Source organism: Andreprevotia lacus DSM 23236 (assembly GCF_900176275.1).
Taxonomy (GTDB): Bacteria; Pseudomonadota; Gammaproteobacteria; order Burkholderiales; family Chitinibacteraceae; genus Andreprevotia; species Andreprevotia lacus.
In genome coordinates this window covers 1-85974 of record NZ_FWXD01000017.1, presented here as the reverse complement: position 1 = coordinate 85974, position 85974 = coordinate 1, and the positions used below count along the sequence as shown (strand labels likewise).

83 protein-coding genes, 1 tRNA gene and 1 pseudogene are annotated in these 85974 nt (G+C 63.9%); 46 read left to right on the top strand and 39 right to left on the bottom strand.

Going from position 1 to position 85974, the window contains the following annotated elements; genetic code table 11:
* A partial coding sequence (locus tag B9A19_RS14595) for a leucine zipper domain-containing protein (RefSeq protein WP_139798860.1) occupies positions 1–223 on the bottom strand: 223 nt, incomplete at its 3' end.
* A gap of 236 nt (positions 224–459) precedes the next feature.
* Positions 460–1416, bottom strand: coding sequence for a GlxA family transcriptional regulator (locus B9A19_RS14590; RefSeq protein ID WP_084091540.1), 957 nt, complete (start codon positions 1414–1416; stop codon positions 460–462).
* A gap of 72 nt (positions 1417–1488) precedes the next feature.
* Between B9A19_RS14590 and B9A19_RS14585 the strand changes: the two genes are divergently transcribed.
* Positions 1489–2265, top strand: a complete 777-nt coding sequence (locus B9A19_RS14585; RefSeq protein ID WP_084091539.1) for an MBL fold metallo-hydrolase — start codon at positions 1489–1491, stop codon at positions 2263–2265.
* Positions 2266–2556: 291 nt separating this feature from the next.
* Here B9A19_RS14585 and B9A19_RS14580 read toward each other — a convergent pair whose 3' ends face one another.
* The 10 genes from B9A19_RS14580 to B9A19_RS14535 form a co-directional block, all read right to left on the bottom strand.
* Positions 2557–3114 carry a nucleotidyltransferase family protein gene (locus B9A19_RS14580; RefSeq protein ID WP_084091538.1) on the bottom strand — a complete coding sequence of 186 codons (558 nt, stop codon included), beginning with the start codon at positions 3112–3114 and terminating at the stop codon, positions 2557–2559.
* A 22-nt stretch (positions 3115–3136) separates the two neighbouring features.
* On the bottom strand, positions 3137–4150 hold the full coding sequence (locus tag B9A19_RS14575) for a nucleoid-associated protein (RefSeq protein ID WP_084091537.1): 1014 nt from the start codon (positions 4148–4150) through the stop codon (positions 3137–3139).
* Between the two features lie 70 nt (positions 4151–4220).
* The gene (locus B9A19_RS14570) at positions 4221–4556 is read right to left on the bottom strand and encodes a YegP family protein (protein ID WP_084091536.1); all 336 of its coding nucleotides are present in this window, start codon (positions 4554–4556) and stop codon (positions 4221–4223) included.
* Between the two features lie 112 nt (positions 4557–4668).
* On the bottom strand, positions 4669–5151 hold the full coding sequence (locus B9A19_RS14565) for a biotin/lipoyl-containing protein (RefSeq protein ID WP_176216953.1): 483 nt from the start codon (positions 5149–5151) through the stop codon (positions 4669–4671).
* 4 nt (positions 5152–5155) lie between these two features.
* Positions 5156–5623, bottom strand: a complete 468-nt coding sequence (locus tag B9A19_RS14560; RefSeq protein ID WP_084091534.1) for a GNAT family N-acetyltransferase — start codon at positions 5621–5623, stop codon at positions 5156–5158.
* 101 nt (positions 5624–5724) lie between these two features.
* A complete protein-coding gene (gene argH / locus B9A19_RS14555) occupies positions 5725–7113 on the bottom strand; it encodes an argininosuccinate lyase (protein WP_084091533.1) in 1389 nt (462 codons plus the stop codon).
* Positions 7114–7242: 129 nt separating this feature from the next.
* The gene (locus B9A19_RS14550; protein WP_176216952.1) at positions 7243–8628 is read right to left on the bottom strand and encodes a 4Fe-4S binding protein; all 1386 of its coding nucleotides are present in this window, start codon (positions 8626–8628) and stop codon (positions 7243–7245) included.
* Between the two features lie 26 nt (positions 8629–8654).
* Complete coding sequence (locus B9A19_RS14545; RefSeq protein WP_084091531.1) at positions 8655–9470, bottom strand: FTR1 family iron permease; 816 nt, start codon at positions 9468–9470, stop codon at positions 8655–8657.
* Between the two features lie 177 nt (positions 9471–9647).
* On the bottom strand, positions 9648–9968 hold the full coding sequence (locus B9A19_RS14540; RefSeq protein ID WP_084091530.1) for a cupredoxin domain-containing protein: 321 nt from the start codon (positions 9966–9968) through the stop codon (positions 9648–9650).
* 60 nt (positions 9969–10028) lie between these two features.
* The gene (locus B9A19_RS14535; protein WP_084091529.1) at positions 10029–10559 is read right to left on the bottom strand and encodes an iron transporter; all 531 of its coding nucleotides are present in this window, start codon (positions 10557–10559) and stop codon (positions 10029–10031) included.
* A gap of 307 nt (positions 10560–10866) precedes the next feature.
* On the opposite strand from B9A19_RS14535, the gene B9A19_RS14530 reads away from it, so the two are divergent.
* Complete coding sequence (locus B9A19_RS14530) at positions 10867–11526, top strand: SPOR domain-containing protein (RefSeq protein ID WP_084091548.1); 660 nt, start codon at positions 10867–10869, stop codon at positions 11524–11526.
* Between the two features lie 57 nt (positions 11527–11583).
* Positions 11584–12240: a thiol:disulfide interchange protein DsbA/DsbL gene (locus tag B9A19_RS14525; RefSeq protein WP_176216951.1), complete on the top strand. Its 657-nt coding sequence runs from the start codon at positions 11584–11586 to the stop codon at positions 12238–12240.
* A gap of 76 nt (positions 12241–12316) precedes the next feature.
* Here the strand turns inward: B9A19_RS14525 and B9A19_RS14520 are convergent, their stop codons facing one another.
* The 3 genes from B9A19_RS14520 to B9A19_RS14510 form a co-directional block, all read right to left on the bottom strand.
* The gene (locus tag B9A19_RS14520) at positions 12317–13039 is read right to left on the bottom strand and encodes a pseudouridine synthase (protein ID WP_084091527.1); all 723 of its coding nucleotides are present in this window, start codon (positions 13037–13039) and stop codon (positions 12317–12319) included.
* Between the two features lie 41 nt (positions 13040–13080).
* On the bottom strand, positions 13081–14091 hold the full coding sequence (locus B9A19_RS14515) for a C45 family autoproteolytic acyltransferase/hydrolase (RefSeq protein ID WP_176216950.1): 1011 nt from the start codon (positions 14089–14091) through the stop codon (positions 13081–13083).
* Positions 14092–14166: 75 nt separating this feature from the next.
* Positions 14167–15063, bottom strand: coding sequence for a LysR family transcriptional regulator (locus tag B9A19_RS14510; RefSeq protein ID WP_084091525.1), 897 nt, complete (start codon positions 15061–15063; stop codon positions 14167–14169).
* A gap of 87 nt (positions 15064–15150) precedes the next feature.
* On the opposite strand from B9A19_RS14510, the gene B9A19_RS14505 reads away from it, so the two are divergent.
* The 5 genes from B9A19_RS14505 to B9A19_RS14485 all read left to right on the top strand — a co-directional run bounded on the left by B9A19_RS14505 (position 15151) and on the right by B9A19_RS14485 (position 21598).
* A complete protein-coding gene (locus B9A19_RS14505) occupies positions 15151–16653 on the top strand; it encodes an MFS transporter (RefSeq protein WP_176216949.1) in 1503 nt (500 codons plus the stop codon).
* Between the two features lie 116 nt (positions 16654–16769).
* Complete coding sequence (locus B9A19_RS14500) at positions 16770–17291, top strand: MarR family transcriptional regulator (protein WP_176216948.1); 522 nt, start codon at positions 16770–16772, stop codon at positions 17289–17291.
* Positions 17292–17364: 73 nt separating this feature from the next.
* Positions 17365–18813 (top strand): efflux transporter outer membrane subunit, encoded by a 1449-nt coding sequence (locus tag B9A19_RS14495; protein ID WP_084091522.1) that lies wholly within the window; start codon positions 17365–17367, stop codon positions 18811–18813.
* Between the two features lie 37 nt (positions 18814–18850).
* Positions 18851–20005 carry an HlyD family secretion protein gene (locus B9A19_RS14490; protein WP_084091521.1) on the top strand — a complete coding sequence of 385 codons (1155 nt, stop codon included), beginning with the start codon at positions 18851–18853 and terminating at the stop codon, positions 20003–20005.
* 21 nt (positions 20006–20026) lie between these two features.
* On the top strand, positions 20027–21598 hold the full coding sequence (locus B9A19_RS14485; RefSeq protein WP_084091520.1) for a DHA2 family efflux MFS transporter permease subunit: 1572 nt from the start codon (positions 20027–20029) through the stop codon (positions 21596–21598).
* 67 nt (positions 21599–21665) lie between these two features.
* Here the strand turns inward: B9A19_RS14485 and B9A19_RS14480 are convergent, their stop codons facing one another.
* Entirely contained in the window at positions 21666–22445 is a 780-nt protein-coding gene (locus tag B9A19_RS14480; protein WP_084091519.1) for an EAL domain-containing protein, read from the bottom strand.
* Between the two features lie 184 nt (positions 22446–22629).
* On the opposite strand from B9A19_RS14480, the gene B9A19_RS14475 reads away from it, so the two are divergent.
* The 15 genes from B9A19_RS14475 to nudC all read left to right on the top strand — a co-directional run bounded on the left by B9A19_RS14475 (position 22630) and on the right by nudC (position 38431).
* A complete protein-coding gene (locus tag B9A19_RS14475) occupies positions 22630–23361 on the top strand; it encodes a glutathione peroxidase (RefSeq protein ID WP_084091518.1) in 732 nt (243 codons plus the stop codon).
* 107 nt (positions 23362–23468) lie between these two features.
* The gene (locus tag B9A19_RS14470) at positions 23469–24860 is read left to right on the top strand and encodes a dihydrolipoyl dehydrogenase (protein ID WP_084091517.1); all 1392 of its coding nucleotides are present in this window, start codon (positions 23469–23471) and stop codon (positions 24858–24860) included.
* A gap of 93 nt (positions 24861–24953) precedes the next feature.
* Positions 24954–25325: an STY0301 family protein gene (locus B9A19_RS14465; protein ID WP_139798858.1), complete on the top strand. Its 372-nt coding sequence runs from the start codon at positions 24954–24956 to the stop codon at positions 25323–25325.
* 108 nt (positions 25326–25433) lie between these two features.
* Positions 25434–25862 (top strand): hypothetical protein, encoded by a 429-nt coding sequence (locus tag B9A19_RS14460; RefSeq protein WP_084091515.1) that lies wholly within the window; start codon positions 25434–25436, stop codon positions 25860–25862.
* A 211-nt stretch (positions 25863–26073) separates the two neighbouring features.
* Positions 26074–27129 carry a hypothetical protein gene (locus tag B9A19_RS14455; protein WP_084091514.1) on the top strand — a complete coding sequence of 352 codons (1056 nt, stop codon included), beginning with the start codon at positions 26074–26076 and terminating at the stop codon, positions 27127–27129.
* Between the two features lie 70 nt (positions 27130–27199).
* Positions 27200–28228: a hypothetical protein gene (locus B9A19_RS14450; protein ID WP_084091513.1), complete on the top strand. Its 1029-nt coding sequence runs from the start codon at positions 27200–27202 to the stop codon at positions 28226–28228.
* A 102-nt stretch (positions 28229–28330) separates the two neighbouring features.
* Positions 28331–29092 carry a sulfite exporter TauE/SafE family protein gene (locus B9A19_RS14445; protein WP_084091512.1) on the top strand — a complete coding sequence of 254 codons (762 nt, stop codon included), beginning with the start codon at positions 28331–28333 and terminating at the stop codon, positions 29090–29092.
* A gap of 68 nt (positions 29093–29160) precedes the next feature.
* Positions 29161–30927, top strand: coding sequence for an ABC transporter ATP-binding protein (locus B9A19_RS14440; protein WP_084091511.1), 1767 nt, complete (start codon positions 29161–29163; stop codon positions 30925–30927).
* Positions 30928–30950: 23 nt separating this feature from the next.
* Positions 30951–32351, top strand: a complete 1401-nt coding sequence (locus B9A19_RS14435) for a hypothetical protein (RefSeq protein WP_217807073.1) — start codon at positions 30951–30953, stop codon at positions 32349–32351.
* 34 nt (positions 32352–32385) lie between these two features.
* Positions 32386–32457 (top strand) — tRNA-Lys (locus tag B9A19_RS14430).
* A gap of 280 nt (positions 32458–32737) precedes the next feature.
* Positions 32738–34165, top strand: coding sequence for a TIGR01777 family oxidoreductase (locus tag B9A19_RS14425; RefSeq protein ID WP_084091510.1), 1428 nt, complete (start codon positions 32738–32740; stop codon positions 34163–34165).
* 2 nt (positions 34166–34167) lie between these two features.
* A complete protein-coding gene (locus B9A19_RS14420) occupies positions 34168–34707 on the top strand; it encodes a DUF4166 domain-containing protein (protein WP_084091509.1) in 540 nt (179 codons plus the stop codon).
* Complete coding sequence (locus B9A19_RS14415) at positions 34698–35138, top strand: SRPBCC family protein (protein ID WP_084091508.1); 441 nt, start codon at positions 34698–34700, stop codon at positions 35136–35138. Before B9A19_RS14420 ends, B9A19_RS14415 begins: the two co-directional genes overlap by 10 nt.
* On the top strand, positions 35135–37600 hold the full coding sequence (locus B9A19_RS14410) for a PEP-utilizing enzyme (RefSeq protein WP_084091507.1): 2466 nt from the start codon (positions 35135–35137) through the stop codon (positions 37598–37600). Before B9A19_RS14415 ends, B9A19_RS14410 begins: the two co-directional genes overlap by 4 nt.
* A gap of 12 nt (positions 37601–37612) precedes the next feature.
* A complete protein-coding gene (gene nudC, locus B9A19_RS14405; RefSeq protein WP_084091506.1) occupies positions 37613–38431 on the top strand; it encodes an NAD(+) diphosphatase in 819 nt (272 codons plus the stop codon).
* Positions 38432–38471: 40 nt separating this feature from the next.
* Here nudC and B9A19_RS14400 read toward each other — a convergent pair whose 3' ends face one another.
* Positions 38472–38915: a nuclear transport factor 2 family protein gene (locus B9A19_RS14400; RefSeq protein ID WP_084091505.1), complete on the bottom strand. Its 444-nt coding sequence runs from the start codon at positions 38913–38915 to the stop codon at positions 38472–38474.
* Positions 38912–39316 carry a nuclear transport factor 2 family protein gene (locus tag B9A19_RS14395; protein ID WP_084091504.1) on the bottom strand — a complete coding sequence of 135 codons (405 nt, stop codon included), beginning with the start codon at positions 39314–39316 and terminating at the stop codon, positions 38912–38914. Before B9A19_RS14395 ends, B9A19_RS14400 begins: the two co-directional genes overlap by 4 nt.
* A 159-nt stretch (positions 39317–39475) precedes the next feature.
* Here B9A19_RS14395 and B9A19_RS14390 point away from each other — a divergent pair, with 159 nt between their 5' ends.
* Positions 39476–40432: a LysR family transcriptional regulator gene (locus B9A19_RS14390; protein WP_176216947.1), complete on the top strand. Its 957-nt coding sequence runs from the start codon at positions 39476–39478 to the stop codon at positions 40430–40432.
* On the opposite strand, the gene B9A19_RS14385 is transcribed toward B9A19_RS14390, so the two are convergent.
* Positions 40429–41601, bottom strand: coding sequence for a benzoate/H(+) symporter BenE family transporter (locus B9A19_RS14385; RefSeq protein ID WP_084091502.1), 1173 nt, complete (start codon positions 41599–41601; stop codon positions 40429–40431). The two genes, B9A19_RS14390 and B9A19_RS14385, sit on opposite strands and share 4 nt — an antisense overlap.
* 364 nt (positions 41602–41965) lie before the next feature.
* Here B9A19_RS14385 and B9A19_RS14380 point away from each other — a divergent pair, with 364 nt between their 5' ends.
* From B9A19_RS14380 to B9A19_RS23325, 4 genes are all read left to right on the top strand, one after another.
* Positions 41966–42871, top strand: a complete 906-nt coding sequence (locus B9A19_RS14380) for a DMT family transporter (protein ID WP_245804349.1) — start codon at positions 41966–41968, stop codon at positions 42869–42871.
* 99 nt (positions 42872–42970) lie between these two features.
* Positions 42971–43093: a hypothetical protein gene (locus B9A19_RS23335; RefSeq protein ID WP_281249574.1), complete on the top strand. Its 123-nt coding sequence runs from the start codon at positions 42971–42973 to the stop codon at positions 43091–43093.
* Between the two features lie 25 nt (positions 43094–43118).
* Positions 43119–44636 carry a methyl-accepting chemotaxis protein gene (locus B9A19_RS23330; protein ID WP_139798857.1) on the top strand — a complete coding sequence of 506 codons (1518 nt, stop codon included), beginning with the start codon at positions 43119–43121 and terminating at the stop codon, positions 44634–44636.
* Between the two features lie 126 nt (positions 44637–44762).
* Positions 44763–45350 (top strand): sugar O-acetyltransferase, encoded by a 588-nt coding sequence (locus tag B9A19_RS23325; RefSeq protein WP_084091500.1) that lies wholly within the window; start codon positions 44763–44765, stop codon positions 45348–45350.
* A gap of 73 nt (positions 45351–45423) precedes the next feature.
* Here B9A19_RS23325 and B9A19_RS14365 read toward each other — a convergent pair whose 3' ends face one another.
* A complete protein-coding gene (locus B9A19_RS14365; RefSeq protein ID WP_084091499.1) occupies positions 45424–46488 on the bottom strand; it encodes an MCP four helix bundle domain-containing protein in 1065 nt (354 codons plus the stop codon).
* A 415-nt stretch (positions 46489–46903) separates the two neighbouring features.
* On the opposite strand from B9A19_RS14365, the gene purE reads away from it, so the two are divergent.
* The 5 genes from purE (at position 46904) to B9A19_RS14340 (ending at position 50469) form a co-directional block, all read left to right on the top strand.
* Positions 46904–47389: a 5-(carboxyamino)imidazole ribonucleotide mutase gene (purE, locus tag B9A19_RS14360; RefSeq protein ID WP_084091498.1), complete on the top strand. Its 486-nt coding sequence runs from the start codon at positions 46904–46906 to the stop codon at positions 47387–47389.
* A gap of 20 nt (positions 47390–47409) precedes the next feature.
* Entirely contained in the window at positions 47410–47679 is a 270-nt protein-coding gene (locus B9A19_RS14355) for a hypothetical protein (protein WP_084091497.1), read from the top strand.
* A complete protein-coding gene (locus tag B9A19_RS14350; RefSeq protein ID WP_084091496.1) occupies positions 47679–48821 on the top strand; it encodes a 5-(carboxyamino)imidazole ribonucleotide synthase in 1143 nt (380 codons plus the stop codon). The genes B9A19_RS14355 and B9A19_RS14350 overlap by 1 nt, the downstream gene beginning before the upstream one ends.
* A gap of 149 nt (positions 48822–48970) precedes the next feature.
* Positions 48971–49663: a DNA alkylation repair protein gene (locus B9A19_RS14345; protein WP_084091495.1), complete on the top strand. Its 693-nt coding sequence runs from the start codon at positions 48971–48973 to the stop codon at positions 49661–49663.
* Positions 49664–49743: 80 nt separating this feature from the next.
* Positions 49744–50469, top strand: a complete 726-nt coding sequence (locus tag B9A19_RS14340; RefSeq protein ID WP_084091494.1) for a GNAT family N-acetyltransferase — start codon at positions 49744–49746, stop codon at positions 50467–50469.
* Between the two features lie 191 nt (positions 50470–50660).
* Here B9A19_RS14340 and B9A19_RS14335 read toward each other — a convergent pair whose 3' ends face one another.
* The gene (locus tag B9A19_RS14335; protein ID WP_084091545.1) at positions 50661–50999 is read right to left on the bottom strand and encodes a DUF2185 domain-containing protein; all 339 of its coding nucleotides are present in this window, start codon (positions 50997–50999) and stop codon (positions 50661–50663) included.
* Positions 51000–51121: 122 nt separating this feature from the next.
* Here B9A19_RS14335 and B9A19_RS14330 point away from each other — a divergent pair, with 122 nt between their 5' ends.
* On the top strand, positions 51122–52000 hold the full coding sequence (locus B9A19_RS14330) for a phosphoribosylaminoimidazolesuccinocarboxamide synthase (RefSeq protein WP_084091493.1): 879 nt from the start codon (positions 51122–51124) through the stop codon (positions 51998–52000).
* A gap of 61 nt (positions 52001–52061) precedes the next feature.
* Here the strand turns inward: B9A19_RS14330 and B9A19_RS14325 are convergent, their stop codons facing one another.
* Positions 52062–53297 carry a GGDEF domain-containing protein gene (locus B9A19_RS14325; protein ID WP_084091492.1) on the bottom strand — a complete coding sequence of 412 codons (1236 nt, stop codon included), beginning with the start codon at positions 53295–53297 and terminating at the stop codon, positions 52062–52064.
* Between the two features lie 191 nt (positions 53298–53488).
* Between B9A19_RS14325 and B9A19_RS14320 the strand changes: the two genes are divergently transcribed.
* Together B9A19_RS14320 and trhA are read left to right on the top strand one after the other, a co-directional pair.
* Positions 53489–54433 (top strand): carbohydrate kinase family protein, encoded by a 945-nt coding sequence (locus tag B9A19_RS14320; RefSeq protein ID WP_084091491.1) that lies wholly within the window; start codon positions 53489–53491, stop codon positions 54431–54433.
* Positions 54434–54696: 263 nt separating this feature from the next.
* On the top strand, positions 54697–55311 hold the full coding sequence (trhA, locus tag B9A19_RS14315; protein WP_084091490.1) for a PAQR family membrane homeostasis protein TrhA: 615 nt from the start codon (positions 54697–54699) through the stop codon (positions 55309–55311).
* A 189-nt stretch (positions 55312–55500) separates the two neighbouring features.
* Here the strand turns inward: trhA and B9A19_RS14310 are convergent, their stop codons facing one another.
* The 5 genes from B9A19_RS14310 to B9A19_RS14290 all read right to left on the bottom strand — a co-directional run bounded on the left by B9A19_RS14310 (position 55501) and on the right by B9A19_RS14290 (position 59336).
* Positions 55501–56298: a sulfite exporter TauE/SafE family protein gene (locus tag B9A19_RS14310; protein WP_217807072.1), complete on the bottom strand. Its 798-nt coding sequence runs from the start codon at positions 56296–56298 to the stop codon at positions 55501–55503.
* Positions 56295–57269 (bottom strand): bile acid:sodium symporter family protein, encoded by a 975-nt coding sequence (locus B9A19_RS14305; RefSeq protein ID WP_245804348.1) that lies wholly within the window; start codon positions 57267–57269, stop codon positions 56295–56297. The genes B9A19_RS14310 and B9A19_RS14305 overlap by 4 nt, the downstream gene beginning before the upstream one ends.
* Before the next feature lie 258 nt (positions 57270–57527).
* Entirely contained in the window at positions 57528–57980 is a 453-nt protein-coding gene (locus B9A19_RS14300) for an EVE domain-containing protein (RefSeq protein ID WP_084091489.1), read from the bottom strand.
* Entirely contained in the window at positions 57977–58279 is a 303-nt protein-coding gene (locus B9A19_RS14295) for a YkgJ family cysteine cluster protein (RefSeq protein ID WP_084091488.1), read from the bottom strand. Before B9A19_RS14295 ends, B9A19_RS14300 begins: the two co-directional genes overlap by 4 nt.
* 289 nt (positions 58280–58568) lie before the next feature.
* Positions 58569–59336, bottom strand: coding sequence for a sulfite exporter TauE/SafE family protein (locus B9A19_RS14290; protein WP_084091487.1), 768 nt, complete (start codon positions 59334–59336; stop codon positions 58569–58571).
* A gap of 140 nt (positions 59337–59476) precedes the next feature.
* Here B9A19_RS14290 and B9A19_RS14285 point away from each other — a divergent pair, with 140 nt between their 5' ends.
* Entirely contained in the window at positions 59477–61123 is a 1647-nt protein-coding gene (locus B9A19_RS14285) for an alpha-keto acid decarboxylase family protein (RefSeq protein WP_084091486.1), read from the top strand.
* Positions 61124–61325: 202 nt separating this feature from the next.
* On the opposite strand, the gene B9A19_RS14280 is transcribed toward B9A19_RS14285, so the two are convergent.
* The 3 genes from B9A19_RS14280 to B9A19_RS14270 form a co-directional block, all read right to left on the bottom strand.
* Positions 61326–61877 carry a kinase inhibitor gene (locus B9A19_RS14280; RefSeq protein WP_139798856.1) on the bottom strand — a complete coding sequence of 184 codons (552 nt, stop codon included), beginning with the start codon at positions 61875–61877 and terminating at the stop codon, positions 61326–61328.
* A gap of 269 nt (positions 61878–62146) precedes the next feature.
* Positions 62147–62989, bottom strand: a complete 843-nt coding sequence (locus tag B9A19_RS14275; RefSeq protein ID WP_176216946.1) for a helix-turn-helix transcriptional regulator — start codon at positions 62987–62989, stop codon at positions 62147–62149.
* Between the two features lie 22 nt (positions 62990–63011).
* Positions 63012–64256 carry an Hsp70 family protein gene (locus B9A19_RS14270; protein WP_084091484.1) on the bottom strand — a complete coding sequence of 415 codons (1245 nt, stop codon included), beginning with the start codon at positions 64254–64256 and terminating at the stop codon, positions 63012–63014.
* Positions 64257–64432: 176 nt separating this feature from the next.
* On the opposite strand from B9A19_RS14270, the gene B9A19_RS14265 reads away from it, so the two are divergent.
* The 3 genes from B9A19_RS14265 to B9A19_RS14255 are packed head-to-tail and all read left to right on the top strand — an operon-like array spanning position 64433 to position 67441.
* The gene (locus B9A19_RS14265) at positions 64433–65386 is read left to right on the top strand and encodes an HlyD family secretion protein (protein WP_084091483.1); all 954 of its coding nucleotides are present in this window, start codon (positions 64433–64435) and stop codon (positions 65384–65386) included.
* Positions 65379–66308, top strand: coding sequence for an ABC transporter ATP-binding protein (locus B9A19_RS14260; protein WP_084091482.1), 930 nt, complete (start codon positions 65379–65381; stop codon positions 66306–66308). The genes B9A19_RS14265 and B9A19_RS14260 overlap by 8 nt, the downstream gene beginning before the upstream one ends.
* Positions 66305–67441 carry an ABC transporter permease gene (locus B9A19_RS14255; protein WP_084091481.1) on the top strand — a complete coding sequence of 379 codons (1137 nt, stop codon included), beginning with the start codon at positions 66305–66307 and terminating at the stop codon, positions 67439–67441. Before B9A19_RS14260 ends, B9A19_RS14255 begins: the two co-directional genes overlap by 4 nt.
* On the opposite strand, the gene B9A19_RS14250 is transcribed toward B9A19_RS14255, so the two are convergent.
* From B9A19_RS14250 to B9A19_RS14240, 3 genes are all read right to left on the bottom strand, one after another.
* Positions 67420–68067 (bottom strand): hypothetical protein, encoded by a 648-nt coding sequence (locus B9A19_RS14250; protein WP_139798855.1) that lies wholly within the window; start codon positions 68065–68067, stop codon positions 67420–67422. The genes B9A19_RS14255 and B9A19_RS14250 overlap by 22 nt on opposite strands.
* A gap of 15 nt (positions 68068–68082) precedes the next feature.
* Positions 68083–68517, bottom strand: a complete 435-nt coding sequence (locus tag B9A19_RS14245; protein ID WP_084091479.1) for a hypothetical protein — start codon at positions 68515–68517, stop codon at positions 68083–68085.
* A gap of 108 nt (positions 68518–68625) precedes the next feature.
* Positions 68626–70248: a tyrosinase family protein gene (locus B9A19_RS14240; protein WP_084091478.1), complete on the bottom strand. Its 1623-nt coding sequence runs from the start codon at positions 70246–70248 to the stop codon at positions 68626–68628.
* 421 nt (positions 70249–70669) lie between these two features.
* Here B9A19_RS14240 and B9A19_RS14235 point away from each other — a divergent pair, with 421 nt between their 5' ends.
* A complete protein-coding gene (locus B9A19_RS14235; RefSeq protein WP_217807071.1) occupies positions 70670–72790 on the top strand; it encodes a multicopper oxidase family protein in 2121 nt (706 codons plus the stop codon).
* A gap of 70 nt (positions 72791–72860) precedes the next feature.
* Positions 72861–73628 carry a DJ-1/PfpI family protein gene (locus B9A19_RS14230; RefSeq protein WP_084091477.1) on the top strand — a complete coding sequence of 256 codons (768 nt, stop codon included), beginning with the start codon at positions 72861–72863 and terminating at the stop codon, positions 73626–73628.
* A gap of 228 nt (positions 73629–73856) precedes the next feature.
* On the opposite strand, the gene B9A19_RS14225 is transcribed toward B9A19_RS14230, so the two are convergent.
* The 6 genes from B9A19_RS14225 to rpmH all read right to left on the bottom strand — a co-directional run bounded on the left by B9A19_RS14225 (position 73857) and on the right by rpmH (position 80069).
* Positions 73857–75809, bottom strand: a complete 1953-nt coding sequence (locus tag B9A19_RS14225) for a diguanylate cyclase domain-containing protein (RefSeq protein ID WP_084091476.1) — start codon at positions 75807–75809, stop codon at positions 73857–73859.
* A 176-nt stretch (positions 75810–75985) separates the two neighbouring features.
* Positions 75986–77320, bottom strand: a complete 1335-nt coding sequence (gene mnmE / locus B9A19_RS14220) for a tRNA uridine-5-carboxymethylaminomethyl(34) synthesis GTPase MnmE (RefSeq protein WP_084091475.1) — start codon at positions 77318–77320, stop codon at positions 75986–75988.
* Positions 77321–77613: 293 nt separating this feature from the next.
* A complete protein-coding gene (gene yidC / locus B9A19_RS14215) occupies positions 77614–79329 on the bottom strand; it encodes a membrane protein insertase YidC (protein ID WP_084091474.1) in 1716 nt (571 codons plus the stop codon).
* A 23-nt stretch (positions 79330–79352) separates the two neighbouring features.
* A complete protein-coding gene (yidD, locus tag B9A19_RS14210; RefSeq protein ID WP_084091473.1) occupies positions 79353–79562 on the bottom strand; it encodes a membrane protein insertion efficiency factor YidD in 210 nt (69 codons plus the stop codon).
* A complete protein-coding gene (rnpA, locus tag B9A19_RS14205) occupies positions 79547–79912 on the bottom strand; it encodes a ribonuclease P protein component (protein WP_084091472.1) in 366 nt (121 codons plus the stop codon). The genes yidD and rnpA overlap by 16 nt, the downstream gene beginning before the upstream one ends.
* Positions 79913–79934: 22 nt before the next feature.
* The gene (rpmH, locus tag B9A19_RS14200; RefSeq protein WP_084091471.1) at positions 79935–80069 is read right to left on the bottom strand and encodes a 50S ribosomal protein L34; all 135 of its coding nucleotides are present in this window, start codon (positions 80067–80069) and stop codon (positions 79935–79937) included.
* Between the two features lie 259 nt (positions 80070–80328).
* Between rpmH and dnaA the strand changes: the two genes are divergently transcribed.
* The 4 genes and pseudogenes from dnaA to B9A19_RS14180 form a co-directional block, all read left to right on the top strand.
* Positions 80329–81723, top strand: a complete 1395-nt coding sequence (gene dnaA / locus B9A19_RS14195) for a chromosomal replication initiator protein DnaA (protein WP_084091470.1) — start codon at positions 80329–80331, stop codon at positions 81721–81723.
* Between the two features lie 196 nt (positions 81724–81919).
* A complete protein-coding gene (gene dnaN, locus B9A19_RS14190) occupies positions 81920–83026 on the top strand; it encodes a DNA polymerase III subunit beta (RefSeq protein ID WP_084091469.1) in 1107 nt (368 codons plus the stop codon).
* Between the two features lie 62 nt (positions 83027–83088).
* Positions 83089–85512, top strand: coding sequence for a DNA topoisomerase (ATP-hydrolyzing) subunit B (gene gyrB / locus B9A19_RS14185; RefSeq protein WP_084091468.1), 2424 nt, complete (start codon positions 83089–83091; stop codon positions 85510–85512).
* A 161-nt stretch (positions 85513–85673) separates the two neighbouring features.
* A pseudogene (locus B9A19_RS14180) lies at positions 85674–85974 on the top strand (IS3 family transposase); the annotation flags it as partial.

Here is an 85974-nt window from a genome sequence, read left to right as displayed (position 1 = left end):
TCTCGGGCGAAATGGTGCGTGGCGAACGGGCTGGGCGTGAGGATTTGTCGAGCAATGCGGGCGCGCCACCGGCCAGGTAGCGGGCCAGCCATTTGCGTGCGGTGACGGCACTGACGCCATGTGTGGCACCGGCTTGTTCCGCGGTGTGGCGCCGCTGGGTGATGTCTTGAACCATTTCAAGGCGACGAAGGTAGGTCAATCGGGCATTCTTATGGGTGTTCATCCGGATCGGGGCTCTGTAGTGACTGGGGGTTTGGCGATTTCCAGTCTCTCAAAATCTCACCGGGTGAACACCCGCAACAACCTATTGAACCTTCACAGCTAGCAACAAAACCCCAGCTGGCTGCGTTGCGCTCACTTGCCGTACGACTTGTACTGTCTGCGTTTCGCGCGCCTTGCCAGCACCGCTGCGCTGGGCTTTGTTGCCAGCCCTTAGGGACTCAAGCGTCTTGCGCCAGTTCACGCTTGATAGGCCCGCCGGTACTCGGCCGGCGTCATGCCGGACACCTGCCTGAACGCGCGGCGTAGACTGGTTTCATCGGCAAAGCCCAGTGCATCGGCAATGCGTACCAGCGGCAACGCGGTGTGCGCCAGTTGCTCTGCCACCTGATTGAGCTTTACCCGCCGCGCATACTCGCCTACCCCATCAGCACCGGCGGCAGCCGCCTTGCGCGCCAGGGTGCGCGGCGATACGGCCATTACCTCCGCCAGCCGGGCCACCGTCAACGCGCCGGCCGGGCAATCCTCGATGGCCAGCCTCAAGCGGCGCAGCCACGGGTCGGCAATGCCGATTAGCGCCAAGGCCTGAAACACCGATGCCACCGGCTGCGGGCGCGGCAACACCAATAGCCGCGCCAGATCACGCCACAGCTCGGGCGGCAGTTTTTGTTCCAGCATGCCGCTGACGATGGGCAGATAGCCATGCGCACCCGATGCACTGGCATTGTGCAGGTTGAACACACAGGTGCGCTGCCATTGCCAATCCACCTGCGGATGACGCTGCTGTTGCCACGGCGCCATCCACCACGTTGCCGTGGCCGCGTGGCCATCCAGCCGGCCCGACGCAGCGGCCAATGCCACACCGGTGCAATAGCTCCATAGCTGCACTGCGGTGGGCAGCGCCCGCAATGCTCGCAGCAAGGACTGCTGCTCGCTCAGCACCTGCTCTACCTCCGCGATGGATTCGGCCCACATGCCGGCCACCAGTACCGCCGCGCACCCGGCATCCGCCAGCGCCACGTCGGTCTGCAGGGTCACACCGTGTGCACAGGCCACTGGCCCGGCCTCCACGCCCAGCCAGCGCCAGCCAAACAGGCGGCGCCCGCTGCGCCGGTTGGCGGCCTGCAGCAAATCCACCGTGGCCAGCAGGCCGGCCGGCATGCAGCCCGGATACAGCAGCAGGCCGATTTCGAACATTGGCACGATATGCAATCCATATGGCAGATCAGGCCATGGTAGCCGGTGCGCCCGGCCGCCACAATGTGCCGCATGAACATCACCCAACTGCGCAATGCCACTGTCGTCGTGGCTTATGACGATTGCCGCATCCTGATCGACCCCATGCTGGCCGACCAGGGCGCGATTCCCCCCTTCAAGTGGTTGACCGGCCAGCGCCGCCGCAACCCCATCGTACCGTTGCCCGACGGCACGGCCGAGCATCTGGCCAGCGTGACGCATGCGCTGATCACCCACTGCCGCAAGGGCCATGTCGACCACCTGGACCGCGCCGGCACACGCTGGCTGCGCGAGCGCGGCATCCCGGTGCTATGCATGCCGGACGATGCCGACTTCCTGCGCAAGCGCGGGCTGAAGGTGCAGGTGCTGAATGCCGAGGGCGCCACACCGTTCCGCAACGGCCATATCACGCCCATCCCCTGCCTGCATGGTGAGGGCTGGATAGGCCGGCTGATGGTGCATGGCCATGGCTATTACATCGAGCAAGCCGGCGAACCCAGCCTGTATATCGCCGGCGATACGGTACTCACCGACGACATGCGCCGCTGCATCACCGAGCGCAAACCGGACGTGAGCATCGTGCCGGCCGGCGGCGCGGCCATGGATTTTGGCGCCGAGCTGATCATGGATGACGAACAGGTGCTGGCACTGGCCGCGCTGGGCAGCGGCGCCTTCATCGCCAACCATCTGGAAGCGCTGGATCACTGCCCGGTACCGCGCAGCGTGCTGCGGCAGCAGGCACGCGAGCAGGGGCTGGCGCAGCGCCTGCTGGTGCCGGATGACGGGCAGACGCTAAGCTTCGTACGCTGAGGTACGTGGCGAAAGCGGGGGGGGGCTTGATACCAGTTAATCCGCCGAAGACGGCCGAGAGGGCAAACAGGCGCTCAGCGCCTGTTATGTCCGCAAATACTTGACTTTCAAAGACCCGATTCGTGCCGCTGACGAGCACAGCGAGGCTCCCTCGCGGAGGCGAGGACGGGGGGAGTGGAATCAATCAGGGAGAGCCGCTGTTTCACCTTCAAAAATCGGTGAGCGCCTGGCGTTGCCGGGGGCTTGATACAGGTTAATCCGCCAAAGATGGCCGAGCGGGCAAACAGGCTCTCAGCGCACCACGCGCAGCAACGGCCAGCGCTGCAGCCAGCCCTTGTCGCGGATGCGCCGCTCGAAATCGTCGTGCTTGGGGCGCTTGTGGTTGAGCGTGATCTGCAGCAGCTGCAGCTTGTCGATACCGAAGGCGCCCAGCCAGCGCAGGCTGCCGTCGGCCTCCAGCCGCACGGCAACGGCATCTTCCTCGCTTACCCAGTACGACATCGCATCGACACTATCCCGGTAAGGCGCATCGTGATTGCGCAGGTGCATGCGCGCCTGGTTCTTCACCGACCAGTCGTACTGCGGTGCGCTGCGGGTGAGTGCAGCTTCGAGCACATGGTCACGCTCTGAACTGCAATCGGCAGCATCGAAGTAGATCAGGTCGATATCAGCCAGCGGCGTATTTTCGGCATGGCCGTGCAGCTTGTCCCAAGCCAGATTGCGCACAAAACCAGCGGCAATGCACCAGTCGGGCAATCCCAACGCGGCGGCATGCTGCAAGGCGGCCCAGCGGTGGGTATCGCTCCGCAACCAGCTCGCCAGCTGTGGCAAAAAAACGGCTTCGCTCATGGACTGCAGAACGCCGGGACTATCAACCATCGCCCAGCAAGGCTCGGCGCAAATCGTCAGGGATTTCGGTCAGCACCAGGGTGCCGTTTTCGCGGTTGTAGATCACCTGGCCGCTGCGCAGACTGCTGCGGTCGAATTCGATCTTCCAGTGCTCGGCACTGGCCTTGAAGTGGGTCAGCGGGCGGATCGCGCGCCGGTCGGGGATGAAGCCGCCGGACACGGCGCCCTCGTCCTCGCGCGCAAACTGGTTACGCAACTCAGCCGGGGCATCGGGCCAGGCGCGCTGTACCAGCACATCCAGGCTCACCGGCTCGCCATCGCTGCCGGCTTCATCCAGATAGCCGTGTGCGCGCTCGAACAAGGCATCGCGCGTGTCGTTGGGCAGTTGCTGACGCTCGGCAAACTGGGTGAGGCCCTGCACCAGCTTCTGGGTTTCCTTCAGCGCCAGCACCACATCGTTGCAGCCGAGGAAGAGCTTGAAGTAATGCGCCACATCGCCGCGCCCCTTGAGGAAGCTGATGTAACGCTCGGCGCCCCGCTGCCAGCCCTCCAGATCGATGCGGCCGGCCACGCGCACATTGCCCAGGTCCAGATGCACGCTGTCGATGATGTCCAGCCCCTCGGTAATGGCGGTGCCGACCGTTTCGGTGATCAGCGCCACCAGCAATACATCGCGCCCCATGGCATCGACACGCGCGATCAGTACATAGCCGCCGCTGGCCAGTTGCTCTTCGCCGGCACGCACCTGCAGATGCTGCATCATCAGCTGCGCCAAGGTGATGAAGTCGATGGATTGCTCGACCACGTGCTGGCGCACGAAGCGGGCCATGGGGAAGTTGTCTTCATCATCCTCGAAGCGGCCATAACCCTTGCCTGTGCGCTCGGCATAGCGCAAACACAGATGGTCGATCAGCCGCTGCGCCGCTGCGGAAACGCGCATTTCACCCGGGCGCAGCGCAATGGAGGCCGGGCCGTGCGGATCCTTGATCAATTGGTGGACGATCAGGTTGTGGACGGTGTGCTGTTGCGCTTCCATGCTGCATATCCGGGGTCAGTGGCAAAAAGAAAAAGGGCCCGGTCGGGCCCTCATGATGACGGCGTTGCACTCAGGCTGTTTCGTCAACCAGCGCGGCATCCGGCGCATTCTTCTGCACCGAGGCAATGCCCTTTTCAGCAGCAGCCTTGCCGCTGTAATACTCGCTGCGACCGATTTCCTGATGGTTGGCGGCCTTGAGGATGAAGTAGGGCTCGCCCTTGCTGTTTTCGCGAATCTCGAAGCGATTGATGTCCGGCGCGTTCTTGCGCACCGATTCAATGCCGTTCAGTGCGGAATCCTTGCTGCGATACAGCTCGCTGGTCAGGATGATCTCGCCGTTGCCGGCCTTCAGATTGAACATGTGCTGGCCATCCTTGGCCAGTTTGAGTACGAACTTGCCTGACATTCTCAATACTCCTGTTGAAGATGCACTGCCGTCGAAAACAAACTCATCTTACTTCAGCCACCCTAGGCCACACCATGCAACAGTGCCAAGCCGAACAGGCTTGTGCATCTGCTCACTGCGGGCCGGCCAGCCTGTTGCGCACATACCGCTCCACATCGGCCTGCTCGATCACGCCGCGAGCACCGGACTGCACCTGGCTCAGGTCAACACCCAGCCTGGCTGCCAGCGCTGCGGCATCGCGGCTGACCTGCAGCACGTCGCTACTGACAACGGCAGCAGGCACGCGTACCGACGGCAGCGCCGGCACCTCGCACGCGGCCGGCAAATCCAGCGGCAGCCAGCCGGTATCTGCTTCTTCGATTTCCATCATCAGCAGCAGCTCGCCGCTGCCCAGCATGTCACCCACGCCGACCAGCAAGGCCGACACGCTGCCGGCATCCGGCGCATGCACGATGGCTTCGCCGTCTTCCCAGCGCACGCTGGCCAGCCGCGCGTCGCGCGCGACCCAGTCACCGGTGGTGACATGGATTTCGATGACGTGGCCGGCGCCGTCAAATTCCGGCGCGCAGATCATGTGGGAAATCAGTTCGGGCATGACATCAGTTCGCGGCGCGCAGCATGTGGATGTGCGGGATGCCGTCCTCATCGTAAACATCCCCATTCTGCACAAAGCCATGCCGGCCGTAAAAGCCTGCCAGATGCGCCTGTGCGCCGATCTGGTGGGCCATGCCCGGGTAGAGCGCATCCGAATGGCGCAAGGCTTCGGCAATCAACTGATGACCTGCGCCAGTGCCCCGTGCGGCCGGTGCGATCACCACGCGGCCCAACGAGGGCTGCGCATACTTGAGGCCGGGTGGCACCAGCCGCAAGCAGGCCAGCACGCGTCCTTGCTCGTCATGGCCCAGCAGATGCCGCGCCTGCAGATCCAGATCATCCAGCTCGGGATACGGGCAGTTTTGCTCGACCACGAAAATATCGACGCGCAGCTTGAGATAGGCATACAAGGTGCGTGCATCGAAAGCGTCAAAGTCATACCACTGCCAGCGCAGCGCCGGAGTTACCGACATGCCAAAACTCCAAAACTCAACACGAAACGCCCAAAAGATAACCCCCTGCCGGGCAGGGGGTTATCGGGAACAACGCCAACACGCGGCTGTTGCGCCGGCGCTTACGCGGCCAGCAGGCCACGCCAGCGGGCAATCTGCGCGCGCACCTGGTTCGGTGCGGTGCCACCCACGTGGTCACGCGCGGCCAGGCTGCCCTCGGGGGTCAGCACGTTGACCACATCGGCATCGATCAGCGGCGAGAAGCTTTGCAGCTCGACCAGTTGCAGTTCGGACAGGTCGCGGCGCTTTTCTTCGGCATAGCGCACGGCCAGCGCGACGGCTTCGTGCGCATCGCGGAACGGCAGGCCCTTCTTCACCAGATAGTCGGCCAGATCGGTCGCGGTAGCGAAGCCTTGCTTCACCGCGCGCTCCATCGCTTCCGGCTTGACGGTGATGCCACGCATCATGTCGGCGTAAATGCGCAGTGTGTCGGACAGGGTATCCACCGTATCGAACAGCGGCTCCTTGTCTTCCTGGTTGTCCTTGTTGTACGCCAGCGGCTGCGACTTCATCAGGGTCAGCAGCGCGACCAGATGGCCATTGACGCGGCCGGTCTTGCCACGCACCAGCTCGGGCACATCCGGATTTTTCTTCTGCGGCATGATGGACGAGCCGGTACAGAAGCGGTCGGCAATGTCGATGAAGCCGAAGCGCGGGCTCATCCAGATGATGAGCTCTTCCGACAGGCGGCTGAGGTGCGTCATGGTCAGCGCGGCGGCAGCGGTGAATTCGATGGCGAAGTCACGATCACTGACGGCATCGAGCGAATTCTGCGTCACACTGTCAAAGCCCAGCAGTTGCGCGGTGTATTCGCGGTCGATCGGGTAAGTGGTGCCGGCCAGTGCGGCCGAACCCAGCGGCAGGCGGTTGATGCGCTTGCGGGCATCGATGAAGCGCTCGGCATCACGGCCCAGCATTTCTACATAAGCCAGCATGTGGTGGCCGAAAGTCACCGGCTGCGCCACCTGCAAATGGGTAAAGCCCGGCATGACGGTGGCGGCGTGTTGCTCGGCCAGATCGACCAGCGAGCGCTGCAGTTCGTGCACCAGACCGACGATGGCATCGGTGGCGCCGCGCAGATACAGGCGGATATCGGTGGCCACCTGATCGTTGCGCGAGCGGCCGGTGTGCAGGCGCTTGCCGGCATCGCCGATCTTGTCGGTCAGACGGCGCTCGACGTTCATGTGCACGTCTTCGAGGTCGATGCTCCATTCCAGCGTGCCGGCACGGATATCGGCCAGGATGTCGGCCATGCCGCCGCGAATGGCGGCGAGGTCGTCATCCGACAGCACGCCGGACTTGTTCAGCATGGCGGCATGCGCCAGCGAGCCTTGGATGTCGACTTCAGCCATACGCTTGTCGAAGGTAACCGAAGCGGTATAGCGCTTCACCAGCTCGGATACCGGTTCGTTGAAACGGCCTGACCAGGCTTTATTGGCTGCGTCGGACATCGCAAATCCTGTCTAGATATATTACAAAGCGGGAGATTATACGGCGCAACGCCGCGTCTGGCAGCACCAAGCCGGTGCCGCACTGCAGTGCATTGTGCACGCTGCAGTGCAGCATTGAAAATCGGGTGATTACCAGATGACGAAGAAATACACCCAGGCGGCGACGAACGGCAGCAGCCCGCCGGCCAGAACCAGCTGCGCAGCGGCGCTGCGGATGATGCCGGCACCGCGCTGTACCGACAGACGCCACACCAGCCGCAGCGACCAGGCCAATGCAAGTGCCAGCAGGCCAAAGCGCACGGTGTTGACCCAGTCGGTACCCATGCCCTCGTGCTTGAGCAAGGTGATGGTGGTGGCGGTCAGGCCGAGGAACACACCACAGCCCGCCGCCGGAATGAAGCCCAGCGCCAGCTTGTTGAGGCTGCCGGCGCTGCGCTGCGGCAGCGCACGGTCGGCCAGCCACAGCGCCAGCCACAGCCCGCCACCCACCACGACGGCGCCGGCGGCAATAAAGGCCAGGATGAGCGCGCCATCCAGCCAGCTGAAGCTGTCGCCTACTTCGGGGTAATGGGTGAGCATCCACCACGGCGCGTTGTCGGCCAGCGGCCACATGATGTCGCGGTCGATCAGCCAGCTGGCAATGTCCTGCTTGAGCGCCACCAGCCACGGACTGCTGCTCCACAGAAAGGCACCGGTAGCGAGGCCCATCATGCCGAACACGATCAATGCCGTCTGCCAGCCATCACCCTTCTCGACCTTGACCACTTCTTCTTCGGGCGAGCGCGCCACCAGCTCGATGGCATCGCGATGGCCGCTGCAGCGGCCGCACATATGGCACGCACCGGCGCCCTGCATGTGGCGCAATGGCACCAGCGGCGCACAGTTGATCGGGATCACCTTCTTGCCGTGCGAGGCACGCCACGCATCTTCATCAACCTTGAAACGCCACGGCGCCAGCTTGGCCAGCAAGTTGAACACACCGTTCACCGGGCACATGTAGCGGCACCAGATGCGCTTTTCGCGGCCATACAAATAACCGATCGCCATGGCACCAACGGTCGAGCCGCCCAGCACCAGCAATACCGCCAGCGGATACTGGTATACGCTGACCAGCTGGCCATAGATGGTGGTCAGCGCAAACGCGACAAAGGGCCAGCCGCCCCAGCGTATCCACTTGGGAATCGGTTTGTTGATGCCGCGCTCGCTGGCCCATTCGGTCAGCATGCCTTCGGGGCACAGCCAACCGCACCAGGCGCGGCCCAACAGCGGCATGGACACCAGCACGAAAGGCCACCAGATGCCCCAGAAGGCAAACTGCGCCACCACGGTGAGATTATTGAAGACGTGCGCTTTTTCATCCGGCAGCGGCAAACACGCCGGCACGATCAGCAGGAAGGCATACACCAGCACGATCAGCCACTGCAGATTGCGCAGCGCGCGCTTGTGGCGTTGCAGGAAATGCCCAAAGGCAGCCACGCGGCTGCCCATGGAATTCACGGCTTGAAAGGTTGTCATCGGCTAATTTAACGCAGGGCGGGCGTTCAGGCTGACCGGCTGGCGCGGCGCAGCAGGACGGAGGTACTGATCCAGTAGCTTACCCACACCAGCAGCACCAACAGCGCCGGTTGTGCACGGTAACCGGCAAAGTCGGCCAGCAGCTTGCCCAAGCCATGACTGTCATCCAGCAGGCCGGCACTGTTCCACAGCGGGTCAACGATGCCCGGCAGCGCGCCGACCGACACCAGCTTTTCCAGCCCGCTGACCAGCAGCGCACCGGCCAGCAACAGCAGCAGCACCTCGGTAATGCGGAAGAAACGGCGCCAGGTAATCAGCTTGCCGCCCAGTTGCAGCAGCCAGAACGTGGCAAATGCGGCAATCAGGCCAACCGCACCGGCCAGCGCGAACGGCGCGATCTGCGCGCTGTCTGCCGCGGCGATCGTGCCGTACAGGAACACCACGGTTTCGCTGCCCTCGCGCGCCACGGCGATCATCACCAGCACCAAGAGGCCCCACCAGTTGGAGCGCTCGACATTGTCGGCCAGCCCGGACTCCAGCTCGCGCTTGAGCGTGCGGCCGTGCTTGCGCATCCAGTACACCATCTGCACCACCAGCGCCGACGCGACCAGCGCCATGCCGGACTGGAAGTATTGCTGCCCGTCATCATCGAGGAAGGTGGCCACGCCGAGAATCACCAGCGCCAGCAGGCCCGACAGGGCCAGGCCGGCAGCCACGCCACCCCACAGAAAGCGCAAGCCGCGCTGGCCGGCCGGGTTGGCCCTGAGCCAGGCATACAGAATGCCGACCACCAGCAATGCTTCGACGCTTTCGCGCCAGACGATAAACAGAACCTGATCCATGACGGGCTACCTCGCCTGGGCATGCACCAGTGGCGCACGCCGCATTTCAATTACCCAAGAGCTGCTGACAAAGTCCTGCCGGCCACATTGCCTGCACTTGCGGCATGGCTTGCACCGCTTGCGTGCCTTGCCAGCATCGCAGCACCGGCTTGTGCCGGCAGCTCCAAAACTGATTGCTTACTTGATCACCAGCACGCCCTTGGCCTGCGGGTGAAAATCATCGAAATACACGTGTTCGGCCGGGCTGGTCGGGTTGACCACCACGAACGAGGTCACGCCGGGGCCAAGCACTTTTTCCTTGCGCAGCGAGATGCTTTCGAACTCGGCCGGCGATTTGCCGGCATTGGTGATTTCGAGCTTGAAGCGCTTGCCTGCAGGCGCTTCAAGACGCGCGGGCGAAATGGTGCCGTCCTTGATGGTGATCTTGAACGTGGGCAGGTCTTCGGCGTGGGCCAGACCAGCAAGGGCAAGGGCCGCAATGGCCATCCAGTGACGCATGCTTGAACTCCAGAGCGCAAAACACAACAAGGACGCTGCCATGCAGCGCCCGATCAAGGCTTAGTAACCGCCCTTCTTGCCAGTGCCGGCATAGGTGAACTCATAGTTCAGCTCGAACGGCTTGAACCATGCCGCCACGCCGGTTTCCTTGTCCACATGGCGGCCAAAGTGCGCGCCCGGATTTTCAGACGGTGCGAGGACGGTGTACTTGAGCTTGTACTTGCCCGGGCCTTCCAGCTTCACGTTGTCACCGTAGTGCGGGCCGTCGCTGGCAACCATGGGCATGAAATCACCCTTGATCACGTTCTTGCTGCCTACCTTCTGGATTTCGTACTTGATCAGCAGGTAGGGCACCCATTCACCCTCGGCAAAGCCGTTCGGGTTGCCCTTGACCGCGTGGATGTCGGCTTCCAGGTGCACGTCGGATTTTTCGACCGGATTCATCATGCCTTCCGGCTCCATCTTGATCGGCTGCAGATAAACCGCGCCGATTTCCATGCCGGCCTTGATGGCCGGTTTACCGATGGGGTATTCGGCCGCTTGGGCGAGGCCGGCCAGAGCAAGCAAAGCAACAACGACGGTCTTTTTCATATCCGACTCCCGGTTCGGGGCATGCGCGCCCGGTGTTGTTAATTGAGATCAATTCGCATTCTACTCTGTAAGCGGAGCGAGAACCATGCCCGACAGCGGAAATTGTTACGGTTTATGCGCCGCTTTTCTCCAACCACGCCCGCCGCACGTATAATCCGCCGAACTGCTGTCGGCACCGCCGACGAACGGGTGGAAAACACCCCGCCCCCTGCAGTAGCCAGAACACCCCCGCATTGCCCGAACAGGCATGGGTAAGACTAGATAGTGCGGCGCAAGCGCCCGGAGAAAATAGCAAATGGCCCGCGACATGAAAAAACCGCGCACAACCGGAGCCAGCCGCGCCAAGGGCGGCGGCAGCTCGATGCTGACCGGCCTGTTCATCGGCCTGATGGTCGGTGTGGCTATCGCCGTGGCTGTCGCTTTCTTCCTCAATCGCGGCACCAACCCGTTCCAGAGCAAGGGCAACGGGCAGGATACGCCGCCCGATGCCATCGGCTCGGCGCCAGCCACCAGCACCGACAAGGGCCCGGAAATCCTGCGCCCCAACGGCGTGAGCAAGGATGAGCCTCTTGCCACCCAGGCGCCGAAAGTGGCCAGTGCTGCCAGCGCGGCCAGTGGCGTGGCACTCGACTTCTATAAGGTGCTGCCGCAGTTGAACGACAGCAGCGACAAAGGCGACAAGGCTGACACCAGAAAGCCCGAGCCGACCCAGCCGGCCAAGGCAGAAGCCCCCAAGGGCGCGTATCTGCAGGTGGGCGCGTTCCAGAACGAGCAGGATGCCGACAACCTCAAAGCCAAGCTGGCCCTGATGGGCGTGGAAGCGAATATCCAGAGTACCGACCTGGGCGACAAGGGCATCTGGCACCGCGTGCGTGTCGGCCCGTTCACCAGTCTGTCCGAACTGGACAAGACACGTGGCTTACTCAAGAGCAACAACGTGGATAGTACCGTCGTCAAAGGGAACTGATCGGCCGCTGGCCGATCCATGACATACATTTCAACAGAGATTCAACGAGGAGCACCCATGTTCAAACGCTGGTTGGCCGCTGCCGGTCTCATCGCCGCCTTCATTGCAGGCGGCGCCCATGCCGAAGTCCGCGAAGGTACTGACTACACCAAGCTGACCGCGCCACAGCCGGTGGCGCAGGCAGGCAAGCTCGAAGTGATCGAATTCTTCTGGTACGGCTGCCCGCACTGCTTCCGCCTGGAGCCCGCCGTCGAGGAATGGGCAGCCAAGCTGCCCAAGGACGTGAACTTCCGCCGTGTACATGTGTACTGGCCGGGCCGCAACGATATCGAGGCGCACGCCAAGATTTTCCTGGCGCTGCAAAACATGGGCGTGGAAGGCAAGTATCAGCAAGCCGTGTTCAACGCCATCCAGAAAGATGGCCTGGAACTGCGCCGTGACGACACGTTGTTTGACTGGGCCAAGAAGCAGGGTATCGATGTGGCCAAGTTCAAGGCCAACTACAATACCTTCTCGACCGCCCAGCAGCTGAAGCAGCTGGACGACATGGGCCGTACCTACGCCATCGAAGGCGTGCCGACGCTGATCATCAACGGCAAATACAAGGTCTCCGGCCGTGAAGACGCGGGTGCGCTGGACGTAGTGAACGAGCTGCTGGCCAAGGAGCGCGCTGCTGCCAAGCCGGCTGCTGCGGCGACCAAGAAAAAGAAGTAAGCACTGCCAACCGTTGGTACACATGAAAAACGGGGCTGACGCCCCGTTTTTTTATTGCCCGCGAACCAGCGGTGCATCAATCCTCGCGGTTCAGCACCGCCAGTTGTTCCGCATCCAGATAGCACCATTCCCCCTCGGCCAGCCCGAGCGCGTCCAGCGTCAGCCCGCCGATCTGCACGCGCGCCAGCGCTGCACAATGGTTGCCGGCCGCAGCCAGCATGCGCTTGACCTGATGATATTTGCCCTGATCGATAACGATCTCGACATGCAGCGGGTCGATCAGCCGTGCCACCTGCGCCGCCAGCGGCGCAGGTTCGTCGTGCAGCTGCACACCGGCCAGCAATTGATCGGTCAGGCTGCTGTCGGCCGGCTGTGCCAGGGTGGCGACATAGACCTTGGGTTGATGATGCTTGGGGTGGCTTTGCGCGTGGATGAAGGCGCCGTCGTCCGACAGCAACAGCAAGCCGGTGGTGTCGTGGTCCAGCCGGCCCACTGGCTGCACTTCGCGCCAGGTGAATTGCTCGGGCAGCAGCGTATGCACACCGGGGTGGTGCGACGGCTTGCGCGAGCATTCGTAGTTGGCCGGCTTGTTCAGCGCAATGTAGAGGTGCTCGCGGTACAGCCATTCTTCATCGAACACGCTGAACACCAGCCCGGCCGGGTCGAACTCGGCCTTGGGCTTGGTGATGACTGCGCCAGCCACGCTGACGTCGCCCTCTTCTATCATCAGCTGACAGCCCTTGCGGGTGCCAAAGCCTTGATTCTGCAGGATGCGGTATAGGGGTAGTTTCTTGCTCATGCCGGCACTTTACCGCGCCGGCGGGGCGAGATACAGCGCTGTCAGCGCAACGGCCCGGCCGCCAGCCACGGATTGCGGCATGGCGCGCCCAGGCAATAGCTGATTTCACCCGTGGCCGGCTGGGCAACTGCGCTCCAGAACGTCGCCAGACCATCCTGGTGGCCGCACAGCGGCGCGTCGTGCCCGGCCAGCAATGCCCGCAGCTGCGCGACGGTCTCCTCCGCCCCTTGGGCCGGCTGCAGCGCGCCCAGCGCATCGAAGCGCGCCTCTGAGTTAGGCCAGGGCGGGCACAGCGGCTGCATGGCCGGGTGCAGATAATGATTGGTCACGCGCAGCAGCCCGCTGTCGTCCAGCTCGCGCACCGCGCGCCGGCTGGTGTGCGCCTCGACCACGCAGGCGTCACCAGCATCAACCAGCAGATAGCTCTTGGCCTCCTTGATGGGCAGCTCCAGCAACGCTGCGCGGGCTTCGGCCATCGACCGGCAACGCTCCAGCAGATAGCGCACCACATGGTGGAAAGTCAGCCCCACCGGCGCCGGGTCGGCATGCTCGCCCGCGCCGTTGAACGACACGAACAGACCATGCTCATTCATGCCGTCAAAGCGGCCACCGGCCAGGCCGTCATGCATGCCGACGTGGGCGTAACGACCTGCCGGGCGGGTGGTCAGCAAATGACGGCGGTTTTCAAAGTAGAAGAAATCGTAGTTGCGCCCGACCACCATGCCGTCGCGCGTGCGCACCGCCACCGCGCTGCAGCCACCGGTTACGCCCAGCGAGTAATGCCACAGCATGTCGTCACGCGCGACATGGGCCGCATCGGCATAGGCGTCGATTTCCTCAACCAGCTGCGGATAGAGTTCGGCGGTCAGCGCCCGGCAGGCGCGCGCATAGTCGCGCTGCGGCGTACTCCAGCCTGCCTGCTGAAATTGCAGAGGTGGCGCCAGCGGTGCCGCAATGGCTGCCAGCGTTGCCGCCATTTCATCAGGCGTACCGGCAATGGCATAGCGCTGGTAATCGGCAGCCTGCTCTTCGGCCAGGTTGTGTGGGTCCATGTTTGCTCCGGCAGGGATAGACTCACCGAGCATGCCCGCAGTCGCTTGTCCGATTTTGCGCTTTTCGCACTGCCGTCATTCAGGCGGGCGCAACCAATGCTCCAGCGCGTCCATGAACACACGTGTCTTGGCCGGGGTCAGCCGCCGCGCCGGCATGAAGGCATAGACGCGCAGCGGGTCGGGTTGCCAGTGCGGCAACACCTGCACCAGCTGGCGCGGCTTTACCTGGCTGTCGTAATAGGTTTGCGCAATCATGCTCGCCCCCAGTCCCGCCAGCGTGGCTTGCAGGCGCAGGCCGGCATTGGGCGAGCGCAGCCGCGGCGCCAGCGCCAGTGCGGCGCGGTTGCCGGCAGCATCCTCAAACTGCCATTCGGTTTCATGCGGGTTGGCAATGGTCGGCCATTCGGCCAGCGCCGCAATGTCGGCCGGCTGGCCGTAGCGACGCAGCAGCGACGGTGCGGCATACAAGCCACGCGCCACACTGAACACGCGCTTGGCCACGCGACTGGAATCCGGCAATGGCTGGGCGGTGACGGCAAAGGTGATGTCGTAGCCGGCCGACAGCGGATCAACCGGACCGCTACTCACGTCCACATCGATGCTCAGCCCGGCATGCTGCGCCATCAGCGCGCAGACCGCCTCGCCCAGCTGCAGCATGCCGAACTCGTACGGCGCGGCGATGCGCAGCAGTCCGCGCGGCGTATCACCCTGCGCGGTCACGCCGTCGGCCACGTCATCCAGCTGGGCAAACAGCGGCGCGATATCGTCCAGCAGTGCCTGCCCCTGCTCGGTCAGCCGCAAGGTGCGCGTGCTGCGCTCCAGCAGGCGCTGGCCCAGTTTCTTTTCCAGCCGCGCCACCGCCAGGCTGGTCGACGACTTGGGCAGCTCCAGCCGCGCCGCAGCACGGGTAAAACTGCCCAGCTGCGCCACCGTGGCAAAGACATACCAGTCATTCCAGTCGTTTGTTCGCATGGATGAACAATCATTCCACAAAGCGGCATTTATCCAGCCATGAATACAATATAGCGTGCATGGATGAATACTGCGATCTCTGCCCCCATGCTTGCCAGACACCCGGAAATGGGGCGCATCCGGGTTTATCTGTTTGGTCTGGTTGCCGGGCTGGTCACCGGCATCGATTTCATTGCCGCCGCGATGATAGGCATTGCCGGCAGCCATATCCGGGGCGGCGTGCATGCCTCGCCCGAGGAATACCTGTGGGCCATCAGCGCCTATGCCGCATCGGCCATCGTCGCCAATCTGGTGATCGGCCGGCTGGCGCAGCGCATCAGCTACCGCAGCTACACCTTGCTGTCTTTGGCTGTTTTCGTGGCTGGCTCGCTGGCCTGTGCGATGTCGGACAATATCTCTCAGCTGGTGCTGGCGCGCGTGCTGCAGGGGCTGGGCGGTGGCGGCTTGTTCACCGCGGCACGCGTGATCGTGCAGGTGGTCAGCCAGCCCAAAGAACGGCTGGCGCTGTTCTGGGGCTTTGGCATCGGCGCCAACGGCATGATGGCCGTCGCGCCGTGGATTTCGGCCGAGCTGGTGATGCGCGAGGGCTGGAGCAGCGTGTTCCTGCTGCAGGCCGGCGCGGCAGCGCTGCTGCTGCCACTGGTGTGGCTGCTTTACCCGCGCCGCACGCATGCACCGGGCGAGCGCGCCGTCGGCCATCTGGACTGGCCGGCCGTGCTGGCCATGGGATTGGGTGCGCTGCTGTTGCTGCATGGTCTGCAAGACCTGCGCTATCTGCGCCCCGGCGGCGTGGCCGGGCTGGTGCCGTGGATGCTGGCCGGCGCCGCCATTGTTGCCTTCATCGCCGCGCGACTGCACCGCCACCCCGACCCGTGGCTGGACGTGCGCCGGCTGGGCAGCCGCCGCTATCTGGCCGGGCTGGGCTTTTACGGCCTGTTCTATCTGATCAATGGCTGCTGGAGCTTTCTGCTGTCGTCCTTCCTGCAGGACGGGCTGGGCTATGACTTTGCTACCACCGGCCTGCTGCTGACCCTGGGCGGGCTGGCCACCGTGTGCTGCACCGTGATCCACACCTGGCAGTTTCCGCGCGTGTTCGGCAAACGGCGCGTGATTGCCGCCGGCTTTGCCGTTCTGGTGCTGGTCTGCCTGTGGCTGGCGCATGCCGCCATGCCGGGCGCTTCAACGCAGGTCATCGTGCCGGCCATCCTGTTGCAGGGCACCACCTTCGTACTCATCATGGTGCAGGTGGCCAGCATGACCTATCTGGACTTTGACGAAGCCGACTTCGCCCATGCCTATCAGCTGAAAAACATCATGCGCGAGGTGGCCAGCGCGCTGGGCCTGGGCATGACCAGCCTGCTGCTGCAGGACGTACGCGCCGAGGCACGCACCGATCTGGTCAGCCGCTTCGACCATGCCACGCTGGACGCCTTCCAGCCCGGTGGCATCAGCACCGCCACGCTGGCGCAATGGTCGGCAGAAATCGACCGGCAGGCCTCACTGATCGCCAGCGATCATGTGTTTGTCGGGCTGGCGGTGCTTGCTGCAATTGCCGGCACGGTCGCGTTGCTGCAGCGCGCACTGCGCTGATTCCCCTCCGGGCGCCGTTCAGGCGCCCAACTGCCTTCTACACCCCCATCGGCAACACGACGAACGGTCGAAAAAAGCAGTTGCAAAAAAATAGTTAAAAAATGTACTATTTATTCATGAACAAACATTACATCACCCCGGCCAGCTTCAAGTCGACCGAGGACAAAATCGATCAGGTCTGCCAGCGCATGCAGGACCCGGAGGCAGACGCCACCCGGCAGAACGTGCTGCTCACGCACCTGATCAAGCATGTTTACGCCGGCCTGCACGCCCGTATGACCGATGCGCTGCGCGAGCATGACCTCAACCCGGTGAGCTTTACCGCACTGATGATGCTGTTCAGCCAGTGCCATTCAACGCTGAATCCGTCGCAACTGGCCGAGGCCACCGGCGAATCGCGCGCCAACGTTACGCGCATCTGCGACGAACTGGTGGCCAAGGGCCTGCTGGAACGCGCGCCCAATCCGGATGACCGCCGCCGCGTCGACCTGCGTCTGGCCAGCGGTGGCGACGACAACGTGCGCCAACTGTTACCGATTTTGCGCAACCGCGTTCATATGGTGTTCAACACCTTGAACGAAGCCGAGCGCGACACGCTGGAGAGCCTGCTCAAGCGCGTGCTGAGCGAGCTGGAATAGCAAAGCCCTATCAGATATCCCGGGATTGGCCCCAGCCGGTTCCGGCCCCTTTTTTTATCCTGGTGGTTAAAAAATGAATTATTTAAAGATCAATAAATTGCCGTCTGTATTGACGCCACTGGCCATCGCCCTGCTGCTGGCGGCATGTGCGGCCATTCCGCCGGAAAGTGACACGCTGCAGCAACGCGATGCAGCCGGCGTGCAGCTGGCCAGCGGCATCAAGCTGGCGCGCGAAGGCTGGCCGGCCGCACGCTGGTGGACACGTTATGACGATGCCCAGCTCACCGGCCTGATCGATGCTGCGCTGAAAGACGCCCCCAGCCTGGCCACCACCGCAACACGCGTGCGCACTGCCGAAGCCGCCGTCGCCACCCAGCACGCGGCCGATGGCCTGAACGTGACGGCAGATGCCGCCATCAACCGCCAGCGCTACTCGGCCAACGGCATGTTCCCGCCCCCGATCGGCGGCACCTGGTTTACCGATTACTCGGCCACCCTGCGCGCCAGCTATGACTTCGACTTCTGGGGCAAGCACAAGGCGGCGATTGCCGCTGCCGTGGGTGACGTGAACGCCAACCGCGCCGATCTGGCCCAAGCCGAGCAGGTGCTGGCCGCCACGGTGGCGCAGACCTATTACAAGCTGCAGGCCGACTGGGCCCGCCTTGCCGTGCTGCGCGAACAGCGCAGCCAGCAAGTGGCGCTGAACGAGCTGCGCAAGAAGCGCGTTGATCGTGGTCTGGACCCGATCACTACCCGCCAGGCCGCGCAGGGTGATCTTGCCGTCACCGACCGCCAGATCGCCATGCTCGAATCGCAAGCCGGCCAGGACCGCGAAGCACTGCGCGCGCTGATCGGTGGCGATGCCAAGGCACTGGCCGACCTGAAGGCCCGCCCGCTGCCCAAGGCCGATTCGGCCGCACCGGCCTCGCTGGGCTTTGCGCTGCTGGCACACCGTGCCGACCTGCAGGCGGCGCGCTGGCGTGTTGAATCCAATCTGTCGCGCATCGAATCGGCCAAGGCCGCGTTCTATCCGACCATCGAAATCAGCGCCAGCTTCGGCCTTGATTCGATCGACACCAGCAATCTGATCAACTGGGAAAGCCGTGCCGCGTCGTTCATGCCGTCGATCAGCCTGCCCATCTTCGACAGCGGTCGCCTGGCCGCCCAGCTTGGCACACAGCGCGCCAAGCGTGACGAAGCGATTGCCGACTACAACCAGGCACTGGTGAATGCGGTGCGCGACGTGGCGCAACAGATCGTCGCCGCGCAAGGGCTGGAAGCTCAAACCCGCGCGCAAGCCGATGGCCAACGCGCGGCAGATGCCCAGCTCAAGGCCGCCACCGCCCGCCTGAAAACCGGGCTGGTGGACCGCAGCGCGCAAATCCAGGCACAGCTGGCCGTACTGGGCCAGCGTGACCTGGCACTGCAACTGCAGCAGGCCCGCCTCGACACCGACATTGCACTGACCCGCGCACTGGGTGGCGGCTATTCCGCCCCGGCCCAGACCGCAGCCGCCGAATAACACATACAGCGCCATCACCGAGCTACCCGGAGCCAGCATGACTACCGAAACCACCCCGAACAATAATCGTCGCAAGCCGCTGATGCTGGGCGCCACCGCCCTGTTCGTCATCGCCGGCATTGGCTATGCCGCCTATTACACCCAGGTGCTGAGCCAGCGCGAAGAAACCGACAACGCCTATGTGGGCGGCAACACCGTGGCGCTGACCTCGCAGGTCAGCGGCACCATTACCGAAATCCGCGCCGACGAAACCCAATACGTGAAAGCCGGCCAGGACGTGATCAAGCTCGACCCGGCCGATGCGACCGTGTCGCTGCGCCAGGCCGAAGCCAAGCTGGGCGAAACCGTGCGCAGCCTGCGCCAGCAATACGCCAATGCCGAGCAGGTCAATTCCACTCTGGCGCAGAAGAAGGTCGATCTGGCCAAGGCCAAGGACGACCTGGCCCGCCGCGCCCCGCTGCTGGCCGAGCAAGCCGTGTCGGCCGAAGACGTCGATCACGCCAGGCAGGCCGTAGCCTCTGCCCAGGCCGCGCTCGACGCCGCACAGAAGCAATACGAAGCTGCCAGCGCCGGTATCGACGGCGTGAAGCTGACCGATCACCCCAGCGTGCTGGCCGCCAAGGCCAACTATGTGCAGGCATGGCTGGCTGCCCGCCGCAACGCCATCGTGGCACCGGTATCGGGCCAGATTGCCAAGCGCAGCGCGCAAGTGGGCGCACGCGTTACGCCGGGTGCCACGCTGCTGACCATCGTGCCCCTGAACCAGCTGTGGGTGGATGCCAACTTCAAGGAATCCGAGCTGAAGAACATCCGCATCGGCCAGCCGGCCAAAATCGAAGCCGACGTGTACGGCAGCAAGGTCGAGTACACCGGCAAGGTGGTGGGTCTGTCGGCCGGCACGGGCAGCGCGTTCTCGCTGCTGCCGGCACAGAACGCCACCGGCAACTGGATCAAGGTGGTGCAGCGCGTACCGGTGCGCATCCAGCTTGACCCGCAGCAACTGACGGAACACCCGCTGCGCATCGGCTTGTCCACCGTCGTCACCGTTGACACGCACAACCGCGACGGCGCAGTGCTGGCCTCCAACCCGAGCAACGATACCGTGATGGAAACCAAGGCTTTCGAGCAGCCGCTGACCGAGGCCGAAGCCACCGCCGACGCCATCATCGCCAAGAACGCAGGCCACCGCTAAGTCCAGCCGGAGCACCGACTCATGTCTGAAGTTGCAAAAGGGCCGGCGGCCGCGCCGCCGGCCGAGCTGCCGCCGCTGCACGGCGGCAAGCTGGCCCTGCTGACCGTGGCGCTGGCGGTATCGACCTTCATGGAAGTACTCGATACCACCATCGTCAACGTCTCGGTGCCACACATCGCCGGCGACCTCGGCGCATCGGCCAGCCAGGGTACATGGACCATCAGCTCCTACGGTCTGGCCGCTGCCATCGTGGTACCGCTGACCGGCTGGCTTGCGCGCCGCTTTGGCGAAGTGCGCTGCTTTGTCATCTCGGTATGGCTGTTCACCATCATGTCGGCACTGTGCGGCATGGCGGACAGCCTGCACTCGCTGGTGTTCTTCCGCTTCATGCAGGGGCTGGTGTCCGGCCCCATGGTGCCGCTGTCGCAGGCGCTGATGCTGAAGAACTACCCGCCCGAAAAGAAGGGCCTCGCGCTCGCACTATGGGCGATGACGGTAATCGTCGCACCGATCTTCGGCCCCATGCTGGGTGGCTGGATCACCGACAACTATCACTGGCCATGGATTTTCTACATCAACGTCCCGGTGGGCATCCTGGCCGGCTGGCTGGTGATGTCGGGGCTCAAGGGTCGTGAATCCAAGATCACCAAGCAGCCGATCGACACCATCGGCCTGATCCTGCTCTTCGTCGGCGTCGGCAGCCTGCAGCTGGTGCTGGACAACGGCAATGACATGGACTGGTTCTCCAGTCCCTACATCCTGGCGCTGGCCATCATTGCCGTCGTGGCGTTGACCTTCCTGGTGATCTGGGAGCTGACCGATGAACACCCGGCGGTGGACCTGTCGCTGCTCAAGCAGCACAACTTCCGCTATGGCGTGCTGGTGCTGAGCCTGGGCATGTTCTGCTTCTTTGGCAGTACGGTGTTGTTCCCGTTGTGGCTGCAGACGGTGCTGGGCTTCACCGCCACCTGGTCTGGCCTCGCCACCGCACCGGTGGGCGTGCTGGCGTTCTTCCTGTCGCCCATCATCGGCAAGAACATCCAGAAGCTCAATCTGCGCGTGGTGGCGTCGATCTCGTTCGCGGTATTTGGCGCCACCATGTTCTGGTATGCCAGCTTCAACCTCGATACCGCATTCAATCAGGTGATCATTCCGCGTCTGATCCAGGGTATCGGTGTGGCTTGCTTCTTCATCCCGGTGAACCAGATCATCCTGTCCGGCATCCCGCCGGAGAAGCTGGCAGCCGCATCCGGCCTGTCCAACTTCTTCCGCACCATCTCGGGCAGCTTTGCCACGGCCATCATCGTGTTCATGTGGGACCACCGTGCCAGCTTCCACCACGCACGGCTGGCCGAACGCATTACCGGCAGCAGTGCCGCCAGCGCGGACTACGTGAGCAAGCTGCAAAGCCTGGGCCTGTCGGAGAGCGCGTCGTACGGCCGCATTGAGGCAGTGATCAACCAGCAGGCATTTCAGATTGCCACCAGCGAGATGTTCTGGCTGACCGGCATCATCTTCTTCCTGCTGATCTTCTTCGTCTGGCGCACCAAGCCACCGTTCGGCGCAGCAGCGGGCGCGGGCGGCGGACACTGAGTGACGAGCCAGCCACGTCACCCGCGTAGCCGGGGACGTGGCTGGCGCCTCCCTGCCGGACACCAGCTCAGGGCGCTTGCCAGAGCGGCAATCGCTCTACCTCCGGGCGGGCAAACAGATAGCCTTGCATCAACACCACGCCCATATCCTGCAGGGTAGCCCGTTCCTGTTCGGTCTCGATCCCCTCCGCAATCACCTGAATCTGCAAACGCCGGCATACCAGCAGCACGCCGGACACGATGGCCTGCCTGACCGGGCTGGCGTCAATGCCACGCGTCAGCTCCATGTCGATTTTCAGCACATCGGGCTGGAATGTGGCAAGCAGATTCAGCCCCGAGTACCCGGCGCCGAAATCGTCAATTGCAGTGGTAAACCCTTGACGGCGATACGCATCGAAAATGTTGATCAGGTGCTGGCTGTCCGCAACGCGCTCGCCTTCGGTCACCTCGAACATCAGCTGCGCGGACGGCAGCCCGAAGCGTGCAGCGGCCTGCAAGGTGGCCCGGATGCAGGTCTCGGGCCGGTACACCGCGTTGGGCAAGAAGTTGATCGACAGCCGGCATGCCGGACGCTGCGGCAAACCCAGGCCAGCGGCAAGCTCGATCGCCTTCACCCGGCAGGCCTGATCGAAGCGGTAGCGGTTGCCATCATTCACCTTGGCCAGAATCTCGGCTGCGGACTCACCGTGCTCGCCTCTGACCAGTGCTTCGTAGCCGAACGGCTGCCCGCTGCTGACATCCACAATCGGCTGGAATGCCATGGTGAACCCGAACCCCAGCGCGGCCGCATCGCGGCACTGGTCGCATGAAGCCGGCACAAACGGCAAATCAAACTGCGTCGCGGACATCTTTACCCCTCTCTGTCATTGCGATCAGCGCTTCCAGCCTAGTCAATGCGTGCAGGCGGAGCAAACCAATAGATTTTTACAACCAACACAAGAAAAACAATCAATTAGACCAATGATGGCCCGGCCGGGATACTCCGTCCTGTCGCTGCAACGCAGCAAGCCTGAACCCACAAGGAACCACACCATGCTGAACCACAAGGAAGGCCAACGCATCCCCAATGTCACTTTCCGCGTTCGTGAAGACAACGCGTGGAAGGATGTCACCACCGACGAACTGTTTGCCGGCAAGACCGTCGTACTGTTTTCGCTGCCGGGCGCGTTCACCCCGACGTGTTCGTCCACCCATCTGCCGCGCTATAACGAGCTGGCGCCGGTGTTCAAGGCCAACGGCGTCGATGCGATCCTGTGCGTATCGGTCAACGATACCTTCGTGATGAACGAATGGGCCAAGGATCAGGAAGCGCAAAACATCGTGATGATCCCGGACGGCAACGGCGAATTCACCGAGGGCATGGGCATGCTGGTGGACAAGACCAACCTGGGCTTCGGCAAGCGCAGCTGGCGCTACTCGATGCTGGTGAAGGACGGCGTGGTGGAAAAGATGTTCATCGAGCCGGAAAAGGAAGGCGACCCGTTTGAAGTGTCTGACGCCGATACCATGCTGCAGCACATCGCCCCCAAGGCCACGGTGCCGGATCAGGTGGTGGTGTTCAGCAAGGTGGGCTGCCCGCACTGCGCGCGTGCCAAGACCCTGCTGGAGCAGCAAGGCTTTGCCTATGTCGATGTCCCGCTGGACAACAAGATACGCGGCAAGGTACTGGGCGCCGTGTCCGGCGAAATGACCGCGCCGCAGGTGTTCATCAACGGCAAGCTGATTGGCGGCGCCGATGCGCTGGAAAAGTACCTCGTAAAGTAATGCCGTCAGATCGGGCCACCCGCCCGCTGCAGTAGAAGGACGAGATCGTGTTGTGATCCAGCACGATCCAGCCCATCCATTGCCCCGTATCCCGCAAGGAGCACGCCATGAATACATTGCATATCGACGTTGCCGTGATCGGCGCCGGCACGGCCGGGCTCGCCGCCTATCGCGCCGCCAAAGCCGCCGGCCGCAGCGCGGTCATCATCGAAAGCGGCCCGTATGGCACCACCTGTGCCCGTGTCGGCTGCATGCCGTCCAAGCTCTTGATCGCCGCCGCCGAGGCCGCACACGAAGCCCGTCACACGGCCCCCTTCGGCGTGCAGGTGACCGGCGACGTGGTGATTGACGGCGAGGCCGTGATGGCCCGCGTGCGCAGCGAGCGTGATCGTTTCGTCGGCTTCGTGGTGCGCGGCGTGGACAGCATCCCGGCCGGGGACAAGCTGCTGGGCCATGCCCGCTTCATCGACAACACCACCCTGCAGGTGGACGACCACACCGTCATCAAGGCCGGCCGCGTGGTGATTGCCACCGGTTCCAGCCCGGTGATCCCCGATGCGTTCAAGCCGCTGGGCGACCGGCTCATCATCAACGACGATGTGTTCAACTGGCACACCTTGCCGCGCCGCGTGGCCGTATTCGGCCCCGGCGTGATCGGGCTGGAGCTGGGTCAGGCACTGTCGCGCCTCGGCGTGCATGTGCGCGTGTTCGGCGCACGCGGCGGCGTCGGCCCGCTGAGCGATCCGGCCATCCGCGATTACGCCCGCACGGCCTTCCAACAGGAGTTCTACCTTGACCCGCATGCCACCATCGAGCGCCTGTCCAACAATGGCGACGAGGCTCTGATCCGTTACGTGAACCTGGCCGGCGAAAGCGTGACCGAGCATTTCGATTACGTACTGGTCGCCACCGGTCGCGCACCCAACGTGCAGCACCTCGGCCTTGAAAACACCGGCCTGCCGCTGGATGAACGCGGCGTACCGCTGTTCGACCGCGATACCCTGCAGTGCGGCAACAGCCCGGTCTTCATCGCCGGCGACGCCAACAACTATCTGCCGCTGCTGCACGAAGCCGCCGACGAGGGCAAAACCGCCGGCAGCAACGCCGCCAGCTACCCCGACGTGCAACCCGGCCTGCGCCGCGCCACTATCGCCGTGGTATTCAGCGATCCGCAGATCGCCATGGTGGGCAAACGCTTTGCCGACCTCGCTCCCGGCAGTTTCGTCACCGGCGAAGTGAGCTTCGAGGACCAGGGCCGCTCACGCGTGATGCTGAAAAACCGTGGCCTGATGCACGTATATGCCGACAAACAGACCGGCGCGTTCCTCGGCGCCGAATGGCTGGGCCCGCGCGCCGAAAACATCGCCCACACCCTGGCATGGTCGCTGCAAATGGGGCTGACCATCAACGAGATGCTGGACATGCCCTTCTATCACCCGGTGGTGGAAGAAGGGCTGCGCACCGCGTTGCGGGATGCGGCGGCGAAGCTGGCCCAGTAGCTGGCGAATGCGGGCAACGATGTAAGCCGCTTCACTTGCCTGCCGCCAGCGTCGTCCCGACACTGGCGGCTTTCCATTGCGGGGGGCTTGCCGGTGTCCATACGATTCATTCTGCTCTGCAGCCTGCTGACCGCGCCGGCCTTGGCTGCTGCGGCATTGCAATGCCCCGCCTCGCTGCCACAAGGTAACAAGGCAAACATCCTGCGGGATGCCAGTGTGTTGGAAGGTGACCCTGCCCAACATGGCGAGCTGCTGCCGGATAACAATCGCGAATCGGTCTGGACGCTGCCCGAGGCGCAGTGGCGGGATGCGCAGCAAGCAGGACGCGGGCTGTATCTGGTGTGCCGCTATCGCGGCAGCGAGCAGACCGTGCAGCTCGCCCTGCCCATAGGCACGCCGCGCTGTACGCTGACCGCGCACAAAGGCAAGCTGCGTGCTGCCTGCGATGCACCCCGGCCGCGTTGACACCCGCGTATGTCTTTGGCATTTCCACCGTCACGTCCTACCCTGCCATAGCACTTGCCTGAAGCAAGCACACATAACATGCACGTACGCGTGCCACAGGGAGCACATATGGCAGACATTTTCATTGCGGAAGACGAACTGGACGTTGGTAACCGCACCGATACGCTGGTGCACGTCGGCGTCACGAGTTGCTTTACCATCAGTGCAGTCATGCAGCACATGCTGGTCGGCCTGCACGTGGTGCAGTTCGCGGCGGACAACTCCAGCTATCAGCAGCGCCTGCCCGGCCTGCTGGCACAGTTCAACATGCTGGTGGGCGGACAGCCGATCAACCGGCTGATTCTGGTCGCGCCGTTGATGTTCTACGACTACGGCATCGAGCGGCGCATCCGTCAGGGCATACACGGCGCGCCCGCCCCGCTGGTCATCGACATCAGCGACAGCACCGAGCGTGGCAACAATGTGTGCATACGCGGCGGCCAGAACGTGGTGGAGGTGGTGCTGGACGGCAACGTGATCGAGCGCGAGGCCTGGTAAGCGCCTGTCGGCCGTGATCAGCGGGCAGGCCGCATCAGCAACCCGGCCTCGCCGGGTTTGCCTTTCTGCAGCCAGTGAATCGGCAATGGCCTCCATCCGGGTGCGACAGCCTTGCCCGTTGCAGCATGGCTGCAACACCAGCAGGACTTGGTGCGCCCGGCTGGCGCTGCATCGGGTATGGTCGTGGCTCTAGCTGCCCGACTGCCTTGCCATGCTGCTTCTGAAACTGTTCATTCTTTTCCCGCTGATCCTCATCGCCGCCTTGCTGCTGGTGCGTCTGCTACAGGCCCGCCGCCAGCAGCAAGCGCTGCAAGCAATACGGCAACGCCTGCAAACGGCGCACCCGCCGCAGCCGGGCGAGCAGCAGATCACCGTGGACATCTGTACGCCGGCCCATGGCAAACGCCTTTGGCCGCTGCACGACAGCGATGCGGCCGGGGTACTCAATGTCGGCAAAAACGGCTTGCGCTTGCATGCCGAAACGCTGGCCGGCCCGGCCATGGAGCAGTACTTCCCGCGCGATGCGCAGCATATCCGCTGGCTGGGCCGCCATGGCCTGCGCCAGCTGGATCGCTACTGGCTGCTGTTGGGCAATGGTGAAGTCTTGCGGGTACGCCCGGCGGGTGGTGTGAAGATGGCCGCGCAAAGCAGCCCCAGCCTCTATCGTGCCTTGCTGGGCGATGCCACACCTGCCAGCGTTGCAGTGGCGGGCTTTGCGCTGGAGAGCAACCCTGCTGCGCAAAGGGTGACCACTGCATTTGCAGTGCTCGGGCTTTATGCCCTGTGGCAACTGGTACTGGCGCCGCGCTGGGTGCTGTTGCACCCGGGCAAACCGTTATTGCTGGCCGCGCTCGCCCTGCCCGCCTTGCTGGGTGCCGGCCTCGCCTTGCGCGCCCTGCTGCGCGATCAGGTCCCCAAGGGTGCTGCTGCGCTACTGAGCGTGCTGTTGTTTGGCAGTCTGCTGGCGGGTGGTCTGGCCGGGCTGCTGCAACTTGATCGCATACTCGCCACACCGCAACGCCACGCCTATGCCATGCAGCAGACTGATTACTTCCGGGCTGCCGGCCTGCCCGATCTGGATTTGCGCAGCACCCGGGGCTACTGGGCGCCCTGCCCCAAGGGGCACACGGAGCAATTCACGCTGGCGCACGGGCCACTGGGCTTCTGGCAGCTCGACAGCGACAGCTATGCCGATGCAGTGCAGTTCTATCAACGTGCGCAGTTGATGGCGCAGGCCACGGGCACCATGACGCGCGTATGCAACTGATGCGCAGAACCAACAGCAAACTTGCGCCATCCGTCATATGATCGATGCATTCCAGCCCTGAAGCACCACCATGCCGATCAAACTGCTTTTGCTGTTCAATGTATTTGTCGTGCTGGGCCTGCTTGCACTGTTCGTGGTGCTGATGCGCAGGGTGAGCCAGCTCAAGGCGGCACAACAGCGTGTGATCGAGCAACTGGCGCTGGGGCCGGACGAGCAGTGGCATCGCGTCAATATCGCCACGACAGCGCAGTTCAAAAACCTGTTCAAGATGCAGGGCTTTGGCGCCAAGGGCGTGGCCGTCATCGGCAAGGAAGGCGTCCGACTGCTGGCCGAGGGCCCTGGTGGCGTAAAAATCGACCGCCAGTTTGCGCTGGATCCTGCGCAAATCCGCTGGTGGGGCAATCACGGGCTGGGCAGCTCCAACCTGCACTGGCTGCAATTCGGCACCAGCGATGCCCTGATGGTCAGCGCCGATACCGGCATGAATGCGCTGCAGTCGCGCGAAGCCACCGCCGACCTGTACCGCCGCCTGCTCGGCAATGCCGCGCCGCCGCAAGAGGCCCTGCGTGATTTCGCGCTGGACAAGAACCCGGCCTCGCGCGCGGTGCTCGCCATACTGGCGCTGGTTGCGGCCTATGCCGTGATCGACGGGGGCTTTGCCAACCAGATGCGTCTGATTCAGCCCAGACTGCCCACCTTGCTGCTGCTGTCGTATCCGCTGTCCATTGCGGTGGCCATACTGGTTTACCGCTGGCTCAGCCGCGCCAATGTGCCCAGCCGCGAATCGATCCTGCTGTGCATGCTGCTTGGCGCGGCCTGCAGCGGCGCCTGGGTACCCGCAGCCAAACGGCTGGATCAGGCCCTGGCTGGCCCTGCCGCGAGCTACGCCTACAAGCTGCAGGATGAGGCAACACTGCAGCCGGTAGATACCACGCTGCCACAGCTCAAGTTCAAGCGTGAAGCCGCCTACTGGAAGCAGTTCGAGACCGGCAGCACGCACCAGTTCCAGCTTGTGCACGGCCCGCTGGGCCTGTGGCAGCTGGATACCCGCGAACTGAACAACAAAACGCGTGAGTTCTACCGCAATCGCGACGACTAGCAGCAAGGCGAACCACAGCCCTGCTGGCACGGCCACGCCGATTGCCTCGCCTGAGCTGCTGCAAGCCGCTATGCTGCGCGCTTTGCTTGCCGGCCAACACCCATGCTAGACGCCATTCTGCTCTTCGCGGTCTCGCTCGTCGCCAACACCCTGTCTGCACTGGCCGGCGGCGGTGCTGGCTTGCTGCAGCTGCCCATCCTGCTCTTCCTTGGTCTGCCGTTCGGCGTGGCGCTGGCCACGCACAAGCTGGCTTCGGTGGCGCTGGGCGTGGGCGCGACGGCCAAGCATTTGCGTGCCGGCACGCTGGACTGGCGCTTTTCCGGCTTCATTCTGGCTTGCGGCTTGCCCGGCGTGGTGCTGGGCTCGGTACTGATCCTGCAAGTGCCGCCGCATGCGGCGCTGTGGGCACTGGCGCTGCTGACCATGGGCCTGTCGATCCAGTCCATGCTGTCACCGCAGCTCGGGCAAACCGCCAACCCGCGCAACCGCAGCGGCAGCAGTTTCTGGCTGGGCGGTGCCATGCTGTTCGTGATCGGCGCACTCAATGGCTCGCTCACCAGCGGCACCGGGCTGTTCGTCACCCTGCTGCTGGTGCGCTGGTACGGGCTGGAATACAAATCTGCCGTGGCCTATACGCTGGTGCTGGTGGGCCTGTTCTGGAACGGCACCGGCGCGCTGGCGCTGGCCTTCCAGGCCGGCATCTACTGGCCGTGGGTGCCGGTGCTGCTGGCTGCATCGGTCATCGGCGGCTATCTGGGTGCGCACTGGGCACTGGTAAAGGGCAACCGGCTGATCAAGCGCATGTTCGAGGGGGTCACCCTGCTGACCGGGCTGTCGCTGCTCTACAAAGCGCTGATGCTGTAGCCGGGCACAGCAAGACGGCTTGCGCATTTTCGGGCATATTGTCGCAGCCCTTATAACCGAATGCCGCCATGTCCCCGCTCGCCAAACTGTTCGAACACGCGCGCCAGTATCGGCGCAGCGCCATCCTCGCCAGCATTTATTCCGCACTGAACAAGTTCTTCGATGTGCTGCCCGAGGTCTTGATCGGCGTGGCGGTCGACGTGGTGGTCAGCAAGCAGGATTCCTTCCTCGCCAAGCTGGGCGTGGTCGATACACAAAGCCAGCTGATCTGGCTGGGTGTGCTGACGGTGCTGATCTGGGGTGGCGAATCGCTGTTCCAGTACCTGTATTCGGTGGAATGGCGCGATCTGGCGCAAAACCTGCAGCACAAGCTGCGCCAGGAAGCCTATGCCCATGTGCAGAAGCTGGAGCTGGGCTGGTTCGAGAACCGCTCCAGCGGCAATCTGCTGGCGGTGATGAATGACGACATCAACCAGATGGAGCGTTTTCTCAACACCGGTGCCAACGCCATCCTGCAGATCGTCTGCTCGTCCATCCTGATTTCCATCGTGTTCTTTGCGCTGGCGCCCAAGCTGGCGTTGATCTCGCTACTGCCGGTGCCGCTCATCCTGTGGGGCACGTTCTGGTTCCAGAACCGGCTGGCGCCGCGCTATGCCGAGGTGCGCGAGGCAGCCGGGCAGATCAATGGCCGGCTCAACAACAATCTGTATGGCATCGCCACCATCAAGAGCTACGCCGCCGAGGATTTCGAAGCCGCGCATGTCGAGGCGGCCAGCCAGAACTATGTGCAGACCAATGCCGCAGCCATCCGCCTGTCCAGCGCCATCACCCCAGTGATCCGCATGGCCATCCTGGCCGGCTTCGTCGTGACCTTGGTCTACGGCGGCTGGATGGCGCTGCACGGGCAGATCGCCGTCGGCAGCTACAGCGTGCTGGTCTACCTGACCCAGCGGCTGCTGTGGCCGTTTACCGGCCTGGCCGAGATTGCCGATCTGTGCCAGCGCTCGATGGCGTCCATCGACCGGGTGCTGGCGCTGCTCAACACACCCATCGGCATCCCCTACGCTGGCGCCGCCTTGCCGCGCGCGCAAGTGGCTGGCGAGGTGGTGTTCGACAACATCGGCTTCAGCTACGACGGCGTGCATGCCACGCTCACCGACATCAACCTGACCTTGCCAGCCGGCAAGACGGTCGGCTTTGTCGGCAGTACCGGCTCGGGCAAGAGCACGCTGATCAAGCTGCTGCTGCGTTTTTACCTGCCGCAGCACGGCCGCGTGCGGGTGGATGGGCGCGACGTTGCCGAATTCGACCTGCAGGACCTGCGCCGCAGCATCGGCTATGTGGCGCAAGAACCCTTCCTCACCGATGGTAGCGTAGCGGACAATATCGGCTACGGCATGCCGCACGCCACCCGCGCGCAGATCGAAGCTGCCGGCAAAGCGGCAGAAGCGCACGACTTCATCACCCGGCTGCCGCAAGGCTACGACACCCCTGTGGGCGAACGCGGCCAGAAGCTGTCCGGCGGGCAGCGACAACGCATCGCGCTGGCGCGCGCCATCCTCAAAGACCCGGCCATCCTGGTGCTGGACGAAGCCACCAGCGCGGTCGACAACGAAACCGAAGCGGCCATCCAGCGCTCGCTGGCCCAGGTGGCACGCGGCCGCACCACCTTGGTGATCGCCCACCGCCTGTCCACCGTGCGCCACGCTAACGTGATCCACGTGCTGGAACACGGCCGCATCGTCGAATCCGGCACGCATGATGCACTGCTGGTCGCCAATGGCAGCTATGCGGCGCTGTGGCGGCTGCAAACGGGTGAGAGCGTGACCCTGTAATATCTTGGAGCTGATTTCCGCCGATGTGGTTTGGCAAAAGCGAAGTGCCTGTTAAGTTGCAGCAACAACTCGTCCGTCCGGGTAGCCAAAGAATGAACCGACTTGAACCACTTTTTGAGTCCTTGCAGCGCCGACCTCGCCCCGAAGATGTGGCTGAGCTGGTGCTCGAAGCGCTTGGCGAAACATTGCGGCCACAAGAGAAAGCACTACTGGAAAAAGTTGCAGCAACCTCATTCAAACGTGGCCTGCATCAATTCAGCTCGATGCTTGAGGAGTTTCAACGTCCGGTACCACCAAGCGCGCAGACAGCCAAAGCTGCGGAGCTTTTTCAGGAAATACCGAAGCTGTCCACCGAGGCATCTGCCGATCCTGATCAAGTCGCGGCATTGATCGCACAGCTCTCCGCAACATTGTGCAAGACCGTTGGCGCAAACGACTTCAAGGCAGATAGGCTCAACGAAGAACAGCGCAAGCTGGCTGGCCTGGATATTTCCAAGCGGCGCTATAACAAGCTGTTCCGTTTTTTGCTGCGTTTTGAACGCAAGCTCGCGTGCTACCAAATGGAGCAGCGCAAATATGCTGCGACACGGATTGCCAAGGCCGGACTGGTGACCTTGATTCGGTGGGAGGATTTTTGTACATCGCCGGACGCAGCCTGTTTCATTGCTTACTATGCAGCAGCCCGGAATCGGCGAAGCATATTTACCAATCAAGGCCAAGCGTCCGCATATGATGAAGTGGCCGCCATGTTGCTAAATCGCTTCCGGCAAGCACCCGTTGCACCAAGCTGGTATGCCATTGCGCAAATCATGCCTGATCCCGATGTGGTTGCTCATCTCGAAAACACCGAAAAGTGGACGCTATTTACAGACTATCTGGCGCAATTGGAAGAAATTTCCTCATTGCTGCAAGTCACGTGGCAAAAAAGCAATTTCAACCGTGACAGCATGATAGTGAAGCGAGGTGATGACTCCACCACATGGAATGCCTTGGCCGGGGCATGGAACACGGTACGTTCGGGATGGCTATCGCTTGCCTATGCTTTGGGCATGGAACAGCTGGTCAATGAGGTTTGCCTCGGGAAAGTCATGCGCCTGATGGCTGCGGATGTGGCTGCCTGGCATCGCCTCAGCGGCGGGTCACTAGACCCGGATACTGCCGTTTGGGCCGCCTTGCCCGCGCCTTGGGATGTTCTTTCCGGGCAAGCAATATGTACCAAGGTTGATGTTGAAACCACCTGCAAACAGCATGGTGTCGATCCAGTAGCAAAAGGGTGGATAGCGCCAAAAGAAACCCGCCAGTCAGCGCCATTCATACCGACCCCAGAACTGGTCCACGGCGTTGCAGTCGGCCACCCGGCGCTGGCCGCAGCAATGAAGAGGGCTGGCTGGTTTTCTGGCAAAACAACAAGTCGCCACCCTTGACGATCAGCGCTTATCCATAGACAGTGGCTAGGTCCTCGAAATAGCTCAGTGGTAGAGCGGCCGGCTCTTAACCGGCTGGACGCAGGTTCGAGCCCTGCTTTCGAGGACACTTCAGTCCGAAATCATCAAGCGCCCTCCCCAAGTTTATTGCTCGTACCGACGCAAGTCAGAGCACTTCCATGTGCAGACACTTCACCGTGTAGCTGTGCAAATCAGCTATTGCTCGCTCAGTTTCCAATAAGAACATCGTTGCAAAACCAACCACAACCGCCTCTCAGGCCAAGCAGCGTGCTCATGACATCTTTTATTTCTGTACAAACAGAAATTACAGAATAAAATAGGATCATCTGCGCAACGCCGTGCCCCGGCACGGAAGGGAGGACATCATGGACGTGGTACTGGCACTGTTGCTGTTGCAGGGGGTGATGGGCGGCTTCGATACCTTCTATCACCACGAGCTGACCGTGGCGCTGCCGCGCCAGCCGTCGGCGCGGCGCGAGCTGGCCATCCATGCGGTGCGTGCGCTGCTGTATGGCGTGGTTTTCGGCGGGCTGGCGTGGCTGGAATGGCATGGCGCGTGGCTGCCGGTGCTGGCCGGGCTGGTCGGCATCGAGGTCGGGCTGACCTTGTGGGACTTCGTGGTGGAGGACAACTCGCGCAAGCTGCCGGCCAGCGAGCGCGTGTTGCATACGGTATTGGCCATCAACGGCGGGGCAGTGTTCGGCTTGCTGGCCGTGCATGCGGCGCTGTACTGGTGGCCACAGCCCACCGCGTTGCAATGGCATGACTATGGCTGGATCAGCCGGGTGCTGAGCGTGTTCGCCATCGGCGTGGCGCTGTCCGGCGTACGTGATGGCTGGGCGGCACTGCAACTGGGGCGAGTGCAGCCGTCAGCACCCAATGCCTTTGTCGGCCCGCACCGGCGTGTGCTGGTGACCGGTGGCACCGGCTTTATCGGTGCCGAGGTGGTGCGCCAGTTGCTGGATGCCGGGCATGAAGTCACGGTGCTGAGCCGCGACCCGCTGCGCGTGGCGTACCAGTTTGGCGGCCAGGTGCGTTGCGTGCGCGGCGTGGCCGGGCTGCCACGCAGCTGGGTGTTCGATGCCGTCATCAATCTGGCCGGCGCACCGGTGGTGGGCGGGCGCTGGACCGCGGCACGCAAGGCCGCGCTGATGCGCAGCCGCGCCGGGCTGACCGATGCGCTGGTGGACTGGATACACGCGGCAGATCGCCGCCCTGCGGTGCTGGTCAATGCCTCGGCCATCGGTTATTACGGCGACCGGCCGGATGGCGTCGCACTGGATGAAACCGCCCCGGCGGCCGACGAGTTCATGGGCGAGCTGTGCCAGCGCTGGGAGGCCAGCGCCGCGCGCGTGGACGACATGAACCTGCGCCGCGTGGTACTGCGGCTGGGGCTGGTGTTCGGCCCCGGTGGCTCGCTGCCCATGCTGCTGCTGCCGTTCCGCCTTGGCCTGGGTGGCCGCATGGGCAACGGCCGGCAGGTAATGAGCTGGATACACCGCGACGACGTGGTGGCGCTGATCGCCCGCGCGCTGTTCGACCCCACCATGCAGGGTGCCTACAACGCCGTCAGCCCGGATGCGCAACCGCAGGCCGAGTTCGCCCGCACCGCTGCGCGCGTGCTGCACCGCCCGGCGCTGCTGCCGGTGCCGGCCGCGCCGATACGCTGGCTGGCCGGTGAAATGGCGCTGCTGTTCGTTGGTGGCCAGCGCGTGGTCCCGCGCCGGCTGCAGGAAAGCGGCTTTGCCTTTCGCTACCCCACTCTTGAAGCCGCACTGCGCGCGGAGGCCTGATCATGAGCACACTCTATGAACGCGTACTCGGTGCCGACTACCCAAGGCTGGCACCGCTGCTGCAAAAACTGCACCGCGAACACGAGCAGCATTGGCAGGGCGAAGCCGACGTGCGCTGGGCCAGCCAGCGCTGGCTGCGCGTGCTGCTGTGGCTGGGCCGCCTGCCGGCCGAGGGCACCAGGCAGCCTTGCAGCATCACATTGCGCGAGCGGGGCAAGCGGGAGCTGTGGCAGCGCAGCTTTGGCCAGCGCCGCATGGCATCGACCCAGCATGCCGACGGTGACACGCTGTACGAATCATTCGGCCCCTTCCGCCTGCAACTGGCCAGCACGCGCCACCGCACTACGCTGGAACAGCACAGCGTGGCCACGCGCATGCTGGGCATGCGCCTGCCGGCCCGCTGGGCGCTGCGCGTGCAGGCCATCGAGCGCGAATACGATGGCCGCCTGCATTTTGACGTGCGCATCGGCATCGGCCCGGCGCTGGACCTGCTGCACTATCAGGGCTGGCTACTGCCGGCAGGCGGTGCGCCATGCCGGTAATCGACACCCGCTGCAGCATTGCCGTACCGGCGGCACAGGCCTATGCCGCGTCACAAAGCCACCAGCACCGCCGCAGCTGGGACCCGTTCACACGGTGCGCCCGCTATCTGCACGGCGCGCAACGCGAAGCAGCCGGGGTGCAGGTACGCATCACCAGCTGGCTGGGCATGCAGATGGAAGTGGCCTACGTGTCCGTCAAACCGGGCGAGCGCGCCGCCATCAGCATGACGCGCGGCCCGTTCTTCCTGCAGTCTTTTGCCGGCAGCTGGGTGTTCCACCCGGCGGGAGAGCACGGCTGCGAGGCACGCTTTCGCTACCACATCAGCGCGCAGCCCTGGCTGCGCTGGCTGGAGCCGCTGATGCTGCGCTATTTCCATTTTGAAACCACCCGGCGGCTGCGGGCGCTGCGCCGCCATTGCGAACGCCCATGATGCAAACCACGCTGTACCTGCTGGGCGGCAACGGCAGCTGTGCCCGCTGGTGGCAGGATGCACTGCCGCACTTCCAGCAATACCAGGCGCAAGCGGTCGAGCTGCCCGGCTTTGGCGACAATCCGGCGCCGCCCTGCCAGAGTCTGGCCGAGCTGGCCGATGCCCTGCTGGCGCAGACCCAAGCCGGCAGCGCGATTTACGCCGTCGGCGCCAATGCGCTGGTGGTGCTGCATGCCACGGTCAAAGCGCCGCATCATTTCAGCCGTATCGTGCTGCAATCGCCGGTCGGCGCCTTCCTGTGGACTCGCCGTCTGCCGCGCTTGATGCGCTGGCAACCCTTGCGCCGGCTGGCGCACCGGGTCTTGGCCCACCAGCCGCAGTGGCGCGCGCACCAGTTCAGCCGCCAATCATGGCCAGCCGAACGCTACCGCCTGATTGCCGACGGTTACCGCCACTGTCGCGCGTTCCTGCCCTATTGGGACATCGTGCAGCCCGAAAGCGCGTTGCAGTTGTTCGACCGCATCACCCGCCCCATCGAGCTGGTGTGGGGCGGCGCAGACGGCGTGATTGCCTGGCAACAAGCTGCCGCGTGGGAGGCCATACTGTGCCGCGCCGATCTGGCCATCACCTTGCAGCCAGACTGGGGACATTACCCGTGGCTGGATGATGCGGCCGGCTTTGCTGCATGGCTGGAGCAGCGCGGCGCGCAGCAAGCATCCTTCCCGGCGCACGGCAAGGCCGGCCGCTTGCAACTGGCCGAGCTGGCCGGCCTGCCGGTGCCGGCACGCATGACGGCACGGCAGGCAGATGACCCCGCCATTGCCCTGCTGCTGGCGCAACACCCCCACGCGCTGTGGGCCGTGCGCTCATCCGGCGCGCACGAAGATCAGGCCGATTGCGCCAACGCCGGGCTGACGCGCAGCCTGTTGCGCGTGGCCGCTGCCGACGTGCCGGGGGTGGTGCAATCGCTGCTCGATGACGGCATCGGCGAGGTGGTGGTGCAGCGCTTCGTCGAACCCGTGGTATCGGGCATCGCCTTTGCCCGGCATCTGGCGGTGGAGGTGGAATGGGTAAGCGGGCACCTGTCCGCGCTGGCCGATGGCGTAGCCACACCGCAACGCGCGGTACGCTCGCGGCTGGGCGGCGACTGGAATCAGGGCGAGCTGGCCCCCGGCCATGGACTAAGCGGGCAGCGGCTGTGGGATTTTCTGCAGCAGGTGGTGCGCACCTTCCACTATGCACAGCTGGATATCGAATGGGCGTGGGATGGCAGGCAGCTGCACTTGCTGCAGGCACGGCCGGTGACGGTTTACCCGTGGCGGCGGCAACTGACTGCGGCCAATATCGGCGAGATACTGCCGCCGCAGCCCAGCCGGCTGATCGAGCGCGCGCAACGCCATGCCGCCGCCAGCATTCCGGCCATCTGGGCACGCTGGGACAGCCGTGTGCTGGCCGACAACGAGCCCTTCACCGCCGTGCATGGTGATGCCAGCTATATCAACAGCGATCTGTTCCTGGCCCGGTTGGCCGATTGGGGCCTGCCGTCCAGCGGCTATGCCGGCGAGATCGGCGGTGCCGCGCCCAGCCTGCCCCTGCGGCCATGGCGGGTGCTGCACAACGGCCCGCGCCTGCTGCGCATGTTGTGGCGCAGCCGCGCTGCACTGCAGGAATTACCCGCCGGCCTGCAACGCTTCGACGCCGAGCTGCAGGTACTGCAAGCCAGCGGCGCCGACGGCCAATTGCTGGCCGACTGGCTGTGCCGCTTCTATCTGTTCACCGTACAGGGCAACCTGTGCATCGCCGCAGCCATTGCCACCAGTGGCGGCGCGGCGCTTGGCCAGCCGGCCACCTGCTATCGCGCCCCCGAATCTGCGCCGCACCGCTTGCCGTTTGAAAGCGATCCGGCCACACCGCGCCCTGCCGTCGCGCCACTGCCGCTCACCGCAATACCTTCGGCACAAGGCGCGCTCGGCCTGGCGTTCCGCTGCGGGCTGCCCGGCGTGCGTGGCTATTGCATCGCCGTGCGTGAATGGTATCGCGACAATCTGATGCGCATCTTCCATCGCCTGCATCAGGCCATGCCGGCAGCAGAGCGGCCGCACTGGTTTGCACCGCACCCGGCAGCCCGCAGCCGCAACGACAGCTTCTGGCAGGACGGCAGCGGCGGGCAGGGGCAACAGCATGGCTTCGTCATCGTGCCGGGGCTGGTGGAAGGTCGTGTCGGCCGCGAGATCCTGATCGTCGACACATTGGACCCTGGCCAGCACGCGCAATATCGCGCCGCCAGCGCGGTCATCGCGCGCAGTGGTGGCAAGCTCTCACACGGTGCAACCTTGCTGCGCGAGCTGGGCCGGCCCTCGGCGGTAATGCCGCAGACGGCAGCATTCCAGGCTGGCGAGCTGGTGCGCTTTCACGATGGCGCACTGCACACAATCGACACTGCAACGGTCACGGCTGGCTGATAGACTCGGGGCATGAGCACCTTCCTGCCCCTGTTCACTGCCCCCGATGCTGCCGCCACCGCGCATGTGTTTGCGCTGCTCGGCGAGGAGTTGTTGCTGACTGCCGGGCATCGTTTGCCGGAATGGGCCGCGCTGGCGGCCATGCCAGCAGCCGAACTGGATGCCACGATAGGCGAACTGGCCGGCACACCGTGCCGGCTGCTGGCATGGCCTGCCGGCACGGCCGTGCCCGAGGGCGTGCAGGCGCTGTCGCTGCGCGCGGCGCACGGGCTGCTGGACGACGCACTGTTTGCCGTTGCCATCCGCGCCAAACAACTGGTGCACTGGGACAGGGACCACCGCTTTTGCGGCCGTTGTGGCACCGCCACCCGTTTGCTCCCCGGTGAAATGGCCAAGGTCTGCCCGGCGTGTGAACACCGCATGTACCCGCGCATTTCACCGGCCATGATGGTGCTGATCCGCCATGGCAACCGGCTGCTGCTGGGCCGCTCGCCGCAGTTCCGCCCCGGCGTGTACAGCGCGCTGGCCGGCTTCGTCGAGCCGGGTGAATCGGTCGAGGATTGCGTGCACCGCGAAGTGCAAGAGGAAGTCGGCCTGCGCATCACCAATCTGCGCTGGTTCCAGAGCCAGTCCTGGCCGTTTCCGCACTCCTTGATGCTGGCGTTTTTCGCCGATTACGTGTCTGGCGACATCGTGCCGCAGCCGGGTGAAATCGAAGATGCACAATGGTTCAGCCCGGATGCGCTGCCCGAGCTGCCCTCGCGCGCCAGCATCGCCTGGCGGCTGATCCAGGCCGCGCTGGCGGAAATGGCAGCGGATAGCGCCAGCTGAGCACCGCTGCCGGCACAACTCCGGCAGCCCCATGCCCCCGTCAGCGCGGGTGCAGCTCCCACACCACGGTCACGATTTTCCACTGGCCATCGATGCGTGCCAGCGCCAGATAATCCACCCAGTCCTGCGCCACCAGCTTGACGGCGGCCATGTCGCCGCTGACATCCAGCACCGTCACGTCGGCGCGGCGCAAAGCCGGGTCACGCGTGGCGCCGGCACCCTTGCCGGTGTAGTAGATCAGCCCGTCGGCGCCCATTTCCTCCACGCGTGCACCGTCCGCCCCTTGCGCCACGTTGCGCTTGGCCAGTTGCGGCGACAAGGCATTGCGCATGCGCGCCGCGTTGCCGTCGTACCAGCCCTCGATATAGTCGCGCGCCACCGCATCCAGTGCCTTGCAATCGGCCGGCGCGCAGGGGGCGGCGCCTGCACCTTGTGCCACTACACCCAACGTGCCGGCAAACAGCATGTTCAGCAGTGTTTTCATGGCTGCGCCCCTTGCAGGATGTTGATGATTTTCCACTGCCCGTTGATGCGGCCGGCCTGCAGGTAATCGGTGCGCTTGCCGCTGCCCACCCTGGCAAACGCCGCATTGCCATAGACATTGAACACCACGATATCAAGCGCCGGCATGCGCTCGGCACTGCCGCTGGCAGCGGCACGCGTCAGGCTGGCTGCATCGCCCTCTTGCAAACGGCCACCGGCTTGCAAGGTACGCACGGCCAGTTGCCCGTGCACCATGGCAGCCAGCCCGCCGGTATCGGCGGCATACCAGGCCGTGGCGTAATCACTGGCCAGTTGCCGCACGGCGGCCACATCGTCCTGCGCTGCGGCCACCGCCGCGTGGGCAAGCATGGCGCTCGCAAGTACCAAGACTTTCGTTTCCATCACCGCTCCTCACCGGCTGCAAAGGCAACCTTGTGCGGCAGATTCTAGAAAGCGGCCGGCCCTTGCAGCCATGCCGGCACGGGCATGCAGGTCATGCGCCCATGGCATGGCTTGCTCGCCTATCATGAGCACTCGCGCAGTCCGCGCGGGGAGCAAGCCATGGCCAAGTCCGATCTGAGCGACATCGACATCAACCTGCTGCTGGTGCTGGATCAACTGTTGCGCCACGGCAGCGTGACCGCGGCGGCCGATGCGGCAGGGGTGACGCAATCGGCGATGAGCCGCTCGCTGGCGCGGCTGCGCACCCTGTTCAACGATCCGCTGTTCGTGCGCAATGGCAACCGCATGGTGCCCACCGCGCGCACCGAGGCGCTGCGCGGGCCGCTCAAGCAGATCCTCGGGCAGATATCGGCCATGCTGGCGCCGGTCGACTTCGACCCCAAGCTGGCGCTGGGCCAGTTCCGGCTGGCGATTACCGGCCATGCCATCTGCTCGCTGCTGCCCGAGGCGCTGATCCAGCTGCAAAAGCAGGCGCCAGGGCTGGCGGTGGAAGTGTGCGGCTGGGATGCCGACACCCTGCTGCAACTGGGCGACGGCGGGGCCGATCTGGCGTTTGGCGTGGTGCCCAGTGCACCGCCCGGTGTGTTCCAGCGATTAGCGTTTCGCGACGAATTTGCCTGCGCAGTGCGCCAGCACCACCCGCTGCTGGAACTGGGCGGCATGACGGTGGCCAACTACTGCAACTGGCCGCATGCCGAGCTGTCGATGGGCAGCGACATGCGCAGCCGCATCGACGAAGCGCTGAACATTGCCGGCTGCCAGCGCGTGGTGGGGCTGCTGACCCCGCAGTTCTGGACCGCGCTCGAAGTTGTCGCCTGCACCGACCTGATCATTACTGCCCCGGCCCATCTGCTGCGGCATTATCAATCCCAACTGGGCTTTGTGGTGCTGCCCACCCCGCCTATCGCGCTGCCGACGCTGGGCTACACCTTGTTCTGGCATGCACGCCACCAGCACGACCTGCGCCATGCGTGGATACGCCGCACCTTGTGCGAGGTATTCCGTCAGCGCATGGGGCTGGATGCGCGGGAGGGGCTGGAGGAACTGGCCGGTTAAGCCCGCTTGTGCAGCACCACGCTGGCCACACCCCCGGCCAGCAGGCCCCAGAAGGCCGCACCAATGCCGAACAAGGTGAGGCCGGATGCAGTAACCAGAAAGGTGATCAGCGCCGGCTCTCGACCGTGTTCGTCGCGCACGGCGGCCAGCAGGCCGCCACCGATGGTATTGATCAGCGCAAAGCCAGCCACGGCCAGCACCAGCTCCTTGGGGAAGGCGGCGAACAGCGCGCCCACAGTGGCACCGAACAAGCCCACCAGCAGGTAGAACACACCGGCCGAAACGGCGGCCAGATAGCGCTTGCGGCTGTCTTCGTGCGCTTCCGGCCCCATGCAGATGGCGGCGGAGATGGCAGCCAGATTCACTGCAAACGCACCGAACGGTGCCAGCAGCAGATTGGTCAGCCCGGTGGCGCCCACCACGGCCGATACCGGAGCCGGAAAGCCCTGCGCACGCGCTACCGCCACGCCGGGAATGTTCTGCGACGCCATGGTGACGATGAACAGCGGCAACGCCACGCCGAAGAGAGCATGCAGCGAGAACGCCGGCATGGTGAACACCGGCCGCGCCAGCTCAAACTGCACTTGCGCCAGATGCAGCTGCCCCTGCAGCGCAGCGATCAAAGTGCCGACCGCCAGTACGCCGACGATGGCATAGCGCGGCAGCAAGCGGCGCAGCAGCAGGTAGACCGCGAACATGGCGGCCACCATCACCAGCTGCGTCTGCAACGCGGCAAATGCTCCCATGCCGAAGCGCAGCAGCACACCGGCCAGCATGGCCGAGGCCAGCCCCAGGGGTACGCGGGCCATGGCGCGCTCGAACAGGCCGCTATAGCCGCTCAGGGTGATCAGCAGCGCCGAAATCATGAAGGCGCCAATGGCCTCGTTCATGGGCACGCCGGCCACGCTGGTCACCAGCATGGCCGCGCCGGGCGTAGACCAGGCCGTGACCACCGGCATGCGATAGCGCAGCGACAACCCGATGCAGGTCAGCCCCATCGCCAGCCCCAGTGCCCACATCCACGATGCAATCTGGGCCGGCCCGGCACCCAGCGCCTGTGCAGCCTGGAACACGATGACGGCCGAACTGGTAAAGCCGACCAGCACGGTCACAAAGCCTGCCACCACTGGGGCCAAGGCGTGAAGCAAACGATGGACAAGCTGCGGCATGGTCACGCTTCATGACGAATGGGAATGACAGCGATTGTGGTGCGCGCAGCCACAGCAGGGCAGATACAGTGGCCGCTGCGCCAGCCCCTTACAGTCGCGGCTGGCCCGGGATGCCGGCTGGCCCCGTTCCACCGCCACAGCACCGTAACCACGCACCAGTTGACGCAGCCCTTGCAGGCCAGTTACCTTGAAGCCATGCAAGCAAACCACACTCCGCGCACCGTAATCAGCAAACGCTGGTGGCTAAAAGCCCACCAGCGGTAGCGTGCGCGCCACGCCACCGCAATGTCGCGGTGGTGTGCACATCAGGCACCCGAGTTGTACAGCAGCCATCGCGGCCCCCATTCCCACAAGGAGCCGTGAATTGACCAGTACTGCCATCCCCCACCCTGCAGCCCGCGCCGAACAGCTTGGCGTGATCCTGGCCATTGTTTCAGCCACCTGTTTTGCCACCAAGGCGATCTTCGTCAAGCTGGCCTACCGCCATGGTGTCGATGCGGTCACCCTGCTGACGCTGCGGCTGGTTGGCACGCTGGGCATACTCGGCCTGTTGCGCTTGCTGTGGCGACGGCCAGCGCAAGCACCGATGGCGCGGCGCGATATCGGCTGGCTGCTGTTGCTTGGCTTTCTTGGCTACTACCTGGCCAGCGTTACCGACTTCATCGGCCTGCAAACGGTGAGCGCCAGCCTTGAGCGGCTGGTGCTCTATCTCTACCCGACCTTGACCGTGCTGTTCACCGCCGTGCTCACCCGCAGCGCGATCACGCGCCGCACCATGGGGGCGCTGGCGCTGACCTATGTCGGCATCGTGCTGGTGGTGTGGCCGGGGCTGCATGACGCGCATGCCGACGTGGCCGGGCTGTTGTGGGTATTTGCCAGCAACGTGGCATTTGCGCTCTATCTCACCTTCAGCCCGCCGCTGATAGCGCGCGTCGGCTCGCTGCGCTTTACCGAAATGGCGCTCAGCGTATCGGCCGGGCTGATGCTGGGGCACTTTTTGCTCACGCATCCGGCCACGCAACTGATACAGCCGTGGCCGGTCTATGCCTATGCAGGCGTAATGGCTGCGGTAGCCACGGTGTTGCCGCTTTATCTGATGGCCATGGCCATGCAGCGCATCGGCGCCGGGCGTACCGCCGTGGTCGGCAGCTTCGGCCCCATCATCACCATCGTGCTGGGCATGGGGGTGCTGGATGAGCACCTAAGCGCCGTGCAGTGGCTGGGGGCGGTGGTGGTGCTGGGCGGCGTGGCACTGGTCAGCCGCAAGTGACGCCGGACCGGCTGTAAGCTTGTCCTTGAAAGGCACAATGGAACGCACTTAGATGGTGAGGTAAACGGCCGCACTCGCGGCCATGCCCCGGAGGTTGTCATGCAACAAGCGAAGGTTGCGCGCCAGGCGCGCTGGTGGTTTGCCCTCTGGCTGTCCTATCTGTTGAGCGCGCTGGCGGTGCTGTGCTGGCAGGATGCCGTACGCAGCTGGTTGTGCAACTGACGGTACGCTGCGGAGAATCAGCACGATGCCAGGCACACGCGCATTCGACGATATCCTGCAGACGCGCTCGCGCGAGGCAGCAGCCCAGGCCGACCGCACCATGCTGCAGGTGCTGGCGGCACTGCTGCTGATTTCGCTGGGTCTGGCCAGCTGGCATGGCACCTGGCTGGCCGCGCTGCTGATCGGCATACCGGCCTTTGCCGGCCCGCTGCTGCTGTATCAGACGCAGCCGGGTGGCACGCTGTGCCGGCTGGCCAGCGCCGCCGCGCTGATGGTGTTTGCGGCGCTGCAAATCCACCAGAGCAGCGGCATGCTGGAGTTTCATTTCTCGATTTTCTGCCTGTTGGCCTTTTTGCTCTATTACCGTGACTGGCGACCCATCGTGTTTGCCGCAGTGGTGATTGCCGTGCACCACGTGGCGTTCAGCCTGATGCAGGCCGCGCAGCTGCCGGTGTTTGCCTTTCCGGCCGGGCAGGCCTCGCCGGGGCTGGTGGTGCTGCACGCGGCCTTCGTGGTGGCCGAAGCCGGCGTGCTGTGCCTGCTGGCGATGCGCATGGCGCTGGAGCGGCGCAGCGCCTATCTGGTGGCGGTGCAGGCCGAGCTGATCAGCCAGGGGGACCTGATTACGCGCGTGGAGGAAACGGGCGGCAGCACACGACTGCTGGCCTTGGTGCTGGGCATGCAGGATCAGCTGCGCAAGCTGATCCAGGATGCATCCTCCGGCAGCGCACGCATCGACCAGGATTGCAACGAGCTCAATCGCCTGGCCGGCGAGGCCGCTGCCAATTCGGCACGGCGCGTGGCGGGGGTGTCGCAAAATGCGCAAGACACCGAGCAACTGGCAGCGCAGATCAACCGGCTGGCCGAGCAGGCCGATGCGGCCGCCGCGCTGGCCAGCCACTCGGCCGAGCAAGCCGGCAGCGGCAATGAAATCGTCGGCCGTTCTGCCAGCGAGATGCAGGCCATCGTCAGCCAGCTGGCCGATACCTCGGGCCGGGTGGAAAGCCTGATCGAGCAGACCGGCCGCATTGCCGGCATCATCGGCGTGATCCGCGATATTGCCGACCAGACCAATCTGCTGGCGCTCAATGCCGCCATCGAGGCTGCCCGCGCCGGCGAGCAGGGGCGCGGCTTTGCCGTCGTGGCCGACGAGGTGCGCAAGCTGGCCGAGCGTACCGGCCAGGCCACGGCGGAAATCCAGAGCATGATCAACGACATGCAAAGCAGCAAAACCATTGCGCTGGAAGGCATGCAGGCCGTATCGGAGCGTGCCGACAACGGCTTGCGGCTGGCGGGCGAGGCCGGCAGCGCCATTGCCGGCGTGAGCGATGCCACGCGCGATGCGGCGCGGCAGGTCACCGAAATGGCTGGCACCTTGCGCAGCGAAGCTGCCGCCAGCCGCGATATCGAAGCCGCCTTGCAGGCACTGGTGCGTGCGGCGCATGCGGGCGACGAGATCACCCAGCGCACCGCGGAGCTGGCCGGCGACCTCAGCCGCGTCGCCGCCGGGCTGCGCGAGGGCATGGGCCAGTTCAGGGTCTGAATGCCGGCCGTGCAGGGAGGGGCCAAATACGTCATGTACGGCACGCATGACCTGTTGGCGTTTGCCCGGGGTTCCTGAAAACACCGCCCTGCGTTACGCTGATTCAGGACTTTCAGGAGAACGGCATTGGCCCTGGATCAGATTGATGGACTGGTACGCTACAGCTTTGAAGACATCAAGCGTGGCGGTGGTGAAGACTGGCAGCGCGAGCGCGCCTTGCTGGATCGCTTCAACAACGAGCAGATGGACGAAGCCGAGCGCCGTGCCCTGATGCGCGAGCTGTTTGCCGAAGCGGAAGACTGCTGGGTAACGCCGCCGCTGGGGCTGGCGCGCGGCAAGCGCGTCAAGCTGGGCCGCAAGGTGTTCATCAACAGCAACGCCACCATCGGTGGCGGTGCCGACATCACCATCGGCCAGCACACGCTGCTGGGGCCCAATGTGCAATTGATGACGGCCACCCACCCGGTGGACCCGACCGAGCGCCAGCGCTGGGCCTTCTGGGCTGCGCCCATCACCATCGGCGAGAACGTGTGGATCGGTTCGTCCGCCATCATCTGCGCGGGTGTCACCATCGGCGACCATAGCGTGATCGGTGCCGGCAGCGTGGTCACCAAGGACATCCCGCCCTGCGTGCTGGCCGCCGGCAATCCATGCAAGGTCATCCGCGAACTGGAACCACCCGATATGGCAACGCTATATGACCTGAACCAGTAAACCCGGTTTCATGCGCTGAAAAACAACAAACCCGGCCAAGCCGGGTTTGTTGTTTTATGGATTGCGCGGCGGATCAGGCCGGCTCGGGCACCAGTTCCGGCTCAAAGGCCTGCATAACAGCCTCAACCGGCACGTCCACCGGCGCTGCCATGCCATCGGCACGGGTGATGAAGCCCATGGCTTCCAGCTCGCGCAGCTGCGCCCAGGCGGTTTCGCCAAAGACCTCGATCAGTGCCGACAGCGCACGCTGGCCGTCAATCAGCACCAGCAACTGGCGCGCACGGCCGTCCACCAGCTTGTCACGTGCGGTCAGCGCGGCATTGCCGGCGGCAGTCTTGCGATAGCGCCAGCCATCCATCATGCGGTCCCGCATGGCCAGCAGCGAGTCCATCACGCTGCCGGCACCAAAATCGGCACGGCGCATGGAGAGCTTGAGCTTGCCGTTGGCGAGATCGGCCGCCAGATCAACCGCTGCATTCAAGTCCACCCCCACCTCGCGCATCACGGTACGGGTAATGCGCCAGCCGGTGAACAGTGCGATGACTGCCGCTGTTGCGCCGAGCACGACCAGCCACAGGCGGGCAGCACTCACGCTGGCATTGCTGCTCTGCATGGCCTGCTGCAGCTGGGCACCACGTGCCGCCAGCATGTGATCGAGCACGCCAAACAGCGCAGTGCGGCGCTGGCGCAGTTCGATGTTCACCTCGGTATTGGCACCGTAGCGGTCCTCGATATCGAGCATTTCGCGGATCTGGGCAATTTCGCTGTTATAGCCACCCAACGCCAGCTGCAGATCACGCGGGGCGCCACCGGTTTCCAGCTCTGCCAGTTGCCGGCCCAGCTCGGTCACCCGCCGGTGCGCGCCGTCCAGCTGTTCGGTCAGCACGCGCGCCTTGGCGGGCTGGTCGGCCAGCATCAACGCCAGCAGATGCCCTTCTTCGGCCAGGACGGCTTCCTTGAGCTGGTGCACTGTTTCCAGCCTGCGGCTACTGCTGCCCACCGCGTCGTTGAGCTGGGCCTGCAGCGTATTCATGGTGTGCCAGCTATAGGCGCTGACGGCCCCCAGCAACACGATGACCGCAGCAAAACCCGCCGCCAGCCGTTGGCCGAGCGACAGACGCAGCAAGGATTTTTTCATACCAGGCACCCGAATCGTTTAGACGTTCGGAGCTTAATGCGTACGGATGACCGGACAATTGCACTGACATGACAGCGGTTTGCGACAGGCAAAAAAATGCCGGGCGCATGCCCGGCTTGAAGCGAGAAGATGGAAACAAACAACATGTCACCCATAAGGCAACCATGTGCTCATCATGGTCCAAGCCAAAACATTAGTCAATACTAATTTTCTAATTAGCAACGACAACCAAGACCCTGCTGGCACTTTGTGCTCGCCGGCCGCACGGTTTGTACCGCCTGCGCTTTGCCTGCCTTGCGGCCGCCGCACCGGTTTTTGTTGGCGGCTCTCATCGTCAAATTCATCACCTGTTGTCGGTTGGCTTTATGGGCAGGCAATATCTTCGGTAAAATCAACGCTTTTTGGGGTGGTGCGCATGATTCAGGTCGGCGTGGTAATGGGCAGCAACAGTGACTGGGATGTCATGCGGCACGCGGCCGAACAGCTGCAAGCCTACGGCGTTGCGTTTGAATGCAAGGTCGTTTCTGCACACCGCACACCGGATCTGCTGTTCGAATACGCAGAAACAGCGGCCAGCCGTGGCATCCAGGCCATCATCGCCGGTGCCGGCGGCGCAGCCCACCTGCCGGGCATGCTGGCCGCCAAGACCACCGTGCCGGTGCTGGGTGTACCGGTGCCAAGCAAATACCTGCGTGGCGAAGATTCGCTGCTGTCCATCGTGCAAATGCCCAAGGGCGTGCCGGTTGCCACCTTTGCCATCGGCGAAGCTGGTGCGGCCAACGCAGCGCTGTTTGCCATTGCCATGCTGGCCAACAGCAGCAAGGAACTGGCCGACAAGCTGGCTGACTTCCGCGAGCGCCAGAAGCAAACCGTGCTGGCGATGGAACTGCCGCCGGTTTGATGCCCGTCGGGCAATCCTCCATGGATGATCACGATCAGGAACGCTGGCAACGCGTGGTGACAGGTGGCTTCTGGCGCTGCCTGCTGTTGCGCGGCCTGTTGTTCTGGGGGCTGCCGTTCTGCCTGTTGTATGGCGCGCTACCCGTTGTCTTGAATGATCCCGGTCCATACTGGCAGCATGTGCTGTCGGCCTGGCCGCTGGGATTGGTGGCCGGCCTGTTGTACGGATTGGGTTTTTGGGGCTACGCACAACTGCAAGTGGTGCGGGCCCGACAGAGAAAGGAAGACTGATGGCTGTGAAGCCGATTTTGCCGCCCGCCATGCTGGGCATTCTGGGTGGCGGCCAGCTGGGCCGCATGTTTGCCACGGCAGCCAAGACCATGGGCTACCGCGTGACGGTGCTCGACCCGGATCAGAATGCCCCGGCGGCCGATTTTGCCGACGTGCACATCGCCAAGCCGTATACCGACCCGGATGCGCTGGCCGAGCTGGCCCGCACCTGTGCGGCCATCACCACCGAGTTCGAGAACGTCAACGCCGACAGCATGCGCTGGCTGGCGGCGCAAGGCGTGCCGGTCAGCCCGTCGGGCGATTGTGTGGCGATTGCGCAAGACCGTGTGGCCGAGAAGACCTTTATCCGCAATGCAGGCCTCGCCACCGCGCCCTTCCTCGCCATCAACAATGCCGGCGACCTGAACGGCGATCTGTCGGCCTATCTGCCCGGCATCCTCAAGACTGCCCGTCTGGGCTACGACGGCAAGGGCCAGGTGCGCGTAAAGACCGCTGAGGAAGCCCGCCTGGCGCTGTCCGACCTCAAGCACCAGCCCTGCGTGCTGGAAAAAATGATGCCGCTGGTGGCCGAGGTCTCGGCCATCGTCGCGCGCACCAGCAAGACCGAGATCGCCTGCTTCCCGGTGGCGGAGAACCAGCACGTTGGCGGCATCCTCGATGTGTCCATCGTGCCGGCCCGTGTCGAGGCGGCCATCGCCGAGCGTGCGCGCCAGATGGCGATGCAGCTGGCCGAGAAGCTCAACTATGTGGGCGTGCTGGCGGTCGAGTTCTTCGTGCTGGAAGGCGACGAGCTGGTGATCAATGAAATGGCGCCGCGCCCGCACAACAGCGGCCATTACACGCTGGATGCCACGCTGACCAGCCAGTTCGAGCAGCAAGTGCGCACCATGTGCCACCTCTACCCCGGCAAGACCGATCTGCTGCGCCCAGCGGTGATGGTGAACCTGCTGGGCGACGTATGGGGCGAGCACGGCGCCGAGCCGCGCTGGGATGTATTGCTGACCGCACCGAACACCAAGCTGCACCTGTACGGCAAGAAGGACGCACGCGCCGGCCGCAAGATGGGCCACTTCAACGTGCTGGCCGCCAGCGCCGATGCAGCGCTGGAACAGGCCGAGGCCATCAAGGACACCTTGCGCTGAACGGCTGATGCCCTGCGTATCTGCAGTACCAAGAACCCGGCCAGGCCGGGTTCTTTGCATTCAGCCAGCTCAAGCTGTGACGCTCCCGCGCTCGTCAGCGGCCCGGCTCATCGGGCATCATCACCTGATCGTCCCATGGATTGCCCGCCATGACCGCACAGCCGCTCACCCCCGAAGGTTTCGTCGCCAGTTTGCAGCACGGCTTGCTGGCGCAGGCCGACACGGCTAATGCTGCGGCGATGGCGGCCTATATGCGCGATCAGTTTGCCTTTCTGGGCGTAAAGTCGGCTGAGCGCCGCGCCGTCACCACCCCGTTGATCCGCGCTGCGCGCAGCAGCTTTACCGCTACCGATTACCTGCATGCCGCCCGGCAACTGTGGGCACTGCCCGAACGCGAATACCAGATCGCCGCGGTAGACCTGCTGGCAGACCGCCCTGCCCGGCTTGGGAGCGAGGCCCTGCCGGTGCTGGACGAACTGATAGGCAGCAAGGCATGGTGGGACAGCGTGGACGGTCTGGCGGCCAACGTGGTCGGCCCGCTGGTGCAAATCCTTCCGGGACTGCTGCCAGTGATGGACGACTGGGCCGCAGGCGAGCGGCTGTGGCACAAGCGCACCGCCATCCTGCACCAGCTGGGCTACAAGACCGCTACCGATACCGCGCGCTTGTTTGGCTATTGTCGTGACAATGCCGGTCACCCCGATTTCTTCATCCGCAAGGCCATAGGCTGGGCGCTGCGGCAATATGCGCGCACCGACGCGGATGCGGTGGGTGGCTTTCTGGCCCGCGAGGGCGAACGGCTGTCGCCGCTGTCGCTGCGCGAGGCCGCCAAGCATCTGTAACCGCCACCGCCCGGCCGCACTGCCACTGCGCGCAGCCCCACGGCTGATGCACACTGCATGCTGGATACCCGGAGCGCGCCATGCCTCACGACCTGAATGAATACGGCCAGCCCGTTGGCCCGTTGCTGCCCGGCTGGACACCACCAACGCCACCCGAGCGTCGCGTATTGTCCGGCCATGGCTGTCGTCTGGAACCGCTGGATGCGGCCCGCCATGCCGACGACCTCTGGCAAGCGTACAACGTGCCCGGTCAACCCAGCCTGTGGACCTATCTGGCAGCAGGCCCGTTTGCCAGCGCCGCCGAAGTGCACGCCTGGACCGCGGAAATGGCCGCGCCCAGCGACCCGTTGATGTACGCCATCATTGACGACGCCAGCGGCAAGGCGCTGGGCGTGGCCGGCTATCTGCGCATCATGCCCGCCTCGGGCAGCATCGAGGTCGGTCACCTGACCTATTCGCCCGCCCTGCAGCGCAACCGGCTGGCCACCGCAGCCATGGTGCTGATGATGGAATACGCGTTTGCGCTGGGCTATCGCCGCTATGAATGGAAGTGCAATGCGCTGAATGCGCCATCCTGCCGCGCGGCGGAACGGCTGGGCTTTCTGTACGAGGGCACCTTCCGCCAGGCCACCGTGGTGAAAGGCCGCTCACGCGATACCGCGTGGTATTCGATCCTCGACAGCGAATGGCCGGCCCTGCACGCGGCCTTCCAGCAATGGCTGGCCCCGGACAATTTCGATGCCGATGGCCAGCAGCGCGCGGCACTGTCTGCGCTGACGCGGGCGGCACTGGCTGCCCTGCGTTGAGTCCACCCCCACAAATCCCTCCCGGACCACTGACGAGCAATAGCGAGGCTCCCTCGTGGCTGCGAGGGCGGGGGGAGTGGAATCAAACAGGCAAGAGCCGCTGGTTCACCCCACGAGATGAAGCGCACCCGGCTTGGCCGGGTGCTTGATGCCTGCCCTCTTGCAACCGCCGTTTGCAGGTACACGCAGGCTTACGACCAATCTTCGACTTCGTAAAACTCGTCGCTGTCCGGCAGTTTCTCGAACGCGCTGCCGACCGGGGCGTCGAGCAGCGGGATGATGCTGGGGTCGTAATTGGCCAGCGTATTGAGCTTGTACACCCCCAGATACTTGGGGTTGTCCATGTATTCGTCCGACTCGTCGCCGGCCAGCAAGCGCCAGCCGCTGTCGTCCTTGTCTTCCGGCTCTTCGCGGTACATGAAGCCGACCGGTGCGCCGTCGACCACGATACGGTCGGTGGCAAAAGCATCGCCATGACCCTCGATCAGCGGTTTGAGTTCATGCGGGGCGAGTTTGAAATGCTTGGCCATGCCGGTTTCCTCCGTATTTGCGGCCAGCGTGCCGACTCGCGGCGTGCTTGGCAAGCCCAACCGTGGCAGAGCGCGTTGTACAATACCGCCCTGACGCTATTTACCACTTTGCAGGAGCCGCCATGTCCGGCCTGACCACCACCAACCTCACCAGCCTGAAGAAGATCTACTCGGGCAAAGTGCGCGATCTGTACGAAATCGACGATACGCGCATGCTGATGATCGCCACCGACCGATTGTCGGCGTTCGACGTGATCCTGGCCGAGCCGATCCCGGAAAAGGGCAAGATCCTGACCGCCATTTCCAACTTCTGGTTCGACAAGCTGAAAGACGTGGTGCCCAGCCACTTCACCGGCGACCAGCCGGAGGACGTGGTGAGCGAAGCCGACCGCGCGCAGGTGGAAGGCCGCGCCGTGGTGTGCAAGCGCCTGAAGCCGGTACCGGTCGAGGCCATCGTGCGCGGCTATATCGCCGGCTCGGGCTGGAAAGAATACAAGCAGCACGGCACCGTGTGCGGCATTGCACTGCCGACCGGTCTGCGCGAAGCCGACAAGCTGCCGGAACCGATCTTCACCCCCAGCACCAAGGCAGCAGTGGGCGATCACGACGAAAACATCTCGTACGCGCAGTGCGAAGCCATCCTGGGCGCCGAGCTGGCCGCCAAGGTCAGCGCCACTGCCATCGCGCTGTACAAGAAGGCATCCGAGTACGCGGCCACGCGCGGCATCATCATCGGCGATACCAAGTTCGAGTTCGGTCTGGATGAAAACGGCACGCTGTGCCTGATGGACGAAGCGCTGACGCCGGACTCCAGCCGCTTCTGGCCGGCCGACCAGTACCAGCCGGGCAGCAACCCGCCCAGCTACGACAAGCAGTTCGTGCGCGACTGGCTGGAGAGCACCGGCTGGGACAAAACCCCGCCCGCACCGGCATTGCCGCTGGAAGTGGCCGAGAAGACTGCCGCCAAGTATCGTGAAGCACTGGCCAAGCTGACCGGCTGATCAGCCCGGCACGGCACATCAGCCCGCAAGGCTGGCTGCCGGCAAATAAAAAAACCGGCGTTTACGCCGGTTTTTGTTTGCCGAACAGGCTGTCTATGCCATCCCACTGCTCGTCCCAGTCCACCTCGATGCCAGGCAAGGACTGTTCACGCTTTTTCTTGCGCCCTTGGACTACCGGTTCTGCATCGCCGACGGCCAGTGTGGAAATCAGCGCCGCACCCGGCCCCTGCACCTGCACCAGCTGGCGCATGGCCACGCGGTACAGCGATTCGAAATCACCACCGTCGTGCGGGTAGAGCGCCAGGCTGGCGCTGGCCGAGACCGGAATGGTCATTTCACCGCAATCGACACTCCAGGCCCGCATCTGCTCGCGCACGTCCACCAGCCATTGCCGTGCATCGTGGCCGTCTTCGCAGGGATAGAGCACGCCGTAGGAATCCCCGCCGATACGGCCGATCACCGCACGCTCGTTGTTCAGCAGCAGGCGCAGGTATTTCACACCATGCTGGATCACCAGATCGCCAGCGGCATGGCCATAGCGGGCGTTGACAGTGCGGAAACGGTCGTAGTCGATCAGGATCAGCGCGTAGATGCTGCTTTGCTGACGGCTGCGGCGGCGCAGCTCGCGGTGCACGGCCTCTTCAAAACCACGGCGGTTGAGCAAACCGGTCAACGCATCAAAGCGCGCCAGCCGGTTGATGCGGTTGCGCAGCCGCATGGCGTGCAGTTGCGGCCACAGCAGCGCATTGATCAGCAGGATAACCGCCGGGCCGAGCAGCAGCAGGCCCACGCTATAGGCGGCGTTGTCGCTGTACAAAGGCATGGTCATCACCACTGCCCAATACAGCACATAGAGCAATTGCAGGCCGATCAGCGCATGGCGCGGCGTGCTGTCGTCACCGCCGGCGCGCAGCAGGGTCAGCACACGCAGCATGCTCAGCGGGACCGCAGCGGCCCCCAGGCTGATCAGTTGTACGCCGGGGCCGATATGGAAGAACGCCAGCGCGCCGGCCACAGCCGTCGCCAGCACCGCAGGAATGATCACCGGCAGCGCGTTCTGCTTGATCGCATAGTATTCGCGCCCGGCATACAGCAGCATGCCCTCGGTCAACGCCCAGGCGCCGATGGCCAGCCAGAGCGGCGCGAACGCCGACAGACCGGCAGCAAAAACACCGGTTACTGCGGCCATCGTCAGCAAGGTCAGCCCCTGTTCGGGGTGACTGGTACTGAGCATGACGAAGCTGACAAATGCCAGCACGGCCATCAGGCAGGAAAGAAGCGTCGTTATATCAACCATGCGCGCTGTTACATAGATTTACAGAAGTGACAACATTACCCATGTTGTCATTAAACCTTCACTAAAACCGTTCGATCGGTAATTCTGGCCGATCGGCGGCGCAGCGGCTTGCATGAATGTGTGGCAAAAATCACAAAAGCCGGGTAAACAGCGGCTACGCAAAAAATTCAATTACTGCCCGAGACTACTTCATGGCCATCCTGATCTGCGGTTCGCTTGCTTACGACAATATCATGGTCTTTCCTGACCGCTTCAAGAACCACATTCTGCCCGACAAGATCCATATGCTGTCGGTGTCGTTCCTGGTACCGGAAATGCGCCGCGAATTCGGCGGCTGCGCGGGCAACACCGCGTATTCCGTCAAGCTGCTGGGTGATGAACCGCTGATCCTCGCCACCGCCGGCAGTGATTTCACCCCCTATGCCGCCCGCCTTGACCAACTGGGCATCCGTCGCGACGGCATCAAGGTACTGGATGAACACTTCACCGGTCAGTGCTTCATCACCACCGATCTGGATGACAACCAGATCGCCGCCTTCCATCCCGGCGCGATGAACCATGCCCACGAGGTCACCGTAGCCGGTGCGCCAGCCCAAGCCACCCTGGGCATCGTGATGCCGGATGGCAAGCAGGGCATGGTCGATCACACCGAGCAACTGGCTGCTGCCGGCATCCCCTTCATTTTCGACCCGGGCCAGGGCCTGCCGCTATTTGACGGTGCCGAACTGCTGCACCTGATTGGCCTGGCCGACTACCTGACCCTGAACGACTACGAAGCAGAAATGGTGCTGCAGAAAACCGGCCTGACCATGGACGCGCTGGCCGGCATGGTCAAGGCGCTGGTGGTGACACTGGGTGCCGAGGGCGCACACATTTACGCTGACGGCGTACGCCACGACATTCCGGCCGTGCCGGCTGCTGCCGTGGTCGACCCCACCGGCTGCGGCGATGCCTTCCGCGCCGGCCTGCTGTACGGTCTGGCACGCGGCTGGGCCTGGCGGCAGACCGGCCGCCTGGCCAGCCTGCTCGGCTCGCTCAAGATCGCGCAGCGCGGCGCACAGAACCACCAGTTCACGCCCGAGACCATCCGTGCGCAGTATGAGGCCGCGTTTGGCGAGGTATGGCCGGCAGCCTGACTGCTGGGGGTACCTGCGCTGTTATAGCCAACCTGCATCGAGAACCCGGCAAAGCCGGGTTCGTACGGCCACAGGCAGGTGGTACACCGGCCGCCCCTTGTTCGATTCCACACCTCGCCGCCGCGAGGGAGCCTCGTACTCGTGGTAAAGACGGCAGCCGGCATGACGAGTGTGAATTGTATGCCATGCCAATAATTGCCCTTCAGCACGGCGGTCATCGCGGGTAGGCTGGGTCATCACACCTCCATTCCGGTACGCCGCCCATGTACAAAGGCGAACGCCTCAATACCCTCACCCACCTGCTCGGCAGCGTCATGGCGCTGGCCGGGCTGGTGCTGCTGATCGTCTTTGCCAGCCTGCAGGGCGATGCCTGGCGAGTGGTTGCCGTCAGCATCTACGGCACCACGCTGTTCCTGCTTTATCTCACCTCGACGCTGTATCACTGGCTGCGCGGGCGCGGCAAGGTGGTATTCCAGCGGCTGGATCACTGCGCCATCTACCTGCTGATTGCCGGCAGCTATACGCCATTTGCACTGGTGACCTTGCGCGGCCCCTGGGGCTGGACCTTGTTCGGCGTGAACTGGGCGCTGGCCATCATCGGCATCGTGCAGGAAAACCTGATCGGCAAGAAAACGCGCGTGTTCTCGCTGTCCATCTATGTGCTGATGGGCTGGCTGATCCTGATCGCCATGAAGCCATTGGTCGCCGCCCTGCCGGCAGCGGGCTTGTGGTGGCTGGCCACGGGCGGCTTGATCTACACCATCGGCATCATCTTCTTCATCTTCGACGAGAAGATCCCCCACGGGCACGGTATCTGGCATCTGTTCGTGCTGGGGGGCAGCATCGCGCAGTTTGTCAGCATCTTCCGCTATGTTTGAGGGCCTGCCGGGTAGTCTCGGGCACTTGCTGTGAAGTCACCGTCATAAAGAACCCGGCCAAGCCGGGTTCTCACCGCCGTAGGGAAGCGGCAGCGGCTCTCCCCGCGTGATCCCACGCCCTCGCCGTAGCGAGGGAGCCTCACTTGCGCGCGCCAGCGGTGCGACTACCTCAAGCCAGTTGAATAGCGGTTAAATCAAGGCTAGCAGCATCTTGCTGGCCAATACCGCCAGCAAACCGGCAAAGCACTTCTTCAATACCGGTACCGGCAAGCGGTGCGCGGCGGCGGCACCCAGCTTGGCCAGTGGAAAGCTCGCCAGCACGATGCCCGCGAGCGCCGGCAGATAGACAAAACCGAGACTGCCTGACGGCAGCCCGGCCACGCCCCAGCCGCTGAACACATAGCCCACGCCGCCCGCCAGTGCGATCGGCAAGCCGATGGCTGCCGAGGTGCCGATCGCCTCTTTCAGCGGCACGTTATGCCACAGCAGGTACGGCACCGACAGCGAGCCCCCGCCTATGCCCACCCAGCTCGAAATCACGCCGATGAAGCCACCCGCACCGGCCACAGCCACCCTGCCCGGCAACTGCCGCTGCGCCTTGGGCTTGGCATCAAGCAGCATCTGCGCCGCCACGGTGTAGGCAAACACCACAAAGAACCACTGCAGCGCGATGGTGCTGAGCAAGCCGGCCAGCTGCGCACCGGCAAAAGTACCCAGCACGATGCCCGGTGCAATGGTGCGGAATACGGCCCAGCGCACCGCGCCACGATCATGGTGTGCCTTGAGGCTGGACAGCGACGTGAACACGATGGTCGCCAGCGAGGTCCCCAGCGCCAGATGCTGTAAATGCGGCCCGCTCATGCCCAGCAGGTGGAACACGAACAACAGCCCCGGCACGATCACCAGCCCGCCGCCCACCCCGAGCAGCCCGGCCAGAAAACCGGCCACGCAACCCAGCCCCAAGCAGGCCAGCAGTGCCGGCATCATGCTGCACGCTCCGCATAGCGGCGGGCCAGCACCGAGCACACCAGCAATTGCAGCTGGTGATAGAACATCACCGGCAACACGATCAGCCCGAGGCCCGGATGGCCGGCAAACAGCAACTTGGCCATGGGGATGCCGGTGGCCAGGCTTTTCTTGGAGCCGCAGAACACCGCAGCCACTTCATCCGGCAGACTGAAACCCAGGCTGCGGCTGATCCACGTGGTACCCAGCAGCACCACCGCCAGCAAGATGCCCACCAGCACGAACACCACCGCCAGCATCCACCACGCATAGTTGTGCCACAGCCCGGCAGCGGTCGAATCGCAGAACGAAGAATAAACGATCAGTACCACCACACCACGATCCAGCTTGCTGATCACGGGCTTGTTGCGCGCCAGCCAGTCTGCCAGCCACGGCCGCAGCAACTGGCCCAGCACGAAGGGCAGCAACAGCTGCAAGGCGATATCCAGCACCGCCTTGCCCAGCGGCAGGTGGGCGCCGCCGGTGGAGACCATGATGCCGATCAGCAACGGCGTGGCCGCCATGCCGACGATATTGGACAGCGACGCATTGAAAATCGCCCCCGGAACATTGCCCTTGCCCAGGCTGGTCATCGCCACCGATGACGAAATGGTGGACGGCAACGCGCACAGATAGAACACGCCCAGCACCAGATCGGGCGGCAGCGCACCGCGTATTGCCAGCACCAGCACGATGCCGATCAGCGGGAACACGAGATAGGTGGTGGACTGCACGAAAGCATGCAGCCGCCAGTTGGACACCCCTGCTTTCAGACTCTGGCGCGACAGCGCGGCCCCGTGCAGGAAGAACACCAGCGATACGCCCAGATTGGTCACCAGCCCCAGATGCAGCGGCCCGTCACTGGTGCCGATGGCCGGCCACAGCAGTGCCAGCGCCACTGCGCACAGCATGGAAAGCAGAAAACCGTCGATTCTGAATGGCAATTTTTTCATAGCCTGCCAGCATAAAGAATCGCCCCCATAGCGCCAAGCATGGGTTTGTACGCATGGGACAGATACCGCCCGTCCAGACCCCTGCATCAAATTGCAGAAGTCGATTCATGCCACCGACCAGCGAAAGCGAGGCTGCCTCGCAGCGGCGAGGACAAGGGAGTGGAATAACACAGAGAAAAGCCGCAGCATCACTTCACAAACGGTCAGCGCCCGGCTTTGCCGGGTGCTTGCTACCGGTTCACCACCTGTAGGCAGCACTCAGGTCAGCAAGGCCTTGATAAAGGACCACTCGGCCGGCGTCACCGGGGTAATCGACAACCGGTTGCCGCGCTTGAGGATGGTCATCCCGGCCAGCTCGGAATAACGGCGCAGTTCATCCAGTGCCAGCAAGCGCGTCTTGGCGACGAAGCGTACGTCCACCTGCTGCCAGCGTGGCGCTTCTACAGTGGATTTTGGATCAAAATACTTGGATTCCGGGTCGAACTGGGTCGGGTCCGGGTAGGCCAGCTTGCTGACCTCGGCCAGCCCGGCCACGCCCGGCTCGGGGCAGCTCGAATGGTAGAACAGCACGCCGTCACCCAGCTGCATCTGGTCGCGCATGAAATTGCGCGCCTGATAGTTGCGCACGCCATACCAGCCCACGCTGCCCATGCGCTGCAGATCGTCGATGCCGACATCATCGGGTTCGGACTTCATCAACCAGTAGTTCACGTGTCCTCCTTGCGCTGCATCAGGATGGGGATGCGCTGCCGCTGGATCAGGCAATCGTAATCACCCAGTTCGTACTCGCGGCAGATCAGCGGCCGCACCGCGTAGATGGTGCAGCGCATGCTGCGCCGGTCCAGCGCCGCACACCAGCCGTCGTCCAGCCGGCGCATCACTTCGCCCCCCCAGTCATCGCGCTGGATGAACTGCGGCGGTACGTCATCATCGCCGGCCAGCAGCATCACTTCAAGCTGGCAGCAGGCGGCGCGGCAGGTATCGCAACTAAGGGCTGATGGTGTGCTCATGCCGGCATTCTAGGGCCTGTTAACACTTATTTCACGCTTGCGTTCGGGGTAGTTCGGGATGGAGCGCAAGGCGCAGAACGCGCCGCGGTACGGGTACCGCAAGCGGTTTGCAACGCAGCGAACCGCCCGAAATCCCCCGAACCCGCGGGGCTGGGCCGCAAAGAGGTCATCTACGGCGTTACGCGCCTTGGCAATAACCGGTTATTGCCTGCGTTGCGTGCCTTGTAGCTGACCTCTTTGCGGCCCAGCGCAAGCGCGAAATAAGTGTTAACAGGCCCTACCCCATCGCTCACGCACCACTCACCGTCTGCCAGATCAGCCGTGCCAGCAGCACCAGCGCCAGCGCAATGAACAGCCGGCGTATCCACAGATTGCCGCCCTTGAGCGCCAGCCGGCTGCCCACCTGCGCGCCGGCGATATTCACCAGCGCCATCGGGATGGCGTACTGGTAGTACACCATGCCGGCCGGCACGAAGAAGGCCAGCGCGGCCAGATTGGTGGCGAGATTCACCACCTTGGCGGACGCCGATGCGCGCAGGAAGTCGAAATGGAAAAAGCGGATGAACAAAAAAATCAGGAAGGAGCCGGTGCCGGGGCCAAAGAAGCCATCGTAAAAACCGATGGCCGCACCGATGGCCAGCCCCACATACAGATCGCGCCGGGTCAGCGGCCGGCCGGCGTCTTCACTGCCGAAGGCCGGCTTGAACCAGGTATAGGCCAGCATCACCAGCAGTAGCACGATGACCAGCGGCCGCACGGAAGACGCCGGCAGCAGATGGATGACGCGCGCACCGGCGTATGAGCCGACAAAAGCCGCCAGCGCCGATGGCAGCAGGATGTGCCAGTCCAGCTTCACCTGCCGTGCATAGCGCAGAGTGGCCGATGCCGTGCCCATGATGGCGGCGAACTTGTTGGTGCCCATCAGCGCGGCCGGCGTTTCGCGCGGGAAGGTGGCAAACAGGCCCGGCACCATGATCAGCCCGCCACCGCCGACGGCGGCATCGATCAGGCCGGCGGCAAAGGCCAGCGGCAGCAAAAAGAGCAGTTCGTGCGGCATGCAATGGTTCCGGTGGGGATAGCTGCAGCATGCGCGCTCGCCCGCTTGCCGGCCAGTGGGTAAAACCATCACGCGGCGGCCACGGGGCAAGGTGTATGGACTAGGGTGAACTATCCACTTGGCACGGCGCAGGAGGCAGCATGGCCAACGCGCAAACCGGCATCGGCAGTTATCTGATCGAGCGCCTGTATGACGAGGGGGCACGCCATGTGTTCGGCGTGCCCGGTGACTATATCCTGCGCTGGTACCAGCTGCTGAGCCAGAGCGCGCTGACCCAGGTGGGCGCCACGCGCGAGGAAAACGCGGCCTTTGCCGCCGATGCCTACGCGCGCTGCCGTGGCCTCGGTGCGCTGGCCGTCACCTATGGCGTGGGAGCGCTGGCGGCAGTAAACGCGGTGGCCGGCGCCTATGCCGAAAGCTCGCCGGTGGTGGTGATTTCCGGCGCGCCGGGGGTGAACGAGCAACGCGAACGTGCACTGTTGCACCACCGCTTTGGCCCCTTCCACCTGCAGCGCGAAATCTTCGAACGCATTACCGCGTATTCGGCCGTGCTGGACGATCCGCTGCTGGCCGCGCGGCAAATCGACCGCGCACTGCGCGTGGCGCAACAGGCCAGCAAACCGGTGTATCTGGAACTGCCGCGCGATCTGGTCGACCGCAACATCCGCCTGCTGCCGGCCAGCAACGAACCCGAAGCCGCCAGCGATGCCGAGGCACTGGCCGAAGCCGTGCACGAAACCATAGACTTGCTGCAATCCGCGCAGTCGGCCGCCGTACTGGCCGGCGTGGAGCTGCACCGCTCGCGCCTGCAGGACGAGCTGGTGCGCTTTGTCGAGCGTGCGCGTGTGCCGGTGGCCGCGACCTTGACCGGCAAATCGGTGATTGCAGAGCGCCACCCGGCCTATCTGGGTATCTACGAGGGCGCGATGGGCGGCGAACAGACGCGTGAGCGCATCGAGAGTGCCGAGGTATTGCTGCTGCTCGGCGTTACGCTCAACGACGTCGATCTGGGCGTGTTTACCGCGCGCATCGACGCGCGCCACATGATCCAGGCCGTGGATGGCGAAGTACGCATCCGCCACCACCGCTATGCCAACGTGCAGCTGGGCGATTTCCTGCGCGCGCTCACCGCCGCCCTGCAACAATCCGCCCAAGCGTGGCCGGCATCGCCGCCGGTATTGAGCGCCAGCGGCTTTCCGCACGAAGGCACACCGATGAAGGTAGCAAGGCTGATCGGCCGGCTGAACGACACCTTGCCCGAGAACATGATCGTGGTGTGCGATACCGGCGACTGCCTGTTTGCCGCGCTGGAGCTGCGCGTGCACCCGCGCACCGGCTTTCTGGCCTCGGCCTTCTACACCACCATGGGCTTTGCCGTGCCCGCCGCGCTGGGCGCGCAACTGGGCAGCGGCAAGCGCCCGCTGATCCTGGTGGGTGACGGCGCCTTCCAGATGACGGGTATGGAGCTGGCCACCATTGCGTGGAAGGGGCTGAACCCGGTGGTGATCGTGTTCAACAACGCCGGCTACAGCACCGAACGCTACATCCTCGACGGCCCGTTCAACGACATCAGCCCTTGGCGCTTCGACAAGCTGGGCGAGGTCTTCGGCCCCTTGCAGGGCTTCCGGGTCGAGAACGAAGTGGAATTCGACAAGGCCTGGCACTACGCGCTGGCCTCGCCCGACTGCCCGGTGCTGCTGGATGTGCAGCTGGCGCCGGACGATCCATCCCCCGCCATGCGCAGGTTGGCTGAGCATTTGAGCCGCAGGGTGCAGGCCAGCGGTTGAGCCTTCCTGCATCAGGTTACCGTCTTGCAGGTTAACCGGCATCAAGAACCCGGCAGAGCCGGGTTCTCACTTGTATTGGCAAGTGAGGCACCGGCTCATTCTGTTTTATTCCACGCCCCCCGCCCTCGCCGCCGCGAGGGAGCCTCGCTGGCGCTCGTCAGTGGCACGGATCAAGCGTTTACAGCCAGACTCGGGGTAGTTCTCAACGCCCGTAGCGCGCCGTCAGGCTGGCCTTGCCCAGGGTGTTGAAGTGCAGGTTGTAGCCCACCAGCGCCGGTGTGGCGTCGGCAGGCACATCCAGCTTGTCGGTCTTCAGCGCGTATACGGTGAAGATGTAGCGATGTGGCTTGTCACCCTTGGGCGGGCAAGCGCCACCGAAGCCGGCTGCGCCAAAGTCGGTGCGGATCTGCACGGCACCGGCCGGCAAGTCACCCTTGCTACTGCCCGCGCCTTGCGGCAGGCCGGTGGCATCGGCGGGCAGGTTGATCACCACCCAATGCCACCAGCCGCTGCCAGTCGGTGCGTCCGGGTCGTAAACGGTAACGGCAAAGCTCTTGGTGCCGGCCGGGGCGTTCTTCCAGCTCAGCGCAGGCGACACATTGCCGCCGGTGCAGCCAAAGCCGGAAAACACCTGTGCATCGGCCAGCTTCTTGCCGTTGGCAACATCGGGGCTGCTGAGGGTAAAGCCGCCGGCGTGGGCAAGACTGGCACCCAACAGGGTGAGGGCGGCGGTATAACGGGCAACTGCGTGCATGACGTTCTCCTGTGCGATCAACACCGTCATGCTAAGCATTGCGCGCATGGACCATGGCCCCGCAACGCGCAACGACCGCTCCAATCCGCTCAGTGCGTTCAAGTGCACTGAAATTCGGTCCGGTCTTGTTTAATCCCTGCCACTCACGAGCGGCGACGAGGGCGGGGGGTGGAATCAAACAAGGCGGGCCGCGCCATTTCGCCCGCCAAGACGGGTGAGCCCCCGGCTTGGCCGGGGGCTTGATGCCCGCCGCAAGGCGAGGTCGCTTCTCAATGGCCTGCGGCGGCCCGCTGGCTGTCACGCAATGCCGATGGCGTGAGGCCGAAGCGCTCGCGAAAGCGCGCAGCGAACTTGGAGGCGGATTCGTAACCACACAGCGCCGCCACTTCGTTGATGGGCCGCTCGCCCATCTGTAGCAGGCCCAGCCCGTAACCGAGGCGTACTTCATCCAGCAGCTCGCGAAAGCCGCTGCCCTCGGCAGCCAGCTGGCGGCGCAAGGTGGCGGCGCTGCGGTTCAGCCGCTGCGCGACCTCATCACCACTCCAGCCATGCGCGGGGTCGAGTTGCAGCAACAAGCGCACCTGCTCGGCCAGCGGTGCCGCCGCTGGCTGGAACAGCAACTGGCCGCGCCCGGCCAGCAACAACGCCAGCAGCACGCCATGCAGGTGGTGCGACAGCACCGCATCGGGCGCCTGCGTCTGCCAGGCGGCCAGCAGCGGTTGCCAGCTCAGCTCCAGCACCGCGTCGGCCGGCAGCAGCACATCCGGCTGGGTGGGGCTGGGCAGGCTGGCCAGCTGTGCACCGTGCAGCTGGCGGAACTGCCGCAGCAACTCGGAGCCCAGCTCGACGAATACGGCGGCATAGCGGCCGGAACGCGGGTCCGGGTCGTTGATCAGGTCGATCTCTGCGCCAGCGGGCACACCGATCAGGTGCTGCGTGCCGGCGTGTTGCTCGCCCAGCGGGCCGAACACGCGCTTGGCCCCGGCCTGCACACGCATCAGCGTCGGCCGTACAAAGGGCACTCGGCGCAGCGTTTGCGCCTGCACGGCATGCACCGCACCTATGGCGCTGCCATCGGCCAGGCGGCGGGCACTCAGACGCAGATCATGCATGTGTGGCCCCCTGTAAACCGGCTCAGTTGAAACGCCGCGCGGCGTCGATGGCAAGGCCGGTGCCGATGCTGCCGAAACGGTCACCCTCGACATGGCGCGCGTTGGGCAGGCAAGCACCGATGCGGCTGCGCAACAGCGGCACGCCGGATGCCCCGCCGGTAAAGTAAACGGTATCGACCTGATCGGCCGTGATGCCGGCCTGCAGCAGCACGTCGGCCACGGCAGCCTCGATGCGGCTGATCAGCCCGTCGATGGCGGCCTCGAACACGTTGCGCTGTATCGTATGCACCAGCCCTGCGTCGATGCGGTCCAGCGCCAGCCGGTGTTCGGCAGTATCGGACAGTGCGATCTTGGCTGCCTCGGCCTGCGTGGCCAGCCAGTGACCCGAGCGATTGGCGATCAGCTTGAACAGGCGGTCCAGCTTGTCGCGCTCGGTGGCATCGCGGAACAGGTCTTGCAGATCGCTCATCACGCGGCGCGTGTAGACGAAGTTGATGGTGTGCCAGGTGGCCAGGTTGAAGTAATAGCTGGATGGCATTTCGGCACCGCTTTTCAGCAGAGTCTTGTAGCCCAGCAGCGGCATCAGTGCGGCCAGGCTGAGCGCGCGGTCGAAGTCGGTGCCGCCGATGTGCACACCGCCCCAGGCCAGGATGTCGCCATGCCGCTCCGCCGCTTGGGCGCGTTCGGGCGACAGCCGCAGCAGCGAGAAGTCGGACGTACCGCCGCCGATGTCGACAATCAGCGTGAGGGTTTCATGCGTCAGCGTCTGCTCGTAATCGAACGCAGCAGCAATCGGCTCGAACTGGAATTCGATGTGCTTGAAGCCCGCCCCACGCGCGATGGTGGCCAAGGTGTCCTGCGCGAGCTGGTCGGCGGCCTTGTCGTCATCGACGAAATACACCGGCCGCCCCAGCACGGCGGCATCGAAACCGCGCCCGGCGCTCTTTTCGGCACGCGCCTTCAGCTCGTTGATGAAGGTGGAGAGGATGGTCTGGAAGCTTAGCGCCTGCCCGCCCACCTCGGTCTGCGCGCTCATCAGGCCGGTGCCAAGGATGCTCTTGAGCGAACGCATCAGCCGCCCCTCGTAGCCATCCATGTATTCACCCAGCGCAGCGCGGCCAAAGCTGACCGATTCTTCCTCGCTGTTGAAGAACAGCATCGAGGGCAAGGTGGTCTTGCCCTCCTCCAGCGCCAGCAAGGTATCGCTGCCAGGTCGTACCCAGCCTACCGTCGAGTTGGACGTACCGAAATCCACACCGCAAGCCATCGTCCACTCCAGAAAAAAGGGCGCGATTCTATCCGTTCACCTCGCGCCTGTGGGGGTAATCTTGCAAGCAGCCATGATGCCAGCACATCGTGCTTGCGTCTGCGCAAGCTTGCATGCCCCGTTGTGCTTCAATATGTTGGAAGAGCAGTCCACCTCCCTGTCCAGCCGGAGTCGCCATGCGGCCAGCCCTGTTTGCCCTGCCGTACGGATTCACCCTGCTGTGTGCCGGCTGCACACCGGCACCCGGCAACGCGCTGCAAGGCTACATTGAAGGCGATTACGTTTATATGGCCAGCTCGCAACCCGGCCGGCTGAGCAAGCTGCAGGTACAGGCCGGCCAGCAGGTGGCCGCCGGCGCGGCGCTGTTTGCGCTCGACAGCGACAACGAAGCCGCCGCCGCGCGCCAGGCCGAACGCCAGCTCGAAGCCGCCCGCGCGCAACTGGCCGACCTGCAAACCGGCAAACGCCCGCAAGAGCTGGATGTCACACGCGCGCAGCTGGCGCAGGCGCAAATCGAGGCACAACGCAGCGCCACCCAGTTGCGCCGCGACGAACAGCAGGCGCAGGCCGGCGGTATCGCCCCGGCACAACTCGATCAATCGCGCGCGGCAGCCGCAGCCGCCAGTGCGCAGGTAAAGCAATTGCGCAGCAGCCTGGCCGTGGCCGCACTGCCCGGCCGCGAGCAACAATTGAAGGCGCAGGTGGCGCAGATCGCAGCAGCGCAGGCAGCGCTCGATCAGGCCCGCTGGCGGCTGACGCAGAAATCACTGGCCGCCCCCGCTGCAGCCTTGGTCAACGACACGCTGTACCGCGAAGGCGAATGGGTGCCGGCCGGCAGTCCGGTGGTCAAGCTGTTGCCACCCGGCAACATCAAGGTGCGCTTTTTCGTGCCCGAGCCAGAGTTGGGCCGCTGGCAGCCGGGCCAGACCGTGACCTTGCGCTGCGATGGTTGCCAGCCGGTGGCGGCCAAAGTCAGCCGCATCAACAACGAGGCCGAATACACGCCACCGGTGATCTACAGCCAGGAAAACCGCAGCAAGCTGGTGTTCATGCTGGAAGCCCGCCCGGCGCCGGCCGACGCGGCCAGGCTGCACCCGGGCCAGCCGGTCGAGGTGCTGCGCAATGACTGAATACGCCATCGATGTGCACGGGCTGAACAAGCACTTTGGCGACAAGCACGTGGTGAAGGATTTGTCGCTGCGGGTGCGGCGCGGCGAGATTTTCGGCTTTCTCGGCCCCAATGGCAGCGGCAAGACCACGTCGATCCGCATGATGTGCGGGCTGCTGACGCCCGATTCGGGCAGCGGCCAATGCCTGGGCCATGACCTGAGCGACAGCGATGCCATCAAGCGCAAGGTCGGCTACATGACGCAGAAGTTCTCGTACTGGGACGACCTGACGATACGCGAGAACCTCGATTTCGTGGCCCGCATGTACCAGATGCCGCGCCGGCGCGAGGCAGTGGACCGCACGCTGGAAGGGCTGGGGCTGACCTCGCGCGCCAAGCAGCTGACCGGCGCGCTGTCGGGCGGCTGGAAGCAGCGGCTGGCGCTGGCCGCATGCATGTTGCACGAGCCGCAATTGCTGCTGCTGGACGAGCCCACCGCCGGCGTGGACCCGAGCGCGCGGCGCGATTTCTGGGAGGAATTGCACCGGCTGGCGGCGCAAGGCATCTCGGTACTGGTATCGACACACTATATGGACGAGGCCGAGCGCTGCCACAAGCTGGCGTATATCGCCTATGGTCGCTTGCTGGCGCAGGGCACGGCGGATGAGGTGATCGCCAGTCAGTCGCTCGCCACCTGGGCAGTGGCCGGCACGCGGCTGGCCGAATTGTCGCAGCTGCTGCATGGCCAGCCCGGCGTGGCGCAGACGGTGGTATTTGGCGGCGCGCTGCATGTGAGCGGGCCGGATGGCGCACTGCTGGAAGCCACCTTGCGCCGCATTACTGCCGGCCAGCCGGTGACGCTGACGCAAGTGGCCACCGGGCTGGAGGACGTGTTCATCTATCTGATGAACCAGTCGGCCGACAACTACGCGGTGCCGGCATGAGCCGCTGGTTCTCGCTGGCGCGCTGGTGGAGCATGGTGCTCAAGGAGTTTTTGCAGCTGCGGCGCGACCGCATCACCTTCGGCATGATCATCGGCCTGCCCCTCGTGCAGCTCACCTTGTTCGGCTTTGCCATCAATACCGACCCGCGCCACCTGCCCACCGCCGTGGTGGCGGGCGAGCACAGCGAGTTCACCCGCAGCTATCTGGCTGCGCTACAGAATTCGGATTACTTCCAGATCATCGGCACGCTGCCCGATCAGGCCGCCGCCACGCAGGCGCTGGTGCAGGGCAAGGTGCAGTTCGTGGTGCATATCCCGCCCGATTTCTCGCGCCGGCTGGTACGCGGCGAGCATCCATCGCTGCTGGTCGAGGCCGATGCCACCGACCCCGCCGCCACCGGCATGGCACTGGCGGCACTGGGCCAGCTGGCGCAAACGGCGGCGCACAAGGACCTGAACGGCCCGCTGGCCGCACTGCAGCCCGCGCCACCGGCCTTCGACGTCACCGTGCACCGGCTGTACAACCCCGAGGGTAATACGCAGTTCAACGTGGTGCCGGGCTTGATGGGCGTGATCCTGACCATGACCATGGTGATGATGACCGGCCTTGCCATGACGCGTGAACGCGAGCGCGGCACCATGGAAAACCTGCTGGCCACGCCGGTGCGGCCGCTGGAGGTGATGAGTGGCAAGATCATTCCCTATGTGGCCATTGGGCTGGTGCAGTCCACCATCATCCTGCTGGCGGCACGCTACGTGTTCCACGTACCCATCGTCGGCAACGTGGGGACGATCTATCTGGCGGCGCTGCTGTTCGTGGCGGCCAATCTCACCGTGGGCATTACCTTGTCGTCGCTGGCGCAGAACCAGCTGCAGGCCATGCAGCTGACCATGTTCTACTTTCTGCCCAACCTGTTGCTGTCGGGCTTCATGTTCCCGTTTCGCGGCATGCCGGGCTGGGCACAGTTCATCGGCAACCTTCTGCCACTGACGCACTTCAACCGGCTGATACGCGGCATTCTGCTCAAGGGCAGCGGCTTGGTCGAGCTGTGGCCCAGCATCTGGCCGCTGTTGCTGTTTACCACGGTGGTGATGGGAATCGCGGTGAAGTTCTACCGCCGCACGCTGGACTGACCTGCCACCAGCGGCCATGCCGCGAGAGTGAGCTGCATGCCGGTATGCAGCAGCGAGAACGCCAGCATGCTCAGTAGCATGACGCCGACCATGCCGTTGGCCGCCCACGGCAGACCCAACGCCTGCGCCAGACTCTTGAACACTGCCATGCCCAGCGCCATCACCAGCAGCATGGCGGCAAACTCGGCCACCACCCAGCCCAGCGCCGGCAGCGCGAAGCGGCCTGCGGCACGCCCCTGCACCACCACGCCCAGCATCAGCAAGGCGGTAAACGGGAACCAGCGCAGGTGCTCCAGCGGCAGACCCAGCCAGCCGCTGGCCGTGGGCGTGGTGCAGAACGACAGCAGCGCCTCGGGCGCGATGCGGCTGAAATCCAGCCAGGTGCCGATGCCGATCGCCAGCAGGCAAGCCAGCATGGCGCTGCGGCGGCACGGCCGCAGCACGCGCAGCGCAACAGCGGCCTCGACCACCGCGCAGGCCAGCGCGCCCAGCAAGGTCCAGCTCAAGTCGGCTGGCGCACCGTGCAGGCGCACCGGCAGATCGAGCACCAGCGCCCCCAGCACGGCCAGCAGCAGCACGCGCCAGCCGGCAGGCAGGGTCATCAACCAGGCTGAGGGGGAAGGCATGACGCGGTGCCGGCCTCAGGCTGCCGGCTTGTCCAGCACGGCATACCAGGTGCAGACCACGCCGGCCGGCGATACGCCGCCCGCGCCGCTGGCATGCGGAATGGTGCGCACGATGGAGCCGGCCAGCGCCGGGCGCTGGTCGATGCCATTGGGCCACGGCGGGCTGAGGTAGCCGATGTAGTCGTAAATCCACTCCTCACCACCCACCACGCCACGGCCCTGAAAGCGCACGGTGTTGGGGTTGCCATAGCTGATCGAGCCGTTGAGCTGCAGCTCCCAGCCCGGGCCATAGATGCGGCCCTTGAACACGCCTTGCGGCGCGGCTTCGATATCGATGTTGCCGCGACCGAATTCCAGATCGTTGAACGCGGTGTTCACATCCGGGTCGTTCTGCAGGCTGCGGTAAGTCCAGGTGCCCGTCAGCGGGCCGATTTCGGGGACGAAACTCATTGCGGATTCCTTGCAGGCATCAAAAACCGTCTGCGATCCGGCCAGCGGGCCGCAGACGGGGGACAGGCAGTTGCAGCCTGCCCCTGACGGAGCAGGCCGGGCGGGCGCTTAACGCACTTCGACGCGGAATGCCTTCTGCGCCGGCGCAGGCGCAGTGCCAGCCGGCACGGCAGCTGCCTGCAGCAGTTGCGGCGGGCTTTGCTGCAGCTGGCCGTCGCGGGTGTGCACTTCCACCTCGAAGTCAGCCGTCGCCAGCGCCTGCGCGCGCAGGCCGTGCAGCGGGAAGGCCGCCTTCACTTCCAGATGGGTCTGGCAGTTGGCGCAGCCCTGGATCGCCCAGCGGCTCAGCACGGCCTCGGTGCCGAGGTGATAGCGCTTGCCGTCGATGTTGGCAAAGGCCGAGATCAGGAAGGAGCCACGAATGCGGGCGCGGTTCAGTGCCGACACGCGGATCACCTTGCTGCTGTAGCCCTCTTCCACGGTGGCAGCCAGCTTGGGCGCCTGGGCGTGATCGTCCAGCGAGCCCGGCGCATAGGTAAAGCCCAGCTGCTTTTCGATGTTGATGTAGTCGTGCGAGGTGGCGGCGCGCTCGTGACCGTTGTGATGCACCTTGAACGGATCGAGCGGCGAATCCAGCGTCAGCCACGAGTTGGGCACCACGCCCGGTGTCGGGCCCTGGTTGTCGACCGAGTTGGTGCCCGGATAACCCGAGATCAGCTCCAGATGATCGGTGTAGCCGTGCTTTTTCTGCCACTGCCAGAACACGTAGTCGATGAAGCAGTGGTGGAAATAGAAGATCGGGTCGAGGCCGGCGGTGTCGTTCTCGCCCATGTCGCCGTTGGCGCCATCAATCGGCGAGAAATCGCCGGCGTTCGGGCCGGTCGGCACGTCGTAGCCGCCCACGGCCAGGTGGATGCTGTTGTGCGGCGATTCCAGCGGCACCACGGCCTTGGTGCCGGCAGGCAGATTGTCATTCCATTCCGCGGCCGAGGTGGTGTTGGAGAACACCGTGTAGTTGGGCGCGTTCAGGCAGTTTTCGAACTTGTTCTTCACATTGGTCGGGATGATCTGCTTGTCGACCACGATGTGCGAACCCAGCCAGTTGACGATGTTCTGGTTCAACAGCTGCACATTGGTGTTGTAGTCCGGAAACTGGGCGTTGTGCGCCTCGGTGGCGGCGCGGTCATCCGGCGTGCCCACCAGCCCGGACAGCGGATAACGCACGGTTTCATAACCGTTGGCCTTGCTGTAGTTGGGATCGTCGCCGTTGACGTGATCCTTGATGTTGCGGTTGAACACGAAGGAGCGCAGCGGGTTGGGAATGGTCTGGCCATCGAGCACGAAGTCTTTTTGCGTCAGCGCCCAGGGAATACCGTTCTTGACCGAATCTTCGCTGGTTTCATCCCAGTACGGCAGCATCACGTCGTGGCAGCCCGGCACGCTTTGCAGTGCCTGCTCGAGGCGCACCAGATAGGCACGGTGCCAGGTCGGGAACAACACGTTGCCATGGTTGCAATACCCGCCCCAGTACGAAGCATTGCCCCAGCCTGCGCCGCGGAACGGCTCGCCATGGTAACCGCCGATCATGAAGAAGGAGTTCGGATCGCTGGCAGGCAACTCCTTGATGCCCTTCCAGGCCCGCATCAGGTCTTCCAGCGGTTTCTTGTTGCCCTTGCTGTATTCGTTTTGCAGCTCGACGATGGACCTGCGTACCCGCAATGCATGTGTCATGTTTGATACCGCCCAGAATGGTGTGAGGTAGGAAAGGGCTGGATGCCCCGGCTTGCAAAGGCGCCAGCCACCAGCATGCGCTGGCATTGGCGCGGTCTCCGCTGGCTGCAACCGGGCTGGACATGACACGGCGCGGGATTGAACACGGGCCGGATGCAACATGGCGCACAGCGGTCATCGCAATTGCGATATGACTATGGCATATTTAGCCACAATTCTTTCTTGATGTGCATGTTTGATATATGTACAAAAGTCAGAAATAAAGGTCTTTTTGTTTAACATTGTGTTAAACGGTAGACAGCTACATCCTGCAGCACACCATGCCAGCAGCCGGTTTGCCGGCAGCCGCTGCCCCGTCCTACCCCGGATTGCATGGCCGCCGGCGTGTGAAACCGTTCACAGCAGTGACCAAGGAGAACTCATGACGACCCTGCCCGCGCCGCGCTACCTTGCGGCCCGCCTGATGCTGCTTGGCACCCTGGCCGGCGCCTGCGCCGCCCCCGTGCTGGCCGACGAACCCCAGCAAGTCGGCAACCCGCCGCTGCTGCGTGCCGCGCCCCCACTGCTGGCGCATGCCGGCCACGCCAAGCCGCGGCTCAACCTGCTGGCCAAACCGCTCACCACCGAGCTGGCGCCCGGTGTTCCGCGCGAAGTGTATTTCGACCTGGCCATCCGTTATGTGAACGGCTGGATACGCAATCCCTCGGTGGAAAAACCCGGCGAGGTGAAATACGACAAGGTGCAACTGCGCAGCTATGTGCAGGGCGATGGCAGCAAGGCCAAACCGCTGGACCCGCCCACCACGTGGGGCACACCGGGCCAGACCGTGTATGTGGCGCCGCAGATCGAGGCTTACCCGGGCCAGACCGTGCGCATCACGCTCAACAACGACCTGCCGCGCGATCCGAGCTGCCTGCCGCAAGGCGGCAGCGCCAACACGCCGCACTGCTTCAACGGCACCAACCTGCACTCGCACGGCCTGTGGGTGAACCCGGCCGGCAACAGCGATAACGTGCTGCTGTCGATCAATCCCGGCGTGGGTTTCCAGTACGAATACAACATTCCGCCCACGCATCCGGCCGGCACGTTCTGGTATCACACTCACCAGCACGGCTCGACCGCGCTGCAGGTCTCCAGCGGCATGGCCGGCGCGCTGATCGTGCGCGGCACGCGCCCGCCGACCCCGAACGAGAACGGCGACCTCGACACCCTGCTCAAGCCCTATGGCAACACCACCTTCCCCGAGCGGGTGATGGTGTTCCAGCAAATCCAGTATGCATGCCGCTTTGCCAGCGGCCCGCTCGCAGGCCAGATCAAGACCTATGGCAATGACCCGCTGCCGGGCGAAAAACCCAACCCCAAGGATCAGCGCTACAAGTGCGACGATGGCGACGTGGGCGCCATCACCGCCTATGACCAGTTCGGCCCCGGCACCTGGGAATCATCCGGCCGCTACACCAGCATCAACGGGGTGGTGCTGGGCACGCTGGGCAAGGCCAAGGTCGGCACCATCGAGCGCTGGCGCATGATCCACGGTGGCGTGCGCGACACCATTTCGCTGCAGATCCGTCGCCGCACACCGGGCGCACCGCTGCTGACCGCGCTGAGCGCGGCCGCCACCGATGAATACGTGAACCGCTATTGCACCGGCCCGGCGCTGGACCTGCCGCTGGTGGCTGCCGACGGCCTGACCATGGCCAAGGCGCTATACAAGAAAACCGCCGTATTCCAGCCCGGCTACCGCTGGGATGCGCTGGTGAGCTTCCCGCAAGCCGGCGATTACTGCGTGATCAACAACACCGAAGTGACCGCCACCATCGACCGCGCGGCACCGTCGGCCCGCCTGCTGGGCATCGTGCAGGCCGAGGGCGACGGCCCGGCCATCGCCAACCCCAAGCAGTACGTGCTGCAAAAGCTGGCCGAGGCCGCCAAGGTCAACATGCCGGCCGATGTGCGCCAGACCGTGGCCAACGATGTGCTGAACAACCTGACGCTGACCAAGTTCGTGCCGCACCAGACCATTACCGACGATGAAGTGACCGGCACGCAAACACTGGCGTTCAATATCGACACCTCGGTGCCGGGCAGCGCCTTTTTCCAGGTGGATGGCAGGCCGTATGACGGCAGCCGCATCGACCGCGTGCTGCAACTGGGTGCGGTGGATGAATGGACGCTGACCTCGCACTTTGTCAGCCACCCCTTCCACATCCACGTGAACCCGTTCCAGGTGGTGAAGATCATCGACCCGAACGGCAACGACGTCAGCCTGGAAAACGCCGTTGACGGCAAGGACGCGCAATACCCCGGCCTGAAGGGGGTATGGAAGGACACGCTGTGGATCAAGGACCTGTACCCCAGCGAGGAAGCGCCGACCCGAAAGCAGGGCATGTACACCATCGTGGTGCGCACCCGCTACGAACGCTATATCGGTGATTTCGTCCTGCACTGCCACATCCTCGACCACGAGGACCAGGGGATGATGCAGAACATCCGCATCGCGCTGCCCGATGGCCTGGGCGGCACCTCGCAAGGGCACCATTGATCGCGCGTCGCACCGGCTATGGGGCCGGTGCGACCTGTTCCGACCCGAGCAAACCACTTCCGAGGCAAACATGACAGCACCCAACAAGTTCGTGATCGGCATCGCCGCCTATGATGGCGTCGACCTGATGGACATCGCAGCCCCTTATGAGCTGTTCAACTGGATGGCCTCGCTGGAAAGCGAGTACAACCCCGGCGCACCGGTGCGCGAGGTGCGCGTGTATTCGCTGGACGGCAGCCGGGTGATCACGCGCGACAAGCTGACCATCGGTGCCGACCTGCCGGCGCTGACCGCGCCCGGGCCGGACAGTACGGACAAGATCGACCTGCTGTGGATACCGGGCGGCGACCCGATGCGGCTGGAACAACTGATGCTGGACGAAAAGGCAATGGACCTGCTGTATGAGGTCGGCAACGCGGCGCAATACACCGCCTCGGTTTGTGAAGGCGCCATGCTGGCGGCCGCATCCGGCCTGCTGGACGGCCACTGCGCCACCACGCACTGGGCCTTTCTGCCCTGCCTGGGCCTGTTCCCGTCCATCACGGTTGCGCCGGGCTATCCGCGCTATGTGATCGACGGCAACCGCATTACCGGTGGCGGCATTTCGTCGGGCATCGACGAGGTGCTGGCCATCATTGCGCTGCTATCCAATGATAACGTGGCCGGTGCGGTGCAATTGATGGTGCAATACAACCCGCAACCACCGTTCCATCAGGGCGACCCGTCACAAGCCACGCCGCCGGTCTACACCCCGGGTGAAAACTCGACCTGCAGCATTCCGGGCATGGCAGCCACCATCGACAGAGTGATCACCGCGCGGGAAAGCCGCCGGGCCTGAGCGCCTGCCTGGCCCATTGAACCGTAATCCATGAATAACCGGTATCAAGCGCCCGGCAAAGCCGGGGGCTTGCCGGTTGTAGCGGGTGAGGCAACGGCTCTCCCTGTTTTGAGCCCCACGCCCTCGCGAGAGAGCCTCGCTAACGCTCGTCAGTGGCGCCGATCCGGCTGTGGCGATGTCCGTGCGGCCAACGGTTCTGGTGCTGGATGCACCCGCGTCCAAAAAAGATCAGTCCTTGCCTGCACCGCCCGCAATCGCGTAACGGTTCTTGCCGGCACGCTTGGCCACATAGAGCGCCTCATCGGCGCTGCCCAGCAGGGCATCGGCGCTCATGCCGCTGTGCGGCAGATAGAGCGCAATGCCCAGGCTGGTGGTGACCCTGACCGCGCATTCGGGCAGCGCAATCTCGTCGGCCATGCGGGCCACGATCTGCTCGGCCACGCGTGCTGCATCCTGCCTGCCATCGGTCAGTCCTTCCAGCAGTACCACGAACTCGTCGCCGCCCAGGCGGCATACCAGATCGTTCTGCCGCACACTGGCAATGATGCGTGCGGCAAACTGGCGCAGCAGCACGTCGCCGGCCTCATGGCCGTGGGTATCGTTGATGGCCTTGAAACCATCGAGGTCGAGAAACATCACCGCGGCCTCGCGCTGCATGCGGTTGGCGCGGGCCAGCGCCTGCTCCAGCGCCCCGGTCAGCGCGCGGCGATTGGGCAGGCCGGTCAGCACGTCGTGGTCGGCCAGATGGCGCAGCCGTTCTTCCTCGCGCTTGCGCTCGCTGATGTCGCGCAAAAAAGCGCTGAACAAGAATGAATTGCCGCTGCGGATGGCGGTAATCGACATCTCGATCGGAATTTCGCCACGCCCCAAGGTCTGCCCCACCAGCTCCAGCCGTTGCGACAGCGCCTGCCCCTCCACGGCCTGCAGAAACCCGGCCAGCGCGGCTGCATAGTCATCGCGCTTGCCGGCAGGCACCAGCACGTCGTACAGCGGCCGGCCCAGCACTTCGTCACGCCGCCAGCCAAAGGTCTGCTCGGCCTGCTGGTTCCAGTCGGTGATCAGGCCATCGAGGTCCATGGACATGAACGCCTCGCCCGAGCTTTCGATGATGAGCCGCGTACGCTCCTCGCTGGCACGGCGGCGCGCCACTTCGCTCTCCAGCGCGTTGAGCGCGGCCGTGCGTTCTTCCAGCAGCATCTGCTTGGTTTCAAAGCTGAGCTGGTGGCCGATGGCCGAGCCGATCAGGCCGGCCATCAGCTGCAGCGTATGTGTATGCGCTGGGGTAAACGCGTAGGGCCGGTCGGCCAGGATTTTCAGCACCCCCACCGGGATGCCTGCATGAAACAACGGGGTAACGACCATGGACAGCGCATTGATCTTGCGGCAGGCCTCTTGATCGACCCGCGCATCGAGCATGGTATCGGCGCTTTCCAGAATCTCGCCCAGCTGCACGCACAGGCCGGACAGACTGCCCACCCGCGCCAGCCTCAGGCCCAGATACGGGGCGACCACGCCACTGACAGCGCGGTACACCATCTCGTCGCCGTCGGCCAGCTCGACTACCGCTCCGGTGGCTGGCGTCAGTTCGATCATGCGCTGCACGACGATGCGCATGAATTCGTCCAGGTCCAGCTCGGCCTGCGCCAGCTGCGCCTGCGTGGCAATCACCGCGCCCAGGTGGGCGGTGTGCTGCTCGAACTGGGCCAGCGCGGCCTCGCGCTCGCGCAGCGCGTTCACCAGATAGTGATTGACCGCCGCCAGCTCGTGCGCGCGGCTTTCCAGCTCGGCGTCGCGCTGCGGGGTGTCGCCCATCATGGCGGCCTCGTGGGCGATGAAAAACCAGTGCAGCGTTTCACCGCTGCCGCCGCGCACGGGCATCTGCCGGCCATGCAAGCGATACCAGCCGCGGCTGGCAAAATGCCAGCAGCGCACCACCTGTTCGCCGGCTTGGCCCGGCATGCTGTCCGCACCATAGCGCGGGTGATCATCGGGGTGGGTGCTGCGCAGCCAGATCTGGTTGATGTCTTCTTCATGCACGGCGCCGCAGAAATCGAACCAGGCCTGGTTGCAGTACTGCACCGTGCCGTCACTGGCGGCGATCCAGGCAGGCTGCAGCAGGCCATCGGCCATCGAGCAAAGCTCGCTGGCAGGCGGGGTGCGGAAATGCGGGGCGGTGGGCATGGCAATCACTGTCAGACAAATACTTACATTCTGTACTTACACGAAGTATATGTCAGGATCGAATGCCACCAAGGCGGACAGGCAGATCGCATGCAGCCAACCGCCGACGAGCGGATATACAGTCAATCCGCCGTACGGGGGCTGCAACATGCCATGTAGATAATAGGCGTATTTACTTACTTACCAATACAGAAACGACTAAAAATGACCCCAAGCAGATCATCCGCGCTGAACTCGCCGGTGATCTCGTTCAAGGCGTTCTGCGCCAGCCGCAGCTCCTCGGCAAACAACTCGATCTGCCGATAGGCCGCATCGGCCGTCTGCAGATGGGCCTGTGCGCGGCGTATCGCATCCAGATGCCGTTCACGTGCGATGAACACACCGGCATCGCTGCCCTGCCAACCCACGCGCTCCAGCAGCTTCTGCCGCAATGCATCGATACCGATGCCGCCCTTGGCCGATACATGCACCTCATCCGCTGCCACAGCCCCGGCCACTTCGCCGGTCAGGTCTATCTTGTTGAACACGCGCAGCACCGGCAGTGGCGCTGGCAGGCGCGCCAGAATGGCGGCGTCGTGCGCGGTTACGCCTTCACGACTGTCGAGCAGCAGCAGTGCCAGATCGGCTTTTTCCACCGCCGCCCAGGTGCGTTCGATGCCGATTTTCTCTACCACGTCGTCGGTATCGCGCAGGCCGGCGGTATCGATGATATGCACCGGCACGCCGTCGAGCTGGATCAACTCGCGCACCGTGTCGCGCGTGGTGCCGGCAATGTCGGTGACGATGGCGATGTCCTCGCCGGCCAGCGCGTTCATCAGGCTGGATTTGCCCACATTGGGCTGGCCCACCAGCACGATGTGCGCGCCCTCGCGCAGCAGCTTGCCCTGCGTGGCCGTGCCCAGCACCGCCTGCAACTGTTGCTGCACGCCGTGCAACTTGCCGCGTGCGTCGGCGGCCTCCAGGAAGTCGATGTCTTCCTCGGGGAAATCCAGCGTGGCCTCGACCAGCATGCGCAGCGTAACGAGCTGATCGACCAGTGCATGCACCTCGCGCGAGAACGCGCCATCCAGCGACTTGAGCGCCGAGCGCACCGCCGCCTCGGATTGCGCATCGATCAGGTCGGCAATCGCCTCGGCCTGCGCCAGATCAAGCTTGCCGTTGAGGAAGGCACGTTTGCTGAACTCGCCCGGCTCGGCATGGCGCGCACCCAGCGCCACGCAGCGCGACAGCAGCATCTGCAGCACCACCGGGCCGCCGTGGCCCTGCAGCTCCAGCACGTCTTCACCGGTAAACGAGTTGGGGCCGGGGAAATACAGCGCGATGCCCTCGTCGATCACCTCGCCATCGGCAGCGCGAAAGCGCGCAAAGTGTGCGTGGCGCGGTATGAGCGGACGGCCGATCAGCCCGGCAATCAGCGCATCCAGCCCGCGCCCGGACACACGGATCACGCCCACCCCACCCCGCCCGGGGGCAGTGGCAACGGCAGCAATCGTATCGGGGACATAAAGCATGGCAGCACTCGCGGGGTGAATATGCACAGTTTGACCAAATCACCGGCGCGCGCAAAGCCGGTGGCACAAATACAAACGCCGCCCGGAGGCGGCGTTGGCAGAAAATATCTTCGTCAGTAGCACAGACCACTGACGAGCAACAGCGAGGCTCCCTCGCGGCGGCGAGGGCGGGGGGAGTGACATCAAACAGCGAGCGCCGCTGCCACTCCAGCCCTGACCAGACAGGACCCGGCTCGGCCGGGTTCTTGATGCCTGGTTACCTGCCGCAACCGGTATCCGGCATCACAAGGCGATCACGAATTGGCAGCGACCTTGTCGCCCTTCTCGATCTGGCGGGTGATGTACCACTGCTGCAGGATGGACAGCGAGTTGTTCACCACGTAGTACAACACCAGGCCGGCCGGGAAGAAGAAGAACAGCACGCTGAACATCAGCGGCATGATCTTCATCATCTTGGCCTGCATCGGATCCGGCGGCGGCGGCGACAGGCTTTGCTGCACGAACATGGTGATGGTCATCAGCACCGGCAGCACAAAGTACGGGTCTTTGGCCGACAGGTCATGAATCCACAGCGCCCACGGCGCCTGGCGCAGCTCAACCGCAGCAATCAGCGCCCAGTACAGCGCCATGAAGACCGGAATCTGCACCAGCATCGGCAGGCAGCCGCCCAGCGGGTTGACCTTCTCGGTCTTGTACATCTCCATCACGGCCTGCTGGAACTTCATGCGGTCTTCGCCGTGACGTTCCTTCAGCTGCTCCATGCGCGGCGCCAGCTTGCGCATCTTGGCCATCGAACGATAGCTGGTGGAAGCGAGCGGGTAGAACGCCAGCTTGATCATCAAGGTCAGCAGGATGATGGCCCAGCCCCAGTTCGCCACCACGTGGGTGTGGATGAAATCCAGCACCGCAAACAGCGGCTGCGCGAAGATCTTGAAGATGCCGTAGTCCTTGATCAGGTCGAGGTCAGGCGCGACGGCTTCCAGAATGCGGGTCTGCTGCGGGCCGACAAACAGCTCGACGCTGCTTTCGTACTTGGCGCCCGGCGCCACTACCGGCAACTGGGTGGTCAGGCTGGCCGCATACAGGCCATTGTTCTGACGAACCACCTTGTATTCGCATGGTTTGGCGCCACAGACCGACGGCTTGCCCACCGGCGAGGCAATCCACGCACTGGCAAAGTAATGCTGGATCATCGCAACCCAGCCATCGCCTGCCGAGTGCGGATAGCTGCCCTCGCCCTTGTCCAGTTCCTTGAAAGCCACTTTCTTGAACTTGCTTTCTTCGGTATACACCGCCGGGCCGGTATAAGCGTTGGTGCCGCCAATACCGCTGTGCTGGCCAACCGGCTCCTTGCCATCACGCAGCAGCTTGTAATACGCCGATGCCACCAGCGGCTTGGCGCTGCCGTTGGCAACGTCGTACTTCACGTCGACCACGTAGCTGCCGCGATGGAAGGTATAGGTCTTGCCCACCTTGACGCCCTCGGGGCTGGTGGCCTCAAGCCGCACATCCAGCTTGTCCTGCCCCTTGTCCAGCACATAGCTGGTCTTGGCAGCAGTAAACACGGTGTAATGCATAGGCAGGTCTTTGTTCACATCGCTCAAGAGACCGGTCTGCGCCACATAAATATGGTCGCCACTGTCTTGCAGCAGGGTGAACGGCTGATCGTTGCTGGCCACCGGCTTGCCGCCGAACAGCGCCTTGAACTGGTCAAACACGCCAACATCCACCGCTGCGCCGTGCTTGAGCAGCTTGACGCTGCGCAGGTCGGCGCCGTTGACGTCGATTTCGGCATCAAGGAAATCGGTGGTGACGTGCACGCGCTGGCCCTTGGCCAGAGCGCCGCTTTCGGCAGCCGGCGCTGCGCCGGCCGTGCTGCCAGCTGCGGCCGGGCCGCTGGCGACCGCGCCCGGCTTGGGCTGCGGGTAGTGCTTGTCCATCCAGCTGTTCCACAGGAACAGAATGCCGAACGAGAGCACGATGAATGCTATAAGACGCTTGGTGTCCATAAAGGGCTCGGGAAAATCGGGAGTCAGGGCACGGGATCGTGTCCGCAGCCGCCCCAGGGGTGGCAGCGGCAAAGCCGGCGAATTGTAAGCCACCCACCCCGCCCCGCGCCATGTTTCTCTATGGCTTCAACGGCATAGTGCGAGCAGGATGGGGTAAAACGGCAGCGCGGGCCCAGCAGCGGGCTGATCGCCCACTGGTAAACGCGCAACAGGGCAATCAGGACGACGCGCATCGGCGGGCTGCCCGGTGCATCAGGCTGATCAGCAGGGTGCGATTGGCCGCAGCTTGCGCGCGGCCGTAACGCTCGCGCACACGCACGACAAAATCGATGCCGCCGAACTCGGCAGCATGCAGGCGAAATGCTTCACGCGCGCTACGCTTGAGATAGTTGCGCACGACCGCCCGTTTGTCGGTTCGTTTGCCGACCACGAGGCCCAGACGTGCGTGTCCAAGGTCATTCGGGCGCGCCAGCACCTGGAATGGTCCTTGAGTGGCGCCGAGGCGCAAACTAAAAACGGATGAAAAATCATCCGTTTTTAGCAGGCGCGACGCCCGCGGAAATGCATAGCGGAGAGCGCCCATCGCGGGCGTTCGCAGCGTGTAATTACGCGGACAGGCTGGCGCGGCCCTTGGCACGGCGAGCATTCAGCACGCGACGGCCGCCCTTGGTGGCCATACGGGCGCGGAAGCCGTGAGTGCGCTTGCGACGGATAACGGAAGGCTGGAAAGTACGCTTCATGATGGATTCCTGACCAGAACTGTTGCAAAGTAAACCACTGATTACACATGCAAAGAATGCGTGTGTCAATCCATTTCTTGCTTTGCGACCTTCCGTCAGTCGGCGCCAGGGCTGTGGATAAGTCGGCGCGACAAGGGTAGAATCCCCCTCCATCCCACAACAACGTCCGTGTTTTTTTGCACCTGCCGTTTGCCACCCAAACCGCAGGAGGGGATTTCTTTTCCCGCAAAAACACGGCGCATACGCGATCCGACACCTTATGCCGCTACTGGAAAACTGCTGGTCACACTGCCTGGGCGAGCTGGAAAGACGCCTGGGCGCGGACCAATTCCGCATCTGGATCAAGCCCTTGGTCGCGGAAACGGCAGACGACGGCCTGAACCTGATCGTCCCCAACCAGATTTTCCTGCAGTTCATTCGCGACCGCTATCTGGGCCTGATCGAAGAAGCCGCCGCCAGCTTCGGCCACGAGCCGGCGCCGGCCATTGCGCTCAAGGTAGGCAGCGCGCCCAAAAAAGCAGCACCCCCTGCCAGCGCGCACGCGCAAATTGCGCCGACGCAGCCCAGCAGTGCACCGGCCGCCGCACCGGCGCCGCTGATGCCCAATATCGTCAGCAGCGGCGCCAATCACGAAACCACGCGCCTCAACCCGAACTTCACCTTTGAATCGCTGGTCACCGGCAAGGCCAACCAGCTGGCGCGCGCCGCCGCGCAGCAAGTGGCCGAGCACCCGGGCGTGAGCTACAACCCGCTGTTCGTCTACGGTGGCGTGGGCCTTGGTAAAACGCACTTGATTCAAGCCATTGGCAACTATGTGCACCAGCGCAACCCCAAGGCCAAGATCCGCTATATCCACGCCGAAAAATACGTGGCCGACGTGGTGCGCGCCTATCAGCACAAGGCGTTTGACGAATTCAAGCGCTACTACCACTCGCTGGACCTGCTGCTGATCGACGATATTCAGTTCTTTGTCGGCAAGGACAAGACGCAGGAAGAGTTCTTCTATCTGTTCAACACGCTGGTGGAAAGCCACAAGCAGATCGTGCTGACGTCCGACCGCATTCCGCGCGAGATCGACGGCCTGCAAGAACGGCTGACCTCGCGCTTCTCGTGGGGGCTGACGGTGGCCATCGAGCCGCCCGAGCTGGAAATGCGCGTGGCCATCCTGCTGAACAAGGCCGAGCGCGAGAACTTCAAGCTCGATTCCACCGTGGCCTTCTTCATTGCCAAGCACATCCGCTCCAACGTGCGCGAGCTGGAAGGCGCGCTGAAGCGCGTGCTGGCCTACGCCCGCTTCACCAACCAGCCGATCACGCTGGAAGCGGCCAAGGAAGCGCTCAAGGACATCCTCGCCTCGGGTAACCGGCAGATTTCGGTCGAGAACATCCAGAAAACCGTGGCCGACTTCTACAAGATCAAGATTGCCGACATGCACTCGAAAAAGCGCACACGTGACATTGCACGCCCGCGCCAGGTGGCCATGGCGCTGACCAAAGAGCTGACGCAGATGAGCCTGCCGGCCATTGGTGATGCCTTTGGCGGCCGCGACCACACCACGGTGCTGTATGCCTGCCAGACCATCGAGGGCTTTCGCCAGAGCGATGCGGAAATCGCCCACCAGTACGGCGTGCTGCTGCAAATGCTGCGCAGCTGACAAGCATGATCAGCCGGGGCGCTGGCCGCCCCGCTGCCGCCACGCCAACAACAAAGACACGATGCAGCGCCAGCCCGCGCCAACTGTCAGTTTCAAGCTGACAGACAGGCGGCGCAACAGCGCTGTCATCACCCTCGAAAGCCCCTGCCGAATCAGGTAGAATTCAGCCGTTTAACTTCTTTGCGGATAGATCGACATGCAACTGCTGCAAGCCGAACGCGATGCCCTTCTGAAACCGCTGGCGACCGTCACCGGTATCGTCGAGCGCCGCCACACGCTGCCCATCCTCTCCAATGTGCTGATCCAGAGCCAGGGCGGCCAGCTGAGCTTTACCGGCACCGATCTGGAAATCCAGATTGCCAGCCAGCAGAGCGAGGGTTTCTCGGCCAGCGACTTTGCCATTACCGTCTCTGCCAAGAAGTTTTCCGACATCCTGCGCGCCATCCCGGACAAAACCGTGGTGACGCTGGAAGAGGCCGACAGCCGCCTGACCGTGAAGGCCGGCAAGAGCCGCTTCAACCTGCAAACACTGCCGGCCGGTGATTTCCCCACCCTGGCGGTAGACAACAACCTGAAAGCCACCGTGCGCCTGTCGCAGGGCCAGCTCAAGGCGCTGCTGGGCCGTGTGCAATACGCCATGGCGCATCAGGACATCCGCTATTACCTGAACGGCCTGTTCCTCGTGACCGAGGGCAACCACCTGAAGCTGGTGGCTACCGACGGCCACCGCCTGGCGTTTGCCTCGGCCGAGCTGGAAACCAGCTTCGACAAGAACGAAGTGATCCTGCCGCGCAAGACCATCCTCGAGCTGTTCAAGCTCTTGCAGGAAGTCGATGACGAAGTGGCGATCGAAATCGCCGGCAACCAGGTGAAGTTCAGCTTTGGCAACGTGGTGATCCACTCCAAGGTGGTGGACGGCAAGTTCCCCGATTACAACCGCGTGATTCCGCAGAACAACGACAAGCTGCTGCTGATCGAACGCCCGATGCTGCTGGCCGCGCTGCAACGCGCCGCCATTCTGTCGAACGAAAAATTCCGCGGCGTGCGCCTGGTGCTGACCGACGGCGTGCTGAAAATCCTGTGCAACAACAACGAACAGGAAGAAGCGCAGGAAGAAGTCGAAGTGGACTACGCCGGCGCACCGCTGGATATCGGCTTCAACATCCAGTATCTGCTGGACGTGTTGACCAACAGCTCGGTAGAGGCACTGAACTTTGCCTTTGGCGACGTGAATTCTTCGGTACTGGTATCGATTCCGGATAACGAAAACTTCAAATACATCGTGATGCCGATGCGCATTTAAGCAGCGCCATCACGCCAGGCCAGGGCTTACCTGGCCTTTTTGCATTTTCAGAGTACCCAGCAATGAGCGATCAGAACACCCCGCAGCAGCCCGCCAACCCGCAGGAATACGGCGCAGACAGTATCCGCATCCTGAAAGGTCTGGAAGCCGTCCGCAAACGCCCCGGCATGTACATTGGCGACACGCAAGATGGCACCGGCCTGCACCACATGGTGTTCGAAGTACTCGACAACGCCATTGACGAAGCGCTGGCCGGCCATTGCGACACCATCAAGGTCATCATCCACGCCGACAACTCGGTATCGGTGGAAGACAACGGCCGTGGCATTCCTACCGCCATCAAGGAAGACGACGAATTCAAGCGCTCTGCCGCCGAAATCGTCATGACCGAACTGCATGCGGGCGGCAAGTTCGACCAGAACAGCTACAAGGTATCGGGCGGCCTGCACGGCGTGGGCGTATCGGTGGTAAACGCACTGAGCGACTGGCTGCGCCTGACCATCCGCCGTGATGGCCACGTGCACAGCATGGAATTCCGCCGTGGCGAGCGCGTAGAGCCACTCAAGCTGGTCGGCAACACCGACAAGCGCGGTACCGAAGTGCATTTCTTCGCCTCGGTGGAAACCTTTGGCCTGGTCGAATTCCATTTCGACATTCTGGCCAAGCGCATCCGCGAGCTGTCGTTCCTGAACAACGGCGTGAATATTTCGTTGATTGACCGCCGCCAGGGCAAGGAAGAGAACTTCAACTACACCGGCGGCGTCAGCGGTTTTGTTGAATACATGAACCGCAGCAAGAGCGTGCTGCACCCGCATATCTTTCACGCCATCGGCGAAAAAGACGGCATGACCGTGGAAGTAGCCATGCAGTGGAACGATTCCTACCAGGAATCGGTGCAGTGCTTTACCAACAACATCCCGCAGCGCGATGGCGGCAGCCACCTGACCGCACTGCGCCAGGTGATGACACGCACGCTGAACAACTATATCGAAGCCGGCGACCTGGCCAAGAAAGCCAAGGTGGAAACCACCGGCGACGACATGCGTGAAGGCCTGACCTGCGTGCTGAGCGTAAAGCTGCCCGACCCGAAATTCAGCTCGCAAACCAAGGACAAGCTGGTATCGAGCGAAATCGGTCCGGTGGTGAACGAAGTCATCAACAAGGCGCTGGCCGAGTTCCTGCAAGAGCAGCCCAACGACGCCAAGATCATCTGCGGCAAGATCGTGGAAGCCGCGCGCGCGCGCGAAGCCGCCCGCAAAGCGCGCGAAATTACCCGCCGCAAGGGCGTGCTGGACGGCCTGGGTCTGCCCGGCAAACTGGCCGACTGCCAGGAAAAAGACCCGGCGCTGTCCGAACTGTATCTGGTGGAGGGTGACTCTGCCGGCGGATCGGCCAAGCAAGGGCGTGACCGCAAGTTCCAGGCCATTCTGCCGCTGCGCGGCAAGGTGCTGAACGTGGAGCGCGCACGCTTCGACAAACTGATTTCCAGCGAACAGATCACCACCCTGATCACCGCGCTGGGCTGTGGCATCGGCAAGGACGATTTCAATATCGACAAGCTGCGCTACCACCGCATCATCATCATGACCGATGCCGACGTAGACGGCAGCCACATCCGCACCCTGCTGCTCACCTTCTTTTACCGCCAGCTGCCCGAGCTGGTGGAGCGCGGCTACATCTACATTGCCCAGCCGCCGCTGTTCAAGGTCACGCAGCGCAAGCAGGAAACCTATCTGAAAGACGAGCAGGAAATGAAGCAATACCTGCTGAAAAGCGCGCTGAACGGCGCAGCCCTGCTGCCCGGCGCCGGCAAACCGGCCATCGAGGCCGACGCGCTGGACAGTCTGGCCCGCCAGTTCTTCGTGACCGAGGCCGTGATCGAGCGCAACAGCCGCTTTATCGACCCGGCCGTGCTGAACGCACTGATCAAGCTCGACACCCCGCTGGACCTGAGCACCGAGGCCAGCACCCAAGACGGCGCGGCCCGCCTGAACGCCGTGGTGGCAGACCCGATCTACACCTTTGAGGCCAACGGCAGCGGCGAAGGCCATGCGATCAAGATCACCCGCAGCCAGCACGGCGTAACGCACATCCAGCACATCGACGACGCCTTTGTGCGCTCTGGCGACTATGCCCAGCTCACCCACACCGCCAGCCTGCTGGCCGGCCTGATCGAAGCCGACGCGCAAGTAAAACGCGGCGAACAGGCGCAAAGCGTGAAGAGCTTTAAGGAAGCGCTGGACTGGTTGCTGAACGAAGTACGCCGCAGCATCAGCATTCAGCGCTACAAAGGCCTGGGCGAGATGAACGCCGAACAACTGTGGGAAACCACCATGGACGTCACGGTGCGTCGCTTGCTGAAGGTCAACATCGACGACGCCATCGCCGCCGATGAAATCTTCACCACGCTGATGGGCGACCAGGTAGAACCCCGCCGCCATTTCATTGAACAGAATGCGTTGATTGCGCGGAATATTGATGTTTGAGGTTGTTGTAGGATCCGATTGAAGTCTGGATTTTTCCCAAATCTCTAAATTTTTGGGACACACGACCAAAGCCCAAAAAAGCCCCGAAAGGGGCTTTTTTATTAGCTCTGACCCGTCCTGAAATACGTTGACACTTTTCCCCTCACACAAGGACAAGTGTCATGGAATCAAAGATCAAGCGCACACAACGGGACTACACCCTCGCCTTCAAACTGGCTGTCGTCGAACAGGTCGAAAAAGGCCAGCTTACCTATAAACAGGCCCAAGCCTGCTACGGCATCCAAGGCCGCTCCACCGTCCTGACCTGGTTACGCAAGCATGGGCGACAAGACTGGCGAACTGCGGCATCCTTGGCGGTGATGACCATCGACCAAAACCCCAAACCGCTCACGCCGGAGCAACAGATCAAGGCGCTGCAAGTCCAGCTGGCAGAAGCACAAGAGAAAGCCAAGCTATTCGAAG

What these genes read in the sequence shown, in the direction of transcription:
- B9A19_RS14535 (WP_084091529.1), bottom strand. Translation starts at nt 10,559, where the DNA reads ATGAAAAAGACCGTCGTTGTTGCTTTGCTTGCTCTGGCCGGCCTCGCC.
- B9A19_RS14560 (WP_084091534.1), bottom strand. Translation starts at nt 5,623, where the DNA reads ATGTCGGTAACTCCGGCGCTGCGCTGGCAGTGGTATGACTTTGACGCT.
- B9A19_RS14285 (WP_084091486.1), top strand. Translation starts at nt 59,477, where the DNA reads ATGGCCAACGCGCAAACCGGCATCGGCAGTTATCTGATCGAGCGCCTG.
- B9A19_RS14270 (WP_084091484.1), bottom strand. Translation starts at nt 64,256, where the DNA reads ATGGCTTGCGGTGTGGATTTCGGTACGTCCAACTCGACGGTAGGCTGG.
- argH (WP_084091533.1), bottom strand. Translation starts at nt 7,113, where the DNA reads ATGTCCGACGCAGCCAATAAAGCCTGGTCAGGCCGTTTCAACGAACCG.
- B9A19_RS14345 (WP_084091495.1), top strand. Translation starts at nt 48,971, where the DNA reads ATGACCGCACAGCCGCTCACCCCCGAAGGTTTCGTCGCCAGTTTGCAG.
- gyrB (WP_084091468.1), top strand. Translation starts at nt 83,089, where the DNA reads ATGAGCGATCAGAACACCCCGCAGCAGCCCGCCAACCCGCAGGAATAC.
- B9A19_RS14570 (WP_084091536.1), bottom strand. Translation starts at nt 4,556, where the DNA reads ATGTCAGGCAAGTTCGTACTCAAACTGGCCAAGGATGGCCAGCACATG.
- B9A19_RS14340 (WP_084091494.1), top strand. Translation starts at nt 49,744, where the DNA reads ATGCCTCACGACCTGAATGAATACGGCCAGCCCGTTGGCCCGTTGCTG.
- B9A19_RS14260 (WP_084091482.1), top strand. Translation starts at nt 65,379, where the DNA reads ATGACTGAATACGCCATCGATGTGCACGGGCTGAACAAGCACTTTGGC.
- B9A19_RS14400 (WP_084091505.1), bottom strand. Translation starts at nt 38,915, where the DNA reads ATGAAAACACTGCTGAACATGCTGTTTGCCGGCACGTTGGGTGTAGTG.
- B9A19_RS14445 (WP_084091512.1), top strand. Translation starts at nt 28,331, where the DNA reads ATGCTAGACGCCATTCTGCTCTTCGCGGTCTCGCTCGTCGCCAACACC.
- B9A19_RS14425 (WP_084091510.1), top strand. Translation starts at nt 32,738, where the DNA reads ATGGACGTGGTACTGGCACTGTTGCTGTTGCAGGGGGTGATGGGCGGC.
- rpmH (WP_084091471.1), bottom strand. Translation starts at nt 80,069, where the DNA reads ATGAAGCGTACTTTCCAGCCTTCCGTTATCCGTCGCAAGCGCACTCAC.
- B9A19_RS14385 (WP_084091502.1), bottom strand. Translation starts at nt 41,601, where the DNA reads ATGCCGCAGCTTGTCCATCGTTTGCTTCACGCCTTGGCCCCAGTGGTG.
- B9A19_RS14410 (WP_084091507.1), top strand. Translation starts at nt 35,135, where the DNA reads ATGATGCAAACCACGCTGTACCTGCTGGGCGGCAACGGCAGCTGTGCC.
- B9A19_RS14390 (WP_176216947.1), top strand. Translation starts at nt 39,476, where the DNA reads ATGGCCAAGTCCGATCTGAGCGACATCGACATCAACCTGCTGCTGGTG.
- B9A19_RS14365 (WP_084091499.1), bottom strand. Translation starts at nt 46,488, where the DNA reads ATGAAAAAATCCTTGCTGCGTCTGTCGCTCGGCCAACGGCTGGCGGCG.
- B9A19_RS14290 (WP_084091487.1), bottom strand. Translation starts at nt 59,336, where the DNA reads ATGCCGCACGAACTGCTCTTTTTGCTGCCGCTGGCCTTTGCCGCCGGC.
- B9A19_RS14435 (WP_217807073.1), top strand. Translation starts at nt 30,951, where the DNA reads ATGTGGTTTGGCAAAAGCGAAGTGCCTGTTAAGTTGCAGCAACAACTC.
- B9A19_RS14470 (WP_084091517.1), top strand. Translation starts at nt 23,469, where the DNA reads ATGAATACATTGCATATCGACGTTGCCGTGATCGGCGCCGGCACGGCC.
- B9A19_RS14510 (WP_084091525.1), bottom strand. Translation starts at nt 15,063, where the DNA reads ATGCGAACAAACGACTGGAATGACTGGTATGTCTTTGCCACGGTGGCG.
- B9A19_RS14460 (WP_084091515.1), top strand. Translation starts at nt 25,434, where the DNA reads ATGGCAGACATTTTCATTGCGGAAGACGAACTGGACGTTGGTAACCGC.
- B9A19_RS14480 (WP_084091519.1), bottom strand. Translation starts at nt 22,445, where the DNA reads ATGTCCGCGACGCAGTTTGATTTGCCGTTTGTGCCGGCTTCATGCGAC.
- B9A19_RS14590 (WP_084091540.1), bottom strand. Translation starts at nt 1,416, where the DNA reads ATGTTCGAAATCGGCCTGCTGCTGTATCCGGGCTGCATGCCGGCCGGC.
- B9A19_RS14420 (WP_084091509.1), top strand. Translation starts at nt 34,168, where the DNA reads ATGAGCACACTCTATGAACGCGTACTCGGTGCCGACTACCCAAGGCTG.
- mnmE (WP_084091475.1), bottom strand. Translation starts at nt 77,320, where the DNA reads ATGCTTTATGTCCCCGATACGATTGCTGCCGTTGCCACTGCCCCCGGG.
- B9A19_RS14280 (WP_139798856.1), bottom strand. Translation starts at nt 61,877, where the DNA reads ATGCACGCAGTTGCCCGTTATACCGCCGCCCTCACCCTGTTGGGTGCC.
- B9A19_RS14540 (WP_084091530.1), bottom strand. Translation starts at nt 9,968, where the DNA reads ATGCGTCACTGGATGGCCATTGCGGCCCTTGCCCTTGCTGGTCTGGCC.
- B9A19_RS14235 (WP_217807071.1), top strand. Translation starts at nt 70,670, where the DNA reads ATGACGACCCTGCCCGCGCCGCGCTACCTTGCGGCCCGCCTGATGCTG.
- B9A19_RS14485 (WP_084091520.1), top strand. Translation starts at nt 20,027, where the DNA reads ATGTCTGAAGTTGCAAAAGGGCCGGCGGCCGCGCCGCCGGCCGAGCTG.
- B9A19_RS14495 (WP_084091522.1), top strand. Translation starts at nt 17,365, where the DNA reads ATGAATTATTTAAAGATCAATAAATTGCCGTCTGTATTGACGCCACTG.
- yidD (WP_084091473.1), bottom strand. Translation starts at nt 79,562, where the DNA reads ATGCGCGTCGTCCTGATTGCCCTGTTGCGCGTTTACCAGTGGGCGATC.
- B9A19_RS14255 (WP_084091481.1), top strand. Translation starts at nt 66,305, where the DNA reads ATGAGCCGCTGGTTCTCGCTGGCGCGCTGGTGGAGCATGGTGCTCAAG.
- B9A19_RS14415 (WP_084091508.1), top strand. Translation starts at nt 34,698, where the DNA reads ATGCCGGTAATCGACACCCGCTGCAGCATTGCCGTACCGGCGGCACAG.
- B9A19_RS14320 (WP_084091491.1), top strand. Translation starts at nt 53,489, where the DNA reads ATGGCCATCCTGATCTGCGGTTCGCTTGCTTACGACAATATCATGGTC.
- B9A19_RS14440 (WP_084091511.1), top strand. Translation starts at nt 29,161, where the DNA reads ATGTCCCCGCTCGCCAAACTGTTCGAACACGCGCGCCAGTATCGGCGC.
- B9A19_RS14335 (WP_084091545.1), bottom strand. Translation starts at nt 50,999, where the DNA reads ATGGCCAAGCATTTCAAACTCGCCCCGCATGAACTCAAACCGCTGATC.
- nudC (WP_084091506.1), top strand. Translation starts at nt 37,613, where the DNA reads ATGAGCACCTTCCTGCCCCTGTTCACTGCCCCCGATGCTGCCGCCACC.
- dnaN (WP_084091469.1), top strand. Translation starts at nt 81,920, where the DNA reads ATGCAACTGCTGCAAGCCGAACGCGATGCCCTTCTGAAACCGCTGGCG.
- B9A19_RS14500 (WP_176216948.1), top strand. Translation starts at nt 16,770, where the DNA reads ATGAACAAACATTACATCACCCCGGCCAGCTTCAAGTCGACCGAGGAC.
- B9A19_RS14265 (WP_084091483.1), top strand. Translation starts at nt 64,433, where the DNA reads ATGCGGCCAGCCCTGTTTGCCCTGCCGTACGGATTCACCCTGCTGTGT.
- B9A19_RS14550 (WP_176216952.1), bottom strand. Translation starts at nt 8,628, where the DNA reads ATGACAACCTTTCAAGCCGTGAATTCCATGGGCAGCCGCGTGGCTGCC.
- B9A19_RS14230 (WP_084091477.1), top strand. Translation starts at nt 72,861, where the DNA reads ATGACAGCACCCAACAAGTTCGTGATCGGCATCGCCGCCTATGATGGC.
- trhA (WP_084091490.1), top strand. Translation starts at nt 54,697, where the DNA reads ATGTACAAAGGCGAACGCCTCAATACCCTCACCCACCTGCTCGGCAGC.
- B9A19_RS14240 (WP_084091478.1), bottom strand. Translation starts at nt 70,248, where the DNA reads ATGACACATGCATTGCGGGTACGCAGGTCCATCGTCGAGCTGCAAAAC.
- B9A19_RS23335 (WP_281249574.1), top strand. Translation starts at nt 42,971, where the DNA reads ATGCAACAAGCGAAGGTTGCGCGCCAGGCGCGCTGGTGGTTTGCCCTC.
- dnaA (WP_084091470.1), top strand. Translation starts at nt 80,329, where the DNA reads ATGCCGCTACTGGAAAACTGCTGGTCACACTGCCTGGGCGAGCTGGAA.
- B9A19_RS14580 (WP_084091538.1), bottom strand. Translation starts at nt 3,114, where the DNA reads ATGAGCGAAGCCGTTTTTTTGCCACAGCTGGCGAGCTGGTTGCGGAGC.
- B9A19_RS14350 (WP_084091496.1), top strand. Translation starts at nt 47,679, where the DNA reads ATGGCTGTGAAGCCGATTTTGCCGCCCGCCATGCTGGGCATTCTGGGT.
- B9A19_RS14295 (WP_084091488.1), bottom strand. Translation starts at nt 58,279, where the DNA reads ATGAGCACACCATCAGCCCTTAGTTGCGATACCTGCCGCGCCGCCTGC.
- B9A19_RS14575 (WP_084091537.1), bottom strand. Translation starts at nt 4,150, where the DNA reads ATGGAAGCGCAACAGCACACCGTCCACAACCTGATCGTCCACCAATTG.
- B9A19_RS14585 (WP_084091539.1), top strand. Translation starts at nt 1,489, where the DNA reads ATGAACATCACCCAACTGCGCAATGCCACTGTCGTCGTGGCTTATGAC.
- B9A19_RS14310 (WP_217807072.1), bottom strand. Translation starts at nt 56,298, where the DNA reads ATGATGCCGGCACTGCTGGCCTGCTTGGGGCTGGGTTGCGTGGCCGGT.
- B9A19_RS14395 (WP_084091504.1), bottom strand. Translation starts at nt 39,316, where the DNA reads ATGGAAACGAAAGTCTTGGTACTTGCGAGCGCCATGCTTGCCCACGCG.
- B9A19_RS14490 (WP_084091521.1), top strand. Translation starts at nt 18,851, where the DNA reads ATGACTACCGAAACCACCCCGAACAATAATCGTCGCAAGCCGCTGATG.
- B9A19_RS14305 (WP_245804348.1), bottom strand. Translation starts at nt 57,269, where the DNA reads ATGAAAAAATTGCCATTCAGAATCGACGGTTTTCTGCTTTCCATGCTG.
- B9A19_RS14565 (WP_176216953.1), bottom strand. Translation starts at nt 5,151, where the DNA reads ATGCCCGAACTGATTTCCCACATGATCTGCGCGCCGGAATTTGACGGC.
- rnpA (WP_084091472.1), bottom strand. Translation starts at nt 79,912, where the DNA reads ATGGGCGCTCTCCGCTATGCATTTCCGCGGGCGTCGCGCCTGCTAAAA.
- purE (WP_084091498.1), top strand. Translation starts at nt 46,904, where the DNA reads ATGATTCAGGTCGGCGTGGTAATGGGCAGCAACAGTGACTGGGATGTC.
- B9A19_RS14545 (WP_084091531.1), bottom strand. Translation starts at nt 9,470, where the DNA reads ATGGATCAGGTTCTGTTTATCGTCTGGCGCGAAAGCGTCGAAGCATTG.
- B9A19_RS14325 (WP_084091492.1), bottom strand. Translation starts at nt 53,297, where the DNA reads ATGGTTGATATAACGACGCTTCTTTCCTGCCTGATGGCCGTGCTGGCA.
- B9A19_RS14530 (WP_084091548.1), top strand. Translation starts at nt 10,867, where the DNA reads ATGAAAAAACCGCGCACAACCGGAGCCAGCCGCGCCAAGGGCGGCGGC.
- B9A19_RS14245 (WP_084091479.1), bottom strand. Translation starts at nt 68,517, where the DNA reads ATGAGTTTCGTCCCCGAAATCGGCCCGCTGACGGGCACCTGGACTTAC.
- B9A19_RS14330 (WP_084091493.1), top strand. Translation starts at nt 51,122, where the DNA reads ATGTCCGGCCTGACCACCACCAACCTCACCAGCCTGAAGAAGATCTAC.
- B9A19_RS14225 (WP_084091476.1), bottom strand. Translation starts at nt 75,809, where the DNA reads ATGCCCACCGCCCCGCATTTCCGCACCCCGCCTGCCAGCGAGCTTTGC.
- yidC (WP_084091474.1), bottom strand. Translation starts at nt 79,329, where the DNA reads ATGGACACCAAGCGTCTTATAGCATTCATCGTGCTCTCGTTCGGCATT.
- B9A19_RS14250 (WP_139798855.1), bottom strand. Translation starts at nt 68,067, where the DNA reads ATGCCTTCCCCCTCAGCCTGGTTGATGACCCTGCCTGCCGGCTGGCGC.
- B9A19_RS14525 (WP_176216951.1), top strand. Translation starts at nt 11,584, where the DNA reads ATGTTCAAACGCTGGTTGGCCGCTGCCGGTCTCATCGCCGCCTTCATT.
- B9A19_RS14515 (WP_176216950.1), bottom strand. Translation starts at nt 14,091, where the DNA reads ATGGACCCACACAACCTGGCCGAAGAGCAGGCTGCCGATTACCAGCGC.
- B9A19_RS14450 (WP_084091513.1), top strand. Translation starts at nt 27,200, where the DNA reads ATGCCGATCAAACTGCTTTTGCTGTTCAATGTATTTGTCGTGCTGGGC.
- B9A19_RS14355 (WP_084091497.1), top strand. Translation starts at nt 47,410, where the DNA reads ATGGATGATCACGATCAGGAACGCTGGCAACGCGTGGTGACAGGTGGC.
- B9A19_RS14505 (WP_176216949.1), top strand. Translation starts at nt 15,151, where the DNA reads ATGCTTGCCAGACACCCGGAAATGGGGCGCATCCGGGTTTATCTGTTT.
- B9A19_RS23330 (WP_139798857.1), top strand. Translation starts at nt 43,119, where the DNA reads ATGCCAGGCACACGCGCATTCGACGATATCCTGCAGACGCGCTCGCGC.
- B9A19_RS14275 (WP_176216946.1), bottom strand. Translation starts at nt 62,989, where the DNA reads ATGCATGATCTGCGTCTGAGTGCCCGCCGCCTGGCCGATGGCAGCGCC.
- B9A19_RS14455 (WP_084091514.1), top strand. Translation starts at nt 26,074, where the DNA reads ATGCTGCTTCTGAAACTGTTCATTCTTTTCCCGCTGATCCTCATCGCC.
- B9A19_RS14475 (WP_084091518.1), top strand. Translation starts at nt 22,630, where the DNA reads ATGCTGAACCACAAGGAAGGCCAACGCATCCCCAATGTCACTTTCCGC.
- B9A19_RS14520 (WP_084091527.1), bottom strand. Translation starts at nt 13,039, where the DNA reads ATGAGCAAGAAACTACCCCTATACCGCATCCTGCAGAATCAAGGCTTT.